The following is a 115,343-nucleotide window of genomic DNA, read 5'->3' on the forward strand; positions in this document are numbered from 1 at the left end:
CTACTGGGTACTGTTCCACATTTACCCCTGATCCATTGGTTCTGCCAGCTTTCTTTTCAGGCAATAATCTTGACTTAATTAACAACTCATAATCATCTTGATTTTGAACAAGAACCTTATCAGAACTACTGAATGCGATTCTTAACATAGGGAATGCAATGAAACGCAGTAATTTAATCTTAAAGTGGTTACTCATAAATAACGTACCTACTCCATTAATAACACAAACACGTTTTTTCACTCCTGCCAACTTAGCCGCAATAGACATAGCAGGAATAATTTTCATTCCATACACAAGAAGACAATCAATTTCTTCCTTTTCAAATATTTTCTTAAGGGCTCTGATAAACTTTAATTCCTTCAAAGGATTCTTATTACCCCTTGAAGCAAAATCCTTTAAGGGTATATGTTTATCGCCATCTTTATCAATATACATGTCATTAATATTCTGATCTAAAAAACATACAGTATGTCCCTTTTCGCGAATTCTTTTGTATAATTCAAAACGATAACCTTTCGCAAACCTGGTACCGGATTCCGTTATTAAAATATTCATCTAATTATTCTCCCTTAACAACTACAATATCAATTAGTTCCATCGCTTTATCACAAATATTAGCAGCATCTTCCACAGTATCACCTTGAGTTATAATAAATCCTATTCTACTTACACTACTGTTGATTTCCCCTATTTCATCATCAATTGCTTTTACAAAGTTAATCTCCTTTACACCTTCAATCCTTTTTGCACTTTCTATTCCATTAATAGATTTCAATATACCTACTTCAGTTTTAAAATATCTAATGGCAGACCCTTTGCAATATTTAGCATCTAGGCTTGGTTTTTCACCCAAGGCAATCTGGATAGAACACTTGACCATATCAACCCCTGTAGATAAAGGTGTCAAGTGAGTTGTAATGTTATCTCCACCCAGTCTTGCACCAATTTCTATAACTTTCGGTCCATCGGTTGTGATTTTCATTTCAGTATGCGCTGGTCCGCTTTTTATTCCAATTGCTTTAACCGCCATACAAGCAACTTCAACAATTCTTTTTTTCATCTCAATATTATAGTGGGTTGGCTGAGAATGCCCCATTTCAACAAAATAAGGAGCACCCGTAGTTATTTTATCGGTAATAGCAATAACATGCACCTCGTTATCAATACTAAGTGTCTCGACACTTATCTCTTCACCAGTCATGTATTCTTCAACAATAATTTCTCCACTTCTTGAGTATGCTTTACTATATTCAAATGCATCTTCAATAAGGTTTATATCTTTAAAATCCTCAATTAAAAATACACCTCTGCTACCAGAATTATCAACGGGTTTTACAATGCATCTATTTTTGAACATTTTTATTGCTTTCAGATAATCCTTTTTTGAAGAAACTCTAAAAAATAAAGGTATAGGAACATCATGCTCAGCTAATGACTCTCTCATAAAGGCTTTATTTGTTGCTTTTAGAGCAGTTTCTGTACTTACCCCAACAATTTTTAATTCTTTTGCAACGGCCGCAACTGTTTTCATTGGCATATCACTAGCTAAAGTCATTACTCCGTTAATATTATGTTTCTTCGCTACCTCTATCACTCCTGAAACATCTATTGTGCTGATAACCTCACTCACATCAGAATATTTAAATCCGATAGCATTTTTATCCATATCAACTGCAATAACATATAAACCCATTTCTTTAGCCGTCAATATAGCAGGAAGCTGTAAAACACTTGCTCCAAGAATCATGATTTTTTTCATACTGATCCTCCTGTTTACTAATACATAAAATCTAAATACTAAGACCTCCAATTATTCAGATGATAATTTTTTCATTTCATTTCATCGTTAATTTCTTTTGTATCAATATCACTTTTACCTTCTCTATAAATATTTTTAGATAAAAGTACGCTTTTTACAGTCAGAATTAAAATCTTTATATCAAATAAAAATGATATATTCTGCACATAAATAATATCATTTTTTATCTTTTCCTTAGTACCTACAGAATTTCGATTAATTGCTTGATTATAGCCTGTAATTCCTGGTCTAACTTTAAGTATGGCTCTTTCTTCTTTTGTATAATTGTTTAACCACATTGCTGAGTCTGGCCTAGGACCGACAAAAGCCATATCACCTTTTAAAATATTTATAGCTTGAGGAATTTCATCAATGCTAGTTTTTCTGAGAAATTTCCCTACTTTTGTAACTCTTTCATCATTATCAGAGTTATAAGTAGAACCATCCTCTAGACGTATGTCTGGAGCATTTACCTTCATCGATCGGAATTTAAACATTTTAAATATTTTCCCATCCCTTCCGATTCGATCGGCGAAATAAAATATCGGTCCTCTATCTTCAATCTTTATTGCAATACCCACAATTATAATGAGTAAAAGAATAAATGGCATCAATATCAGTGAGAAGATAAAACCTAATATCCTTTTAATTACTTTGTACATATTTGTTCCCCCGCTTAGTATTTAAATAGATTTTTAAATTTATTTTCATCCAAATCTTTTTTATAATCTGTCATCATAAATTCAAAATCGGAATAAGTTGGAACAAATCCGAAATCTCTTTTCGCTTTTTCCATACTAAAAATGTAGGATGGTGTATTATTCTGAATTTCTGGTTTATACTTTATCTTTGATTCTCTCTCAAGTGAAGTAGCAAAGATCTTTGAAATTACTTCAACTTGTCTCTGAAGTGTTACAGATTTTCCTGATGTCATATTATATAATCCCGATGTCTTGCTACTTTTCATTGCTAAATAAAAGGCATGTGCTACGTCTTTAACATATACAACATCTCTACTCAAATTTTTATCACCATAAATTGTAATATCTTCTCCCGCGACCGCTTGATCGATAAACACCTGTAAACCCGATTTCACATATTTCCCATTTATATATAGAGATCCATGAGGACCTACGCCATAAACCGGTGGTAATCTAAACACTGCGTTTGACATTCCATGTTGTTGATTATAATATTCCATAATATCTGTCGCAGCATTTTTGGACATTACATATGCAGCATGATCGCCTTTATACATAAAGCCTCTTGGTTCATCCTCAGTTAGCGGGCGATTTTCATTCCAAGAATTATATACATCTGCATACGAGCAGGTTGAAATGACACGTTTTATATTATTTACTCTACAGTATTCTAGTACATTTATGGTTCCAATAGTATTTACGGCAAAATAATCCGCTGCATTCTCAGTCTCATCCAAGTTAACTGGAGCATTAGCAGGTAATAATCCACCTAAAAGAATCACCCCTTCGACTCCATCTTTAGGTAATTTGCTAAAATCATCTTTATTAGTTAAATCAAGGTTTATATACTTAACACCAAGCTTTTCATAATGCTCCTTAAACTTATCATTTCTACCAGTTACAACAATCTCGCATTTTTGCTTTAATAATTCCTCAACTGTATATACACCAATAAAGCTTGTAGCACCTATTAATACTATCATTTCGTACCTCCTGAATTATATTTTTATTTATAATTTAATACCCTATTTAACGTATTGCACACATATTCTACATCCTCATTACTTAGTAAAGTGTGTAGAGGTAATGTAATTTCATTTTTATACATGCTATAAGCATTAGGGTAATCTTTAATATCAAAACCCAAATTTTTATATGCTGTTAACATTGGTAAAGGTTTATAATGAACATTACTTGATACACCCATTTCAGCCATCTTAATAATTATTTCATTTCTTTCAAATTCCTCAATATCAGGTATTCGAGCTAAATATAGATGACCTGAAGATTTAAAGCTTTCTCCAAAATGTTTTAAGCTTTTAATTCCCAAAGATAATAAGATATTATCATACATCTCAATAATTTCTCGTCGTCTATTCATCAATGTTTCATATCTATTTAACTGTACTAGTCCAATGGCAGCCATAATATCTGTCATGTTACACTTATAAGCTGGATAAACAATATCATACTCCCATGCACCCTTTTGAGTTTTAGCTAAAGCATCTTTAGATTGACCATGAAGGCTATATAACATAAATTGCTTATAAATCCACTCGTCATCTAACCCTAAATCATTCCGCCAAACAACTCCGCCACCCTCGGCCGTTGTCAAGTTCTTCACCGCATGAAACGAATAGCAAGTGAAATCTGCAACTTGTCCGCACTTCATACCTTTTCTTTCAGCTCCAAAGGCATGCGCAGCATCAGTCATTACAACGACTCGATTAAATAATTTTTGAATTTCATTGTTAGGTTTAAATAAGTCTTTTTTACTTTCTACTACTTTATATATAGTATCGTAATCACACATTTTCCCCGCGATATCAACAGGAATAATTACTTTTGTCTTTTCTGTAATCGCTTCAGCAAGTTTTTCATAATCCATTTCAAAGGAATCTGGTGCTGTATCAACTAATACAATTTTTGCACCCACATGATCTATAATTGAAGCAGATGCTGTATACGTATATGCCGACGTAATAACTTCATCACCTGGTCCAACTCCTAAAATGCGTAGTGTTAGCTCCATAGCTGCTGTAGCAGAATTTAAACATACAGCTTTATTTACACCAATGTATTCAGCTATTCTTTTTTCTAATTCCTTCGTTCTAGGTCCAGTTGTGATCCAACCAGATTTCATCGCTTTTACAACTTCTTCAATTTCCGCTTCTGTAATATCTGGTGGAGAGAATGGTATATTTCTTTTTTCTCTATTATTCATTTAATTTTTCCTCCCTATATTTAATTTTATCTTTAAATATAAAATAAACACTTAGGCTAATAAATTGGTAACATAAGTGTTTATTTGCTCTCACGTTTAAATGAGCATCTGATTTTTATTGTTCGCAATATCTAATAATCGTTCTCTTATTTCTCCTTTATTCATCCCCTCGAAATCATTCATAAACTTCATTAAAATATCTTGATCCATTAAAACGGCTTTTCCTATATGAATTTTAGGGAATATTTGCTCTGGATGAATCTCACCCTCATTTAATAACTCTTCATACATTTTTTCACCTGGTCTTAATCCAGTAAATTCAATTCCAATTTCCTCAATAGAATACCCCGAAAGGGTAATTAAGTTTTTAGCTAAATCCACGATCTTTACTGGGTCTCCCATATCGAGAACAAATAATTCTCCACCTCTAGCTAATGTACCAGCTTGAATTACCAACCTAGAAGCTTCTGGTATTGTCATAAAGTAACGAATCATATCAGGATGAGTAACTGTTACAGGTCCGCCTTTTTGAATTTGCTTCTTAAATAGCGGGATTACACTTCCCCTACTTCCAAGGACGTTACCAAACCTAACAGCTACAAATCGCGTACTTGTACTTACAGACGCCATATGTTGAACAAGCATTTCAGCAAATCGTTTCGTAGCCCCCATTACGTTCGTTGGATTTACAGCTTTATCCGTAGAAACCATAACAAACGTATTTACTTTAAATGTATCTGCAGCTTCTGCTACATTTTTTGTGCCAAAAATATTGTTTTTTACAGCCTCTTCAGGATTACGTTCCATTAAAGGTACGTGTTTATGTGCCGCTGCATGATATACGATATATGGCTGATGTTTTTTCATGATTTCAAAGATTTTATGACGATCTTGAATATCAGCAATTTCTGTCGTAATTTCAACTGTATCTTTATAGGTAACTCGCATTTCCATTTCGATATTATAAATGCTGTTTTCCCCATGTCCTAAAAGTACAATTTTTGCTGGTTTATACTTCATCACTTGACGGCAAATTTCTGATCCAATTGATCCACCAGCACCAGTTACTAAAATTGTTTTACCAGCAATTTTTTCTCCAATCCCTGCATCGTCTAATTGGATTGGCTCTCTTCCTAATAAATCTTCCACTTGTACATCTCGGAATTCATTAACAGAAACTTTTCCATCTAAAAGATCTTCAAGCATTGGTACAATTTGCGTTTTCGCCTTCGTTTTTCTACACTTCTCAAAAATCTCGTTTATTTGATTTCTATTTAATGAAGGAATTGCGATAATAATATGTTCTATATCATTATCTTCTACAATTTCTTGAATATGATTTGTTGTACCGACAACTGGTACATTATAAATTTCTAATTTTTGTTTATTTCGATCATCATCAACAAACACAATTGGATATAAATCTGCTTCTTTATTATGTTGTAATTGACGTACTACCATTGTTCCCGCTGAACCAGCACCAATAATTAGTGTTCGTTTTTTATCAGTAGCTTTCGTAATATAAGTATCACGGAACATACGCCATACAAAACGCGAACCACCGATTAATAATAAATGTAGCATCCATGCAATGGCTAAAATTCGAACATAAATATCATGATTTATAATTTGTTGCACAATTGCTGTTACAATAATAGAAAGCGTAATTGCTTTAAATATTTGTTTTAACTCCCCAATACTTGCATATTCCCACGCCTTATTATAGAGCTTATAAATAGCTGCAAAAATATGATGACTACACAATAATGTAATAGAACTAATAATTACTGTCGTAGGAATTTTGTTTAATACATTGGGATGTATGAACCAATAACTTAAATACACGGCAGTTAATACAATAAATGAATCTAATAAAATTAATAATGAGAGCCGTTTTCGATAACTCAATATACATGTTCCCTTCTTTATATAATTCCTATCTTATTGATAATAAAAAGGCCATTCCCTTATGAATGTACCTCTTCCTTTTTTACAAGTTCTTTCATATACTTCATTAACTCTACATTTAATTCTTCATTTTGTAGTGCCATCTCAATTGTCGTCTTAATAAATCCAAACTTCTCCCCAACATCGTAACGAATACCTTCAAAATCATAAGCAAATACACGTTGAATTTCATTTAAACGTTGAATTGCATCTGTTAATTGAATCTCTCCACCAGCACCTGTTTGCTGATCCTCAAGGAACATAAAGATTTCTGGTGTTAATACGTAACGACCCATAATCGCTAAATTAGATGGTGCTGTACCTTCTGCTGGCTTTTCAACAAATTGACGCACTTGATAACGACGTTCATTTTTTTCAATTGGATCGATAATACCATAACGATGTGTTTCATTTTCAGGTACTGTTTGTACACCGATAACTGACGACTGTGTACCTTCATATTGATCCATTAATTGACGTAAACATGGCGTTTCAGCTTGTACAATATCATCACCAAGTAATACCGCAAATGGTTCATTTCCTATAAATTTACGCGCGCACCATACTGCATGCCCAAGTCCTTTTGGTTCCTTTTGTCTTATATAATGAATATTAATTCTTGAAGAAGCTTGTACTTTTTCAAGCATTTCATACTTTCCTTTTTCTAAAAGGTTTTGCTCTAATTCAAATGAATGATCAAAATGATCTTCAATCGCACGCTTTCCTTTTCCAGTAACAATAATAATATCTTCAATTCCTGATTCTATCGCTTCTTCTACTATGTATTGAATTGTTGGTTTATCAACGATTGGTAACATTTCTTTCGGCATTGCCTTTGTTACCGGTAAAAACCTTGTCCCCAGTCCCGCAGCTGGAATAATTGCTTTTCTTACTTTTTTCAAATCTAGTACCCCCAAAATATATTATTATATCCATATGTAACAATAACAAAAACCCTATCTATGGAGTCATAGTTATAACTCCATAGGTAGAGTTTCTACCGTAAATAAATTATGGGCATCTAACCCATCCTCACGTCATACTCCCGACGACAAGCGTCTAAGGTAGGTTCGAAATAAAAATTTCTACCCACAGCACGACCGAGTGCCTCCGTTGATAACGGTTAGGAGACATCACCAGTTCTTTATTTAAAAAATACCGAACAATTTTTTACGACGAATTTGTTCTGGATCTTCCTTATAAATTGCTTTGCCACTAATGATTAAATACGGATTTTCTTTCAAATCACTCATAACACTCATTCCGAATTCTTTTTCAATTAATTCGTAACTTTCCGCTAAATGAAATCCTCTTGATGTTGTGTTATGTGCATCTGAAGCGACCATATGCGTTAAATTATGTTCTACAAGCTGTAGTGAGAATTTTTTTATTTTCTTGCCAAATTTCCCAAGTAAACTACCTGCTGTCACTTGTGTTAATGCACCTTTATTTACAAGGTTATATAACTTATCTGGCCGCTCGATTAACTCGGCATTACGTTCTGGATGAACGATAATTGGAATCATTCCTTCTACACGCAGTTCATATAATAGTTGTTCTGCATAACGAGGTACGTGATTCGATGGAAATTCAATGAATATATATTTATTTGTTTCATTTAAAGTAACAATTTTACCAGCTTCATAGTCTTCTAATAAATCGCCATATAACCTGACTTCTTGCCCAGGTAAAATATTAAGTGGAATATTATGTTGTTGTAGTTCATCATTTAGTTGTTTTACTTGATGAATAATTGAGGTACGTTCATTTATATATTTCCCATTTTGATGGTGCGGTGTTGCGACAATTGTATGAATCCCTTCCTCTATTGCCTTTTGCGCCATCACTAAACTATCTGTTACTGTTTGTGCACCGTCATCGATACCAGGCAAAATGTGACAATGTAAATCAATCATTTTTTCACCCTCCCTCTCGTATAAAGATCCTTTTTTCCCTTGAATATGAGATTTATCTCATATTCAAGGGAAAAAAGGAGATATGTTCTTGCCATATCTCACTTTTAAGTTAGTTTGCACCGTAATAGTAGTATAAGCCATGTTCTCGCTCACGATCGTTCAGAACAACGCCTAACAATTTACCTTTTGCCGAATCTAATAATCCTTTTGCTTTTACAGCCGTTTCTTTCTCTGTCGCTTCACTACGTACGACAAGAATAGATGCATCACATACATTTGCCATAATTTGCGCATCCGTTACAGCTAAAATTGGTGGTAAGTCAAAGATAACTAAGTCGTACATACTATATGCTTGTGCAAGAAGTTCTTGCATCGATTTTGAACCTAATAATTCCGCTGGATTTGGCGGGATTGGCCCACACGCTAAAAAGTGTAGATTATCAACTGATGTTTTTTGCACACACTTCTCAAAACGCTCACTATGTGTTAATACGTTCGTCAATCCGAAAATATTATCAACTTGGAACATTTGATGCATCGCCGGTTTACGCATATCTGCATCAATTAATAATACTTTCTTACCTTGTTGAGCAAATACAACTGCCATATTCGCTGTCGTCGTTGTTTTCCCTTCACTTGGGTTCGCAGACGTTACCATTAATGAATGTAAATTTGTATCAACAGACGCAAACTCAACATTCGTTCGAATATTACGATATTGTTCGGAAATTGGTGATTTCGGTTGTTGATGAGCAATTAATTGACGACGTTGACGATGATTCTTTTTCTTTTTAAATAAATTAAGAGCCAATTGTTTGTCCCCTCACTTTTCTTGATGATGGAGCGTGCGATTTCACACTTGGTGTTTCTTCATCCATGCGAGCTACAATACCTAACACTGGTAAACCAAGTAAGTTTTCTACATCTTCTTCTTTTTTCACTGTGTTATCTAAGTATTCTAGTAAGAATGCAAGACCAACTGCAGCCATTAAGCCAACAACGAAGGCAATTGCTACATTTAACATTGGACGTGGTTTAATCGGAGATTGATTTTCTGCAACTTCCGCTTTAGATAGTACTGTTACGTTATCCACGTTCATAATTTTTGCAACTTCACCTTTAAATACATCTGCAGTAGCATTTGCAATATCACGAGCTAATTTCGGATCTTTGTCCTCAGCTGTTACAGAGATTACCTGTGAATCTTTTTCATTCGCAACATTAATCTTTCCTGTTAACGCTTGCGCTGTCATATTTAATTTTAATTTTTCATTTACTTGATCTAAGATTACTGGGCTTTTAATAATAACCTTATATGTATTCGTTAATTGAATATTCGTTTGAACTTCACCAGCTTGAATCATTGCACCTTCTTGTTTCTTCTGGTTAACAAGAATTTGCGTCGAAGATTGATAGATTGGTGTCATAAAGAAGAAGCTAATGATAGCACTTACAATGGCTGCACCAAAGGCGATTACGAGGATCATTGCTAAACGTTTTTTTAAAATATGAAATAACTCTTTCAAACTAATTGTTTCTTCCATAAGTTCCTCCAACTTTCTAAAATTTGCACATAAGAAAAATTATAACATATAAATCTTACATTTTTTATTTTGATTGATTTCGTTCGACATTTATTCACATCAAGCACATATAATCTTACAAAATAATCTTAAATCTGACAACACATTCCAACAAATTTCCAAAATTTCCATTATATCATGTTTTTTATATAATGCAATTATATACTTTACAAAAATTCGAAAAAGCCGATAAAATTATTTATCAGCTCAGAATTTACTATTCTACACATTATTTCCTAATAATATCCATATTGTTCCTTTTCTTCTCTCTTATCGTTTAAAACGACACCAAGTTGTTTACCAGATGCCTTGTCTAATATTTGCTTCGCCTTTACGATTTTATCTTTTTCTGTTTTTTCACTACGTACGACCAGTACAATTCCATCACATTTATTTGCAAGTATTTGTGCATCGGTAATCGCAAGGACTGGTGGTGTGTCGATTAAAATAATATCAAACATGTTATATGCTTCTAGTAATAGCTCGTCCATTGCCCGGCTACCTAATAGTTCAGCCGGGTTTGGCGGGATTGGTCCTGAAGCCATTAAGTATACGTTCTCTATATCTGTTTTTTGAATGCATTGCATGAATTTCGCTTGTCCTGATAATAGGTTCGTTAAGCCATTAGGGCTATGAACAGCAAATAAGTTTTGAATTGTTGGCTTACGTAAGTCTGCTCCAATTAACAATACTTTCTTTCCTTGTTGTCCGAAAACAACTGCTAAGTTCGCAATTGTCGTTGTTTTCCCCTCGCCTGGATCTGCCGAAGTAACAATAATAGAACGAACATGATTATCTACAGATGTAAATTCAATATTTGTACGGATGTTACGGTACTGTTCCGTAATGCGTGACTTAGGCTCTTTATGTGTAATTAATTGTCGTAATGGTTTTCTTTTTTTTCTCCCGAACATGGTATGATCTCCTCTTTTCAAAATGCGACACTTTCCCCTTTATCTCTCTATGTTCGATATGCTACGCTCATTTTTCATTTGTTTATACTGTTAATTTTCCCCATCACTTTCCTCTACACTTCATCATAACCAATCATAATAAGTTTTGTCCTATCTCATACCCTTTATAATGTGACAACCGCGTCTCTATTTTTATCGCGCTATCATTTATCTTAATTTCAAGATATTTATAGCGTCATTATATACGAACTTCCATTCATTTACAACAAGAATTCTGATTAATCTGTATTTTAATATTTCGGACAAAAAATATATGAATTAAAAAAATTCTCCTGCATGTTGCAGAAGAATTTTTTTAATTCACATCTATTCTTTTTTATCACCAATCGCAAATGTAATTTCAGCTTCACAAGCAATTTCACCATCTACTGTTGCGATTGCTTTTCCTTTTCCGATTGGACCACGTACACGCGTCATTTCTACTTCTAGACGAAGTTGATCACCTGGACGTACTTGTTTTTTGAAACGACAATTGTCGATACCTGCGAAGAAAGCAAGTCTTCCGCGGTTTTCTTCTTTCTTTAATACAGCAACTGCTCCAACTTGTGCTAATGCTTCTACAATAAGTACACCGGGCATAACTGAGTAGTCAGGAAAGTGCCCGTTAAAGAATTCTTCGTTTGCGGATACATTTTTAATTCCAACCGCTCTTTTTCCTTCATCTACTTCTAATATTTTATCAACAAGTAAAAATGGATAGCGGTGAGGAATGATTTCTTTAATTTGTTCTATATTTAGCATATAACAATCGCCCCTTTTGTAATATTGGTCTTACCACTTGGACATATTGTCTATTATCCCATTTTGTTTATTGTTTGTCATTATAAAGTGAAACTTTACTTCCTATTTATAAAAAAAATGCATACACTCTATTCTCTTAAAATAGTTGCATATCCTTGCAACTGACACGGAGGTAGAAAAGAGTGTATGCCCAGATTAGGGAAAGGCAATATGTATTTGAACATGATTTGCCTTAATGTCGTATTCGACTCATTATATTATAAACGTTTTCAAATACGGAAATATTAAATTTAACCATATATATGAATATTTTACCTATATTCTTCGTTTTTCTTTATTTTTCTTCTATTTTCTCAATAAATCGAAATACAAAAATAAAAATACAAAAAAAGAACTAAGGCTTACACCTTAGTTCCTTTCACTTTATCGTAAAGCACGCTTTGGTAATCTATCGATATTCTCTAACATAATACCTGTACCAACCGCAACGCAGTGCATTGGGTTTTCAGCAATTAATACTGGTACTTTTAGCTCTTCTGCTAGAAGCATATCAATACCGTGTAGTAAAGCTCCACCGCCTGTTAGAATAACACCGCGGTCGATGATGTCCGCTGATAATTCTGGTGGTGTGCGCTCTAGTACGCCTTTTGCAGCTTGTACAATAACAGCTGCATTTTCTTTTAATGCTTCTGTAATTTCTTCAGAGCATACTGTAATTGTGCGTGGTAAACCTGTTACCATGTCGCGTCCGCGAATTTCAAGTTCTTCGCTACGTGCACCTGGGAATACTGTACCAACTTTAATTTTAATATCTTCTGAAGTACGTTCTCCAATTAATAGCTTATACTTACGTTTAATGTAGTTTAAAATCTCCATATCAAACTTATCGCCAGCCATTTTGATAGAGGAAGAGGTAACAATATCACCCATAGATAGTACAGCGATATCTGTTGTACCTCCACCAATATCAACAACCATGTTACCGCTTGGTTGGAAGATTTCCATACCAGCACCAACTGCGGCTACTTTTGGTTCTTCTTCTAAAAATACCGTTTTACCACCTGAACGTTCAGCAGCCTCACGAATTGCTTTTTGTTCTACTGATGTGATATTTGTTGGACAACAAATTAAAATGCGAGGTTTTGAAAAGAAGCTCTTTACGTCCAATTTGTTAATGAAATACTTTAACATCGCTTCTGTAATTTCGAAATCTGCGATTACACCATCTTTTAGTGGACGAATGGCTACAATATTACCAGGCGTACGTCCCACCATACTTCTTGCTTCTTCACCTACTGCTAATACTTTACCTGTGTTACGATCAATAGCAACAACAGATGGCTCATTTAATACAATACCCTTACCTTTAACATGGATTAATACGTTAGCCGTACCTAGGTCAATTCCGATATCTCGCGCAAACATTCCCGTTTTTTCCTCCTCGATATTCAAAATCAGGTTACACCCGAATTCTTTTACACCTAATTTCTGATTTTATCATAAATTTAACAGAAACGTAATATTCGCAAAAAGAATTTTTCTGAAAAATATTACCGAATTGAAACGGAATGTTTGCGATCGTATATTTATTGACGTACCGGCTTTTCTACATCTTCTTTTCTATACTTTTGTTTTGTTGCTTCTCCGCCTCTTAAATGACGAATAGACTTATGATAATCAAGAATTTCTTTCACTTCATTTGCGAGCTCTGGATTAATTTCTGGTAGACGTTCCGTTAAATCTTTATGGACTGTACTCTTTGATACCCCAAATTCCTTTGCAATGACACGCACTGTCTTTCTTGTCTCCACGATATACTTACCAATCTTGATAGTTCTCTCTTTGATGTAATCGTGCACACCACTCGCCTCCCTAAATTGGATGTGAGAAGTGTGAAATGAGCCTCGCTGCATACGACTTAGAAGTAAGTGTGAGTGCTGTTTGTAAGCGTTAAACATTCTTGGATTTATAATGAAATGATTCACGATTTCTCACCTCAAACACTCTCTTTGCTTTGGTTTATACCATTGTATTGCCCGCACTACTGATATATGCTACATGTTCACTATTTTTGCGGACTAAGTTAAGAAAAATTACATTTTTTTGTGAGAAATACGTTAACAGTGACTATTTTGGCGAAAAAAATGACACCTTGTATACAAGGCGTCATTCTTCTCGTTCTAACTCTTCTTCTAACAATTGATGGTGGGGAACCTCTTTCTTACCGGCAATGTAATAATATAAAGTAAATAAAACAAACAATAAAATAATAGCAGTCGACAGAACAAACAAAAATGACACAGTATCCCCTCCTTTTTGTAATATATATTCGTGAATCTCGTCATTTTTCCTTGTTATTGCAACTTTTTTCTCGAAATTGAGTATTTTTATATGGAAATAAAAAAATCAGCTCTCTATTGAGAACTGATTTTTTCACTTTCTTATTCTTGTGAAGAAGAACTGTTAGATGATTCTGTAGAACCATTTGTTGATTTTTCTTCTTTCTTCGGTTCTTCTTTTTTGTCACTAGTTGAACCGCTAGTTGATTTCTCTTCTTTTTGAGACTTGTCTTCTGTTTTACTTTCTGGTTTCGTGCTCGTTGACTTTTCTTCTTTTTGAGATTTGTCATCAGCTTTTTTACCAGAAGCGTTCGTTGCCTTTGCAGCACCTGCATCAGCTTTAATTTCTGCTACTGACTTATTTAAGTAGCGCTCAGGGTTCACAGCCACATTGTCTTTACGTACTTCAAAGTGAACGTGAGAACCTGCTTCTTTATTCATTGCACTTAGACCGGATTTTCCTAATACTTCACCTTGTACAACTCGTGCACCTTTTTCTACTTTCACACTGCCTAAGCTTTGATAAGAAGCTGCTACACCATTTCCGCTATCAACTGTTACAACATAACCAAGAAGTGAATCTTTTTCAGCTTTCGTTACTGTACCACTTAAAGCAGCTGTAACATTGAATTCTTTTCCATTCTTCGCAGCAATGTCAATTCCTTTGTTCGGGGAATATGTGTTGTTATAAAAGACAAGTGCTTTTTCTTGTTCCGCCTCAGTTGCTGCATCTTCATAGAACTTCTTCTGTACAACTACTTCCGCATTAGCAGGAGCTGGCATTTTCACTACTTCTGAAGACTTCGTTACTGGTACTGCTGGATCTTCCGTTTGTGTATACGGCGTTGCTTGATCTTGGTTCGGAGTCTTCTTCGGATTAGCTCCTTGGAACCATAGCGCAACCATTAAAATTACCGCTGCACAAGCAATGTATAGTGCCGGAAATACCCATCTTTTTTGAAATAAATGTACTACCTTTTGCGACTTTTTATTATTTCTTCCTCGCATTCCATCATCACCTCAGCAATCATTTTGAACAATATTCACGCATCCTATACAACCTATAACTAATTACTTTTCGACAAAATATGTAAAAATATGTATAAGAATTGTAAAATTTCCGAGGAAATGATAGAAAAAAGAAAAAACTGAGCGTTTTGGCTCAGTTTTTAGTCCATTTGTTTCTTTTTGTAAACTACAATACAAAGAATAATGGAAAGCACACACCAAATTATAATATTGATTAAATCACCACTAACAGTCGAAAATCCTTTTCCAGCCAGCAATTTCGGCATTGCGTCCGCAAGATGCTTCGTTGGAAGGAAATCGATTGCCTTTTTTACAAACTCACTTTTAATAAATCCGCCTAACATTGGAGCTAGAAAAAAAACAAATAGAATCGGCATACCTACTACTGATGTTGACGCCGTTGTTTTAGCTATTAATCCAATCCCCGTACCTAACATAAGGAAGAAAAATATACTAACAAGTAAAAATAGAGCAATTAAAACCATATTCCCCTTTATTACACCTAAAATCGCAAAGTTACTAATACAAATTACGAATGTAATAAGAGCTGTTAATGCGCTTTTTCCTAGCAATACTTCTAATGTTGATGCTGGAGATAACATCATTACACGTAGCGTTTGTTTTTCTTTTTCCTCCGCAATTAAAGCTGCTTGAACAAAGCTTCCTACCATTGTTAAAGCCATTAAAGTTACCATATTAGCGATTTGCTCTTTCGGTCCATCCATCTGTTGATAAACAAAAGAAAATACGAGTGGCAGTGCCGCCATTACGAGTACAGATGCATTTGCTTTAATATCCTGTACCTCTTTCCGAAAAATAGCTGAAAATCTTCTCATTGAAAATGTCATTATAATCCCCTCCCAGTAACTTCAATAAAGATATCGCCTAGCGTTGGTTCGTGTGAATGAATGGATAGTAATTCACCTTTTTTCATCCATTCTGAAATACGTTTTGCACCTAATTCATCTTTTTGCACCACTTCTTTTTGCTTATCTTTTAATACGACTTGTATTTGATCTTTCGCGTATTGTAAGCGAAGGTTCTCCGGTGTATCAAGCGCTACAATTTCTCCGCCACATAGAAAGGCGATGCGGTTACAAAGCGTCTCTGCTTCTTCCATATTGTGAGTCGTTAAGAAAATCGTCGTTCCTTCTTTATTTAAATCTTTTAAGACTTTATGAATGTTTTGTACGTTAACTGGATCGAGTGCAGATGTTGGTTCGTCTAAGAAGAGGATATCTGGTTTATGAAGGATTGCTCTAGCTAATGTAACGCGCTGCTTCATTCCCTTTGATAGTTTCTTTACTAATGTTTTTTTATCATCTAATAAGTTTACTTGCGCTAGTACTTCATCGATTCGTTCTTTTTTGCAATCGTATAAGTCACAAAATAATAGTAGATTATCATAAATGCTAAGTCTCTCATATAAACCGCTGTTGTCTGTTAAAATACCAATTCGTTTATAATCGATGCTGCTTGGCCCTGTAATATCTTTCCCTAATACTTTTACCGTTCCAACGCTATGAAGTAATTGAGAAGTTAAAATTTTTACTGTTGTCGTTTTCCCAGAGCCACTCGGTCCGAGGAATCCGAAAATCTCTCCTTGCTTCACCTCAATATTTACATTTCGAAGTGCCGTTTTTTCATTGAAGCTTTTCATTACATCTTTCATTTCAATTGCCAATGTCATCTCGTCATCCCCTTTGTTTTTTCTTTTATAGATGAAAGTCGCTTTAGCGCTTTTCGTTTGTTTGTTTCGCTTTTCTTGACTCAATCATATGAAAATCAAAGGGTTTACGCAGTAAAATACCGGTAAAAGGAGTATTTTTACCGATGAATGGATCTTATTTTGAGCTTATTGGAGCACTTTTTATAGCCCAATTACACCTTTCAACTCATCCATTCGTCCTTTCGAAAGCGGGATTGAACTTTTTCTTTCGTCATCCAAAATTAAACTAAAGCTATTACGAGTCCACGTAATCACTTCTCGTACTCTTTGCAAATTTACAAGATACGAGCGATGACATCTAAAGAAACCAAAACCTGTTAATCTTGCTTCTAGTTCACTTAATGTTAATGCGCATACGAAATCCCCTTCACGAACGTGAATATGTGTTACTCCGTTTTGCGTTTCAATGAAATGGATTTCCATTGGGTCTAATAAGATGATTTTATCGTTTACTTTCGCTGGTATTCTTTCTAACTTCATTTGCGGAATCATTTGAACGACTTTTTCTTCATCGACCTCTTCTGCTTCCTCTTGTTCAATTTCTACTTTTTTCACACCATCATTGTTTAATATGTATACATCTTCTGTTAACGAAAGAGCGTCCGATAGGAAAGATGATGTAATAAAAATCGCCTTTCCTTGCTCTTTCATTTTCATAATTGCTTTTCGAATCACAATCGTACTCTCTGTATCTACATTTTGCTCTGGTTCTTCCAAAATAACTAAATCCGGATTATGAATCATAACTCGCCCAATATGAAGACGACGTTTCTCTGAAAATGATAGTTTTTCTATTTTAACGTTTAATTTATCTAAAAGGCCGACATATTGTACAACTTCTTCTATACTCATATTCGATTCATAGAGCCCTATTAAAAACTTAAAGTATTCCTTCACCTTCAAACGATCATATGCCTCATCTTTCAAAAAACAAAAGCCGATGCGAGAATAGTTTTTCTTTCCAATCGACTCTCCCTCAAATAGCACATTGCCAGTTGAAGCTTCTTCCTCACCAATAATAATACGGTGTAACACTTTAGCTGTATGGTTATTACATTGCAAAACAACACATTGCCCCTTCTCAACCTTCAGTTCAACTGCCGGTAACTGGTTCGTCTTACCTAATTGTTTCAACTCCAGTAACGCCATTTTGTCTCCCCCAAATACTTTTTATCCTATTATACCAAACAATTAATGGAAAATTATGATATTTTAAACAAAAAGCAGGTGCCAGGAGACCCTGACACCTACTTCTTCACCATCAACTTACCTTCATAATCGTTCATCGTCTTTATTTCAACGCCTTTATAGTAATGAGCGACGATATCTGTATATTTCTTACCTTCCGCCGCCATGCCATTCGCGCCGTATTGGCTCATACCAACGCCGTGGCCGAAGCCTTTCGTCGTAACAATGATTTTATCTCCATCTTGTTTCCACGTGAAGTCAGAAGAGCGTAACTCTAATTTGTCACGTACATCTCTTCCGGTTAATGTTTTCCCTTGAAACGCTACTTCTTTTACACGTTTTCCTTCTGTACGCCCTTTAATATCACCAACTTTTCCGTCTGCTAGCACTTTCACACCGAGACGTTTTTGAAAATCAGCTACGGTAAAGGTTTGCTCGCTCGTAAATTTCGGAGAAGCTTGATCCCACGGGCTATCTACACTCTTTAAGTACGGATAATCATTTCCCCAGTAATCGGCTGCATTTTCTGTCCGGCCATTACTCGTTGAGAAGAATGATGCTGAGATTGGCTTTCCGTCATACGTTAAAACTTGTCCTGCGGTTTTCGAAACAGCTTCTTCGATTTTCTTCAAATTATTTTCGTAGTTATTGCCCCATTGTTTTTTCAATTCTTCTTTGCTTTTGTACACTTGATCTTTCACCGTATCTGTCACGTCCGCATTGTTTTTCTTACCTCCGCTTAGCATACGCTGCACGACAAATGTTCTCGCTGCTAATGCCTGCGCCTTTAGCGCCTCTATTTCAAAACTGGCATTCATCTCAGAAGCTACTACACCGGTCACATACTCCTCCATAGGTAATGACTCTACCTTCTTTTGTTTCTCGCGATATACAGCAACTTGAACCGCTGTATCCACTTTTCCTGGAGCTGGTATACTTTCTATCGCTGGAGGAGTTTTAGAAGCTGCTTTTCCCTCTACTTTTGCTTTCGCAAACGGAATCACAAGAGCAGCAGGTACAATGATAACGAGCGCTATGAGAAGCGCTACTGTAATAAAAAGTGGCTTTGAAAATTTCATCTTATTTCCCCCAATATAAAGTGAAACTTTAATCAGTGGGGGTTTCCTTCATCCCCCACTGATTATTAGTTGAACCAATCGGGCTTTTATGGGCAGTTGATCCCCCACCTAACTTCTTTGCTTTTGCTGAATTTTGAGGTGGGGGTCTTACTGCCCATTAAAGCGGGATAAAAAAAGCTTTACTCCATTCATTCTTATGGAACAACTCTTTCTTTTAGAACATACTTAAGGGGATCCATATAAAACAAAAATTTTCTAAATATTTTTACTGGTACGTGCATAAGTATAGAATTTCTTGACTATAACAGTAATAAGCCCAAAAAAATAGCCCCTATGTCAAAAGACATAGAGACTATTTCAATTAAGCATGAAGATCAGAAACTTCTTGTTCTTTCACTTCTTCTACTTTTTCGTTTACACGTTCAATAGTTGCACCTAATGCAGCTAATTTCTTATGGAAGTTTACATAGCCACGGTCAAGATGTTTTAACTCAGTTACACGAGTGTAACCTTCTGATACTAAACCAGCTAAGATTAATGCAGCTGCAGCACGTAAATCAGTTGCTGCTACTTCAGCACCTTGTAAGCTGTTTGGACCGTTCATAATAACAGAACGACCTTCGATTTTAATATCAGCATTCATACGACGGAATTCTTCAACGTGCATAAAGCGGTTTTCAAATACCGTTTCTGTAATCATACTTGTTCCATCAGCTTGTAGTAATAATGCCATCATTTGTGATTGCATGTCTGTTGGGAAACCTGGGTGAGGCATAGTTTTAATATCAACCGCTTTTAACTTATCTGGGCCGATAACACGTACACCTTCATTTTCCTCAATAATTTTAACACCCATTTCTTCCATCTTCGCTGTAATTGAGCGTAAATGTTCAGGCACAGCATTTTCAATTAAGATGTCTCCACCAGTAATTGCCGCTGCAACCATGAATGTTCCCGCTTCAATACGGTCAGGAATAATAGAGTGGTTTGCACCATATAATTTATCGACGCCTTCGATACGAATCGTTCCAGTTCCAGCTCCGCGTACTTTCGCTCCCATCGCATTTAAGAAGTTAGCTAAGTCAACGATTTCTGGTTCTTTCGCTGCGTTTTCAAGGATTGTTGTCCCTTTTGCTAATGTAGCTGCAGACATAATGTTTTCTGTCGCGCCCACGCTTGGGAAGTCTAAATAAATTTTAGCTCCTTTTAGTTCTCCCTCAACGTATGCCTCAACAAAACCGTTACCAACCTGTACTTTTGCTCCCATTGCTTCGAAGCCTTTTAAATGTTGGTCAATTGGACGTGAACCAATTGCACATCCACCAGGAAGTGCAATACGAGCACGACCGTTACGTGCTAATAAAGGTCCCATTACTTGAACAGATGCACGCATTTTACGTACATATTCAAATGGTGCTTCAATGTTTAGCTCTTTAGAAGCATCGATTGTTACTTGGTTATTTTCAAATACGACTTCAGCATTTAAATGACGTAATACCTCATTAATTGTGTATACATCAGACAAAACTGGTACTTCAGATAGTACATTCTTTCCATCACTCGCTAATAGGGCTGCAGCGATTATAGGTAATACAGCATTTTTTGCGCCCTCAACACGCACTGTGCCGTTTAACCGCTTTCCGCCACGGACGATGATCTTTTCCAAATTATTCCCCTCCGTGTCCTTTTTTCAGTATCTATTCACTCAATACTCAGAAGTTATGATCGGTGTGCCAACCACAATTGTATCTTTGTTGTCTGTAGAACGTATTGCTATTTGCACATTTATTTTCTCTCTATTTGTTGAAAGAGCGTCATCCCACTTTTTATTGTATGCGGAGACTGACACAAATGCTCTTTCTTCTATCTGTTCGATCGCTCTTGCTGAAAGATCTTTCAAAACCTGATTGGTTTTATTTTGCAAAACACCTTCAATCTTATCATTCAGTACACCTTGAACACAAGTGTAAATTATAGGTTTTTCACTAAAAATTTTATTCGTTTTCTGAATATACTTCGGGTCCCATTTTGCCCCGCTTACTTCAAAGATAATGAAAGTGTTTTCTTTAGTATTTTCCTTACTCCAAGTTACTACTACTCGTTCTTCATAGGAAGAAAATTTTTTATAGGATGTAGCTTTATATCCATCTGGAGATTGCTCTAATTCCCACTTTTGAATATTCGCCTTATCCTTCACATCGTTTAACAACTTTTGAAACGTATGTATATTAGAAATTGTTTTTGTTTCTCGTGCTAACCATGACCATTTCTCTACTTTAGCATCATTTTTCTCTACAGCTGCGATCATGTTCTCCATCTTCTGTTCATCGCTCATTGGTTTCATCTCTCTATACCCAACCAAAAATAAAACAACACTTAATGCAACAATAAGAATGGCTTTAAGCTTCAATTTCATCCCCTCCTATCCCCATTGTTAACGGAGATATGAGGTTCTATACACTTACTTTACTAAATACGTTAAACTCTTTGAATAGCCTAAATAATCAAGGAAAAAGTTACTTACAGATGTCCCAATTGCAATTGTAATTAAGATAAGTAATACTCTCGTCTGCATCACCTTTCCAGGCTTCATTAAACGCTCAATGTGAATACCTTGTAAGGCCCACCACGTAATGGTAATAAACAATAAATGCGAAACGATAGCAATCAGTGCTTGTTGCCCTAAAAGATGTGCCAAAAAACCGACTCCTTTTTACCTAGCTACTACTTACGAAATCATATAAAAACGATACCATAATAAGTAGGAGCCACACTTTTTCAAATACAAATAAGCATCTTACATTTTACATCGTAATTTTCTTTTTAAAAGCGTATACTTATATGCATTTTCAATCGTAGTTCACACAAAATAAAAAGCGCAGAGTAACGACTCCACACCTTTTATTTTCACTATTGTACCACGTTCCCTAAGAAGAAGAAATCTTTCATTAATGGAAAATATTCATAAAAGAAATTGTACCCAATCATCGGCATAATCCCTAGTATTACAATCGAAATTGCGCAAAGGCTCATCACAACCTTTATATTGAGTGGCAAACGAATTTTCTCTTCTACTTCTCCTGTACGGAAAAACATTTGCTGTAAAATACGGAAATAATATACGAATGAAATGACTGTCGTCCCCATCATAATAGAAGCTAGTACGTAATGAGCTGGCTCTACATGAAGGGCCCCTAAAAAGATATTAATTTTCCCAATGAAACCAGCTGTTCCTGGTATCCCCGCTAGCGATAAAATAAAAATCGTCATCACGATTGCTGTAAATGGCGACCTTTTATATAATCCGGTAAAAATGGTGATATTTTCTTTGTCGCTTTGTAAGATTAAGCCGTGGATAATTGCAAACGCACCTATATTCATAAGCATATACGCAAGCATGTAAAACCACATGCTATCCATCGTAAATGGTGATAATGCTACAAGCGGTACGAGTAAATATCCTGCATGCGCGATTCCTGAATAAGCAAATAAACGTTTTACGTTATATTGCTTTAATGCGACTACATTTCCAATAATCATCGTAATACTAGCTAGCACAGCGATGTATATGCTCATACGTCCGTATAAAGATTGCATGTCTCCTTGTACCGATACGCTTGCAAAAACCATGAGGAACAAACGAATAATGAGTAAGAACCCCGCAATTTTAGAAATCGTTCCAAGAAAAGCAGTAACAGGTGTAGCCGCTCCCTCATATACATCAGGCGCCCACATATGAAACGGCACTGTCGCAATTTTGAATGAGAGCCCAACGAGTAATAATAGAAATGCAAGAGCTAGCAATAACTGAATGCCACCAGCCAGTTCCCCAGCAAATACCTTTTGCATACCCACGATATTAGTTGATCCTGTAATGCCGTATAAATAACTCATTCCAAAGAGCGTAATTGCCGTTCCAATTCCTCCATTAATGACATATTTCATTGCTGCCTCATTTGATGTACGGTTCTTTTTTCGTATTCCTACTAAAATGTAGGAAGAAAGTGAAAGCAATTCTAAACCGACGAAAAGTGTAATGAAATCGACGCTAGAAGCCATAAACATCGCCCCAAGAAGCGCCATTAAAAATAAGTAATAATATTCTCCCTTATCTTCAATTGGATTTTTCTTATCATCGCTCATTGCGATGCATAAAATGAGGACCGCCCCGCCTAACAACAACGTTTTAAATCCTTTTGAAAATCCATCTAACACAAATGATCCATTTAAAATATCTCCTGCTGGTTCGCTATATAGCGTAATTAGTGACACGATTGCTAATACGATCGCCGCGATGGCACCAAGCCCTACGTATCTATGGTTCAGCTTAAAAAACAAATCACATATGGAAAGAAGGATGGCAGCACCGAGAATAATGAATTCTGGCACCATGAGATGCCACGATAAGCTAAGTAACGTATTCATATCCATCCTACTTCACCCCCAATGTTTTCAACGTATTTTGAAGCGGATCCCCTAGTATTTCTGGCATTACGCCAATTGCAATAATGCAGAAGATAAGTAGCAATATAGGAACATACTCCCATCCGTGTATATCAGCTTTCGCTTCCCACTCTTTCTTACCAAATGTTACTTGCAGTGTTGCCCTTAATACGTATACAGCGGTTAAAATGATGCCAAGTACTCCGGCCACTGCAACGACTGGCTCTCCTTGGAATAAACCGAGAAAGGCAAGAAATTCGCTAACAAATCCGGACATCCCCGGCAATCCAAGCGATGCCATTCCTCCCGCTAAGAAGAATCCGCTAAGTACCGGTACACTTTTTGCAAGTCCGCCAAGCGCTGTAATATCCGACGTTCCAAAACGCTGTTCTATAACACCAAGTAAGAAAAAGAGTAAGGCCGCAATTAAACCGTGCGAAACAACTTGGAATAGAGCGCCTTGTGTACCTGGTGCATTTAACGCCCCAAGGCCCATTAATACAATACCCATATGTGAAATACTAGAGTAAGCAAGCACCTTCCGGAAGTCCGTTTGAATGAGCGCTAAGAAGGCTCCGTACAATAAATTGATGACTCCTAAAATCGCAATGAGCGTTGCAAACTCGCGAAAGTATTCCGGGAATAGTCCCTGGCCGAAGCGGATTATACCGTATGCTCCAATCTTCAGTAAAACACCTGCATGAAGCATAACTACAGCCGGATGTGCTTCAATATGTACATTGACCATCCAGCGATGTAACGGGAAAACGGGTAGTTTAATCGCAAAAGCGATCATTATGCTAAGAAACAAGCCGAACTGTAAGCTATTTGGGACAGCCATTCCTCCGCCAGCACCTACACTCGTTAATATTTCTTTAAGCTCTGTAATATTGGTTGTACCTGTTTTCGCAAATAAAACCGAGAAAACGATGAGCAAAATAGCGGAGCCAATACCGTTATATATTAAATAACTATAAGCAGCCTTTTCACTCGACAATTTCCCCCACTTCCCAATTAATAAAAACATCGGTGGCAATGTAATTTCAAAGAAGATAAAGAACAACATTAAATTTTGAGCAGCGAAGACACCGAGCATCCCTATTTCTAACATGAGTAACAGCATATAAAATGCTTTCAAGTTTCTTTTAATAGTAAATGCCGCAATTGCTGCAAGCATCGCTAGAAGGGCCGTCAGTACCATCATAACGAGCGATAAACCATCAATACCAAGCTCGTAATAAATGGAAAACCATCTTTTATCCACCGCTGCTAAATCCCCAAATGTAATCCATTTCACTTTTTCATCAAATAGAGACAAACTCTTTCCAGAAGCATATGTACAAGCGAGGACGATAGCCATTCCGAATGGAAGCGCCGTTCCAAATAAACCGAGCGCTCGCACTGTACGCGATTCTTTTTTCGGTGTGAATGCAAGTAAGAGAATTCCTAAAAGCGGGGAAAAAATGAAGAACGTTAATAACAAATCATTCATCGTAAATCCCCTCCCGTATAGAGCAAAATAATGAAGAGTACTGCCAGTGAAACAGCTGTTACAGTCCCGTACACTTGTACATTTCCGTTTTGGAGTCTCGACCCGATTCCACTTATCCCTTTCACTAAACTCCCTATTAAAACGGCAATTCCTTCGACTACATACACTTCAAATAGGCGAAGCACATGAGCGATTCCTTTCGTAATAGGGAGCACCGTCATATTGTATAGTTCATCCACATAATATTTTTCTTTCAAAAGTTTATAAAGAGGCGAGTCCTCGCCACCAGCCCAATCTCTAGAAATAGATTTCTTGCCATATATGACATATGCAAGAGCAATCCCTGTCAAAGAAACGAGCGTCGCAACAATCATAATCCAAACTGGCCCGTGCCCCTCTCGCACTTTAAACGCTACATCTTTCGTAAGCCAATCTCCGAGAAACGTTCCAAACCACGGTGTATTTATATAGCCTGCCACGACTGCAAGAACGCCAAGGACAATCATCGGATACGTCATAATGCGGGGCGATTCATGCACATCTTCCTTCGTCTTCGCTTCCCCCGTAAAGACAAGAAAGTATAGGCGGAACATGTAGAACGCTGTTAGGAATGCTGCAAGTATCGCTAAGACGAATAAAACGTAATTGCCGTTCATCCAAGCTGCCGCTAAAATTTCATCTTTACTAAAGAAGCCGGAAAGGAGTGGCACACCACTAATTGCAAGAGTACCGATTAAAAATAAGGCACCCGTTACTTTCATCTTCTTCTGTAAACCGCCCATTTTATTAATGTTTTGCGTATGCACTGCATGAATGACACTTCCTGCTGCCAAAAATAGTAATGCTTTAAAAAAAGCGTGTGTCGTTAAATGGAACACACCAGCTACATAACCGGCAGATCCTAGTGCAAGCATCATATACCCGAGCTGGCTAACTGTAGAATAAGCAAGCACTCTCTTTATATCCGTTTGTACAAGACCGATGGAAGCTGCAAAGATTGCAGTGAAAGCTCCAACAATTGCTACCGTCTGCATCGCCACCGCACTTGCTGAAAATAGCGGAAACATCGTTGCCACTAAATATACGCCAGCTGCGACCATCGTCGCCGCATGAATAAGTGCCGAAACAGGCGTCGGCCCTTCCATTGCATCTGGTAACCACGTATGAAGCGGGAACTGACCTGATTTCCCCATCGCCCCGATAAAAATTAATATCGCCGTTATTGTAATCATTGTCGGAGTCAAATCACCCGTATGAATCGCTCTAAAAATTGCGTCATATTCAAAACTACCTGCATGCCAGAAAATTAAGATCATCCCAATAAATAAACCGACATCGCCAATACGTGTCATAATAAAAGCCTTTTTCGCAGCAGCCTTCGCTTCTTCTTTAAAGAAATAAAAACCGATGAGTAAAAATGAACCAAGGCCGACTAACTCCCAAAATATATAAAGCTGTAATAAATTCGGTGATATAACAAGCCCGAGCATCGCAAATGTAAAGAGTCCTAAATAGGCATAAAAGGTTGGTAATCTTTCCTCACCTTTCATATAACCTTTCGAATACACGTGTACAAGTAAACTCACAAGTGTAACGATAAACAACATTAAAGCCCCTAATGCCGTCACTTCAAAGCCAAATGATATATCAATATCTCCAGCTCTAAGCCATACCCACTTATGCTTCACTGGTACTGTCGAAAACCGTTCTATTAATACAAGTACCGCAAATATAAAGGAGAGAAAGACGAAGAAAATACTAAGTACACTGCTTCCTTCTCTAATTTTCTTCCCGAATATAATTAATAACAAAAACGAAACAAGCGGGAAAAGCGGTATGAGCCATGCATAATCGATCATTGTTTCCTTCCCCCTTTTCGGTCACAATGTTATCCTTTAAGCGTATCCATTTCATCTACATGAACTGTCGTACGATTACGATATAAAGCAATTAAAATGGCGAGTCCTACCGCCGCCTCCGCTGCTGCTACGGCCATCGTAAACAGAGAGAAAATTTGCCCTGTTAAATTTGGGAACAAACCTAATTTACTAAACGCTACTAAATTTAAATTGGCTGCGTTCAGCATTAATTCAATACAAACTAATACAATTACTGTATTGCGCTTCGTTAAAGCTCCAAATAAACCGATGCAAAACAAAATAATCGCAAGCGTTAAATATGCAGAAGCAGGAACGCTACTCATTGGAATCCTCCTCTTTCTCATCCTTCTTCGCAAGAATAATTGCGCCAACAAGTGCTACAAGTAAAATAACTGAAGTTAGCTCAAATGGAATAATATATTTTGAATAGAGAAGTGTACCGATTTGAAGTGTGTTTTTTTCATGGAGAGGTAAACTTCCTTGTGTGCTTTCATTTGCAAAATCAATATTGTTAACAGCGAAATACATAACTGCCCCAAATGCTACAACCGCAAAGAAGATAATCCATTTTCGAAGAGTAAGACGAGATTCATTTTCTGCGTTATGTTTCGTTAACATAATGCCAAAAATCATAATAATTGTGATCGCACCTGAGTAAAGTAAAATTTGTGCAACCCCGATAAATTCAGCTGATAAAAGAAAGTACAAACCTGCAATGCTGAGAAATGTCAGAACGAGAGCTAGCATCATATGCATGACTTTCGTTACATTCAACATAAGAACGCCGCCGATAATTGCAGACAAGGATAGTATAAAGAATGCTATAAACTCGCCATTCATGCTTTATTCTCCTTCCTGACGTTTTCGTCGTTTTCATCAAGCCACTGCAAATTTTTGAATAAGTCATCCCGTGAATATTCCGCGAGTTCAAAGTTATTTGTCATAACGATCGCCTCTGTCGGACAAACTTCTGTACATAAATCACAAAGAATACAAATTTCAAAATTAATATCGTACGTATCGATAATTTTTCCTTTTTTCGTAGGATCCGGATGTTTTTTCCCCGTTAACTGAATACAGTCTGTCGGACAAATATTGGAGCACTGGTTACAAACAATACACTTTTCTGGATAAAACTTTTGAATCCCTCGAAAACGATCTGGCAATGGCAACGGTTGATTCGGATAATCATACGTCACTTTCTTTTTACTCAAATTGCTTAATGTATATTTTAATCCTTTAAATAGCCCTTTCATCTCTTACTGGCACCCCCCTCATAGATTAGAAGAATAACTCCTTAATCAATGCCGTTAAGAAAATATTTGCAAGTGCAATTGGCAATAATACTTTCCAGCCAAACTCCATTAACTGATCACCTCTTATACGCGGAAACGTAACGCGGAACCAAATTAATAGAAAGACTACACTGCTAAACTTTAAAGCAAACCATACGGCACCTGGGATGAATCCAAGGAACATAACTGGATTCCATCCGCCTAAAAAGAGCACAGTAATTAAAGATGCCATCCCGAAGAAATATACGTACTCTGAAAGCATGAAAAACGCCCAGCGAAACCCTGAGTATTCCGTATGATATCCAGAAACAAGCTCCGACTCAGCTTCTGGTAAATCAAACGGCGTCCTATTTAACTCCGCTACCGCTGCGATTAAAAATACGACGAAACCGATTGGTTGCACGAAAATGTACCAAACATTCTCCTGCGCCGCTACGATTTCATTTAAATTTAGGCTACCCGCTAACAAAACGATGCCAATTACACTCATTACGAGCGGAATTTCATAAGAAATCATTTGCGCCGCTGCACGCATCCCTCCTAAAAGGGAATATTTATTATTCGATGCCCATCCTCCAGTCATGACCCCAATCGTCGTAATGCCAGAAACAGCAATGTAATACAGTAGACCTACGCCAATATCCGCGAACTGAAATTTATCAGTAAACGGGATGACTGCAAGAACCATAAATGCTGGTGCGAATGCAATGACAGGTGCTAATATAAACAACGGTTTATCTGCCGCCTTCGGAATACTATCTTCTTTCAATAATAGTTTTAAAACATCGGCTACCGTTTGCAGTAAACCGAACCGGCCTCCGACTTGGTTTGGCCCAATCCGCCCCTGCATAAAACCCATCACTTTCCGCTCTGCCAAAATACCATATGTAACAAAGCCAAGGACCGCAAATAGTAGCAGCACCGCTAACCCGAAAAAAATGAAGAAATTCGTCCAGCTTGAAGGTGATTGTAAGAGCGTTTCAATCATCAGCCATCAACCTCCCCAAGTACAATATCAACTCCACCTAAAATCGTAATTAAATTGGCGATGTTTTCACCTTTCAATAACTTCGGTAAAATTTGCAAATTGTAAAAAGACGGCCTGCGGAACTTCAAACGGTACGGCTCTTTCTTTCCGTCACTAGCAATATAGCAACCAATCTCTCCTCGCGGCGACTCTATACGGACGAATGCTTCCCCTTTAGGAGCCTTAATAATCTTCGGTACTTTCGCAAGTACTGCTCCTTCTTTCGGGAACTGCTGGACAGCTTGCTCGACAATTTTTAACGACTCCTCAATTTCCTTCATGCGGCAAACGTAGCGATCCCAAGCATCCCCCACGCTCCCAACAGGAATATCGAAATCAAAACGGTCGTAAATGGAGTACGGTTCATCCTTGCGAAGATCCCAGTTTACTCCGGTGCACCGCAAATTCGCTCCGCTTAAAGAATACGAAATCGCATCTTCTTCGCTATATATACCAACGCCTTTTACACGATTTAAGAAAATCTCATTGCCACTAACGAGATCATGGTAACCCGCCAATTGTTCTCTCATATACGGGACAAATTCTTCCACTTTTTCAATCCAACCGTCCGGCGCATCCCACTTTACACCGCCGACTCTCATATAGTTAAAAGTAAGCCGGGCACCGCATAACTCGTTTAATAAATTAATAATCATCTCCCGCTCACGGAACGCGTATAAAAACGGGCTGACCGCTCCTATATCGAGAAGATTTGTCCCCCACCAAACGAGATGACTCGCAATCCTTCCGAGTTCCATTGCAAGTACTCGCAAGTATTCAGCTCGCTCTGGGATTTCAAGCCCCATCATCGTCTCTACAGCGTGGCAAATGACGTAATTATTCGTCATAGCCGATAAATAGTCCATCCGATCTGTATAAGGGATAATTTGCGTATACTGTAAACTCTCTGCAATCTTTTCGGTCCCGCGATGCAAATATCCAATAACCGGTGTAGCTTCTTTAATAATTTCCCCGTCAATTTTAATAACAAGCCTGAACACACCGTGTGTACTCGGATGCTGAGGACCTACATTCAAAAGCATTTCTTCCGTACGGATCATTTAGCTACACCTCCACATCATACGGTTCATAATCTTTTCTAAGCGGATGACCTATCCAATCATCGGGCATTAAAATACGCGATAAATTCGGATGTCCCTTAAATACAATGCCGAGCAAATCATACGCTTCCCGCTCTGGCCAGTCCGCCCCTTTCCAAAGCGCTGTCACCGATTCTACTTGCGGCGCTTCCCGATCCAGCTTCACCTTCACCGCTACTGACTGTTTCTTTCCATATGAAAATAAATGAACATACACTTCCATATGTGTCACAAAATCCGTCGCATGTAACTCTGACATATAATCAAATGCAAGTTCCTCATGGGATCGCAGTAACTCCATTACTTCATAATATTTTGAGGGCTCCACTACAAGAGTTGGTACATCTTTGGAAAGTTTATTAATGTAGCAATCTACTAAAGCATCCTCTCCTACTTTTCCCTTAATAACTTCAACATACTGATTTAAATACGGTTGATTCACGGATGGCTCTTCCTGCTTCGCTTCCTCTTCCTTCTTACCTTCAGCACCCTCCATCTTCGCCCTTGCAGCCGCTGCCGCTTTCGCCTTCGCTGCTGCAATTGCCTTCGCCTTTTCATCTCCCGAATCCCCATCACCTTGCGAAGCTTTCTGCTTTGCTAGCGCCGCTGCTTTTGCCTTTGCGGCCGCCACAGCCTTCGCTTTCGCCTTGGCCTTTTCTTCTTCTGTTACTTCTTCCATTCCTTCTCTTTTTTGTTTTGCTAACGCCGCCGCTTTCGCTTTTGCGGCTGCTGCCGCCTTCGCCTTTGCTTTGGCTCTTTCCTCTTCCGTCACTTCTTCTGTTCCTTCTCTTTTTTGTTTTGCTAACGCCGCCGCTTTCGCTTTTGCGGCTGCTGCTGCCTTCGCCTTTGCTTTTGCCTTTTCTTCTTCTGTTCCTTCTTCCATTCCTTCTCTTTTTTGTTTTGCTAGCGCCGCCGCTTTTGCTTTTGCGGCCGCTGCTGCCTTTGCTTTCGCCTTGGCCTTTTCTTCTTCTGTTCCTTCTCCTTTTTGTTTTGCTAGCGCCGCCGCTTTCGCTTTTGCGGCTGCTGCAGCACGGTGTTTCGCTTCTTCCACAGTCATACCATCATTTTTTGATAGCGCTTTCTCTTTTTCTTGATTTTCTTCCTCAAGTTTACTTATTTCCGCATTATGTTTCGCAACGAGACGCTTTCTCGCCTCTTCTTTCGCCCGCCTAGCCGCTTCTCTTTTCAAATCCTCTAAATCTTTGTTTGGATCACTCATTTATTCGTCACCTGCTTCCCCGTCTTTGCCTCGTAACGAATTTTTTCTTTTAATTTATTAATGCCATAAATTAAAGCAGCGGGATTTGGTGGGCAACCAGGGATATACACGTCAACTGGTACAATTTGATCTACACCTTTTACAACAGCATATGAATTTACATACGGACCCCCTGCTGTCGCACAAGATCCCATTGCAATAACCCATTTCGGTTCAGGCATTTGATCATATAAGCGCCGAACAATAGGAGCCATCTTCTTCGTTACCGTTCCCGACACAATCATAACGTCCGATTGCCTTGGTGAAGTCCGAAAAAATGACCCAAATCGATCTAAATCATAATGTGATGAACCTACTCCCATCATTTCAATTGCGCAACATGCCAGTCCAAATGTCATTGGCCATAAAGAATTACTTCGCGCCCATCCCTTCAACTGTTCCAATGTAGAAAAAAAGATATTTCGTTCTAATTCCGCTCGCTCATTTGGATGTAATTCCTCAAAATTTATAACCATTGTAACACCTTCTTTTTCCAAGCATACGCTAACCCAACTAGCAACATTACAACAAAAATGAACATTTCAATCAGTGCAAATAAACCGAGCTTGTCATATGCAACAGCCCATGGATATAAAAATAAAGTTTCTACATCAAAGATGACAAACAATAAAGCAAAAATATAGTAACGAGCATGAAACCGAATATTTGCATCATGAAAAGGCTCAATCCCACTCTCATACGTCGTCGCTTTCGCTGCACTTGGTTTACTCGGGCGCAGCATCCTTCCTAATGTAAGAGCCACTACCGGAAGCAATATGCCTAATAGCAAGAAAATCAAAACGATCATATAACTATTTTCATATACACTTGCCATTGTGAAACCCTCCCCCCTAAATTAAGAACAAGTTCACTTAGTAAACAATATGTCCTAGTTGCAGTAATTATTATTTTTAAATTTTTCTAAATAATGCAACTATTTTAATCATTATAGCAAACTTCAAATTCCCATGTCGATATGTTGGGGACAGAAACGAGAATTATTAAAATCTATTTTTATAACTGGCTATACCTGTGCAAAATAAGTATAGAAACTATAAAAAATAAAAAGAGGAATTTATATGTATATACCGTGGGTGAGATAAATGAAAAAACAAACACATGTAAGCATTCTTATAAGCATTATATTGTTGTCTATAATGATTCATTACGTGACAATGCCTTTTCTATATGAATACTCATTTCCTTTTCAAATATTAATTGGTATGAGTACATTATTCATTGATGTTATCGCTTGTAGTTATATACTTTATTTTTCAAACATGAAAGAAGGGTTACCTCGTTTATTTTGGACCATTTTATGTGTTGGAACCCTCTCTTATTTCATTGGTGATATCATCGTTGCCTATCAACGTTTAATTTTAAAGGACTACTATACATTCGTTGATCCGTCTGATTTTTTTTATCTACTTTTTTTAATTAGCTTTGCATTTGCCTTTCTATATGAAATCATTTATAACCGAGATTTATTAGAAAAGCTTTTTATGATATGTGATATTTGTATTATTGTTACAGCACAGTTCACTTTAAGTTACTACTTACTTATTGAACGAACCATTTACATTTCTTCAACATCCTATATCGACATATTTGTTCAACTTACTTATCCAATGACCGATTTACTCTTTTTTCTCATAGGAATTAACCTTTTATTCAAACCACTTTCCTTATTACCGAAAAAAGTCGGTGCGCTCCTTGGTAGTGCTTTAATTTTGTATGCGACTACAGATGCGATTTATGCTTATATCAAATACTTCACGCCCGAATATTCTATGTTTACAATTACTCCTCTCTATCAAGTAACTTTAGTGCTAGTAGCAATCGCCTGTATTCTTCATACAAAAGAACCTGAAAAACAAGAACAAGTGCTATTAACACCTAAACTTGGGGAAGCGATCAGATTATCATTACCTTATATTTCTGTCGTAATGCTTATTGTTTTCATATTAGTCGAATATGTTTTTGCACCTATTGTAGTAATCGGGCTTATGATAACTTTCTCCTTCGTTCTCATTCGCCATAGTTTAGTTCGAAAACAAAATAAAATATTATTATTAGCCCAAATGCAATTCAACTCAGAACTCGAAAAACAAATTGAACTGCGTACAGAAGATTTAGTAGAACAAAAAAATGAACTATATCATAACCAACAAATGTTTAAATCTTTATACGAGCATCATCCAGATCCCATTTTCACATTAGATTTATACGGTAATTTTCTTAAAGTGAATAACGCTGGTACGACTTTACTCGGTTATCAAACGAATGAATTATTAAATCAACCTTACTATTCACTTACGTATGAAGAAGATTTGGAAGAAATCATCAATGCCTTCCATCGCGTAAAAAAGGGGAAATCTATTTCTTTAGAAATACGAGCATATCATAAAAATAGAGATATTTACTATTTGCATGTGACAGCTGTTCCTATCTTTTTAAAGGATCATATTTCTGGAGTTTATTTAATGATTAAAGATATTACGGAAAGCAAACAACAACAGGAACAAATTAATTTTCTAGCATATCATGATACACTAACAGAGCTTGCAAATCGACGTGCATTTCATCAATATGTAGAACAAGCAATTGCGCGATCCAAAATATCAAAAATGCCTTTTGCTGTTATGTTTCTTGACCTAGATCGCTTTAAAGTTATTAACGATACCCTCGGTCATAGGGTAGGCGACCTTCTATTAATTGCAGTAGCAAAAAGACTCGAAAGTATAGCGACACCAAATATGAAGCTTGCCCGATTAGCTGGAGATGAGTTCACAATCCTTATCGAAAATTATAAAAAGAGGCCAGATGTAAAAAAAATAGCTGATACAATTGTAGCAGCCATGAACGAACCATTCGAAATTGAAAATCAACAATTACAAATCTCACCTAGCATCGGGATAGCAATATACCCTGAAGCAGGTGAAGATCCGTTATCGATTTTACAACATGCTGATATGGCCATGTACGAAGCAAAAAATAAAGGGAAAAATGGTAGCTCTCTGTACACGAAAGAATTGTATAAAAAAATGGAACGAAAAGCTCGAATTGAAAAAGATTTACCACTCGCTTTAGTAAACGAAGAATTTTATCTCGTCTATCAACCACAAATTGATATTACGAAGAAAAAGATCATTGGTGCCGAAGCATTGCTACGCTGGAAACACCCACTCCTAGGTGACATTCCGCCATGTGAGTTCATTCCAATTGTAGAGGAAACTCCCCAAGTCATTCCACTTGGTCATTGGGTATTAAATGAATCTTGTCGTCAGCTAAAAATATGGCATACTTTTGGCTACAAAGATTTAAAAATAAGTGTTAACTTATCAGCTAAAGAGTTCCAGCAAAATAATTTAATTGAGAACATTTTACAAATAATAACAGACGTTAAAGTCGATCCAAAAGATGTAACACTTGAGTTAACAGAACGAATTGCAATGATCGATGAAAAAGAAACGTTATCCAAGCTAAAGCAATTAAAGGAATATGGTATTCAAACGTCCATTGATGACTTCGGAACCGGCTATTCTTCTCTTGCTTATTTATCCATTTTCCCTATTGATACATTAAAAGTACCGAGAGAATTTACACAACTCGCCGATCATCGCCCTGAAGAAAGGGCCATCGTTTCCACTATCCTTTCTCTTGCAAATACGTTAAACCTATCTGTCGTTGCTGAAGGAATTGAAACAGAAAAACAACTTAAGTTTCTACAAAAGAACAACTGTAAATATATGCAAGGTTACTATTTCAGCAAACCACTTACTAGTCATCAATTTATAAAATTTCTACAAAAAACACCCAGTATGAATCAATAGCTCATACTGGGTGTTTTATAAAACGAATCATCAATGTGGGATGCCCCACTTTATAGTGTCGGAATTGTTTTCTCGTAATATTCCTCTGCAATCTCTTCATAAAAGGCTGCTGACGTCGTATAAAAATATGGAATTAGCCATAAGAATCCAATCCCGAGTGTAATACAACTTAATATAAACCAACCAATAAAGCTCAGACATAAAATGAAATACTCCATCTTATGCCCATCCATCATACGACGGCTTTCTGTAATCGCTTGATTTATAGAATACTCAGGGTGATCATTTATTATAAAGTACGTCATCGCATAAGAAAATGATTTAATAATGCCTGGGATAATGAACAGTAACGTCCATAAGAAAAGATAAAAATTTACTAATAAATATAATAAAAATGATTTTAAAAATCTCTTTCCCTCTGAAAACCAAATGAACACATTACCGATACTAGCTTGCTTTTCACGAAGGATATTTAAAGCAAGATAATATCCACCTAAAGTTAAAGGCCCAGTAACAAAAAATGTAATGATATTTATTGAAATTGAATTTTTCGTTTCTTTCCAATCAAAAATTGAAGAAAATACCCACTCAATACTAAAACTAAAGGTCGTAAGAAGAATCGAAATCAGTAATGTTGCCCCGACAGCTAATCCCCATTTCCCTTCTAATGAGTCCAGTGCTTCTCCTTTTAAATCACTAATCATGTTTAGCCTCGCCTCCTATACACAATAATTCTATTAGTATAGCATATTCCTACTGCAATTCACCCTTTGAAATGTAGCGATAAAAATGCGCTGTCGTTGTACTCACATACGGACTAAGCCATAGAAAACCTATTCCAAGTGTAAAAATCGCTAAAATAGCCCAACCGATAAAGCTTAGCCATAAAAGAAATAGATCTAATTTGTGCCCCTTCATCAGATTCTTACTTTCTTTCATTGCCTGCGAAACACTATATTCTGGTTTTTCAACCATCACATAATATGTCATCGAATATGAAAAATACAAAATAGCCATTACAACAAACGAAATAGCTAATAAAACAAAGAAAACGATTATGAATGATGGGTTTGCACTCTCATCAAAGAATCCTAATATTCCACATACAATCGTTCCTAGCATTGGAACCCATGTACCTGTATATAACAAAATTGCAAGCATAGCCCACATTGTTTTCATCATTCTTTTAAAACCACGAAACCCTTCAAATAAATAATCAACTCTAGCATCTTCTCGTTTACTTATTTGTAGAAACAAATTTGTATAACCGTATGAGGTAATGCCATAAGCCGCATAACTTAAAATTATCATAAGGCAGTAAAAAAGCCCAAACGTAATAGCAGCTCCAATTGCCATCGTGTCTTCTTCAATGGAACCAGTTGAAATAGACAATAAAAGAACTATTATAACTACTGGAATTAATAGTATAAGCATTACAGCCATTGAAACGACATAACTTATAATATGATATAAAATCGTTGATCCAACACCTAGTCCCCATTTTCCTTTTAAAGATTGCAATGCTTCTCGTTTCATTTCACCAATCATTTATTCATCTCCTTTATAAATTGTTGTACATTCTCTACTTATACGAGCACTGATATAATTATACCATTTTTGTAAAATTATCCATAAAATCCATAAAAAAATCCGTAAAGGCAAAGCCTTTACGAATTTTTATTTCATATCGGAAACGTTTAAACGGTTCACAGCACGTTGTAATGCCATTTCTGCACGTTTAAAGTCAACATGTGCTTGTTTATCTTGCAGACGTTGCTCAGCACGACGCTTCGCTTCATTTGCACGATGGATATCGATATGGTTTGCTTCTTCAGCAGATGATGATAATACAGTTACTTTATCTGGACGAACTTCGATAAAGCCACCACTTACTGCTACATAATCAGTGTGTCCACCATTTTTCAGACGAACTGCACTAATTTTTAATGGTGCAACAGTTGGAATGTGACCTGGTAAAATCCCCATTTCCCCACTCTCTGCTTTTACACTTACCATTTCTACTTCTTTTTCGTAAACCGGTCCATCAGGAGTTACAATACTGACTGGAAATGTCTTCATACTTCGTCCCTCCTAAGGCCTTACGCCATCATTTTCTTCGCGTTTTCAATAACTTCTTCAATGCCACCAACTAAGCGGAATGCATCTTCTGGAAGGTCATCATATTTTCCTTCTAGAATTTCTTTGAAACCACGAACTGTGTCTTTTACAGGTACGTAAGAACCTTTTTGACCTGTAAACTGCTCCGCTACGTGGAAGTTTTGAGATAAGAAGAATTGAATACGACGAGCACGATGTACAACTAACTTATCTTCTTCAGATAACTCATCCATACCTAAGATAGCGATGATATCTTGAAGCTCTTTGTAACGTTGTAAAGTTTGCTGTACTTGACGAGCCACTTCATAATGCTCTTCTCCTACGATTTCTGGAGAAAGTGCACGAGATGTAGATGCTAATGGATCTACGGCTGGGTAAATACCCATTTGTGTTAAACGACGCTCTAAGTTTGTTGTTGCATCTAAGTGAGCGAACGTTGTAGCTGGTGCTGGGTCAGTATAGTCATCGGCTGGTACATATACCGCTTGGATAGACGTGATAGACCCTTTATTTGTAGATGTAATACGCTCTTGTAATTGACCCATTTCTGTTGCAAGTGTTGGTTGGTAACCTACCGCAGATGGCATACGGCCAAGAAGGGCAGATACTTCAGAACCTGCTTGCGTGAAACGGAAGATATTATCGATGAACAGAAGTACGTCTTGTCCTTGCTCATCACGGAAGTATTCAGCCATTGTTAAGCCTGTTAATGCAACACGTTGACGTGCTCCAGGTGGCTCGTTCATTTGTCCGAATACCATCGCAGTTTTCTTAATTACGCCAGAATCGCTCATTTCGTGGTATAAGTCATTACCCTCACGAGTACGCTCACCTACACCAGCGAATACAGAGATACCACCGTGCTCTTGTGCGATGTTGTTGATTAACTCCTGAATTAATACTGTTTTACCTACACCGGCACCACCGAATAGACCGATCTTACCACCCTTAATGTAAGGAGCAAGTAAGTCTACTACTTTAATACCAGTTTCAAGAATTTCTACTTTAGTAGATAACTCTTCGAATGCAGGTGCTTGACGGTGAATTGGATCACGGCGTACATCCGCAGGAACCTCACCATCTAAGTCAATAGCATCACCTAATACGTTAAATACGCGACCAAGTGTTGCATCACCAACTGGTACAGAGATTGCTTTACCAGTATCTTCTACTTCTGTGCCACGAACAAGTCCATCTGTGGAAGACATCGCAACTGTACGAACTGTATCATCACCTAAATGAAGTGCAACTTCAAATGTTAAGTTAAGTTCACCGTTTTCGTTGCTCTGTTTTACCGTAAGGGCGTTGTAGATTTCTGGTAGCTTTCCGCCATCAAACTTAACGTCTACAACCGGACCCATGATTTGCGTAACGCGCCCTTTATTCATCGGGTTCCCTCCTAGCTTTCTTTTAATTAGCCAACTTTCTACGAGCAGCTAGCTTTTAATTTTTTATTGGTTTATAAGCTTACGCGGCTCTTTTGAATGAGCCGCTTCCGCTTTTTATTGAATCGAGCTCCGGTGGCTAGAAGGGTCGGCCATTTCACTCCTTCCTACGAGGCAAAGAACGCCTCTTTGTCAGGAGTTCCAATGCCCTCCCCTTCTGGACAAGCCACCTACGCTTTTTATTACTACTCTAACGCTGCTGCTCCACCAACGATTTCCGTAATTTCTTGCGTAATCGCTGCCTGACGCGCACGGTTGAATGAAAGTGTAAGTGAATCGATAACTTCCATTGCGTTGTCTGTAGCACTCTTCATTGCTGTCATACGCGCTGCGTGCTCACTTGCTTTACCGTCTAGTAATGCACCGTACACTAAGCTTTCTGCGTATTGTGGCAATAGTACTTTTAAAATTTCTTCTTCAGAAGGTTCGAATTCATAAGCTGTCGTCGGTTTATCAGACGCCACATCAGTAAGCGGTAAAATTTTATTTTCCGTTACTTCTTGTGAAATTTTACTTACGTAATGGTTGTAGTAAATATACAGCTCATCATAAGCACCATCTGCGAACATCGCAATTGCTCGAGAAGCAAGGTCTTTAATATCAGTGAATGATGGGTGATCAGATAATCCAACTACTTCATCAATGATGTTAAAGCCGCGACGTTTTAAATAATCACGTCCTAGTCGTCCAAGCACAATAATTGAATATTGGTTTGAATCCATATTATGACGTTCACGAATTACGTTACTTACTGTACGTAATACGTTACTGTTATAACCACCTGCTAGTCCGCGATCAGATGTAATAACGATGTATCCTGTACGCTTTACAGGACGCGCATTTAGCATTGGATGATTAATTCCTTTACTTCCTTGCGCAATGCTCGCTACTACTTCTTGAATCTTTTCCATATACGGAACGAAAGATTTAGCATTTTGCTCTGCACGGTTTAACTTAGATGCAGATACCATCTCCATCGCTTTCGTAATTTGACTCGTTTTCTTTGTCGAGTTAATCTTCGCTTTTATATCGCGTAAAGATGCCACAGGTTTTCACCACCTTTTTTCCGGAAGTTGGCACGATTAGTAAGAATCCTCTTCCTAATCTACGTTGCAAGATATTCTTGCTCATGATTGAAGGAAAAGAATAGGTGCACCTACTCTTTTCCTTTCACAACCGTCGGCAATCCCAAAGCCCGAGATGCCTTTATATTATCTAGCTCCAGCGGCTTGAATGCTCGGTGGCTTCACTTCTTCCTACGAGGCAAAGACCGCCTCTTCGTCAGAAGCTCCATCCCCCTCACATTCAGGACGAGCCGCTTCCGCTTTTATTTATTATTCAGAAGCTACGAATACTTTTTTAAATCCATTAATTGCTGCTGCAAATTTGTCGTCATCCGCAAGTTTCTTAGTTGTGCGGATTTCTTCTAATAAGTCAGTCGCATTAGAATCTAACCAAGCATGGAATTCTTCTTCGAAACGAGTGATATCTACTACTGGGATATCATCTAGGAATCCACGTGTTAAAGCGTAAAGAATGATAACTTGTTTCTCTACACGTAACGGTTTGTGTAATCCTTGTTTTAATACCTCAACAGTACGAGCACCACGGTTTAGTTTCGCTTGAGTTGCTTTATCTAGGTCAGAACCGAACTGAGCGAACGCCTCTAACTCACGGTAAGATGCAAGGTCAAGACGAAGTGTACCTGATACTTTACTCATTGCTTTAATCTGAGCAGATCCACCTACACGAGATACAGAAGTACCCGCATCGATCGCTGGACGTACGCCAGAGAAGAATAGGTCAGATTGTAAGAAGATTTGTCCATCCGTAATCGAGATTACGTTTGTTGGGATGTAAGCTGATACGTCCCCTGCTTGTGTTTCGATGAAAGGTAGTGCAGTTAAAGAACCGCCGCCTTTTGCATCACTTAATTTTGCTGCACGCTCTAATAAGCGAGAATGTAAGTAGAATACATCCCCTGGGTAAGCTTCACGACCTGGAGGACGACGTAATAGTAATGACAGCTCACGGTAAGCTGCTGCTTGTTTTGATAAGTCATCATATACTACTAATACGTGTTTACCATTGTACATGAACTCTTCACCCATTGTTACACCAGCGTAAGGAGCTAGGTATAATAATGGAGCTGGTTGAGAAGCAGATGCAGTTACAACGATTGTGTACTCTAATGCACCATGCTTACGTAGTGTTTCTACTACGTTACGTACAGTTGATTCTTTTTGTCCGATAGCTACATAAATACAAATCATATCTTCATCTTTTTGGTTAATGATTGTATCTAGTGCAACTGCTGTTTTACCTGTTTGACGGTCACCGATGATTAACTCACGTTGACCACGGCCAATTGGTACAAGAGCGTCGATCGCTTTAATACCTGTTTGAAGTGGCTCATGAACAGATTTACGATCCATTACACCTGGTGCTGGACTTTCGATTGGACGAGTGTTTGTTGTATTGATTGGGCCTAAACCATCAACTGGTTGACCTAATGGGTTTACAACACGACCAATTAGTTCTTTTCCTACTGGTACTTGCATGATGCGACCAGTACGACGAACTTCGTCACCTTCACGGATTTCTGTGTAAGGTCCTAAAATGATAATACCTACGTTGTTTTCCTCTAAATTTTGTGCTAGTCCCATAACGCCGTTAGAGAACTCTACAAGTTCACCAGCCATAACGTTATCAAGACCATGAGCACGCGCGATACCGTCACCAACTTGGATAACTGTACCAACATCACTAACTTCGATTTCAGACTGATAGTTCTCGATTTGTTGCTTTATCAGTGCGCTAATTTCTTCAGCTCTGATGCTCATGTGCTTCACCCCTATCTATTCTTCATTAATTCACGCTGAATACGTGCTAATTTTCCTTGTAAACTTCCGTCATAAATGCGATTTCCAATACGTACTTTAATGCCGCCTAGTAAATCTTCATCTACAACATTTTTTACGCGAATTGCATCTTTTCCTGTTCTCTTTGCAAATGCTTCTGCAATGTTAAGCTTCTCTTCTTCTGATAGAAGACGAGTAGAATATACAGTTGCGTCCGCTACGTTACGTTCTTCATTAGCAAGAACAACATATTCATCTGCAATTTCAGGTAAGATATCAATGCGCTTGTTATCAATTAAAATGTATAACGTATTTAAAATAGATTCAGAAACAGACCCGAATACGTTTGCAAGAAACGTTTTCTTTTGTTCCTTTGAAATGTTCGGTTGCGTTAAAAAGCTATGTAGTTCTCCGTTCTTTACATAAACGTTTTGTACAAGGCGTAATTCCTCTTCAAACATTTCTAATACGTGTTTTTCTTTAGCAATTTTAAAAAGAGCGACAGCATAACGTTTTGCTACAATCCCATTGCTCATCGCGCTTCTCCTACTTCTTTAATATAATCGCGAATTAACTTCACTTGATCTTCTTCTTTTAATTCTTTTTCAATTACTTTAGAAGCAATTTGAACAGATAAAGAAGCAACTTGTTCTTGTAAAGCAGCAATCGCTTGCTCTTTTTCGCGTTGAATTTCTTGTACAGCAGATGCTTTAATTGATTCTGCTTCTTCTTTCGCAGCAGCAACAATAGCATCTTTTTGATCTACAGCTTGTTTTTTCGCTCTTTCGATTAACTCTTGTGCTTCAACACGTGATTGTTTTAACATTTCACGTTGTTCTTCTACTAACTTCTTCGCTTCAGCGTTACTTCTTTCTGCAGCGTCGATTTCATTAGTAACATGCTCTTCACGTTCTTTCATAATCCCCATTAAAGGACCCCACGCGAATTTGCGTAGCATTACTAATAGAAGTAAGAAAATGAACAATGTATAAGCAATCGTTCCAAATGGAATGGCAGCCCCTAATAATAAAGTTGGCACAAGGATTCACTCCCTTCAAAATATCTAAATTGATCATATGAAAAAAAAAGACATACGTTTCGTTCATAAAGCAATGGCGAAGAAAGTTCGGAAAAACACTCTTCGCCATCTATGTAAGGGGAGTCTCCCTTATTTGTTCATTACGATGAATGCAATAACTACACCGATGATTGGAAGTGCCTCAACTAAAGCAACCCCGATGAACATAATTGTTTGAAGTGCGCCTTTTAATTCTGGTTGACGAGCAACACCTTCGATTGTACGTGATACGATAAGACCGTTACCAATACCTGCACCTAATGCTGATAAACCAATTGCAATTGCAGCTGCGATTACACCTAAACTCATTTAATTTGTCCTCCTTTGTATTATAAAAAAATAAATTTTTTCTTACTTAAATTATATTAATGGTCATGACTTACTTTATGAGCCATATAAACCATCGTTAACATAACGAAAATAAATGCTTGGATTGATCCAACGAATACACTGAATCCCATCCATGCTAACATCGGTACAAGTGCACCTAATGCTCCAAGGAATGATGCTCCGCCCAACTTAGCAAGTAATCCTAATAAGATCTCACCTGCATAAATGTTACCAAATAAACGAAGACCTAACGTTAATGTGTTAGCAAACTCCTCAATAACCTTTAATGGGAATAAGAATTTCATAGGTTGGAAATAACCTTTTACGTATTCTTTCGTACCCTTCATCTTAATTCCATAATAATGGGTGAGGGTAACTACCATCACGGCTAATGTTAATGTAACTGCTGGATCAGACGTTGGTGATCTCCACCATGCAATATGTTCGCCAGCTTCAGTTGCTGAATACATGAATGGTAAACCAAGGAAGTTCGATACGATGATAAACATGATAAGCGTAACGCCAAGCGTTAAGAAACGTCCACCTGTTTTCCAGTCCATCGTACTATTGATAATCCCTTTCACGAAGTCAAACACCCATTCCATGAAGTTTTGCATTCCTGTTGGGCGAAGGGCTAAGCTGCGAGTTCCGATAACAGCGATTAAGAAAACAATAACTGCTGCTACAGTAACCATCATAACTGATGACAAATCGAACGTTAAACCTAGAAATTCAACTAATTTACCGTGTTCCACTAGTAATTCACCTCTCTTCCCTGCTCTTATACTCTAAATAAAGAAAATCTATGATCATGACAAGGTATCCTGTCAGCAATCCTACACCTAAGCCCCACATCGCAATTAACTCTTGATATTTGGCTGCAAATAAAATTAATAACCCAATCGTGGCGAATCTTGAATATGTACTTACCGCTGTCGCCTTAAACTTCACGTTTTCTCCATTTGTCACGCGATCCAACAGCTTGTCTGTTCTACGTGCAATGATGCGCAAACTAAGAAAACTGAAAATCGTCCCGATAATCAGTCCAAGAAATACATCCTTGTAAGAGGTGAATCCCCATCCTAGCACTAGAAGCGCAAGCAAGTAGTACATATATTTCTTTTGTCTTTGGACAAGTCCATGTACGTCTATCATCATTGCTCTCCCGAATAGTAATGTCGAATGAGTCGAATCATTGCGTATACCCCTGTTCCTAATCCGAGTAATAACCCTATAATAAGAAACAATGGAAACGTTCCAACCTTATTATCAATCCACTGCCCACCAAAGATCCCAACAAGAATAGAACCGACTAACTGAGCAAGAATACCTGACATTAAAGCATAAGCTTTTATATGGCTGCGATCGTTTTTTTGCAAGGATTCATCCCTCCAATATGTAACCCTCATTCACGATGTGTTAATAATAACTCATTTTTTTGCATAAATCCTATACAAAATAAAAAGTTTACATTTTCGTCACGGAATAGATGTATTTTTGTCACTGAAAGCCCTACCATCTATCCCCGTTGTTAGCATACAATAGGGTATTAACAGTGTCAACGAGAAATCGTAAAAAATCAAAAAATTTGAGTATTAGTCATTTCCTCCCAAAAATGAAAACGTTCCCCTTCTAAATACTGGTTAGAGATATGCAATTTCTAACAGTTTTCTCTTTATAATAGAAGGAAATGTTCACAAGTTTGTCACTATTATATTTTTACGATATAACGCTTTCCTTCCATAATATAGTGCTCTTTAGACGTAAGACTTCTATATTATATGTGATGTGTATGCAACTTATGTTGTATATACTATGTATATTTATCCTCTCCCCTCCCCCTACTTGCTTACATCAAAAAAAGACGAGCTGAGGAATCCCCCTGCTCGTCAGTTGTCTTACTTCGTTCCGAATAAACGGTCACCAGCATCACCAAGACCTGGTACTACATATCCGTGGTCATTTAATTTCTCATCTAATGCTGCTACATAAATATCAACATCAGGATGTTCTTCTTGTACTACTTTTACTCCTTCTGGAGCTGCAACGATACACATTAATTTAATTTGTTTTGCGCCGCGCTTTTTCAGAGAGTTAATTGCTTCAGCTGCAGAACCACCTGTTGCTAGCATCGGATCTAGTACGATAAAGTCACGCTCTTCTACATCCGTTGGAAGTTTCACATAGTATTCTACCGGTTGCAATGTTTTAGGGTCGCGGTATAAGCCAACGTGTCCTACTTTTGCTGCTGGAATTAATTTCAGAATTCCATCAACCATTCCTAAACCTGCACGTAAAATCGGAATTAAACCAAGTTTTTTACCAGCGATCACTTTTGTTGTCGCTTTGCTTACAGGCGTCTCAATTTCAATGTCTTTAAGTGGAAGGTCGCGAGTAATTTCAAAAGCCATTAAGCTTGCTACTTCGTCCACTAATTCACGAAAATCTTTCGTACCTGTATTCTTGTCGCGAATATATGTAATCTTATGTTGAATTAACGGGTGATCAAATACATACAGTTTTCCCATGTGAATCTCTCCTTTAGATGATATTCATGCGTTTGCACGCTTTTTTACACTATTTACGATTGTAAAGAAAACGCTACTAATATTCAAGGGCAAATTTGGAAAAGTCATGATTTCCGATGAATCTATCTAGTATCTTTACCAATTATGGGAGCTGTATCCTTCATTATATCGCCAAAATTTATTCATCATTTGTATACATACTTAAAGAACAATATATGTCCACAAAAAAGACTGCTAAAACAATTATGTCTCAGCAGCCTTCTTCAATCTATTATAGATCTGTGTACATTGGGAATTTGCTCGTTAACGCTTCTACACGCTTACGTGCTTCTTCTAATGCAGCTTCATTTTCATGATTTTTTAATGTGTAAGCAATAAGTGACGCAATTTCATCCATTTCTTCTAAACCGAAACCACGAGATGTTACAGCTGCTGTACCGATACGTACACCACTTGTTACAAATGGGCTTGCTGTTTCAAATGGAATTGTATTTTTGTTCACTGTAATACCAACTTCGTCCAATACGTGCTCTGCTACTTTACCTGTGATTTCTAGGTTACGAACATCAATTAGGATTAAGTGATTGTCTGTTCCACCAGAAACAAGTGTAAGTCCTTCTTTTTGAAGACCTTCAGCTAAGCGGTTCGCATTGTTAATGATATTTTGTGCATATGTTTTGAAATCATCTTGAAGTGCCTCACCAAACGCAACAGCTTTTGCAGCGATTACGTGCATAAGTGGACCACCTTGAATACCAGGGAAGATTGATTTATCAATTTGTTTTGCAAATTGCTCTTCACATAAAATCATACCACCACGTGGACCACGTAATGTTTTATGTGTTGTTGTTGTAACGAAATGTGCATGTGGCACTGGATTTGGATGTAAACCAGCCGCTACTAAACCTGCGATATGTGCCATATCAACCATTAAGTATGCGCCCACTTCATCTGCAATCTCACGGAATCGTTTGAAATCGATAACACGAGGGTACGCACTTGCACCTGCAACGATTAATTTTGGTTTATGTTCTTTCGCTTTTGCTAATACATCATCGTAATTAATACGGTGAGATTCAGCATCCACGCCATACTCTACGAAATTATATTGTACTCCACTGAAGTTAACAGGGCTTCCGTGTGTTAAGTGACCACCATGAGATAAATTCATACCAAGTACTGTATCGCCTTGCTCTAAAATCGTGAAGTATACTGCCATGTTCGCTTGTGCACCAGAATGCGGTTGAACATTTACGTGCTCTGCGCCGAAAATTTCTTTCACGCGATCACGTGCGATATCTTCTACTACGTCTACGTGTTCACAACCACCATAGTAACGTTTCCCAGGATATCCTTCAGCATACTTATTCGTTAAAACAGAACCTTGCGCCTCCATTACTGCTTCACTTACGAAGTTTTCCGAAGCAATTAACTCAATCTTCGAACGCTGTCTTCCTAGTTCTGCCTCAATTGCAGCAAATACCTTTTCATCTTGACGTTTTAAATGATCCACCAAAATCCCCCTTTTCTGAACGAATTACATCGATTCCCAACAGTTTTTTCTTATTTATTCAGAAAAAACGAAAATTCAGGTTGTAATTCTTTCGAACCTTCATGTTTTCAACTACATTCTAACATGACTTTCTATATCATAAAAGAAAAAAAAGACCGAAAATCGGTCTTTTCTTTCTTCTATAATAAAGTCAGACAACATACCTTATTCATAACTTTAACGGCAAGTGATAGTCTCTTCCTTCGCCGCATAAACAGCACGTGCTCCACCAATTAGCTTTCCACGTGTTGTTGCCATCGTTACATGTGCACTTCCAATTTCCTTCACACTAGTACGAACCGGAACAGCTACGTGCTTTAAATGCATACCGATAAATGTATCACCAATATCCATTCCCGCATCTGCTTTAATAAACTCAATTACTACCGGATCTTTCAAATTGTGATAAGCATATGTTGCTAATGCACCACCTGCTGATCTAACAGGCGTAACTGTTACAATTTCAAATTGATATTTCATCGCCAACTCTTTCTCAACTACTAAAGCACGGTTTAAATGCTCACAACATTGAAACGCCAACTCAATACCTGTTTGTTCTTGAAATTGTTTTAACTCAGAAAAAATCGCCTCTGCTACTTCCATCGTTCCTGATGTCCCAATTCTTTCTCCTAGCACTTCGCTCGTACTACACCCCACTACAAAAATTTGACCACTTTGTAATGAAGCTTGTTCTTGGAAATCAGAAAGCGAAATTTGTAGCTGTTCTCTTACCTTTACGATTTCTGTCATTACGCCTCTTCCTTTCACAGGTTGGTTCACCAAATTATATTTCCTACTGCTTCTAGTTAGAATCTATTACTTTGCTTCGTATGTTTTAATTTTTCCTACGCGGTTTTCGTGACGGCCGCCTTCAAATTCAGTTGTTAACCAAATTTTTGCGATGTCACGTGCTAGACCAGCACCAATTACACGCTCGCCCATTGCTAACATGTTTGTATCGTTATGCTCTCTCGTTGCTCTCGCACTGAAAGTATCATGAACTAACGCACAACGAATACCATTTACTTTGTTTGCAGCAATTGACATACCGATGCCTGTCCCACAAACTAAAATACCACGATCTACTTCGCCATTTGCTACCATTTCCGCTGCTGGAAACGCAAAATCAGGGTAATCAACAGAACCAGCTTCACATTCACAACCTAAATCAATATATTCAATATTTAACTCTTCTAATAAACTTACAAGTTCTTTACGGATATTCATACCGCCGTGATCAGATGCTACTACTACTTTCATTTTTACCCCTCCAAAGTTTCAATCCATTATCTTCATTCTCACTTAATCCTTTAATGGGACGAAGTGATCTCCAGTATCGTATTATACACGAAACATCAACCTTCTGAATGTTTTTTCAGTAAAGTTTGTACAAGTTTTTCCATCTCTTCTAATGTTTCTTTATAAATAGAGAGAGATCCGCCGAATGGATCTGAAATATCCTTACTCATCCCCTCAGTTACTCCATATAATGTATCTACTTTCCCTTCAACACTCGGATAATGCCCAAGGATAATTTCCTTATGGTTTTCCGTCATTGTTACTATAATATCTGCCCAATCAATTAAGGCTTCGTTTACCTGCTGTGAAGCATGATCGATCGCAATTCCCTTTTCAGCTAAAGCTTCTTTTGCATGTACCGACGCATCACTTCCAGGATAGGCGAAAACACCAGCAGATTGCACTTCAAACTTACCTTCTCCATAATGGCGCAGTAACGCCTCAGCCATCGGACTACGGCATGTATTTCCAGTGCAAACAAATAATACTCGTTTCATCTAAACCCACCCCTTTTCTCTATTTCCTTCCTTTTATCATAGCGTACATTACAATAGAACAAAAGAAATGTGAATATACGAAAGGCGCATTTCTCTTATATTTTTTCTAAGAAAAATGCGCCTTATCCACATATATGTGAAACCCTATTTCCAAGTGCCCAAAGTATTTTACCATATATAAGGAACAGACTACAAAACAAAATAAGGAATCCATTTCATACGAAACGGATTCCTTTCATGTGATAATTATTTCATTGTAACTTTCATTACTTCTGTTGAACCTTTTGTAGCAGTTACACCTACAGTTGTCTTAATAGACTCAGCTGCATCTGTGTTTGTAATAACGATTGGAGTAATTGTGCTTTTCGCTTTTTCACGAATTAATTCTAAGTCGAATGAGATTAATTTATCTCCAGCTTTTACAGCTTGTCCTTCAGAAACGTGAGCTTCGAAACCTTCACCTTCCATTTTTACAGTTTCTAATCCAACGTGGATTAAAATTTCTGTACCGTTTTTCGCTTTAATTCCAATTGCATGTTTCGTATGGAATAATTGTACGATTTCGCCATCAACTGGAGATACAACTACACCTTCAGTAGGATCGATTGCAACACCGTCACCCATCATACGACCAGCGAATACTGGATCTGGTACTTCTTCAATATTTTTCACTGCTCCAGTTAATGGAGCTACGATTGTTTCTTCATTTGTTTTTGAACCAAGACCAAATAATTTTTTAAACATAGGATAGTCCTCCTTATAATTTACCTAAAAGTTTATAGGGCAATCTCTATTAAAGATCAGAATAAACGTAAGACCTCATACTTCGAATATTATACTGTAAAAACGCTTTCGAAATAAATTACGTCATTACTACTAGACTCTTATTGTAGCGTCTCACAAAATTCCAGTCAATTCTGATTGTCTGAATAACAATAAGAAGTTAACTTCTACTTATATTTTCTCTTTTTTTACCCAACTTGTCTAGAGGTCTTTACTACATTTTATTTTTTGTTGTTAATTTGTAAAATTTTTTTCAAACTTTTTTCGAAATCCACTTGACTAAAGTAAGTAACTATTTTATTATTACTTACGTAAGGTAAGTTAATAACTTTTAGGAGGTTTTCAAAAATGATGGATTTCGGTCTTCTTATTATTCGTCTTATTATAGGTATTACATTCATGGGTCATGGTGCTCAAAAATTATTTGGTTGGTTCGGCGGTTACGGTTTAAAAGGAACAGGTGGCTGGATGGAATCAATCGGTTTACGCCCTGGTGTATTTATGGCATTTATGGCTGGCGCAACTGAATTATTAGGTGGTTTCTTATTCGCATCAGGTATTTTCACTGCAATCGGTTCATTATTTATCGTTGGAACAATGTTAATGGCGATATTCACTGTTCATGGAAAAAACGGTTACTGGGTAACTCAAAATGGATATGAATATAACTTAATGTTAATCGCTGTTGCTATCGGTGTAGCTTTAATCGGTCCTGGCGCATACGTTTTACTATAATTTTTATCTTGAATTCGAGATTATTTAGGTGGAACTTACTTCATTGTGGTTGAAGTAAGTTCTTTTTATGTAATAAAAATATTATTTTCAGCAGGAGTTTTCCACTAACATCTTGTAAACAAACAATAAGTCGTCATATTTAGAAAGGGGATTTCAATCATGTTATCCATTAATCCAAATGAACAATCGGAAAAAGAGAATTACAAATTATTAACGGGAAGTATCATCCCACGCCCTGTCGCATTTGTTACTTCTGTAACAAAAGACGGCGTATTAAACGGCGCACCATATAGTTACTTCAACATCGTTGCTGCAAATCCACCACTTATTTCAGTTTCTGTACAACGAAAAGCTGGAGAAAGAAAGGACACTTCCCGAAACGCAATTGAAAAAGGGGAATTTGTCGTACATATCTCTGATGAATCATACGTAGCGGCAATTAACGAAACAGCAGCTAATCTCCCTCCAAATGAAAGTGAAATTGAACTAGCAAAATTAACACCAATTGAAAGTGATGTCATCTCCGTTCCAGGTGTAAAAGAAGCAAATATTCGAATGGAATGCGTACTAGAACGCGCAATCCCTCTCGGCGGAACAGAAGACTCACCGGCTTGCGATCTACTAATCGGACGCGTCGTTCGTTTCCACGTCGCAGACCACCTATACGAAAATGGACGCATTCATGCAGAAGGACTAAAACCAGTAAGCCGCCTAGCAGGACACAACTACGCAAAACTAGGAGAACAATTTGAATTAGTGAGGCCAGTTTAAAAGCGGAAGCGGCTCGCTCAGAATCGCAGGACATTAGAACTCTCGACCTTGAAGCGCTTTTTGCTTCGAGCGAGAGAGTGAAATGGCCGGAGATTCTAGCCGCTGGAGCTGGATAATAGCTAAAAGTGGAGGCGACTCGTTCAGCTCTGACCAGTTAAGGTTCTTAGATGCGAAGATCTGGCCACTGGAACTGGATAGGAAGCGTCCCCTCAGAATGGAAGTAACAATAATATAAAAAGGTGTACCAAATTAATTTGGTACACCCCTTTCATAGAAGAAGAAAAATAATTTTTCAGTATTGGTCATCGACCTCTTTTACCATTATTGGTCATCGGTAAAAAGTAACAGTGTGATCGGTTATTGGATGATTGGTTGTCCTTTGGCCATCACAAATCTCATTTTTACAAAAGTGGTCTTCTTCTATGCCTTGAAGCAGAGTCTCACCACTTCAAGGTTTAAAAGTATTTTTCACCATCAAAGTCTAGTTCAATGGCATAGTTTTTCGCATTAATTAAGTTAGATAACCTATTAGCTTGTCTCTCTAACTCTAAACCTTTTACACGATATACTTCTGGATCAAACATGGCTACTTTTACAAGCGATGATGTTTCACCGTAAGAATATACATGTTCTTCTTTCTTACTCACGCCAAACTCTTTACACTTTCGAGCTTTTGCACGTAACTGCGTTGCAAGTTCTATCGCTTCAACAATCGTTATATTCTCTCCGTTGAAATTCACTTCATTTCGGATATTTGCTTCATACATTAATTTATCTAAAAGACGAAAATCAGCGCGAACTTCATCAAGTTCCTGTTCAACTTGTACCAATGTACGCGTCTGTTTTGGAAGTATATCACCTTTTTCAATTTCAACAAATCCAATTTGGTTCATCTCTTCTTCTAATTCATGTATTCTTTTCGATAATACACCTTTTAATTTTACAGCTTCTGCCAAAGAAATGTTAGACATAGTATCCCCCTTATATCTCTTCTTTCTGCTCCTCTAAAGTAGGTACTTTCTCTTTTTTCGGTTTCCCAAGCTTAATTACGAAGAAGTAAAGGGAAAGCAATGTAATAAGAAAAACAATTAAAAACGGGTATGGAGAATAAAAAGCACGCGCTGCCTCCGTTTTCCCCGCAACAAACTTCAATGACTCAATATCTAAAAACTCAGCAAACATTTGTACACCGAGCATACTAAACCAAAAAACAAAAAAACTAATAATAACACCAAAAACTTGCTTCAACCTCGTCATCCATCTCATCCTTTCTATATTGTAATTTTTTAGCGCAATCAGTATAGTACAAACAAAACTATGCACAGAAAGGAACTATCCTATCATTCGCGAATTAATTTAATCCAACCTAAAACTGAAATTTGTAAAATAATACCCCAAATAATAAGCAGTCGTAACCATCTCGGAAAAAAAGTTACAAATCGAATATACCATTCCAATAACTTGTTCATAACGCCCTCCCCCTAAAATTATATAGGAAAAAGGAGATATAATCCAAATCCAACCAAAATGATACCACCTACTATCTCGCCATATGTACCGAGCATATCTTTCGCATGTCTCCCAATGAATAGACCAATCCACGCTAATAACATACTAACAAATCCAAAAAGTAATATCGTAATAATTGTCTGCGCCCCATAAATACCAAGACTAAGACCTACTGAAAAACTGTCTATACTAACCCCAAATGCAAATACGAATAAACTAATTCCAATAGGGGCCGTTCGAGTCTCTTCATTCTCCAAGATAGATGAATATACAATATAAAATCCTAATCCGATTAATAAAATAGCACCAGCAAAATGTGCAATGTCTCCATACTGTTCTGATAAAAAACGACCTAATACCATCCCTATAAATGGCATGATAATATGAAATATCCCTATCGTCACACCGATATACAGGATTTGTCTTATCTTTAAGGTCATCATTCCCATCCCAAGACTTACCGAGAACGCATCCATCCCTAAGGCGAATGCCATAATTATTAAAGGTATTAGCTGTTCAAACGTCATTCATGTCCCTCCTCGGACGTGCTACTTCAAAATATGCTTATCCGAGGAGAAATATTCTGTTTGCTAATCGTACCTTATCATTCGGTAATAATTTGATGTCCTGCCGCTTTTGTTAATCGATTCATAATAGCATTCCCTATTCCTTCATTCGGGAATGATTCACTAAAAATAACATCCACTTCACTTGCATCAAACGTTCTAAGTACATCATATAATTTAGTCGCAACGCTAGCTAAATCGCTTCGAACACCACAAGACAATACAACATCCGCGTTATATACGTGCTGATACTCTTCTGTCGTTAATACACCGACTTTGAATCCTTCTTCCTTCTTCTCATCCGCAAGGCGTTGAATAAATTCACGTGAACCTTCAACAATACTTAGCGGCGCTTTCGGTGCATAATGTGTATATTTCATTCCAGGTGATTTCGGTTTTTCCTTCTCATCCTTTAAAGCCGGATCTAAAGAAACCGTGCCGATTACCGATTCTAATTGTTCTTTCGTAATCCCACCTGGGCGTAATATCGTTGGAACAGCGCTCGTACAATCAATTACAGTCGATTCAACACCTACTCCGGTTGCACCACCATCTACAATACCTGCGATTTTCTCATTTAAATCTTCATATACGTGAGATGCTAACGTCGGACTTGGACGACCTGAACGATTTGCACTAGGTGCTGCAACAGGTACATTTGCCTCTTCAATAAGAGCAAGGGCTACTGGATGATCAGGCATTCTTACTCCAACCGTATTAAGTCCTGCCGTTACCTTCTCTGAAATTCCTTCTTTTCTAGGTAAAATAATTGTTAAAGGGCCCGGCCAAAAATGCTCCATTAACGTTTCTGCAACTGGCGGAATTTCCTTCACAATCCCATCTAACTGCGATTTTGTACCGATGTGGACAATAAGTGGATTATCACTCGGTCTTCCTTTCGCCTCAAAAATTTTCGCAATCGCTTCATCATTCATCGCGTTTGCACCTAGTCCATATACCGTTTCTGTAGGGAAGGCAATCGCCTCATTTTCCCTTAATAATTTTGCTGCTTCTTGTAACTGTGGATAATATTTTTTTCTTTCCACAACATTATCCACAACCCACATATTTGTATGCATTTTTTCCCACGTCCTTTTCTACCCTGAAATACTTGTCTATTTTTAGTTTACTATGAGATTTATCCAAAAGACAAACAAGGTTTATCCACAAAATGTGGATAAACCTAATTAATCCGTGGATAACTTTGTGAATAGCTGACAATTTAGTATTATTGCATTTGGCTCTTTTATATTTTTACAAAAGTGTTCTAACTGTCGAATTCCCTCTGGTACGTTCTCTTTCTCTATCATAACAAAGTCAAAAAACTGAAAGATCGTTATAGATTGTGGATGATTTGTTAGTAAGTACAATTGTCGAATATTTTTTTCTTTCATATACTGCAAAAACATTTCAAAAAAATATAAGAAAGTCTGTTTATCCACATTAGGTGTGAATAAACAAGAACGAATCAGTGCGTTTTCTTCACTTTGTTCATATCCAATGACTGCCCGTATTTCTTCCGCCTCTTCCAAAATCATAAACTGCGCGTACAACTCATTTATTTTATCATCTTTTTTATTAGCTTGTCCGAAAAAAGAATGCAATCTTTCCACATCTGCCTTCGTCGCAAAATATACCTTCTTCATAATAAATCCCTCCTCTTTTTTATATATGAGAAGGGATTTACAAATAGTACTATTTAGAGAATAAAGATGTAAAAGCTTCTACAATAAATAACTTAACTTCCGGCTTTTCTTCTTCCTCCTCTACTTTTACATACTCTTTTCGCTTTTCTTGTTTTTGTTCCACAGGTTTCTCCACTTTTTCCACAGTTTTTGTTTCCTCTTTACTTACAGGTTGTTCTTCTACTTTCGTTTCATTTTTTACTACTTTCTTTTCAGAAGCTGTTACTTTTTTTGCGACTTCCTGCTTTACAACTTTCTTTTCCTTCACCTCATCTCCTTTTTTCTCTTCTGCATTTACTACTTCTTCATCATCTATTTGTTTCACTTGCTCCTCTTCAGGAGATTCAGCCTTCACAACATGTTCTTCTTTCCTTACAGCTGTACCACTTGAAAAATCTAAGAAACACATCGGTGGAAATAGTACACACCACCAGTTTGCCCCTTCACCTTCCCCAATTGTAATTAAGACTGCTTCATATTCCCCTGCCGGATAAATAAAATTCCCATATACCTTTGTAGGAAACTTTACATTTTTACTGAATTTCACTTGAAATGAATCTTTACTTCCTTCTTTTTTCAACGTATTTGCTACTGTTTTTTCGATTTCTGGAATATGACTTTGAATGACCTTGCGTGCCTCTTCAAATGAAGTTAAATCAGCTACCCATCCATCAATTTGTGCTTTTACTTCATCACGCACTTTACGCTTTAACGCCTGGTCTTTATCTGAATCACTATTTGCTAAAATCCGTAATCGAACGGCCTCTTTCGGAATAACTGAAGGCCCTTTCGCATCAGCTTTCATATATCCAAACTGCACAAGTAACTGTGCACCAATTAATAATAGAAGAAGATAAGCAATAACTTGTTTTTTCATTTCCTCCACCGTCCCTTCTACAAACAGTGTGGACAGACTTTCATCTTTCTAAACTATTAAATTCAAAATCTATATGAATTTTTCCACAAAAAAATAGAGTAAGGTGTAAACCTTACTCCATCTCCGCAAATACCATACGATCTTTTCCATTAATATCAAAAACAACCTCAACATGAGCATGTGGAAATGCTTGTTGTAACAGCCCTTTCACGTCCTCACCTTGCCCTACTCCAATTTCAAATGCGACAATTGCTTTCTTCTGCAACACATTCGGCAACTCTTCCATAAAGCGGCGATAGAAATCTAGTCCGTCTTCACCACCAACAAGCGCTCTCTTTGGCTCATGCTCTTTCACCACGGGAGAAAGACCACGCCAATCTTCTTCCGGTATATATGGAGGATTTGAAACAACAACATCTAACTTTTGACCCGTTTCATAAAATGGTGATAATAAATCACCATGATAGAACGTTACTTCTGCGCCCAAAGTTTTCGCATTTTCTTGTGCAACTTCAATCGACTCCTGCGCAATATCTACCGTATACACATGAAGATTTTTATTTTCCAAAGCAAGCGTAATCGAAATCGCTCCACTACCTGTACCGATATCTGCTACATGTAGTTTCTCATCACCAAAATGACGCTCGATTCTTTCTAACACTCCTACTATAAGCTCTTCTGTTTCCGGTCTTGGTATTAATACTTCTTCATTCACAAAGAACGATCTTCCATAAAACATTTCATGACCAATCATATATTGAATAGGAATACCTTCTACATGCTTGTGGATAAACTCTGTAAAACTTTTTTCTTGTTCCGCAGTTATTTCTTCACGCATGTTCATCAATAATCCTGTTCTATTCGTCTTTAATACATGACAAAGGACAATTTCTCCCGCATTTTCATCTCGTCCATTCTCCTGTAAAAAAGAAGAAGCCCATTTCAGGGCTTCATAGACACGCATTACTCAGCTGCCTCCATCCTTTGAGCCTGATCTTCCATTACTAAGGCATTGATGAAATCATCTAACTTACCTTGTAAGATTTGATCTAACTTTTGAATCGTTAAACCGATTCGATGGTCTGTAACACGGTTTTGCGGGAAGTTATACGTACGAATACGCTCTGAACGATCACCCGTACCAACAGCTTGTTTACGGTTTTGATCATACTCAGCTTGTGCTTCTTGTCTAAACTTATCATAAACACGTGCGCGTAATACTTTCATCGCTTTTTCTTTATTCTTAATTTGTGATTTCTCATCCTGACATGATACAACTACACCAGTCGGTAAATGCGTTAAACGTACCGCTGACATCGTTGTATTAACGCTCTGTCCACCAGGTCCACTAGAAGCGAATGTATCAACACGAACATCTTTCTCATGAATATCAATTTCTACTTCTTCTGCCTCTGGTAATACAGCTACAGTTGCTGTAGATGTATGGATACGTCCACCAGATTCCGTTTCAGGAACACGTTGTACACGGTGAGCGCCATTCTCGAATTTCAACTTCGCGAAAGCACCTTTACCGTTAATCATAAAGATAATCTCTTTATATCCACCTAACTCTGTATAGCTAGCCTCGATAATCTCCGTTTTCCAACCTTGCACCTCAGCGTAACGGCTATACATACGGTATAAGTCACCAGCAAATAAAGCGGCCTCGTCACCACCAGCAGCTCCACGAACCTCAACGATAACGTTCTTATCATCGTTAGGGTCTTTTGGTACAAGTAAAATTTTCAGACGCTCTGATAATGTTTTTTCTTGTGATTCTAACTCAGAAACCTCTTCTTTTACCATTTCACGCATTTCTGCGTCTAACTTATCTTCTAACATTGCTTTCGCATCTTTTAATTGCTCACGAACATCCTTATACTCACGATACACCTCTACCGTTTCCTGTATATCAGACTGTTCCTTTGAATATTCACGAAGCTTATTTGAATCACTAATAATTGCTGGGTCGCTTAGCAATTCATTTAACTTCTCATAACGATTTTCTACAGCTTGCAAACGATCTAACACATCATTCACCTCTACATCCTAGTATCTAATACAAATAGTATATGGTACTTACTCAAAAAAACGCAAATTATATTTAAAAGCGTAAGCGGCTTGCTCAGAATTGTAGGCCATTGGAACTCTCAACCTTGAAGCGCAAGTGGCTCACACCACTCACACTCTCTATTCTGAAAAAAACCCGCCTTGCGCAGCGAGTTTTACTTATCTTTGTTTGTAGGAACTGCATGACAATGACGACAGCGTGGTTCATACGATTCTGAAGCACCAACTAAAATAATCGGATCATCAAATGCCGCTGGTTCTCCATCAATTAATCGTTGTGTACGACTTGCCGGAGATCCACATGCAGAACATACTGCTTGTAGTTTTGTTACATGTTCAGCAATCGCCATCAGCTGAGGAACTTGTCCAAATGGTAGACCACGGAAATCTTGGTCTAAACCAGCTACAATGACACGATAGCCACGATTTGCCAATACTTGCACCACTTCCACAATGTCCCCATCAAAGAATTGCACCTCATCGATTGCAATTACATCCATTTCTTCAGTGATATGTTCAAATATATCTTTTGAAGCTGAAACAGGAACTGCTTTTACCTTTAATCCGTTATGTGATACAACGTCTTCTTCACTATAGCGATTATCAATACATGGTTTAAATACAATTGCATGTTGTTTCGCAAATTGCGTACGACGCACACGGCGGATAAGCTCTTCTGATTTACCAGAAAACATACTACCGCAAATCACTTCAATCCAACCGTTCTGATTTATTAAGTACATGAAGCTCTCCTTTCATCTACTTTTTAATTAAAAGTAGGGTAAAGGTATAATATTTTCGCAAAAAAAACAGACAAGCGAATAGATACACTTGCCTGTTTTATGTTTTTATTACTTAAGACCGTATTTCTTATTGAAGCGGTCAACGCGTCCGTCTGCAGTAGCAAACTTCTGACGTCCAGTGTAGAATGGGTGAGAATCAGAACTGATCTCAACTTTTAGTAATGGATAAGTGTTACCATCTTCCCACTCAACAGTTTCGTTAGATCCTCTAGTAGATCCGCTTAAGAATTTGAAGCCTGTGTTTGTGTCCATGAATACAACTTTCTTGTAATCTGGGTGAATTCCTGCTTTCATTCTTTTCATCTCCTTCCGCCCTGAATCATTTTCGAAACAGAGTTTTTCATCTTCAGCTGCATACACAACTATATTGATGAAACACATATGATGAAATTATAACAAGGCTAACTTCATTTTGCAACTACCTGTTTTTGTCTTTTTAATTTTAAAAGCAGCAGCGGCTCGCTCAGAATCGCAGGCTATTTAGAACTCTCGACCTTGAAGCGCTTTTTGCTTCGAGCGAGAGAGTGAAATGACCGGAGATTCTAGCCGCTGGAGCTGGATAACACCTTAAAGTGGAGGCAACTCATCCAACTAGAACCAACTAATGCCCTTCCACTCATCTCTCTTTAACATCACCTAAAAAACATAAAAAACTCGCTTACCATAAAATAAGCGAGTCCCAATCTTTTCCCTTTACTTCGTTGTTACATATCTTTTCGAATCTGCAACAATGTTTTGTAAAAATTCTTCATTTGTCTTTGTTTGACGAAGTTTACGTAAGAAACCTTCAACAAAGTCTGGTGTATCACGCATTGTTTTACGAATACCCCATAGCTTGTCTAAATGTTCTTTCGGAATTAATAGATCCTCTTTACGTGTACCAGAACGGCGAATATCAATTGCCGGGAAGATACGACGCTCAGCTAATGAACGATCTAAGTGAAGTTCCATATTTCCAGTTCCTTTAAATTCTTCGTAAATTACATCGTCCATACGAGATCCTGTATCAACAAGCGCTGTTGCTAAAATTGTTAAGCTACCGCCTTCTTCAATATTACGTGCAGCTCCAAAGAAACGCTTCGGTCTATGGAAGGCAGCTGGGTCGATACCACCCGATAATGTTCTACCACTTGGCGGAATAACAAGGTTGTAAGCTCGCGCTAAACGGGTAATACTATCCATTAAAATGATAACATCTTTTTTGTGCTCTACAAGACGCATTGCACGTTCTAACACAAGTTCCGCTACTTTAATATGATTTTCTGGTACTTCATCAAAAGTAGAGCTTACAACATCTCCTTTAACAGAACGTTCAATATCTGTTACTTCCTCTGGACGCTCATCAATTAAAAGGACAATTAATTCAGCTTCCGGATGATTTGTTGTAACACTGTGTGCGATTTCTTTTAATAGACTAGTTTTACCAGCCTTTGGAGGCGCGACAATTAAACCACGTTGTCCAAATCCAACTGGTGCAATTAAATCCATGATGCGTGTCGGTAACTTTTTCGGTTCCGTTTCCAATTTCATTTGGCGATCTGGGTATAATGGTGTTAATGCAGGGAAATGCACACGCTCTTTTGCTGACTCTGGATCATCTCCGTTTACAGCTTCAACTTGTAATAATCCAAAGTAGCGTTCATTTTCTTTCGGAGGTCGTACTTTACCAGAAACCTTGTCTCCATTACGTAAATCGAAACGACGAATTTGCGAAGCTGAGATATAAATATCTTCTGAGCTTGGAGAGTAGTTGATAGGACGTAGGAATCCAAATCCTTCTGATTGAATAATTTCTAATACGCCTTCCATGAAGAAGAAACCTTCTTTTTCTGCTCGAGCTTTTAAAATGGCGAAGATTAACTCTTTTTTCGTTAATTTGCTATAATACGAAATTTTAAATTCTTTCGCAAGCTCGTATAACTCTTTTAATTTCATGTTTTCTAATGCTGCAATTGACAAATTCATTCAGACACCACACTTTAACGTTATTCTCTTTTCACATGGGTAAAGGGAAAAAATACGGAAGGCAAATAATTAATAATGAAAGGCAATAAGTTCAAGTAGGGTAATATTCACTATTGTAACCCTTTTATCTAGTTTTAATCAATACGTTGAAACACAAATACAAGAAGCGAAGACAAGAAAATTTGTCTTCGCTTTTTATTTAATCTAGTTTCATCAGCTAGAATGGTCGGTGGCTTCACTTCTTCCCCCTCCCATTCTGAGCGAGCCGCTTCCACTTTTTATTTAATAACCAAGTTCGGTTTTTTATTTAAGCTGTGACGTCCGTCTACGAAGCGTACTGTGCCTGATTTTGCGCGCATAACAAGGGATTGTGTTGTTCCTACGCTACCTTTAAATTGAACGCCGCGTAATAGTTCTCCGTCTGTTACACCTGTTGCTGCGAAGATTGCATCGTCACCTTTTACTAAGTCCTCCATGCGAAGGATGCGGTTGATGTCGTCTATGCCCATCTTTTTGCAACGCGCCAATTCAGCTTCGTTTTGTGGTAATAATTTCCCGTGAATTTCTCCACCTAAACATTTTAATGCAACTGCCGCTAACACACCCTCAGGCGCACCACCAGAGCCGAATAAAATATCTACACCTGTACGATCAAATGCTGTGTTGATTGCGCCAGCTACGTCTCCATCATTAATCAATTTAATGCGAGCACCAGCTTTACGAATTTCTTCAATAATTGCTTGATGACGTGGACGGTTTAAAACTGTCGCTACAACATCTTCAATATCTTTGTTTTTCGCTTTCGCAACTGCACGTAAGTTATCGATAATAGGCGCATCAATATCGACCGCCCCAACCGCTTCTGGGCCAACCGCGATTTTATCCATGTACATGTCAGGAGCATGTAACAAATTACCATGATCTGCAATTGCAATAACAGCAAGAGCATTCCATCCACCAGCTGCTACAATGTTTGTCCCTTCTAAAGGATCAACTGCAACGTCTACACGCGGACCATATCCTGTACCTAATTTTTCTCCGATATATAGCATTGGTGCTTCATCCATTTCACCTTCACCAATTACAACTGTACCTTTCATCGGAATTGTATCAAATACATCACGCATAGCTGATGTTGCTGCACCGTCTGCCTCATCCTTTTTCCCGCGTCCCATCCAACGCGCTGATGATAAAGCTGCAGCCTCTGTTACACGTACTAACTCCATAGATAAACTTCTTTCCACGATAATCCCTCTCCTTTAAGCCTTTATATTTCTGCCGTATTTTGTGAACCGTGTTTTTCTATAAAGTGTACTTCCGCAAGTAGTGATGCTTCGCTTCCCCCTCGCGGAAGTATCACTTATGCGTTCTTCATTTCTTCAATTTCTTGCTTTGTCATTTGTTCTCGCCAAATGTTTGCACCAAGCCCTTTAAGCTTGTCTACTATATTTTCATAGCCACGATCAATATGCTCAAGTCCGGTTACTTCTGTAATTCCATCCGCCATCAATCCTGCAATAACAAGGGCTGCTCCAGCTCGCAAATCACTCGCTTTCACTTTTGCACCTTGTAATAAAACAGGACCAGTTACGATAGCTGACCGACCTTCTACTTTAATTTGCGCATTCATGCGACGTAATTCATCAATATGTTTAAAACGTGCGCCATAAATCGTATCCGTTACAACACCCGTTCCATGCGCCTTTGTTAAAAGTGTTGTAAACGGCTGTTGTAAATCTGTTGGGAAACCTGGATATACAAGCGTTTTTATATCAACTACTTTTAATCTTCTATCACCGTTCACTGTAATTTGGTCATCATTCGTTTCAACTTGGACACCAGCTTCTCTTAATTTTGCGGTAACTGACTCCAAATGCTGAGGAATAACATTATCAACTGTTACTTCTCCTCCTGACGCAGCACCTAAAATCATATACGTACCCGCTTCAATACGATCTGGAATGATCGTATGATGACAACCGTGCAGTGAATCCACACCATCAATTCGGATTACATCTGTACCAGCACCTTTAATACGTGCTCCCATGCTAGTTAACAGTGTAGCTACATCAATAATCTCTGGTTCTTTCGCTGCGTTTTCAATAACAGTTCTACCTTTCGCTCGTACAGCTGCTAGCATAATATTAATCGTAGCTCCTACACTAACAACATCTAAATAAATACGTGCCCCGCGTAGTTCATCTGCTCTTAAATAGATAGCACCTTGTTCATTCGTAACATGTGCACCTAACGCTTCAAACCCTTTAATGTGCTGATCAATCGGCCTCGGTCCTAAGTGACATCCACCTGGAAGCCCAATAACAGCTTTTTTAAAACGGCCAAGCATCGCACCCATTAAATAATAAGAAGCACGCAATTTTTTCACTTTTCCATTTGGTAAAGGCATTGCAACCATGTTAGAAGGATCGACTACCATCTCTTCCTCCTGTCCATAAGTCACTCTCCCTCCAATTTCCTCTAGTAAGTCCCCTAACATTTTCACGTCCGAAATATTAGGGACACCACCAATAGTTACTGGAGTATCTGCTAAAATTGTCGCTGGAATTAGTGCAACGGCGCTGTTCTTTGCACCACTCACGCGAATTGTTCCATTTAAAGCTCTTCCGCCTTCAATTAGCAATTTTTCCATATTGAGCTCCCTTCTTGTGAATGTATTTACTTTCTATATTTTTATAGAAAGCTCCCCCTTAAGAATCTCAATTACTTTTCCATCCCAAAACTCAATAAATAGGAAACCATTATCTTCATTTCTCCTGTAATACAAAAAGATAAAGATTAACTATTTATCGAATTTACTTTATCAATTTAGATACGTTATCACATTTATTAATAGGACTATGCACATTATTTTCTATTTCAAAAACAAAATGATAAAATCTTTAGACTTGTTCACGCTTTCATTATACAACGAAAGGAAACCGTCTAAAAGAGTAGACGGTTTCCAAAACGGAATTTTATTCTTACGCTTTACCGTTAGAACCGAATTCGCGAATTTTACCAATAACAGTTGCTTTGATAGCGTCGCGGCCAGGTCCGATAAATTTACGAGGATCGTAAACTTCTTGGTCTTTGTTTAATACTTCACGAACAGCTTTTGTAAACTCAATTTGGTTCTCAGTGTTTACGTTGATTTTTGAAGTACCTAAAGAGATAGCTTTTTCGATATCAGCAGTTGGGATACCAGTACCACCGTGTAATACTAAAGGTACGCCAGTGAAGTCACGAACTTGTTCCATTTCAGCGAATCCTAAGTTAGGCTCACCTTTGTAAGGACCGTGTACAGAACCTAAAGCTGGAGCTAGGCAATCGATACCTGTTGCTTCAACAAGGTGCTTACACTCAGCTGGGTCAGCGTAAATTACGCCTTCAGCGATTACGTCGTCTTCTTGTCCGCCAACTGTTCCAAGCTCAGCTTCAACAGATACGTTACGAGCGTGTGCGTATTCTACTACTTTTTTAGTAGTTTCTACGTTTTCTTCGAATGGGTGGTGAGAAGCGTCGATCATTACAGATGTGAAACCTGCATCGATTGCTTCTTTACATTTTTCGAAGCTTGAACCATGGTCAAGGTGAATCGCTACAGGAACAGTGATGTTCATTTCTTCGATTAAAGCTTTAACCATAGCTACAACTGTTTTGAAACCAGTCATATGACGAGCTGCACCCTCAGATACACCTAGGATTACAGGAGATTTTTCTTCTTCCGCAGCAGCTAAGATAGCTTGAGTCCACTCTAAGTTGTTCATGTTGAATTGACCAACTGCGTATTTTCCTTCTAGTGCTTTGTTTAGCATTTCTTTCATAGAAACTAAAGGCATGGTGAATCCTCCTAAAAAACGTTTTTTGTATCCGATAAGTTCTTATCGCTGGTAGTATGACCAGAATAAGGTAAAATATGTATATCTACATACCGGACTTTTTTCTACACTCAATAGGATAACAACTTGTACTCAAAAACTCAACCGTATTCACCTGCACAATAGTCCATGTAAACGCTTTTTTCCATATTTTTTATAAAAAATTCATTTTTAAGCCTCTACAGCGAGCTCATTTCTCACCGCTTGACGAATTTCATCAATATCAAATGGTTTAGCAAAATGCATTAAAGCACCTAAATCTTTTGCTTCTTGGATCATATCAAGCTCTCCATAAGCAGTCATTAAAATCACTTTAATACTCTCATCAATTTCTTTTACATGCTTTAAAATCTCTATACCATCCATACCTGGAATTTTCATATCTAACACAACTAAATCTGGATTATCTTTTTTCACGATATCTAAAGCTTGAAATCCATTCGCTGCTTGGAATGTCTGATAACCTTCTTTTTGGAACACTTCATGTAATAACACACGAATGCCATATTGATCATCAACGATTAAAATTTTCCCTTCCATAACTCCCAACCTTTCTGTGTAAGTACAAGATTTAAAGCTTCTTATATCTTAACGATTAATTTTCGCTATTCTTTACCAAATTCCTTCCTATTTCTTTCTTATTTTACCGTTTCCCATTTTGTTATGCCACCTTCGATTTCACCTTTCTAAAAAAATAAACTATAATGAAAGCCGGTAAACACGTACGAAGGGAGTAACATTATGTTAAAAATTTTTTCAACCCAATTAAGCGGTTATTTCTCCAGAGTTTCTCAAAAAGAGGAAATGAATATAGAAGATAGCGCCCGTCTACTTGCTCAAGCATTAGTTGGCGAAGGTTTCATTTATTTACATGGTACAAATGAAATGGAGGGCGTTGTTGCTGAAGCGCTATTCGGTGCTGAACCAATGAAGCAAGCAAAACGACTATTTGAAAATGGTAAGGAAGTAGAAGTAACTTCTGCAGATCGTGTACTTCTTATTAGCCGTTTTTCAACAGATGAAGAAGTTGTAGCAATAGCAAAAAAACTTCAAGCAGATGGACACTCTATTGTCGGCATTTCTGCTATTCAAGAAGGCAATGAATCACTAGAACAATATACAGATGTACATATTGATACGAAATTGTTAAAAGGGCTTATTCCAGACGATGAAGGTAATCGCTACGGATTCCCAAGCTTAATGATAGCTTTATTTGCATATCACGGAATCAAATTTACAATCGATGAAATGTTAAATGAATATTAAAAAAAGCGCCCTATTTCAGGCGCTTTTTTATTACTTGCTCTCTTTATTCGTAATAGACGCTCTTACGAAGTCATGGAACAATGGTTGTGGACGGTTTGGACGAGAAACAAGTTCTGGGTGGAACTGTGCTGCTACGAACCAAGGGTGATCTTTCAATTCAACGATTTCAACTAAACGGCCGTCTGGGCTTGTACCAGAGAATACAAATCCTGCTTTTTCCATATCCGGACGGAATTGATTGTTGAACTCATAACGATGACGATGACGCTCATATACAACCGGCTCATTGTAAGCGTTGTAAGCATTTGTTTCTTCAGCAAGCTTACATGGGTATAGACCAAGACGAAGTGTACCACCTAAGTCTTCTACATCTTTTTGTTCTGGTAATAAGTCGATGATTGCATAAGGTGTGTCAGGATTGATTTCAGAAGAGTTAGCTCCTTCTAATCCTAATACGTTACGTGCGAATTCGATTGATGCAAGTTGCATACCTAAGCAAATTCCTAGGAATGGAACTTTGTTTTCACGAGCATATTGAATTGCAACGATTTTACCTTCTACACCACGATCACCGAAGCCACCTGGTACAAGGATACCATCTGTGTCTCCTACTAATTCTTGTACGTTCTCTGCTGTTACGTGCTCAGCATTTACCCATTTCACTTCTACATCTGTGTCGAAAGAGTAACCTGCATGACGAAGTGCTTCTACAACAGAAATGTATGCATCTTGAAGCTCTACGTACTTACCAACAAGAGCGATTTTTGTTTTCTTAGAAAGGTTACGCACTTTTTCAACTAGCGCAGTCCACTCTGTCATATCTGCAGCTGGATTGTCTAATTTTAAGTGATCGCAAACGATTTGGTCCATATTTTGCTCTTGAAGAGATAATGGAACTGCATATAAAGTATCTGCATCGCGTGCTTCAATAACTGCTTTTGTATCAATGTCACAGAATAATGCAAGCTTGTCTTTCATATCTTGAGAAACAGGCATTTCTGTACGAACAACGATAATATTTGGTTGAATACCTAAACTGCGAAGCTCTTTAACGCTATGTTGCGTTGGTTTTGTTTTCATTTCACCCGCTGCTTTTAAGTACGGGATTAACGTACAGTGAATGTACATTACATTGTCACGACCGATGTCGCTCTTAATTTGACGGATTGCTTCTAAGAATGGTAGAGACTCAATGTCACCAACAGTTCCACCGATTTCTGTAATAACAACGTCCGCGTTTGTTTCGCGACCAGAACGGTATACGCGCTCTTTAATTTCGTTAGTAATGTGAGGAATAACTTGAACTGTTCCTCCTAGGTATTCACCACGACGCTCTTTTTGAAGAACTGAAGAGTAAATTTTACCTGTTGTTACGTTGCTGTATTTATTTAAATTGATGTCGATGAAACGCTCATAGTGACCAAGGTCTAAGTCAGTTTCTGCACCATCATCTGTTACGAATACCTCACCGTGTTGGTATGGGCTCATAGTCCCTGGGTCTACGTTAATGTATGGATCAAACTTTTGAATCGTTACGTTTAAACCACGATTTTTTAAAAGTCTTCCAAGAGATGCTGCTGTAATACCTTTTCCTAGAGACGATACTACACCGCCTGTTACAAAAATATACTTAGTCATGAAAAAGCTCCCTTCTATTTTGCTGTTATATAATCACCGTTGCAAAGCGCAACGTATGTAGATAACAATGTATCCATCTTATTGTTAGACTCTTTTTATTTTCTAAACAAAAAACAAAAAAGAAAATTGCTCCCCTCATCACATAAAGTAATAAGTAGGGAGCAATTTTCTTTTATATTTACACTTTAAAAGTATTATCGTCCTTTTTTAAAGAGCCCAAAAATGATTCTACATGGACGATAATGAAAAGTCAAGAACTACAGTTCTTCCTCTTCTTCTTCTTCAGTTTCATCATACTCAAGTTCTTCTTCAGCGAAGTCATCTTCATCTTCGTCTAAATCATCAAGATCATCGTCGTCTCCGTCTTCGTCTTCAAGAACCTTGTCCAAATCTTCTACATCATCATCTTCGTCTTCATTTCCGTCTACATCATCAAAGTCATCTTCATCTTCGTCAATGTAGTCGTCAAAACCGTCTTCTTCAACTTTACGTTTCTTCTTCGGTTTTGGTTGAGGCAAGATTTCTTCATCAATTTGCTCGTATGGGTACCAGCTGCGTAGACCCCAACGATTTTCTCCTAAATTAATGAAACGTCCATCGATGTTTAAGTCTGTATAAAATTGTGCGATTTTCGCATTAACTTGCTCTTGAGATAGTCCCAGCACTTGAGCGATTTCTTGAACCAACTCGTTGAATGTCGTTGCTTGTTTTTTATCCCCTAAAACGCTATGTACAACTTCAATCATTGAACATTCTTTTAGCTCTTCTGGTGAATATTGCTTAAAATCCACTTATGCGGCACTTCCTTTCATCAAATATAACCTTATATATAACGGCCTGCTTAAAAAAATCCATACTATTCATTATAAACAAAAGTCGCACAAATATGCTACAAAAAAAACGGGAAACTTTTATAGGGTAGTATACATTCCTTATTTCGGAAGCATATGGGCCCCTTGTAATACATACCTAATTTGCATGTCTGTATATTCTTCGAGCGTATATAGCTTTTGCAGCGCCCAACGTCGAAATCCCCACATCTGTCCTTGTATAAAAATATTATGCGCAAGAAGCTGTATTTCTTTTTTATTTAATGTAAATGTTCCGTTTTCCGTACACTGTTCTAAAATATTCTCAAACATTCCTACCATTTGAAACTCCTTTTCTAATACGTACGGGAGTGATTCTTTCGGTAAGAAGCGTACCTCTTGATACATTATTAATACTTCTTCCTGCAATTCGTCCATCACTTTAAAATAATTCGTTATTGCTATCTTTAAACTTTCTACACTTCCTTTTTCCGTACAAACTACTTCCTCTAATCTTTCTTTTACATGTTCATAAATACTATCACAAACTAAATACAAAACATCATCTTTTGTACGAATGTATTCATAAAGCGTTCCAATACTAAATCCAGCTGCCTTTGCAATCTCTCTCGTTGTTGTACGCGGAAATCCTTTTTGTTTAAACAGTTGCACTGCACCTTTAATCATTTGTTCACGCCTTAACGCGACTAATTTTTCATCTTTCACTGATGCATGCACATTATGTTTAACCATCCCCTTCACCTCTCTATTATTTTTTGGAAGGAAAAAGCGTAGGAAAATACCTACGCCTTTGATCCTACTTCGTTAACATACGAGAAATTACGAGCCTTTGAATCTCTTGTGTTCCTTCATATATCTGTGTAATCTTTGCATCTCGCATGTATCGCTCTACCGGATAATCTTTCGTATAACCGTAACCACCAAATACTTGTACCGCTTCAGTCGTCACCTTCATCGCGGCATCGCCTGCAAATACTTTTGACATCGCCGACTCTTTCCCATAAGGAAGTCCTTCCGATTCCAGCCAAGCTGCTTGATATGTTAGAAGACGCGCCGCCTCCACATCCGTTGCCATATCTGCAAGTTTAAAGCCAATCCCTTGCTGCACCGCAATCGGCTTCCCAAACTGATGACGCTCTCTTGCATATTCTACGGAAGCATCTAAAGCCCCTTGTGCAATACCAACCGCTTGCGCCGCAATACCGTTACGGCCACCATCTAATGTTTGCATCGCTATCTTAAACCCTTGTCCTTCTTCCCCTAGTAAATTCTCTACAGGAATACGGCAATCTTCGAACATAATTTCAGTTGTTGGTGAAGAGCGAATCCCTAATTTACTCTCCTTCTTCCCAACTGAAAATCCTGGTGTATCACTTTCCACTATAAATGCACTCGTGCCACGCTGCTTCGATTCAGGATCAGTTAATGCGAAAACAACATAAATATCAGCAATACCACCATTAGTGATAAATATTTTTGATCCATTTAATACATAATGGTCTCCATCTCTTTTGGCGATTGTCTTCATTCCACCAGCATCCGATCCAGATCCTGGCTCCGTTAAGCCGTATGCACCAATTTTCTTTCCTTCAGCCATCGGTCGTAAAAATGTTTGCTTTTGCTCTTCTGTTCCAAATTTAAAAATTGGCCAACCAGCAAGTGAAGTATGTGCAGACAATGTTACACCTGTAGAAGCACATACGCGTGATAATTCTTCAATAGCAATTACATACGCCAAGTAATCGCTTCCAATTCCGCCGTATTCTTCAGGCCACGGAATTCCGGTTAAACCAAGCTCTGCCATTTGATCAAATAGCGCACGATCAAACCTCTCTTCTTCATCACGTTCAGCTGCTGTCGGTGCTACTTCGTTCTTAGCAAAGTCCCGAACCATTTTTCTTATCATTTCATGTTCTTCTGATAGTTTAAAATGCATGCCCGTCTCCCCCTTGTGCTTTTATAAAGCCCGGCTAATAACAAGTTTCTGTATTTCACTCGTTCCTTCATATATTTGCGTGATTTTCGCATCACGGAAAAATCTTTCTACTGGATAATCTTTCGTATAACCGTAACCACCAAATACTTGCACTGCTTCAATCGCAACTTCAACAGCCGTTTTAGAAGCGAATAATTTCGCAATAGATGCTTCTTTACCACATGGTAATCCTTGCGCTCTTAGCGATGCCGCCCTATATACAAGTAATCGCGCCGCTTCTACGCTAGTTGCCATATCTGCAAGTTTGAAGCCAATCCCTTGCTGCGCCGCAATTGGCTTTCCGAATTGCTCACGTTCTTTCGCATAATCAATCGCACATGCAAGCGCCGCTTCAGCAATACCTAATGCTTGCGCCCCAATTCCAATTCGTCCAACATCTAAATTCGCCATCGCTACCTTAAATCCTTGTCCTTCTTCACCAAGTAAATTCTCAGCCGGTACCTTCATATCCTCGAACGTAAGTTGTACAGTGCGAGAACCGAGCAGTCCCATTTTATGCTCATCTTTACCGATAATTAAGCCTGGTGTATCTTTCTCTACTATGAATGCAGAAATCCCACTCTTTCCTGCCTCTGGATTTGTAGAAGCGAATACAATATATGTACTTGCTTCACCACCATTTGTAATGAACACCTTCGATCCATTAATAATGTAATGATCGCCTTTCTTCACAGCTCTTGATTTCAAACTTCCTGCATCCGATCCTGCATTTGGTTCTGTTAATGCAAATGCACCTAAATATTCACCAGTCGCAAGTTTAGAAACGTATTTCTCTTTCTGTTCTTCTGTTCCGAAATATAAAATCGGGTTCATTCCAACTGACGTATGTACAGCTAAAATTACACCAACCGTTGCGCTTACCTTCGAAATTTCTTCAATTGCTAAAATGTAAGAAATAAAATCCATTTCTGCACCACCGTATTTTGCAGGCGCTGGAATTCCCATTAATCCAAGCTCACCCATCTTCTGCAAAATCTCTTTTGGGAACACCCCTTGTTCCATACTAGGAACAAAGGGAGCAATTTCCTTCTGTGCAAAATCTCGAACCATTTTCCTCATCATTTGCTGCTCTTCATTAAAACGAAAGTTCATATACTCCGCCTCCATTTGCTATATAACCTTTTAACAATTTGGTAAGACCACTATTTTGTAACAAAGGGGGATTTATTCGTAAACGTAGAAACCACGACCTGTTTTACGTCCTAACCATCCTGCATTTACGTACTTACGTAGCAATGGACATGGGCGATATTTACTATCACCTAAACCTTCATGCAACACTTCCATAATGTATAAACATGTGTCTAAACCGATAAAATCAGCGAGCGTTAAAGGGCCCATCGGGTGATTCATACCAAGTTTCATTACTTCATCAATTGCTTCTTTCGTCGCTACACCTTCATATAACGTATAAATTGCTTCGTTAATCATCGGTAATAAAATACGGTTCGATACAAATCCTGGGAAATCATTTACTTCAACTGGTACTTTGCCAATTTTCTTCGTAATATCCTCAATTGTTTCGTATACCGCATCATCTGTAGCCAAACCACGAATAATTTCAACAAGTTTCATAACCGGAACTGGATTCATAAAGTGCATACCGATTACTTTTTCCGGACGTTTCGTTACCGCGGCAATTTCTGTAATTGGCAAAGATGACGTATTTGTCGCTAAAATTGCGTGTTCTGGAGCAATTTCATCTAAATTCGCAAAGATTTTCTTTTTAATATCCATTTTCTCGACAGCTGCTTCGATAATAAGATCCGCTTCCTTCACACAATCTAAATCAAGCGTTACTGCAAGACGGTTTAATGTCGCTTCCTTTTCTTCTTCCTTCATGCGCCCCTTTTCTACTTGGCGTGCTAAGTTTTTCGTAATAATAGCCAATCCTCTATCTAATTGCTCCTGTTTTAAATCTTGTACCTTCACATCGTATCCTGCCATTGCACATACTTGTGCAATTCCTGATCCCATTTGTCCTGCACCAATTACAACAATTTTTTGTACACTCATTTCTTCTTCCCCCTTAATTTTCAATAAACTATATACCGTCTAATCTTAATTAGTGAACTTCAATCATCACTGCATCACCTTGACCACCACCGCTACAAATCGAAGCAATTCCAATTCCGCCGCCGCGTTGCTTCAGTGCATGGATTAGTGTAACGATAATGCGCGCTCCGCTTGCTCCAATCGGATGCCCCATCGCCACTGCGCCGCCATTTACATTCAATTTTTCTGGATCAATTCCCGCAATCTCTGTACTTGCAATTGCTACTGCTGCAAATGCTTCATTAATCTCGAATAAATCGATGTCTTCAATTGTCTTTCCTGTTTTTTCAAGCAATGCGTTAATTGCATAACCTGGCGTTCTCGGGAAATCTTTAGACTCCACTGCAATTGCTGTATGTGCCAAAATTGTCGCTAACGGCTTTCTTCCTTCTTGCTTCGCTCTGTCTTCGCTCATTAATACAAGTGCAGCACCACCATCGTTTAAGCCTGGTGCATTACCAGCTGTCACTGTCGCTGTTTTATCAAATACAGGTTTTAATTTTGCTAACTTTTCAATTGTTGTATCCGCGCGTGGCGCCTCATCCTTTGCAACGACAATAGGATCGCCTTTTCTTTGCGGAATCGTTACTGGCACGATTTCCTCTTCAAAACGTCCTTCATTATGTGCTGAAACCGCACGTTGGTGGCTACGATATGCCCATTCATCTTGCGCTTCGCGAGAAATTCCATCTTCCTTCGCAACTTCTCCGCCATAAACACCCATGTGTATACCAGAAAATGCGCATGTTAAACCGTCAGCAATGTTTAAATCAACGACTTCGTTGTTGCCCATTCTGTATCCCCATCTTGCTCCTCGTAAAATGTAAGGACTGTTACTCATCGACTCCATACCACCAGCTACAATCAATGATTGATCGCCAGTACGAATAATTTGATCCGCTAACGTAACCGCACGAAGCCCCGACGCACAAACTTTATTCACTGTTTCCGTCTGCACTTCCCAAGGGATTCCAGCAGCCCTCGCCGCTTGGCGTGATGGAATTTGTCCCTGTCCACCTTGAATAACCGTTCCGAATATAACTTCCTCAACATCACTAGCAGAAACATTTGCTCTTTCAAGCGCCGCTTTAATTGCAATCCCTCCAAGTTCTGTTGCTTTTACATCTTTTAAAGACCCTCCAAATTTCCCAACTGGTGTTCTTGCAGCACTTAAAATAACTGTTTTACTCATGTTTCTTTCCCCCATTTCTTTTTATCACTGAGCGTGCGCTCGGTGTTCCTACGTTGAGAAGAGGTGCAATAATTGCACCTCTTTCTAAAGTTGTATGCATTCCTACAAACTAGATTGCTTCTTTCTTCTGTCCAATCACTGAGCGTTCTAAAATCTCTGTTACATCGAGAGTTTGAACTTTCTCTTCAACTTCTTTCGCTTTCGTCCCATCACTAATCATCGTTAAGCAATAAGGACATCCTGTACCGATAATGGATGGCTGTACAGCTAATGCTTGTTCTGTACGAGCAACGTTAATGCGTGAACCTGTTGTTTCCTCCATCCACATTAAGCCACCACCTGCTCCACAGCACATTCCCGTTTCACGGTTACGTGCCATTTCTACAAGGTTCACACCAGGAATCGCTTTCAAAATGTCTCGTGGCGCTTCGTATACTTCGTTGTATCTCCCTAAGTAGCAGGAATCATGGTACGTAACTGTTTCCTCAATAGCGTGAACCGGTTTTAAGCGTCCTTCTTTCACCCACTGAGCTAACAGTTCTGTATGATGATAGACTTCTGCTTGCAAGCCAAAGTCCGGATACTCATTTTTAAATGTGTTATAAGCATGAGGGTCAATCGTAACGATTTTCTTCACTCCTGCTTTTTCAAATTCCTCAATATTTTTTGTCGCCATCTCTTGGAAGACAAATTCATTTCCAAGGCGGCGCGGTGTATCTCCAGAGTTCTTCTCCTTATTACCGAGTATTGCAAATGAAATGCCTGCTTCGTTCATCAACTTCGCAAACGATATCGCAATCTTCTGACTACGATTATCATATGATCCCATTGAACCAACCCAGAATAAATATTCGAACTCCTCGCCAGCTTTCGATTTTTCTTTTACAGTTGGAACCGTTACTTCATCATCACCTTGGCGCCAAGTTTCACGCTCTTTACGGTTTAGACCCCACGGATTCCCTTGACGCTCGATGTTTGTCATCGCACGTTGCGCTTCCGCATCCATCTTTCCTTCTGTTAAAACGAGATAGCGGCGTAAATCAATAATTTTATCAACGTGCTCATTCATAACCGGACACTGATCCTCACAGTTACGACACGTTGTACAAGCCCAAATCTCTTCTTCTGTAATAACATCTCCAATTAAACTCGGATCGTAAGCGAGTGTTGTGGCTGCAGATTCTTGTTGTCCTTTCCCCGCTGCCATCATCGCTAACTGATTTCCTTGTGTATTATTAAAAGCAACTACCGGAACCCACGGTGCTTTTGATGTCACTGCAGCTCCTTTATCAGTTAAATGATCGCGAAGTTTTAAAATCAAATCCATCGGCGATAACATTTTCCCTGTTCCTGTTGCCGGACACATATTTGTACAACGACCACACTCTACGCAAGCGTATAAATCAATAAGCTGATTTTGTCTAAAGTCTTCGATTTTACCAACACCAAATGTTTCTTGTGTTTCATCTTCAAAGTCAATCTTTTCAAGTTTCCCTGGATTTGAAAGACGGCCGAAGAAAACGTTAGCTGGTCCCGCAATTAAATGCGCGTGTTTCGATTGTGGAACATAAACTAAAAACGTTAACAAAATTAGTAAATGCACCCACCAAGAGAAATAGAACAGAGAAATGGCTGCGGTTTCATTTATCCCTGAGAAAACGTAAGCGATTGCAGAAGCGATTGGCTCACTCCATGAAAGCTCCTCGCCATGCCATATAATTCCCATCCCATTACCGAGTAGCACAGAAATCATTAAGCCACCGATGAAGATAAGAACAAGGCCTGATTTGAAATTACGTTTTAAACGAACTAGCTTCTCAACATAACGTCGATGAAAAGCCCAAAAGACTGCAATTAAAATAACAAGTGTGACAATTTCCTGGAAGAATGTAAATGCAGGGTATAGTGGTCCAAGTGGAAGATGTGATCCTGGTGCGAGTCCTTTCCAAACGAAGTCAATTGCTCCAAATTGGACAAGAATAAATCCGTAAAAGAACATAACGTGAATAATGCCGCTCTTTTTATCTTTCAGCAGCTTTTTCTGACCGAAAACATTGACCTTAAGGAGATCCCAACGCTCTTTAAAACGACGGTCAAATTCAATCTTTTTTCCTAACTGTATGTAGGCCATCCTCGTTCGTATAAGATACACAAACAAATATCCCGCATAAGCAATAACAGCAATGGCAGCCAGCCAATTCATGATCAGTAAGCTATTCATTTTTATGCTACCCCTCTCTTTGTAAGCCTTCTTTCTTTTTTAGAATCTTCAAAAACATATAATTTTCTGAATTTTATCCCCTACCTTCATTATATAATGAGTGAGCATTCAGTCAACAGTTTTTTGTTATACAACAACATATTTTTTAATAAAGCTGTTTATTTCGGTGAAACTATAAAGTGAAACTTTAATCAGTAGAAGTTATTTACTCCCTACTAATTATTAGCCCACAAATAACAGGATAAAATGAATGTTTGATTTATAAAAAACGAATGGTGAAAAGACCGTGAAGGAGGGAATTTACTCATGTTCTTCTTATCTCTCTTATTAATAGGTAGCACTCTCTGGATTGTAATTGATCTTTCTTATGGGAGAATTGTTCATTTAAAGCGTGTACGTTCTCGTTCTTTCCCTTTACGCCAAAGTGATTTTCACCTTTATACATACGGAAAAGATTTGTATGACGCTCTATTTACTGATATAAAACAGGCGAAACACCATGTGCACGTTTTGTTCTTCATTGTAAAAAACGATAAAATCAGCCGGGAATTTTTAAAGTTACTTATTGACAAGGCAAAGGAAGGAATTGAAGTAAGACTTCTACTCGATCGATTGGGAAGCCATCATTTATCAAATGAGGCCATTCGCTCCCTACAAAAACATGGTGTCTCTTTTTCATTTTGTCACAAAGTAAAGTTTCCTTTTCCTTTCTTTTCTGCAAATCAAAGAAACCATAGAAAAATTACAGTTATCGACGGGAAAATTGGTTATATTGGTGGATTTAATATTGGAGAAGAATATTTAGGGCATAATCAAAAATTAGGATTATGGCGCGATTATCATTTACGTCTTACAGGAGAAGGAATACAAGATTTACAAAGGCAATTTTTACATGATTGGCTGGACGATACAGACCAAAATTTATTAGAGGCATCTCTTTATTTTCCTAAGCAACAACCAGGAACCATTCTGCATCGTTTTATCCCTACTGATGGGGCCTACTTGCAAAATACATTTTTATATTTAATTGAAAGCGCAGAAAAAGAACTCTTTATCGGTACACCATATTTCATTCCTGGAAGAAAAATTATGAATGCATTATTAGAAGCACGAAAACGCGGGGTTCAAATCACAATTCTCGTTCCAGAAAAAGCGGATCACCCCCTTGTTCGAGAAGCAAAATTCCCATATTGCCGAAAGTTAATACAAGCTGGCTGTAATATTTACGCATTTCAACAAGGTTTTTTTCACGCTAAAGTTATTATAGTTGATGACTACATCTGTGATATCGGAACTGCAAACTTTGATATGAGAAGTTTATATATTAACCATGAAATCAACTGCCTTTTATATGATGAACATTTTATACAAACAGTAAAAAATAAATTCCACGAAGATCTAGAAAATGCTTCATTACTTTCCTTGAAAGATGTTAGTCCGAATTCTCTCATTAATAGAGGAAAAGAATGGATAGGAACAATACTTGCTTTCTTTCTATAGGAAAGATAATGTATAAAGGAGATGTATTCATTATGATTATGCGTTTCGGATATGTCTCACATGCAATGGCACTCTGGGACTGTTCTCCGGCTAAAACGATGACATTTACAAGCTTTCAAAAGCTTAGTAAACAAGAACGAGAAGATAAATTATACGATGTTACGCGACAGAATCTTGAGCATACAATACGTATTCTTCATTACAATATAGCGCATGAAATTCCATTATATCGCTTATCTTCTTCCATCGTCCCACTTGCAACACATCCCGAAGTCGAGTTTGATTACATCGGGTTGTTCACACCGCTTTGGCGTACAATTGGGGCATTAATTAAAGAACATAATTTACGAGTAAGTTTTCATCCAAATCAATTTACGCTATTTACAAGCGATAAGCCACACATTACAACTAACGCTATTACAGATATGACTTATCACTATAAAGTATTAGATGCAATAGGAATTGCAGATTCTTCTTATATTAACATCCATGTAGGTGGTGCCTACGGAAATAAAGAAAAAGCGGTTGAACGTTTCCATGAAAACATAAAAAAACTTCCTGCACATATAAAGAGGCAAATGACACTTGAAAATGATGATAAAACATATACAACTGCTGAAACTTTATCTATTTGCCAAAAAGAAAAGATTCCATTTGTATTTGATTATCATCATCACATGGCAAATCTTTGCGAAGAACCGTTAGAAGGGTTACTTCCTGCAATTTTTGAAACTTGGGCACATACAAATATCCTTCCTAAAGTTCATATTTCCTCCCCTAAATCAAAAAAAGAATTTAGGGCTCACGCGGAATATATTGATTTAGAGTTTATTAAACCTTTCTTACACGTTGCAAAAAAAATCAATCATAATTTCGATATTATGATTGAAAGTAAACAGAAAGATTTAGCGATGCTGCAATTCATACATGAATTATCCGCTATAAGAGGAATAAAAAGAATAAATAGCTCAACATTACAATGGTAAATTGTAATGTTGAGCTATTTTTTTCAAAAAAAGTAATTTTTTTAGTAAAAAACACCCTATTTTATATGCTATGATTGGAATTAGCATTTTCCACCTGTGATTCAACTTTATTGAAACGGAGTCATAATATGATTAATCAAAAAAAATATGTACACTTTGTTATGATATATATAATTATATTTTCTCTTTGGATATTTCTTATTCCTAAGAACTTGAATATAAAAGAAATTGGAATTCTCTTCTTATTTTGTTTTGCTGCACTCTTTTCTTGCTATTGCTTATATAAAGCTATTAAGAAAATGAAGCGCGGTGATAAATTATTTTGGGTTTTATTACTATGCACTTGCCTATGTGGATTGACAATGGAGATAACTTTATTTCTTCATTCACTTTCTATATATGACCAAGTCATATTCTCATATACGGCATTACCCTTTTTTATCGTACAATATATTTTGCTCTTTTCTGGCTTTGCTATAAAGTTCATAAAACATTACTCTATTAGAGGCCTAGCTCAATTTTCATTCGATAGCATCTTTATCATTATTATGAATATTTATTTTACCTTAACTTTTATTTTAGACCGTTCAAGCTTTCGTATGTTAACAACAGATCATTGGGTTTTAATTGGATACTTTATTGCACAATCATTAGTCATTTACGCCGTTATTAGTCTATATAGACGAGAACAATATTCTGCTAGTAGAATCTCATTAATTATCGGCTTTACTATCATACTTGTATACGGATATATACATCTCTTTCAATTAAACGCAGGGATGAAAACTTCTTCTGAAGTCTCTTACTTAATACATACTGCTTCGATTTTATTAATTGGTTTGTCATCCATACTATATATTTTAGATAAACCAATGCAGCATGAAACGAAAACAAAATATTATCGGTTTGATTATGTGCGCTTTATATTACCTTATTTTAGTATAATCATTACTTTTTCTTTTATTATCTTTCAACCTTGGGATGATAAGTTCATGTTGATCGGTCTAGTATTATCTCTCATCTTATTGTTCTTACGACAACTTTATATGTGGAAAGATAATCAGGCACTAATCGATACATACGAGCAGTTGACTACACAACTAGAAGACAAAGTAGAAGAAGGTGCATCTGCGTTATCAAAAAGTGAACAACGTTATAAATCTTTATTCGAAGATCACCCGGATGCTGTTTTCTCTTTAAATATGTATGGTATTTTCCAACAGTCTAATACAGCTTGCGAAAGCTTATTTACTGCCTACTATTGTGAAGTAGAAAGCTATTCCCTTTTACACTTTATTGACTCAAAAGACCATGATTTACTAAAGAAAGCTTTACAACTAACGAAAAAAGGTAGACCACAAACTTTAGAAGTTCGCACAAAAGAAAAAGAAGGCTATTACTATTACCTTCACATTACACTCATCCCTACTTTCATAAACAAAGAAGTTGTTGGGATGTTCGGCATAGCACGTGATATTACAACTTTATATGAAAAGCAAAAACAAGTAGAACATTTAGCCTTTCATGATGCACTTACTGGATTACCAAATCGCCGAAAGTTTGAAAAAGATTTAAAAAACATTTTAAATACAGCTCAAACTAGCGCGAATGATGTTGCCGTCATGTTCCTTGATTTAGATAGATTCAAAAAAATTAACGATAGACTTGGTCACGATGTCGGAGATCTATTATTAATTGAAGTAGCAAAACGATTACGCAGTTGCCTACGTTCAAAGGATGTCGTTGCTCGCCAAGGCGGAGATGAGTTTACAATTCTATTACCAGATATGTACTCAGAAAAAAGTGCGGCTTTTATTGCTGAACAGATTTTAAATATTTTAAACAAACCATTCTTCATTCAAGGCGAAGAACTGTCTATTACACCGAGTATCGGAATTGCAATGTACCCTGATTATGGAACCGATGTTACTGAATTAATGAAAAACGCTGATATGGCTATGTATCGCGCGAAGGCAAATGGAAAAAATCGATTTGTTTTCTTCTCAAAAGAAATAAGTATCGCACAAAATGAAATCCAATTTTTAGAAGGCGAACTTGCAAAAGCATTACAACAAAATGAATTTTTCCTGGAATATCAGCCACAAGTAAGCACAAAAACAAAACAAATTATCGGTTTTGAAGCATTAATTCGTTGGAAGCATCCAAAACTTGGTATCGTATCGCCTGCTCAATTCATTCCTCTAGCAGAGGAAACCGGATTTATTATTGAGCTTGGAAATTGGATTTTACGTACCGCCTGCTTAGAGGCAAAAAGGTGGCATAATCAAGGTTTTTCTCACTTGAAAGTTGGTGTGAATTTATCTGTTGTTCAATTTAACCATACAAATTTAATTCCAACCATTTCAAAAGTGTTAGAAGAAACAGAACTAAAACCAGAAGCACTAGATATTGAAATTACGGAAAGCATTGCAATTAATCAAAATCAATCTGTAGTTGCAAAACTAGAACAGCTTCAAAATCTCGGTATTCAAATTTCAATCGATGACTTTGGAACTGGTTATAGTTCTTTAGCTTATTTAACAAAATATCCAATTAATACATTAAAAATTGCTCGGGAATTTATTTGCGGCATTACAACTAGTCCTTTAGAAGAGGCGATTATCTCTTCCATTATTACACTATCAAAAGAACTAAATTTAGAAGTGATTGCAGAAGGTGTAGAGACCGAAGAACAATGGAAGTTTTTATATGAGCAAAACTGTGACAACATTCAAGGATTCTTTATTAGCAAGCCCGTTTCTAGTAAAGACGTTTGGAGGTTACTCCACAAAAAAACAACCGTCTAAGTAAGACGGTTGTTTTTTTAATATTCAAAAGGTACATCTGAAGCTAATTGTACTTCTTGATCATTATGAGAAATTACTTGTTTTTTCTCTAAAGCTGTATCTCCTAATGAAATACCCCATGCCATTGCTAACGTTAACAGACTACCAATAAGTAGTTTTTTCATATTCCATCACCCGCATTTTTTTCTTTAAATATATCATGAAAATCCATCCATATCTTATGCAATTATGCATATTTACTTTTTAAATCTTGTTTATTTCTTCATTCTTTTTATAATTGATTCTTTTAATGTATGGTTTCCTAATATATCGAAAAAGAAGTAAGCTTTTTCGCAAGCATCTTCAATTTCTGCTCTATCACACTCTAACTTTTCTAGGCATTCAACTTTTCGATAGTATAACTGTCCAATCAATGTCATACTATTAATTTGACACGATAATTCAATGGCTTTATTTGCATGACAAAGTGCTTCTTCGTATTGATTGTCCAAGTATAATGCTTTTGCATGATTATGTCTCACCTTTACATCAAACTCTTTATTATCATGTAATACTTCTAATTGTTTTAATATATTTTCATATAACTCAATACTCTTCTTAAAATGGCCATTTTCAGCGTAAATGTTTGCAATTGCGTTTTCAATATAAAGGTTCTGATATACGTCTATCCCTGCCAATTGTTGATTGAGCAATTTCTTTAATTCTGAAATACAATATTCGTAATCAATTTTTTTCAATATGTAAGCAGCTACATGATATTGCCATTGAAGAAACTGCTGAAGCTCAGGATGATATTCTTCCTTTTTCAACTCATTCCATACTTTATTATAAATTTCTTTATATTTCTTTTCCTTACAGAGCATAATAATTCGGTCTTTTAACTGCTTATTCCTTTCCATGTCAGAATAAATAAGTACCTCATAAAAATGGATAATGGGAACTTGTAACTTTGCTGCAATACCTTGCAATATATCCATACTTGGGTATACCGCGCCCGATTCAATTCGGCTCACTTCCGATTGATGACATATATTCTCGGATAACTGTTTTTGTGTTAATCCCCGCATCATCCTAATTTTCTTAATTTCACTTCCTAATTTTTCTGCGTGCATACTTACTCACCATCCCACTATAACAATCTAATTTTTCGAGTTGTCATACCACTACAATAATGTGAATTCGACAATTTTTGATATGAAATAATGCATAATATATATAAAATTCGGCAAATTTTTCATACAATTCATCTCACATACAATAATAGATTAGGAGTATTATAGATAAATTGCAGACAACTTGCCCATGCTTCCATTACACTCGGTCTTTTTTATCCTTTATCGGCAAAAGCTACCCACACCTAAGAATTAGGCAAAATGAACTAAAAGTTGAAATTGCTCAGCCTAGCTTAACAATTTAGAAATTAACACAACCTCAAAATGATATAAAAGAAAATATTGCAAAAAAGTATTTAAAAGGTGAGGTAAATGGGGCTAAGGCTCAACAAGAGCAAGTAACAACTGAAAAAATGTAGAATTTCAACCTACCGATAAAGAAAATCAAACCGAATTTTATCTTGCACAAACTTATAAAAACTATAAAGTATATGATCAAGATCTCATTATAAAAGTAGATAAAAATGGAGTAATCACAACTGTTAGTGGTAAAGTTATCCAGAATTTAGACCGATAACCTAATCCTACTATAACAAATTTTTTGTCGAAAAATGAAGTAAAATCTACATGACGCAATATCCCTCTCTAATTCCAGACTATATAACTGAGACGGAATTACAAAAAAAGAAGTTTACCACTCATAGGTAAACTTCTTTTCATATCCATCCCTTTTCTTCTGCAATTGTAATTGCCTCAATTCTATTTTTTGCATCCAGCTTCGTTAATACTTCAGAAATATAATTACGTACTGTACCAGGTGAAAGATAAAGTGTCTTTGCAATTTCATTTGCTGTCTTTCCTTCTTTCGCAAGTAGCAATACTTCTTTTTCGCGATCTGATAACGGATTTTGCTCCTGCCATAAGCCGAACATTAAATCTTGAGAGATCTCTCGTTTACCTTTCATTACGTTGCGAATCGATGCCGCTAAATCCTCGCTTGGGCTATCTTTTAATAAATATCCGTGCACACCAGCTTTCATTGCTCGCTCAAAATATCCAGGGCGCGCAAATGTTGTTAAAATCATTACTTTACATGCCGATTTTTCTTTCTTCAACGTTTCTGCAACATCTAACCCGCTTTGAATTGGCATTTCAATATCCATAATGCTTACATCAGGTTTTAACGATTCGATTAGTTTTAGCGCCTCTTCTCCGTTCGCTGCTTGCCCAATTACTTCAATATCATCTTCTAGATCAAGCAGGGCTCCTAACGCACCACGAAGCATCCGTTGATCTTCTGCAATAATGATACGAATCATGCCTTCACCTCATCTTTTCCTGTTCTAATAACAACTGGTACTTTTACTATTAATAGTGTCCCTGGATTGATTGCATCCAGCTCAACAAACCCATCAATAAGAGCGATTCGCTCCTTCATACCACGAATGCCATTTCCATCGTGGTTTTGATCTGCTAAACCGATTCCGTTATCTTCTACTGTCAAAATCAATTCACCTTGTGATTCTCGTACAGAAACCGTGCAACGTGTCGCCTTACTATGCTTTACAACATTCGTAACAGCTTCACGTAAACACATCCCTAAAATATTTTGTTCAATGGGTGATAACGAACTTGCACTCGTTTCTTGTTTTATCTCTAATTCAATATTAGCAGCTTGTAAGATCGCTTTTATTTGCTCAAGCTCTTCTTCTACTGTAATCATGCGCATATCAGAAATTAATTCTCTTAGCTGCTTTAAAGCGGTACGAGATGTTTGTGTAATTTCTTTCGCTTCCGCACTTGCGCGCTCTGGATTTTTCACAATTAATTTCTCAACGAGCTGACTTTTTAACGTAATAAGAGATAGCGTATGCCCTAACGTATCATGAAGATCTCTTGCGATTCGCTGCCGCTCTTCACGTTTCACCAAATCTTTAATTTGCTCATTCGCTTCGTTTAATTGATTTCTTAACATCTTTTTCTGATTAAAGTTGCGCATACCAAATGGTGTAAGAAGCATTAAAATAAACATTGGAACGACATTTACTAAACTTGTCGGTGTTAGTTGATTCATATTTACAAATACAAATGCTCCAAGCATTACAACTAACAAACATAGTAATATCCGAAATACTTTCTTACTTGGTGCAAATCCCATCGCACTTGCCGTGAAAAAGCCAAAGAATATCATGAAGGGATTATAAAATAAAGCAAATAAATAGATGAGCACCATCTGTATACATGCCCACAAAACAAACGTCTTCTGAACAAAATAAAGTTGACGGTATGTGATAATAAAAAGTATCAACATACCGCTCCCTAGCACAAACTTCCATCCTGACACTTGCGCTAAATGGTAAATTGGAAATAATAAATACACAAGAAACATATACGGAAAGAATCCCATATGTTTCGGAAAAATCTCAATCCTCTTCTTCTCTATCATTTATACCGCTTCCTGTCTTTTTCTTATATATATTGATACTACAACAAATATAAGGAAATAGCCTCCTAATACCGCGATATTTTCCCAACCAATTGATTTTCCAGCTACAATATCCCATGCACCGCTTCCAAAATGATATGTTGGTGTCCATTCACTAATAGATCTTAATATTTTCGGGAATACTTCGATCGGCATCCATAGACCACCAAGAATTGCTAAACACATATTTAAAATATTCGCTAAGCCCGCAGCAGCATCCGCCTTCTTAATAGAACCTATTACTGTTCCTAACGCTAAAAATGGTGTCACACCTAACAACAACCATAATCCAGCACCAATCCATTGCCCTACTGTTAACTCAACATGATTAATTAATATTCCTGCGATAAAGATAACTAAGATTGAAAAAGCATTCACTACAGTTTGAGCGATAATCTTCGCTGTTATATACGCTCCCTCTGGAAGTGGTGTAATTTTTAAAAGATGTGTCCAACCCTGCCCTTTTTCTTGAGAAATTCTCACACCGAAACTAAAAAGTGCTGTCCCTACAATACTGAACGTTGCCATTGAGATTAAATAATGTGCTTTCCACGCATCTCCGTTTTGTGGCACTTGAACCACATTTGTGAAAATGTAATAAAACATAACTGGCATTAATAATGAGAAAAAGATAAACAATTTATTACGAAACGTACGTAAAATTTCTATTTTGCATTGCATCCATAAAGCTCTCATGCGATTTCCCCCTCCTGATTTGTGATAAATTGTTCAAATGCTTCATCAAGGCTTCCACGTTCAACAGAAACATCTGTTACAGGTAAGTTCTTTTCATAAATTGCTCTTAACGTTGCATCTGTATCTTCTGTTGCTAAAGTGAAGTGTCCTTCTTTTGATTGTACTTCTGTTACGTTTGGTAATTCTTTTAGTAATTTTGCAGGAATACTTTCCTTCGAATAAAACGTGATTGTTTTTCGTGAAATCGTCGCTTTCATCTCATCTGGCGTACCGTCTGCGATAATCTTTCCATTCGCAAATAATAAAATACGATTTGCTAATGCATCTGCTTCTTCTAAATAGTGCGTTGTTAAAATAATCGTTTTCCCTTCACTTGCTAACTTTCGAATTGTTTCCCAAAATGTTCTTCGAGACGTAATGTCCATTCCAACTGTCGGCTCATCTAAAAATAACAAATCTGGATTTCCTGCAAGTGCGAGTGCAAAATTTAACCTTCTCTTTTGACCTCCTGATAATTTCTCACATCTTTGCTTTCTCTCTGATTTTAAATTCGATAACTGTAGCAACGTTTCTTTCGCTACCGGGTTCGTATAATAGCTACGGAATAACTCAATTGCCTCTTCCACTGTAATGCTATCGATGACACTTACTTCTTGTAACATCGCACCGAGGCTATTACGAACATCTCTATGCTTTGGACTCTTTCCGAATATAGAAACCGTTCCTTCCGTCGGATCCTTTAATCCAAGCATCATCGACATCGTCGTCGTTTTCCCTGCACCATTCGGTCCAAGCAATGCTACGATTTCTCCTTTATTCACATGAAATGAAACGTTATTTACTGCTTTTTTATGTTTAAATGTTTTAGAAACACTACTTACTTCAATAATCTTTTCCATCTCTCCACCCCCGCTGTTTCTTATATTTACATTGTATTCCTTGGAAAACTTAGGAAACAGTATGATGCGTCATGATATCGATATGACAATTGTCATGTATTCTTTATGAGAGGAATCAATCCGCCATACTGCAAGCGAGTAGCAGGACGAAAATAAACATGATACAATCGGGTAAGATATATATTCGAGGAAGGACAGTGGTTTTCATGATTATTCGTAATGAACAAGATTTAGAAGGCTTACGAAAAATCGGCCGCATCGTTGCGCTTGCACGTGAAGAAATGAAAAAAGAAGCGAAGCCAGGCATGACAACGAAAGAGCTTGATTTGATCGGTAAAAAAGTATTAGATGAGCATGGTGCTATTTCTGCACCTGAAAAAGAATATGATTTCCCTGGCGTAACTTGCATCAGTGTAAACGAAGAAGTTGCTCACGGTATTCCAGGTGATCGTGTATTAAAAGAAGGCGACCTTGTAAATGTCGACGTATCTGCAGCACTTGATGGTTATTATGCAGATACAGGTATTTCATTTGTACTTGGAGAAGATGAAGCAAAAGAAAAGCTTTGCCAAGCAGCTGTTGATGCCTTTTGGGCAGCAATGAAAAAGGTGAAAGCTGGTTCAAAACAAAACCAAATTGGTCGTGCCGTTTCAAACTTTGCACATAAAAATGGATACAATGTTATTCAAAACTTAACTGGTCACGGTATTGGTCTTAGCTTACATGAAGCACCAAACCACATTTTAAGCTATTTTGATCCAATGGATAATGCGCTTCTAAAAGACGGTCTTGTTATCGCTGTAGAGCCATTCATTTCTATGAAAGCTGATCATATTATCGAACGTGGCGATGATGGTTGGACATTCGTTACACCTGATAAAAGCCTTGTTGCACAATGTGAACATACAGTTGTCGTAACACGCGGCGAACCGATAATTTTAACAGAAATATAAAAAGAACCGCTTCTTAATAGGGAGCGGTTCTTTTTACATACTATTTTGAAAAGAAGCAATACGGTTGAACTCTTTTTCATTTACATATATAATTTTTAACGAAGGTTATTGATGATTATCTCTTATAGAAGATAATCAAGGGAGTACCTTCTTTTTTTATTTAATAACATCGATTAAAGTAATGCGTTCTATTTATTATAAAACGCTGTCTTCACTTTGATCTACGAATTGTATACTCTTTTAGATAGTACATATTTTCTTCATTCTGACCAAATTCAAGCTACATTTTATCACTACCTCAATACGAAAGAACTTTTTACAATGGGATACATTATTTTGGTTAGTATGTATCGTAAAACTCACCTTTATAACGATTCTTTACACATTACAAGAATACAAATCCTTATAAAATAGTTTAAGCATTTCACTGCATATTTTTTGTATGTACTTATTTTATAAAGAACCACATAACAACTCGCATTCTATAAAGGTCTGATATCATTCCTTATCAGCATTTCATTCGACATTTTTTGTCGAAATTTGTATATTCACTCCCTATATTATTAAAATATGCATTTGTTTTACGTTACAAGACATCGAATATGAACACTTTTCCTATAGGAGTATACGTAGTAAAGGAGGCATCACGTAAAGCACATTGATCTATGACAAATAATCTCTTCATAAAGCATTGTTATGCAATAGAAGGATTCATAAAGGAGGCACAATGAAAAAACTTTTCAATATATGTTTAATTGTATTCGTACTATTTTCGCAAATTGCTAGTTTTCCATACAATCAAGTAAAAGCGGAAACCTTAACAGGGAATTCATTATTTGACACTGTTGAAATGAAAGATGCAACAAATCATATTATTGACGAAGCATTAAATCCTAAAAACTTAATACAAGTAGGATCAACCATTCACCTAGAATATGCTTGGTCAATAAAAGATCAACAAACAGACTCAGCAGTGCTCCAAATACCTAACGCATTAAAAGTAAAAAGTGACCAACAGGGAAATCTGATGGCAGAGCAACAAATTATTGGTCAATATTTTGTTAAAGCAAACGATAACAAAATGAAACTAGTATTTAACGACCAAGTAAAAGATTCCAAAGGTGCTAACGGAAAAATCAGTATTGATACAGTATTCAATCCAGATTTAAAATCTGGTGCAAAATCTGTTCAACTCTCTTTCCCTTTAGGTGCAACAGCTAAGTCTATTTCAGTTCCTGTTCAAGTAGATAACCCAGCTTCACCTACTACGGATAAGGATGCTGCTCAGCAACCGGCAGAAGAGCAAAAGAACGGTGAGGCTCAGCAACCGGCAGAAGAGCAAAAGAATGGTGAGGCTCAGCAACCGGCAGAAGAGCAAAAGAATGATGAGGCTCAGCAACCGGCGGGAGAGCAAAAGAATGGCGAGGCTCAGCAACCGGCAGAAGAGCAAAAGAACGGTGAGGCTCAGCAACCGGCAGAAGAGCAAAAGAATAATGAGGCTCAGCAACCGGCGGGAGAGCAAAAGAATGGCGAGGCTCAGCAACCGGCGGAAGAGCAAAAGAATGGCGAGGCTCAGCAACCGGCAGAAGAGCAAAAGAATGGTGAGGCTCAGCAACCTACGGATAATCCTGGTGATAACACAACAGAACAGCCTGTTGATAATCCAGATCCATCACCTAAGCAAATTACAGAAAATATTTTAACAGGTGTCACATTAACGGATAAAGACGGTAAACCATTTAATAATACGGATAATCGTCCAAATCCAGATTCTATTACCAAAATCGATTTTACATGGGAAGTTTTAGAGTCACTGAACGTCAAAAAAGATGATTACTTTATTTTCCAACTTCCAGAATACTTTATTGTCCACAATACCATTACAGAAGATTTAATAGATGGACAAGGAAACACGATTGGATCATTCGTTGTTACGCCTGATGGCAAAGTAACGATGACTTTTAACGAATATGTTGAAAATTACCCTAATATAGCTGGGCATTTAAACATTCGTACGGAGTTTAATGAAGTAAAAATTACAGGGACTACCGAAAAACAAATCCCATTCCCTATTAAAGAAAAAGACGTTATTGTTGAGCTTGATTTCAAGCCTAAAGTAAAAAAATCTATAGATAAAAAAGGTGTACCTGATAGACCAATTAATACGAATCAAATTAATTGGAAAGTAGAGATGAACAAGACAAAAGATAAGCTTACAAATGCCGTCTTTCAAGATGATATTCCAAATGGGGCTAGTCTCAACGAAGATTCTATTAAGGTTTACTATTTAGAAGTAGATATTAATGGGAAAACAACTCGTGGTGCAGAAGTTCCTAAAGAAGAATATGAATTTACTTCATCCTCTAATAAATTAAATATCGCTTTCAAAAAAGAAACGAATAAAGCATATGAAATTGAATATGCAACAAAGATTACAGATGAAAGTGTTACTAGTTTCAAAAATAACGCAAAAGTATCCAGCAAAAATCAAAAAGATGTATCTGCGAATGCAACTGTAACTGTTTCACGCGGTACACATCTAGCGAAAAATAGTAGATACAATCCAAAAACACAGACGATTGAATGGACGATTACTTTCAACGGGGACCAGAGAGATATTAAGAAAGCTGATGCGCTTTTAAAAGATGTTTTGGATAAATCTCATAAAGTTGATAAAAATTCTATCGTGGTAAAAAATGCTTCTTATGATGATGCAGGAAAACTTGTTACAGGTGACAACGCCACAAACTTTACTGTAAAGGAAACCGATGAGGGGTTTGATTTACAGTTTAACGAAGATATTAATAGTGCCTATGTGATTACGTATACATCGAAAGCTACGAATGATGTCATAAAAGATGGCGAAATCGAAAATAAAATTATTGCAGATGGTAAATGGAGTCAAACAAACAAAGTTACGTTAAAACAACAAAACATCATAAAGAAACATAATAAAAATGCAAACGATACAGATTACAATGCGAAAACAACAAAATGGACAATTATTGTCAATGATAACAACTACGTGTTAAATGATGCTGTTATCAAGGATACGTTTGACTATGGTGGCCTAACGTTACAGAAAGATAGTTTCAAAATTACAGACGGATCAAGAACGCTTGATCCAAAGTTTGATTACACACTTGATGTAACAGATAAAGGATTTGAAGTGAAACTAACCGGTGATTATAAGTCTAATATGGATAAAACTTTAACTATCACATACACAACAGACTTTAATTACGAAAATCTATCCAAAGAGAAGAATAACAAATCATTCAAAAATACAGCAAATTTATCATGGATAGACATAAATGATAAAAAGAATAATAGCTCATCTGATGATACATTTGATCCTGATTACTACACAAAAGGAAATGGATTTAAATACGGCTCTTACAATGCCCAGACGAAAGAAATTAAATGGGACATAGGGTTTAACTATAATAATAGGCCGATTAAGGATCCTTCTATCGTTGATGTATTAAGAGATAACCAAAAATTAATACCGGAGTCTATTGAAGTTCGACATATGAAATTAACTGGTGGTGCACATGGATTTGAAGTAGGCGATCCTGTTCCTCCTAGCGAATATACGATAGAAAATCCAACAAAAGATAACAACAATACATTAACAGTTCATTTTAAAAACGAAATTAATTCTGCATATTATATTAGCTTTAAAACTTCACTTGCAGGTGAACAAATTAATAAGCGCTACGATAATTATGCCGATTTAAAAGATGGATCGAAAACTGTTACTACTATCCATGGTGCATTTGGGATTACAAACGGTGGTAGCGGTGTTACGAAGACAGCAAAGCAAAATGACAAGTATATTGATTGGAGTGTTTCTATTAACGCAAGTCAGTCAACTATTGAAAATGCTGTCGTAACAGACGAACCGACAGACAATCAAATTCTTGATGAAAAGTCCTTCCATCTATATCCGACAACAGTAGCCGTAGATGGAACTTTAACGAAAGATACAGCAAATGAATTAAAAGAAGGAACAGACTATAAACTCAAAGTAATAACAGACAACGATACAGGAAAACAACAATTTAAAGTTGAATTTCTTCATACCATTGACCGGGCTTATATTTTAGAATATCGCTCACTCATTAATGCAGACCATAATGAAAAGGTAAGTAATAAAGCGACGATTACTGGTCACCGTTTAACATTAACGAAAGTGGAAGATGTTAAGTTCGTTGAAGTTAAAGTATCTTCTGGATCTGGAGGTGGTTCTGCTAATAAAGGACGCGGAAGCCTTCAAATTATAAAGGTTGATGACAAAGATCAAACAGTAAGATTAGCTGGAGCAGAATTTACTTTATATGATCAAACAGGTACAACCGCTATTCGACCAATTACAACAGGTGATGACGGTGTCGCTAAGTTTAACAACTTACGACGTGATAAATATTTAATTAAAGAAACGAAAGCACCTACAGGTTATGTAATTAGTAAAGAATTAAGAGAAGGTATACTTGTTGAGCTAGGTTCTGAAGAAATCACAAAATATACTTTTACAAATAAAAAGTTTGTCGGGAAAGTAGTACTGACAAAGACTGATGCGAAGAGCAGGGAAAGACTTGAACATGCAGTTTTCTCTTTACTTGATCAAAACAAACAAGTTATTCCTGAACATAAAGAATTAACAACAAATGATAAAGGACAAATTACTGTAGATCATTTAAAACCAGGAACTTACTACTTACAAGAAATAAAGGCTCCTGAGCATTATAAATTAGATGATCGACTGATTGAGGTTAAAATCGCGGAAGATCAAACAACAGTAATAAACCGCACTGCAACAAACAGCTTGATTCCAGGTTCGGCCATTTTAACAAAAGTCGATAAAGATGGAAAAACTTTAGCCGGTGCGGAGTTCAGTGTACGAGATCGACATAACAATGTAATTCGTGGATATGAAAAATTAACGACAAATGATCAAGGACAAATTGAAGCAAAAGATTTACGCCCTGGAGACTATCAATTTGTCGAAGAAAAAGCACCGAAAGATTACGACATAGATAAAAAACCAATTGAGTTTACAATTGTAAAAAGTCAAAAGAAAGCAGTTACTGTTACTGCGACGAATCACCTCATTAAAGGTGGCGTCACTTTAACAAAAACTGATGATATCGATGGTACAGCTCTTGCAGGTGCTGTATTTAAAATTGTCGATGCTCATGATGAAAAGAAAGTCATTCGCGAAAATGTAAAAACTGGTGCTGACGGTAAAGTAACTGTTAAAGACTTAGAGCCTGGTACGTATAAATTTATTGAAACAGAAGCTCCTAAGGATTATGTGTTAAATACAAACCCTATCGAGTTTACAATCGATAAAAGCCAACAGTCTTTAGCTACCGTTACGGCAACAAACAGTTTAAAAACAGGCGAAGTTGAATTATTAAAAGTTGATGAATTTGGTGATAAAAAACCTCTACAAGGTGCCGTATTTAAAATTGTTGATGTAAATAATAATGATGTTCGTACTGACCTAACTACAGATGCTGATGGAAAAACAAAAGCTGATAAGTTACGTCCTGGTACGTATAAATTTATTGAAACAGCTGCTCCTGAACATTACGTTTTACGAGCAGAACCTATTGAATTTACAATCGATAGAAGTCAAAAAGAAACGCTACTTGTGAAAGCTGAAAATGCTTTAAAACCAGGAGATGTTGAATTAACGAAAGTTGATGATATCGATGGTACAGCTCTTGAAGGTGCTGTATTTAAAATTGTTGATGCTAATGATGAAAAGAAAGTCATTCGCGAAAATATAAAAACTGGTGCAGATGGTAAAGCTATCGCTACCGACTTACGCCCTGGCGATTATAAATTTATCGAAGTGACAGCACCGAAGTATTACGATAAAAATACAAATCCGATTAAATTTACGATCACAGAAAGTCAAACGACGTCGGCTACTGTTACCGCTAAAAACAGCTTAACAAAAGGCGGTATTGAATTAACAAAAGTGAATGCTGCAGATGAAAAGGAAACACTTGAAGGTGCTGTATTTAAAATTGTTAATAGAGATACGAATGAAGATGTTCGTACGGAACTTGTTACGAATAGTGAAGGAAAGTTAGTTGTAGACGACTTACGTCCTGGTAACTATAAACTTATCGAAACAAAGGCCCCAACTTATTACGATGTAAATGTAGAACCAATTGAATTTACAATCGAAAAAGGACAACAAAAACCTCTTCCACTTACATTTAAAAATAGTTTAACGAAAGGAAAAGTTAAACTTATTAAAGAAGATGATGTGGAAAGTAGTATCGCTCTTGCCGGCGCAGTGTTCACATTACAAGACGCAACTGGCAAAGAAATTGCGAAAGATTTAAAAACAAATGATTACGGAGTACTAGTTATTCCTGATTTAGCACCAGGAGATTATCAATTTATTGAAACATCAGCTCCTGAACATTATAAATTAGATCAAACACCTATTAAGTTCACAATTAAAAAAGGTAGCAAGGATGATCTTCCAGTCCCTGTCACTGTAACAAATAGTTTACTTACAGGTGGCGTTACTTTAACAAAGGTTGATGACGTTGATGGGGCTACTCTTGAAGGCGCAGAATTTATCATTGTTGATGCTCATGATACGAAAAAGGTAGTTCGTAAAGGATTAACTACCGATGAACATGGTAAAGTTTCTGCTTCTGATTTACGTCCAGGTGACTATCAATTTATTGAAGTAAAAGCTCCAAAAGACTATGACTTAAGAAAAGATCCTATCCCGTTCACTATCGGAAAAAGTCAAAAAGAAAATATTAGCGTTACCGCTACTAACAGCTTAACGAAGGGTGGCGTCGTTTTAACCAAAATCGATGACATCGATCGTACAATGCTGAAAGGTGCAATCTTTAAAGTTATTGATATGAATGGTAACGAAGTTCGCACAAACCTTGTTACAGATGAAAATGGTGAAATTTCTGTTTCTAATTTACGTCCGGGTGACTATCAGTTTATTGAAACAGCTGCTCCTGAACATTATGTGTTAGATGAGAAACCGATTCCATTTATAATTGAAAGAAGTCAAACAGAGAAAATTACTGTTACAGGTAAAAATACGTTAAAAAAAGGTAGCGTTGAATTAACAAAAATTGACGATATTGATACTGATACGAAGCTCGCTAATGCTGTATTTAATTTATTAGATGCAGACGGAGAGATAGTTGAAGAAGGCTTAAAAACAAATGATGAGGGAAAAATTGTTGTTGAAAACCTACGTCCTGGCACGTATCAATTCGTTGAGACAATAGCTCCTGAACATTACGATTTAAATAAAAAACCGATCAAATTTACAATTAAGAAAAGCCAAACTGAAACTCTTCATATTACGGCTAAAAACGCTCTAACAAAAGGTGGCGTTGAGCTTTCTAAAGTAGATGACATCGATGGTACTAAACTTGAAGGTGCAGTATTTAACATTGTTGATATGAACGGTACTGTAATTCATAAAGACCTTGTTACAAATAGTAAAGGGAACATCGAAATCGATGACCTACGTCCGGGTGATTATCAATTCATCGAAACGAAAGCTCCTAAGCATTACGTTTTAGATGAAACGCCAATCCATTTCACTATTGAAAAAGGACAGAAGAAAGCTATTTCTTTAACTGCTAAAAATAGTTTAAAACAAGGTAGTATCGAATTAATTAAAGTAGATGATTTAAACGATCAAACAAAACTTGCCGATGCTGTGTTTAATTTACTAGATCAAAACGGTACTGTAATTAAAACAGATTTAAAAACGAACGGTGAAGGAAAAATCACTGTTGAAAACTTACGTCCTGGTACGTATCAATTTGTCGAAACAACGGCTCCACAGCATTATGATTTAGACAAAAAACCAATTGTAATTACAGTTGAAAAAAGCCAAAAAGATATTGCTACCGTTACTATGACAAATAGTTTAACAAAAGGCGGCGTGGAACTTACTAAAGTAGACGACGTCGATGGTACTACACTTGAAGGCGCAGTATTTAACATTGTTGATATGAACGGTACGATAATTCATAAAGACCTTGTTACAAATAGTAAAGGAAAAATTGAAATTAACGACCTACGTCCAGGTGATTATCAATTCATCGAGACAAAGGCTCCAAAACATTACGATTTAAATAAAGAACCAATTCCTTTCACTATCGAAAAAGGACAAGCTGAACCGATTTCTGTTACTGCTAAAAATAGTTTAACAAAAGGTGCTGTAGAACTTTCTAAAATGGATGATATCGACGGTACGGCTCTTGAAGGTGCGGTATTTAAAATTGTTGATATGAACGGCAATGACGTTCGCACTGGCATTACGACAGATGCGAAAGGAAAAGTTTCTATTCCTGATTTACATCCTGGAGACTATCAATTTATTGAAACAACAGCTCCTAAGCACTATAAACTAGATGCTACACCAATTAAATTTACAATTGAGAAAAGCCAAGCAGAGAAGTTACAAGTCACTGCTAAGAACAGCTTAATTGAAGGTGCGGTAGAGTTAATTAAAGTGGATGATATAAATCAAGATACAAAACTTTCTGATGCAGTATTTAACATTATTGATGCGAAAGGTAAAATTGTTCGCACAAATTTAACTACTGATAAAGACGGGAAAGTTTCTGCTTCTAATTTAAGACCAGGAGATTATCAATTCGTGGAAACGAAAGCTCCGAAAGATTATGATTTAAATAAAACACCGATTCCTTTCACTATCGAGAAAAGCCAAACAACTCACGTTTCTGTTACTGCTAAAAATGGCTTAACTAAGGGTGGCGTTGAATTAACGAAAGTTGACTCTTTAGATGCGAAAGAAACGCTAGAAGGTGCGGTATTTAAAATTACTGATATGAACGGTAATGATATTCGTACGAATTTAGTTACCAATAAAGACGGAAAAATCATCGCTAAAGACTTACAACCTGGAGACTATCAATTTATTGAAACGAAAGCTCCAAAACATTATGACTTAAATGAAGATCCTATTAAGTTCACAATTGAAAGAAGTCAAACAAAACATGTCTTCGTTACAGCTACTAACAGCTTAACGAAAGGTAGTGTGGAGTTAATTAAAGTGGATGATGTTGAAGAAAACACAACACTCGAGGGTGCGGTATTTAAAATTGTTAATAAGGATGGACACGACGTCCGTACTGATTTAACTACTGATAAAAACGGCCGCTTAGTTGTGGATGAATTACCACCAGGAGACTATGAGTTTATCGAAACAAAAGCTCCTAACCATTATGACTTAAACGAAACACCTATTAAGTTCACAGTTAAAAAAGGACAAGAAAAAATAGCTTCTGTTATCGCTAAAAATAGCTTAACGAAGGGCGCTGTGGAATTAACAAAAGTTGATGACATCGACGGTGTTACTCTTGAAGGCGCAGTATTTAAAATCGTTGATATGAACGGCAATGACGTTCGTTCTGATTTAACTACTAATAAAGATGGAAAAATTTCTGTTTCTGATTTACGTCCAGGAGACTATCAATTCGTTGAAACGAAGGCTCCTACTCATTACGACTTAAATCAAACTCCTATCAACTTTACTGTTGAAAAGAGTCAAACCGCTACAGCTTCTGTTACCGCTAAAAATAGCTTAACGAAAGGCGCTGTGGAATTAACAAAAGTTGATGACATCGACGGTGTTACTCTTGAAGGCGCAGTATTTAAAATCGTTGATATGAACGGCAATGACGTTCGTTCTGATTTAACTACTAATAAAGATGGAAAAATTTCTGTTTCTGATTTACGTCCAGGAGACTATCAATTCGTTGAAACGAAGGCTCCTACTCATTACGACTTAAATCAAACTCCTATCAACTTTACTGTTGAAAAGAGTCAAACCGCTACAGCTTCTGTTACCGCTAAAAATAGCTTAACGAAAGGCGCTGTGGAATTAACGAAAGTCGATGACATCGACGGGGCTACTCTTGAAGGAGCTATCTTTAAAATTGTTGATATGAACGGCAACGACGTTCGTTCTGATTTAACTACTGATAAAGATGGAAAAATTTCTGTTTCTGATTTACGTCCAGGAGACTATCAGTTTATTGAAACGAAAGCTCCTACTGGATACGATTTAAACGCTAAGCCAATTCCTTTCACTATTACGAAAGGACAATCTCATGTTACTTCTGTGACTGCTTTAAATAGTTTAACAACAGGTTCAATGGAGTTAACTAAAGTTGATATGGATCACAATGGAACACTTGAAGGTGCCATTTTCAATATTTTAAATCAAGATGGAAAAGTAGTACGAGAAGGTTTAAAAACAGATGGGCATGGTAAATTAATCGTAAATGATTTGAAACCTGGTAATTATCAATTAGTGGAAACAAAGGCTCCTACAGGCTATCAATTAGATGCATCACCAATAAGCTTTACAATTGAAAAAGCGCAAGCTACACCACTACAAATTACAGTTTCAAATAAAAAAATCGATTCTTCATCAGGTGGAGAGGAGAAACCAGTTACTCCTCCTAATAAAGAAGAGGAAACAGGAAAAGAAACTTCTGAAGAACTAGAGAAAGGAAATCCTGAAGCACACGGTAAAGGAACTTCCGAAGAACTAGAAAAAGGTAACCCTGAAACACAAATAAACAAACAGCAAGATGACCAAAATAAGGGGAAAGAACTTCCAAATACAGGTCACAAAAAAGATTCTACTCAAACAGTAGGTATCTTACTTCTACTAGCTGGTTTGTTAAGTATTTTAGCTACAAAACGCAAAAAATATTATTAATAGTTTTTCACACCCCATCAAGTGAATATTTGATGGGGTGTTTTTTATACAAAAAAGGACGATACATAGAGTATCGTCCTTTTAACGGGGTGAGGCTGTCCAAAAGTACGGAAAACCTTTGAACAGCCTCGTATTTTCATATGGATGCCTTACATATATCACTGATGATAATTATGAAATGCGGAAACATACTTATCATCACATGATTCAAACACGAGAAAAGAAACCCTACAGTGAATTCTTTTCTCTACATAATCTAAAGTTTGGGTACACTAGATTCATGCAATGTAGGAGCTTTCCAAGCAGAAAGCGAACCTTCATTTAAAATGATAGCATACATATCTCCGTCAAAAATATGTAAATATGCATATAACTTTTTTATTTCTCAATGTCAGAATATTGAAAAACTATAAAGGTAAAGGTAAAATGAAGTCGTTATCCGTCTTCTTTTGTCAGTCAGAGAGAATAGAAGAATAGGAGAGAAAGAAATGAAAAAATCTTTGAAACAAAAAATAGTAAGCTCTTTGCTTGCTGTATCACTCGCTTTTAGTTTAGCTCCAATTGGACAAGCTAAAGCTGATTCCACGTCAGAAATCACACAGACTTCATCTATCACAAAACAAGTTGATGCAAGCCGCGCTATCGAACACATCCGTTTCTTATCCGAAACAATTGGTCCTCGTCCCGGTGGAACAAAATCAGAGGAATGGGCTTCTCGCTACGTTGGTATGCAGCTTAAATCAATGGGCTATGAAGTAGAATATCAACCATTCCAAGTACCGGATCAATACGTTGGATTTATTGAATCACCATTATCCACAAAGCGTAATTGGCAAGCTGGTGCTGCCCCTAACGCACTAATTTCTACAGAGGCTGTTACAGCTCCGATTATCTTTGTTCAAGGTGGGACAAAATTAGAGGATATCCCAAATGAAGTAAACGGAAAAATTGTTCTATTCGAAAGAGGAACAACAGTAGCAGACTATAATAAACAAGTTGAAAATGCTGTTAGCAAAGGAGCAAAAGGTGTTCTTTTATACAGCTTAATTGGTGGACGTGGAAATTACGGACAAACTTTCAATCCCCGCCTAACGAAAAAACAGTCTATCCCTGTCTTTGGTCTTGCTTATGCACAAGGAAATGCATTTAAAGAAGAAATCGCTAAAAAAGGGACAACAATCCTTTCCCTAAAAGCAAGACATGAATCTAATTTAACATCATTAAACGTCATTGCTAAAAAGAAACCAAAAAATAGTACAGGTAATGAAAAAGCTGTCGTTGTAAGTTCACACTATGATAGTGTCGTTGGAGCACCTGGAGCAAATGACAATGCTTCTGGTACAGGGTTAGTATTAGAGTTAGCACGCGCTTTTCAAAATGTAGAAACTGATAAAGAAATTCGTTTTATTGCTTTCGGTTCTGAAGAGACTGGCTTACTTGGCTCTGATCATTACGTTAATAGTCTATCCCAAAAAGAACGTGACCGGATTTTAGGTGTCTTTAACGCAGACATGGTTGCAACAAATTACGATAAGGCGAAGAATTTATATGCTATGACGCCTAACGGTTCTCCAAACCTTGTAACAGACGCGGCCTTACAAGCAGGTAAACAATTAAATAATGACCTCGTTCTTCAAGGGAAATTTGGCTCTAGTGATCACGTGCCATTTGCTGAAGTTGGGATTCCGGCCGCCCTATTCATCTGGATGGGTGTCGATAGTTGGAATCCATTAATCTATCATATTGAGAAGGTATACCATACACCTCAAGATAACGTATTGGAGAATATTTCACCTGAACGTATGAAAATGGCATTAGAAGTTATCGGAACTGGTGTTTATAACACTCTTCAAAAACCTGTTGCTCAAACCGAACAGAAAGCTGCTTAATCATTTAAAAGACCACTGATTTTTATCAGTGGTCTTTATTGAGAAAAAATATATATGCATAAAAGCATATTTTCTCCTACTCATTATCGTATACAATATTAACTGTAACAAAAATGATTACAACTAATAAGGAGGCTTTTTTACTATGAAAAAAATGATTTTAGCAGGTGCGTTAACTTTAGCAGGAATTACTGGTGCTACCGCGTTTATTGCTGAAACGAAAGTTGCTGCCGCAACTCAAGAACAGAGCTTTACGAAATTTTATTCTTTGCAAACTGGAGGTAGTTCTGAGCAAGAACCTATTTTCCTTCAAAAGGGACAAGAGCTAACAATTCAACCTAACAGTAAAACTCCTAGTTACAGTGTTTACGACTCAAATCATAACCTTATTGGACGTTATTCTGATAGATACGGACGAATTTTCACTGCTAAAACAGATGGAAATATGTACGTTCAATTTCATGCACCTTACGTTTACTATAGTCCTGTTAGCTTTTCGGTTACGTATACAATCCGATAAAATAAAGGGCCTTTCTCATGGTCCTTTATTTTGTTTCCCAATTCACTTTTACAAAACCATCTTTTACTTTTAATCCACTTATATTCAATACATATTTTTCATTTGCTTTCAACGTAACTGTAAAAGTACCTTTTTTCGATTCACAGATCTCTTTTAACTCTCTTATACCTTCTCCTTGCCTTTCATACAAGCTAAAGCATAAATTCCCACGTTTTGTATCCGTCTCATAAGAAAATGTCACTTCTGTATCCTTTTCATACTCGAGTTCAATATCTTTCCCAGCAATATCCCATGATGAGAATTTTGCCTCGTAACTTGTCTCTCCTTGCTTCTCATTTTCTAAATATATATCTCCTGCTCTCCACGCATCATCTAACGCCTGTGCAAAAGTAAAGCCACTAAGTAATACAAACATCGTACTTGCCAATATCGCAACTAATGTTACCTTCTGCTTTTTAACAAAATTCATCTTATATTCTCCTTCAACTTTCCTTTTACTTCTTCTTACCATATATAATAAAAACCCGATAAAGAATGGCAATATAACCGCTAAAACACTCCATCCTTTACTCATTTGATGTGCTTTCGCATCTGTATATACCCATGATGCAACACATATTAAAAGTGCTATAAAAGCTAAAAACATTGTCACTCCAGCTACTTCAAATATTACAAACGGATTAGCGAACTCTATCATGTAATTTATACTCCTTCTTTAAAAATGACTGTATGACAACATATATTGGAATGTATACGTGCATCATAATCACAATTGCTATCAACATAGGAATTTTATGATCCAAATGAATGACAAATTGTTCTATAACAACTGTTAATAAAACAATCCAAATGGCGTGAATATAAATCACCCATCTCTTCTCTAACTTCTGAGCCTTTCGCACGCCCTGCTTCGTGTTATCTATTAGCTCTTCGCTTGGAGTTATCTCTTCTGCTAAGCTACTCTTTATCTTCTGTTCAAATTTATCTTCCTTCATGAACGAATCCCTCCAAATGTTCTCGCATTTGCTTCTTTGCATAATTAAGACGGTATTTCACTGTACCAATCGGTATATTTAATATTTCACTCATTTCCTTATAAGAATATTGTTCATAATAGTAGAGTACGAGCACAGTTTTATACTTTTCATTCAATAACTGTATAACTTCCCGTATCATTTCCGCTTCCACTTTTTGAATAAATTCTTCTGATATATTCACTTCATCCGCGAAGTCTATTTCTCCACCATCTTCTTTATGAAACAAATCCAATATTCGATCTTTCCATCTTTTTTTCTTACGATAAAAATCATAAAACGTACGAACACAAATTGTAGTAATCCACTTTTTATAATTCTCCACGTAAGAAAGTTGGTGCCGCGATGAAAAAACTTTTATCCACGTCTCTTGAAAAATATCTTCCGCGTCTTCTTTCGTCTTCGCTAACTTATAGCATAAGGAATATATTTGCTGCTTATATATATCAATCAATTCTTCTACCTTTTCTTCCATCATAAACCTCCTGTCATTTATATAAGACGACGCAAATTTTCCTTTTGTTTGATAAAATTTTATTTTTTTATTATCTCCATACAAAAAGGCAATCACAACATCGTGTGATTGCCTTTTACTGAAAGAGAAAAATTGGCTCCGCTTTTCTCTATTGTCCAGCTTCAGCGGCTAGAATACTCGGTGGCTTCGCGCCTTCCTCCGAGGCAAAGTACGCCTCTCTGTCAGGAGCTCCATCCCCCTTCTATTCTGAACGAGCCGCTTCCGCTTTTCTTAATTACATTTTTTCTGGTGCAGATACTCCTACAATTGCTAATGCATTTTGAAGTGTAGTGCGTACTGCTTTCATTAACTCGTAGCGAGCTTTACTTAATTCTAAGTTATCTTGGTTTAATACTTTTTCTGCATTGTAGAAGCTGTGTAATGTTGCTGCTAATTCAAATGCATAGTTTGTAATACGGTGTGGTAAACGTTTTTGTGCTGCATCCGCAACTACTGCTGGGAATTCACCAAGCTTTTTCAGTAACTCTACCTCTTTCTCAGAAGTAACAAGTTTGTAGTTCACATCTCCGCCTGTAGCTAATCCTAATTCTTCACCTTGGCGAAGGATACTGCATACGCGAGCGTGAGCGTATTGTGCATAGTATACTGGGTTTTCATTAGATTTTGATACAGCTAAGTCCATATCGAAGTCTAAATGAGAATCACCGCTACGCATTGCGAAGAAGTAACGCATTGCGTCCACGCCTACTTCTTCCATAAGCTCACGAAGTGTAACTGCTTTACCTGTACGTTTACTCATCTTCATTTTCTCACCATTTTGATACAGTTGTACCATTTGGATGATTTCTACTTCTAGTGTTTCTTTATCGTAACCTAGCGCTTGAATAGCAGCTTTCATACGTGGAATGTAACCGTGGTGGTCAGCACCCCAAATGTTGATTAACTTATCGAAACCACGCTCTAATTTATCACGGTGATACGCGATATCTGGCGTTAAGTACGTGTAAGAACCGTCATTTTTAATTAATACACGGTTTTTATCATCACCGTAAGTCATTGAGCGGAACCAAGTTGCACCATCTTCTTCAAAAATCTCATCGCGCTCTTTTAATACAGCAAGAGCTTGATCGATTTTTCCGTTTTTGTATAATGATGTTTCTGAGAACCATACATCAAATTTAACACGGAAACTTTCTAAGTCTTTTTGGAGTTTTGCTAACTCATATTTTAAACCGTACTCACGGTAGAATTCATAACTTTCTTTTTCATCAGCTTTCGCATAACGATCGCCAAACTCTTCAGCTAAACGTTTACCGATTGCAATGATGTCCGCACCATGGTATCCGTCTTCTGGCATTTCTTTCTCTAAGCCTAAAGCTTGCATGTAACGAGCTTCAACAGAAAGAGCTAAGTTATGGATTTGGTTACCAGCATCATTAATGTAGTACTCACGAGATACATCGTATCCTGCTTTTGCTAATAAGTTACATAACGTGTCACCTACTGCTGCACCACGTGCATGTCCTAAGTGAAGGTCACCTGTTGGATTCGCAGATACGAACTCAACTTGTACTTTTTCACCTTTACCAGTATTCGTTTCACCGTAAGCTTCACCAGCATTAACGATCGTTGGGATTAAGTCTGTTAAGTAGCTATTATCCATGTAGAAGTTAATGAAACCAGGACCTGCGATTTCAATCTTTTCAATAGAAGCTTTTGCTTTATCGAAGTTTGCAACTAATTCTTCTGCGATCATACGAGGTGCTTTCTTTGCAACGCGTGCAAGTTGCATTGCCATATTTGTAGAGAAGTCACCATTTGTCTTATCTTTTGGAGATTCTAATACAACGTTTGGAATCTGTTCTTCTGTCGCTAATTCTGCCTTTAATACAGCAGCTTGAATTTCTTCTTTAATTAATCCTTTTACTTGTTCTAAAGAATTCATTATTTTGCCTCCTTCAAATTAATCGTAATTGTATATCTGCCAGCTTCTTGTTCACTTAGAAGCAATGCGTACGTTAAGAAGAGTTGTCCTTTTTTCTTTTCATCCGACCATTTAAAAAGAACGTTATCAGTCTTTGTTTGCAATGCAAACGTACCAAGTTCACTCGTGTACGTACCAGTTGTCCATTCACCTTTCACATGCGTTTGACGCATAGAAACAGCACCTGAACGCATAATGAGAACTTGTTCATCTTGGATTTTAATAATTGTTTTCACTTCGCCTTGTTCGTTCGGCTCTTGGAATGTTACGTATGTACCTTGACCTTTTACATAGTATTGACCATTTACTTCAAAAGCAACGGTTTCCTTCCTCGCCCCTTCACGGATTTCTGTTACGAAATGAACGTGTACCGGCAAGCCTGCAAGTTGTTTCTCCACGTCTTGCACACCTTTCAAATGTTATAGATATTAAATACTACTTATAATAAATCACTTTTCCTATCATATCAAAAAAAACCTCTGTCTGTCTGCTGAAAAATCAGGAAAACTCTATTTCAAAACATAATTCACTTTCACTTTATTTCATATGATAAAATATTTTTTAAATCTAAATATTCTTTCATTTTAAGAGGTGAATGAAGTGCTACCAACAAAATTAAAAAAAGGTGATGAAATTAGAGTTATTTCACCATCTTGCAGTTTAAGTATTGTCTCAACTGAAAACAGGAAGCTTGCTGTAAAAAGGTTAACCGACATGGGCTTTCACGTTACATTTTCAACATATGCTGATGAGATAGACAAATTTGCTTCCTCTTCTATTTCTTCACGCGTTCAAGACCTTCACGAAGCATTTAGAGACCCGAATGTAAAAGCCATTTTGACGACACTTGGCGGATACAACTCTAACGGTTTATTGAAACACCTCGATTATAATTTAATTCGAGAAAATCCGAAATTTTTCTGTGGCTATTCAGATATTACTGCTTTAAATAATGCAATTTACACTAAAACAGGACTCGTTACATATTCAGGACCCCATTTCTCTTCATTTGGAATGGAGAAAGGTCTCGAGTATACGAACGATTACTTTTTACAATGCTTAACTTCTACTGAACCTATTGAAATCCTACCATCTGAAACATGGAGTGATGATTCTTGGTACATTGATCAGGAAAATCGAGAGTTTATTAAGAATGAAGGATATGTTTCAATTCACGAGGGCGAAGCAACTGGAGAGATTATTGGTGGTAATATGAGCACATTGAACTTATTGCAAGGTACACCATATATGCCAAACTTAAAGGATAAAATTTTATTTCTTGAAGAGGATAGTTTAACTGGGAGAGCTACTCTTAAAACTTTTGATCGATATTTACATTCTCTTATGCAGCAGCAAGATTTTAAACATGTAAAAGGCATCGTTATAGGAAAGATGCAAAAAGGTGCAGAATGTACGATAGAAGACATGCAAGAAATGATTGCTTCAAAGCCTGAGCTTGCACATATCCCTATCATTGCAAACGCAAGTTTCGGTCATACAACCCCGATTTTCACTTTTCCAATTGGCGGACGTGTAAAAATCATTTCTAACAAAGAAAAAACATCTATTACTATTTTAACGCACTAAAAAGGAGCGAATGAGTCGCTCCTTTTATCGTTTTTCTATTTTTTCCAACGCTTTTTGCGGAATTGATTCTTTCGGGATTTCAGCCCATCCTTTTCCTTGCATACCTTTTGCATAAATTTTTATAAAAGCACCCGTATGCAATTCACGGTTCATCATTCTTTTAATAACCTGTAACTTCCCGTCTTCTGTATATCCTTTAAAAGTATACAAGTATTCTCCGTCTTTTTTCTCACCTTTATCTACCACCGCATAATAATCTTGTATTTCTTTATTTGAAAAGAAGTTGTCTACAAAAGCATGTACACCTTCTGTTTTTGTGTTCAAATAATACGCTGTTCCACCTAGAATAATGGCGAATACAGCTAAAACTTTAATTACCAATTTCATATATGAGCCTCCTGTTTACACTTCTTTTTCCCTAGTCATATATCTATACTTGTATTATACGAAAAATGGCATACTATACTCTATCTAAAAGTCTTACACTTTCCTTACATTATTGTAAGGCATTTTTACCTTATAGCCATTTCCCAATAAAAAATTTTTCCGTTTCATGAACTTTTATATTATTATTGAATGATACGAATTTTTATTACAAAAATCAAAGGAGACAGTTTTCAAATGGCTATCTTGCAAGGTTTAGCACTATTACTTGTTGTACTTTGTCTATTTACACTTTTCAGTTACCGTGCGCCTTACGGAATGAAGGCGATGGGTGCTTTAGCTAATGCAGCAATCGCAAGTTTTCTTATTGAAGCATTTCACCGTTATATCGGTGGAGAAATGTTTCATAATGACTTTTTACAATCAGTAGGAGAAGCTTCCGGTAGTATGAGCGGTGTCGCAGCAGCGATTTTAGTCGCATTAGCAATCGGTGTTTCCCCCGTATATGCTGTTTTAATCGGTATCGCTACTAGTGGGTTTGGTATTTTACCAGGATTTTTCGCTGGATACGTTTGTGCCTTCGTCGTGAAATTTCTCGAAAAGAAATTACCGGCTGGTGTAGAGTTTTTAGCAATTTTATTTATCGCTGCACCAATCTCACGCGGAATGGCAATGCTTATGGATCCGCTCGTTAACGCAACACTTGGTAAAATCGGTTCTATGATTTCAGTTGCAACTACAGAAAGCCCTATTATCATGGGTATTATGCTTGGTGGATTAATAACAGTTATTTCTACCTCTCCACTGAGTTCTATGGCACTCACTGCAATGCTTGGATTAACAGGTTTACCAATGGCAATTGGTAGTCTTGCCGTAGCAGCCTCAGCCCCAATGAACTTTATTTTCTTTAAACGACTAAAGATTTGTTCAAAGAAAGACACAATTGCTGTAGCAATCGAACCTTTAACACAAGCCGATGTTGTTTCAGCAAATCCAATTCCAATTTATGCGACAAACTTCGTTGGCGGTGCACTTGCTGGTATTATTACATCTCTGTTCCAGCTCGTTAATAATGCACCAGGAACAGCATCACCAATCCCAGGACTTCTTGTTTTATTCGGATTTAATGACGTTGTAAAAGCAACAATTGCTGCTATATTATGTGGAATCGTTACCACGATTGTTGGATACATCGGATCAATCGTGTTCCGTAAATATCCAATTCGCTCTGCTGATGACATTCGCGGCATTACTTCGGAAGAGAAGGTTGCATAAGAAAAAGAGCTATTCCTGTTGTTTGGGAATAGCTCTTTTTTGTGTTACGTAATGGTAAATGAAATTATATCGACGATTTTTCAAATATATCGATCACAACTCAAAATATATCAACGATTTTTTCATTATATCGACGATTCGACAAGACATATCGACTTACCGACACATAACGACAAAATAAGAGCCCCTAATCATATAGAGGGATCTTATTTCTATCCAGTTACGCCTCCTAGACCCTTGTGCGTCTAAGAACCTTCCCTGCCAAAAGGTAAAAAGCACCTTTTGCAGGAAAGAACCTTAGTCACCGGGTCTAAACAGTCGGCTTCACTTTTATTTTACCCAACCGAGCAGCATTTCCCGCACGAATTTGCTTGCTGCGACTGGTGTTTGATCACTATGGTCGTAGACAGGAGCTACTTCTACTAAGTCTGCTCCAACTACATTTATATTTGAATTTGCAATTGCTACGATGGAATCTAATAATTCTTTAGATGTGATACCACCAGCTTCTAACGTTCCTGTTCCTGGAGCGTGAGCTGGGTCTAATACATCAATGTCGATTGTGACATAGACTGGGCGTCCTGCAAGTTTCGGTAATACTTCTTTTAACGGTTCTAATACGTCAAATTTATATAAGTTCATACCTACTTCTTTCGCCCATTCAAATTCTTCCTTCATTCCAGAACGAATTCCGAAAGAATATACGTTTTCCGGACCAATTAAATCACACACTTTACGAATTGGTGTAGAGTGGGATAAAGGCTCCCCTTCATACGATTCACGTAAATCAGTATGAGCATCCATATGGATAATTGCTAAATCCGGATATTTTTTTGCCATTGCCTTAAAAATTGGCCAAGACACTAAGTGCTCACCGCCGAGACCTAGTGGAAACTTATCGGCATCTAAAAGTTTTGATACATATTCTTCAATCATGTCTAAGCTGCGCTGTGCGTTTCCGAATGGTAATGGGATATCACCCGCATCAAAATATTTTACCTCTTCTAGTTCACGATCTAAATACGGACTATATTCTTCAAGACCGATTGATACTTCACGAATACGTGCAGGGCCAAAACGAGATCCCGGACGGTAACTTACTGTCCAATCCATAGGCATCCCATAAATAACTACCTTCGACTCTTCAAAACTTGGATGACTTTTAATAAATACTTTACCTGAATAAGCTTCATCAAAACGCATATTCTTTTCCTCCTTATGTGGAACTTAAGGTATCCCAACCTTTCATTATTTCTCAAATTTGGAGCGAGTTGCTCCTCTTTCTCGATTTACCGGGTCTTCTATTTCATACAAAGAAGACAATTTTCTTTACAGAAGTGTAAATAGCTAGCATGTTCAAGTCTTCTGGACAAACACCTTAAATGAGCTACTTACACTTTATTTGTTCCGTGCGATTCTCTTACTTAATTAGATCGCCAACAAATTTCGGTAATGCGAATGCTGCATTGTGTAATTCTTTTGTGTAGTATTTCGTTTCGATTTCGTGGAAACGCTCTTCACTTACCTCTAATGGATCATGTTTTTTAGATCCGATTGTGAATGTCCAAAGACCACTTGGGTAAGTTGGAATATTCGCTGTGTATAAACGAGTAATTGGGAAAATCTCTTTTACGTCTTTAAACACAGTTGTAATTAGTTCTGGTGTGAACCAAGGGTTGTCCGTTTGTGCAACGAAAATACCATCTTCTTTTAACGCTTTTGAAATTCCAGCGTAGAAGCCTTTTGTAAATAGGTTTACTGCTGGCCCTACTGGCTCAGTAGAATCTACCATAATTACATCGTATTCATTTTCGCTTTCTGCGATATGTAGGAAACCGTCTCCTACTTTTACTTCTACACGCTCATTATCTAATGCGCCTGCAATTGATGGTAAGTATTGTTTAGAGTACTCAATTACTTTTCCATCGATTTCAACAAGAGTTGCTTTCTTTACGCTTGGGTGTTTTAACACTTCACGAATAACACCGCCATCGCCGCCACCTACAACTAATACGTTTTCAGGGTTTGGATGTGTAAATAAAGGTACGTGCGCTACCATTTCATGATAAACGAACTCATCTTTTTCTGTTGTCATAACCATGCCATCTAAAATAAGCATGTTTCCGAACTCTTCCGTTTCAACCATATCAAGTTTTTGGAATTCTGTTTGCTCCGTATGTAATGTGCGGTTAATACGCGCCGTAATCCCAAAATGTTTTGTTTGTTTTTCAGTGAACCATAGTTCCATCGTACAATCACGCCTTTCAATGCAAATTTATAATAGGGACATCATTAATGTCCCCTAACAAAAATAAAACAAAACATCCAAAAAGTATAGTTAAAAGTACAAAAATACCGAAAATATATTTTAGTCAGAGGGTTCTAACATATACATATAAAGAAAACCCTTTCTTAAGAAAGGGCTTTTCTCTCTACTTCTACCGGTTTTCGAATCGGAATTAAAATCATTACACAACCAACTAATACAACAATCCCACCTACTAAAAATGGACTTTGCGGTGAAACAGTGTGGCCGATAATCCCTGATAAAATGGGAGCAATCGCGCCACCTAACCAACGAACAAAGTTATAAACACCAGATGTAACAGATCTTTCATAAGGTGAAATATCCATTACATAACTTGTAAATAATGCATTATTTAATCCTGATGCTAACCCTGATAGAACAATTAATACAATTTGTAACCACATAATTTTCACGAAGAATAGTGCAATTAAGAACAGCGCAAATACGAGTAAACTGCCTTTCAACAATGTTTTCGGCTCATATTTCCCTTCTAGCTTATGTGCTAAAATTGCAGAACCGTAAGCTAACGCGAGTCCCCATCCACAAAATACAAATCCTAATTGAATAGCAGATAAATGCATAATAAGTGGTGAATATGCTAACACAACGAAAAATCCGTAGTAGTATAACATTCCTGAAATGGCGCCTTGCATAAACGGTTTATACTTCACCAGGTTAAGTAATTCTCCCACGCCTGCCGCTTTACGCTTCACTTTTCGCTCTGGTTCTTTCACAAAAAAGAAAACTAAAATAAATGCTAAGAAAATTAAAATACTCGTCGCAAAAAATGGGTAACGCCAAGAATGTCCACCTAATATCCCGCCTAATAATGGTCCACCTGCCATTCCTAAACCGATAGCTGCTTCATATAATCCTACTGCTTCATGAACTTCTTTACTTAATGCAATCAATAAAGTCATCGCCGTTGCGAAGAACATCGCATTCCCTAATCCCCATCCAGCGCGGAAAAGAGATAACTGAGCAATCGTTTGCGATATACCGCATATAAACGCAAATACAGTCACGATCGCAAGACCGATTGTCATCATTCGTTTATCACCAAATCTCGATGCAAATATTCCAGCTGGTAACATCATAATTGCCATCGTCAAAATATACGCTGTAAATAACATCTCTACTTGCCAATGCGATGCACCAATCTTTTCAGCAATAATTGGCAAAATTGGATCGACTACCCCTATACCTGAAAAGGCAAGGAAAGTAGCCAACACTGTAATCAATCTCCCTAGTTTTTGTTTGCTCTCCATTTTGATTACTCTCCTTTTGTATTCTCTAAAAATGTCACTGCACGATGTAAGCTGTCTTCAAGTTCTCCCTTTACACGCTGCATTTGCTCCATTTTCTCGTCTAGCGTTTGCACTTGTTTTTCAAGCATCTCTTTAATTTCTTGAATCACTTCACGATCACGGGGATTCTCACTATTTCTTCTTTGCTCCATTCTTTCTTTTAACGATAAAAAATGTTGCATTTCTTGAAGCGTAATCCCTAACACTTCTTTCGCTTCCACAATTCTTTTAATTCTAGCGATATCTTCGTCTGTATACAGGCGAATGTTCCCCTCACTACGTTCTGGGGGATGAATTAAACCAATTTCCTCATAATAACGAAGTGTACGTTTTGTTAAACCAACTTGCTTTGTAACTTCATCAATCTTATACATGTTTATTCCTCCCTTCACTCGATTATTACATTTTACGTTAACGTTAACTTTTGTGCAACTGTTAGACTTTTGTAAATGTTTGTCATATTAAATTGTATTTTTTCAAAAGCAGTTTCATAATGAAAGAAAAGAAATGATAAGGAGAATTTCACATGAGTAAACCACTTATTTTCGCTCATCGCGGCGTAAAAGGAACACATCCAGAAAATACGATGATTGCCTTCCAAGAAGCTGAACGCATCGGCGCCCATGGCATTGAACTTGATGTCCACCTATCAAAAGATGGTGAACTTGTCGTAATTCACGATGAAACAGTCGATCGTACAACGAATGATGTAGGTCTTGTCTCTGAAAAAACGGTAGAAGAGTTACAAGCTTTAGATGCCGGCAGCCATAAAGATCCTTCTTTCCATGAAGCAAAAATCCCAACGTTACGCGAAGTATTCATTTGGTTATCTACAACAAAGTTACAGCTCAACATTGAGTTAAAGACAGATGTCATTCACTATCCAAACATTGAAGAAAAAGTTGTTGCTCTCGTTCGAGAATATCATCTTTCTAATCAAATTGTATTCTCTTCATTTAATCACGACTCTGTTTCATTATTAGCAGAAATTGCTCCTGAAATTCCAAGAGCAATTTTATATGACACACCACTTGCTGATCCTATCGCTGAAGCAAAAACTAGAGAAGCAACTGGTTTACATCCAAACTTTGAACTACTAACAAAGGAATTTGTTCAACTCGCACAAAAGCAAGGGTATGTTTTCCGCCCTTATACAATTAACGAATACAAAGATTTACAAACTATGATTGATTATGGCGTAGATGTCATTATTACTGATTGGCCAGCACGTGCATTTGAGCTCCTTTCTTAATTGAAGGAGCTCTTTATTTTCGAAATTTCATTGTTTAAAATAATCGAAAACCCTCAATACTAATACAATAATGTTTGTATGAATGAGGGGCTGAAAAAGATGGATCAAACTATGAATCCAAAACTTAAAAAATATAAACGTCTTTTCTTCACCGTAATGTTTTCTTCTGTTCTTTTTTTCGTTTTTTCCTTTTTTGTTATTATTATAGTTGCAAAAATTATGGGACCTCCTCCTGTCGCTGTCCCGCAAACAAGTGTCTTTTATGCTAATGATGACACTGTTATAGGACAAAGTAATGAGATGCAAAAACGATACAATGTATCTCTCAATGAAATTTCTCCTTATGTAAAAGAGGCAACACTTTCTATCGAAGATCAAAGATTCTACAAACATCATGGCTTTGATATGAAGCGTATCGCTGGTGCCATTGTTGCTGATTTAAAAGCGATGGCAAAAGTCCAAGGCGCTAGTACGATTACACAACAGTATGCCCGTAACTTATACTTAGATCATGATAAAACGTGGAAACGTAAACTATTAGAAGCAATGTACACAATCCGTCTTGAAGTGAATTATAATAAAAATCATATTTTAGAAGGATATTTAAATACAATTTATTACGGGCATGGTGCTTATGGAATCGAAGCTGCGTCCCGTCTATATTTTGATAAAACAGCAAAAGAATTAACATTAGCGGAAGCTAGTATGCTCGCGGGTATACCAAAAGGACCTAGTGTCTACTCTCCCTTTTTAAAAAAAGATCGTGCGAAAGAACGACAATCTCTTATATTAGATGAAATGGTAGAACAAGGCTATATTACGAAGAAACAAGCAGCTTCAGCAAAGAAAGAGTCACTAACTTTCGCTTCATTAGATACGAAAAAAGTCGCAGAGGTTGCGCCTTATTTCCAAGATGCTGTACAAGCTTCTCTTCTTCGTGATATCGGATTAGATGAGCAAGCCTTACAAAAAGGCGGCTTGCGTATTTATACAACGCTAGACCCAAAATTACAATCGGTTGCAGAGCAAGCTGTAAAAGACCACATACCTGACACGACAAACATACAAACTGCGCTCGTCTCTATGAATCCAAAAACAGGTGAAGTAGCTGCCCTTGTTGGTGGAACTGATTATAATACAAGTCAATTTAACAGGGCTACACAGGCCGCTCGCCAGCCTGGATCTACATTTAAGCCGTTTCTATATTATGCGGCATTAGAACGAGGATTCACCCCTGCTACGCGCTTAAAAAGTGAATACACTGTGTTCACTTTAGGTGACGGTATTTCAAAGTATAAACCGAAAAACTATAAAGACTATTATGCAGACGATTTTGTAACAATGGCGCAAGCTCTTGCGGTCTCTGATAACGTCTATGCCGTGAAAACCAATTTATTTTTAGGCGAAGACATTCTTACAAAAACGGCGAAGCAATTCGGCATTAAGAGTGCATTAAAAGACGTCCCTTCCCTTGCGCTCGGTACATCTCCTGTAAAACCAATTGAAATGGTTAACGCTTATAGCATGTTCGCAAACGGGGGAAAAGAAGTAAAACCTATTTTCATTCGCCGCATTATGGATCATGAAGGAAATATTTTATACGATGCTCATTTGGAGAGTAAACAAGTTCTTGATAAGAGCAAAGCATTTGTGATGGAAGAAATGATGACAGGCATGTTTAATAAAAAACTAAGCAGTTATGCTGCTGTAACTGGTCAATCGATGTTATCTAAACTATCAAGAACATATGCTGGAAAATCTGGATCTACTGAAACAGATAGTTGGATGATTGGGTTTACCCCGCAACTCGTAACTGGCGTATGGGTTGGATATGATCAACCTAAATCAATTTCAAACGTAGCAGAACAAGGCTATGCGAAAAGAATATGGACTGATACGATGGAGAAAGGCTTAGATGGACAACCTAAAAAAGAGTTTAAACAACCAAGTGACGTCGTTGCAGTCGATATTAACCCTGAAAACGGGAAAATTGCTACAAAAAATTGCCCAATTTCAGTGAAAATGTATTTTGCAAAAGGTACAGAACCAACTGAATATTGTATGGATCACGTTGATGATAAAGAGGAATTTGAAAAGACAACTGAAGAAAAGAAAAAAACAAGTTGGTGGAAAAAATATCTTCCTTGGTAGAATATCAGGCTATTTCACTGAACGTGGAATAGCCTCCTAGTCGAATCGTTGATATATTTTCATACAACAAGTCAAAATAAAAAGGATGTCTCACTAGTCGATTGTTGACTAGTGAGACATCCTTTTCTTTTATTCACTTAATAAAGCACGGCGCAATTCTTCGCTAGATTCGTTCCAAATCGCTTCATTATGTTCTTTTAAGAATGTACCAAGTACTTTTTTAGATGATTCGTCCATATGGTCAACCATAATGTGACGCTTCAATGATTTATCCATTTTGTTTACGTGCTCTGGAAGTGACTTATATCCGCGGCGAATTTCACGGTCAACTGTCATTTCACAAGCTGTTACACCTGCATAATACGCACCTGTTGCTGTTCTTTCAATCGTTACCCACACAAGCCAGTATGGTTTTCCGTTTGGAACTTCATCTTTATTTGTTAAAAACTTAATACCTTTTTCTACTGTACTACGCGCATGCATCGCACCAATATCAACAAATGCTGTTTTCTCTAGTACATCAACAAATACGGGTGAAATGTTTTCTAGGCTTAATGCCCCAACGCCAAAACCACCATGTCCATCCGTTGAATCATTTTTCACGATATTAAAACCGATTTTTTTCTTTTTCTCTGTCATATGTAAATTCCTCCTCACTTAAAATTTATACAAGGCCAAAAATAGGCGCAATGATGCTATCTAAAAATACAAATACATGCGGAATAACTACCTGGAAAATAGGTTGAATTGTGTAATTACTAAGAGGTGTAATAACGAGAATTAATAACGCAATTGCCCCGTATTTTTCATACTGTGTCATTTTCGCGCGAATATTTGCTGGTG

At 37.2% G+C, this 115,343-nt stretch carries 109 protein-coding genes and 2 pseudogenes (2 of these 111 cut by a window edge); 16 read left to right on the forward strand and 95 right to left on the reverse strand.

The window, feature by feature from the left end; translation table 11 throughout:
* The 34 genes from PDK19_RS08665 to nuoA form a co-directional block, all read right to left on the reverse strand.
* Positions 1-556: the 5' portion of a glycosyltransferase family 4 protein gene (locus PDK19_RS08665; protein ID WP_270706975.1), read on the reverse strand. It extends 551 nt beyond the left edge of the window; 556 of the gene's 1,107 nt are visible here — the first part of the coding sequence; its start codon is at positions 554-556; its stop codon lies beyond the left edge, outside the window.
* Between the two features lie 4 nt (positions 557-560).
* Positions 561-1,760 carry an ATP-grasp domain-containing protein gene (locus PDK19_RS08670; RefSeq protein WP_270706977.1) on the reverse strand — a complete coding sequence of 400 codons (1,200 nt, stop codon included), beginning with the start codon at positions 1,758-1,760 and terminating at the stop codon, positions 561-563.
* A gap of 71 nt (positions 1,761-1,831) precedes the next feature.
* The gene (locus PDK19_RS08675; RefSeq protein WP_270706978.1) at positions 1,832-2,461 is read right to left on the reverse strand and encodes a sugar transferase; all 630 of its coding nucleotides are present in this window, start codon (positions 2,459-2,461) and stop codon (positions 1,832-1,834) included.
* A 14-nt stretch (positions 2,462-2,475) separates the two neighbouring features.
* Positions 2,476-3,483, reverse strand: coding sequence for an NAD-dependent epimerase/dehydratase family protein (locus PDK19_RS08680; protein ID WP_270706980.1), 1,008 nt, complete (start codon positions 3,481-3,483; stop codon positions 2,476-2,478).
* A 23-nt stretch (positions 3,484-3,506) separates the two neighbouring features.
* Positions 3,507-4,724, reverse strand: coding sequence for a DegT/DnrJ/EryC1/StrS family aminotransferase (locus PDK19_RS08685; RefSeq protein WP_270706982.1), 1,218 nt, complete (start codon positions 4,722-4,724; stop codon positions 3,507-3,509).
* Positions 4,725-4,820: 96 nt separating this feature from the next.
* Positions 4,821-6,632, reverse strand: a complete 1,812-nt coding sequence (locus PDK19_RS08690) for a polysaccharide biosynthesis protein (RefSeq protein WP_270706984.1) — start codon at positions 6,630-6,632, stop codon at positions 4,821-4,823.
* Between the two features lie 59 nt (positions 6,633-6,691).
* Complete coding sequence (gene galU, locus PDK19_RS08695) at positions 6,692-7,573, reverse strand: UTP--glucose-1-phosphate uridylyltransferase GalU (RefSeq protein ID WP_270706986.1); 882 nt, start codon at positions 7,571-7,573, stop codon at positions 6,692-6,694.
* Positions 7,574-7,819: 246 nt separating this feature from the next.
* Entirely contained in the window at positions 7,820-8,587 is a 768-nt protein-coding gene (locus PDK19_RS08700) for a tyrosine-protein phosphatase (RefSeq protein WP_270706988.1), read from the reverse strand.
* A 109-nt stretch (positions 8,588-8,696) separates the two neighbouring features.
* The gene (locus tag PDK19_RS08705) at positions 8,697-9,398 is read right to left on the reverse strand and encodes a CpsD/CapB family tyrosine-protein kinase (protein WP_001207185.1); all 702 of its coding nucleotides are present in this window, start codon (positions 9,396-9,398) and stop codon (positions 8,697-8,699) included.
* Complete coding sequence (locus tag PDK19_RS08710) at positions 9,388-10,131, reverse strand: YveK family protein (protein ID WP_000393144.1); 744 nt, start codon at positions 10,129-10,131, stop codon at positions 9,388-9,390. Before PDK19_RS08710 ends, PDK19_RS08705 begins: the two co-directional genes overlap by 11 nt.
* A gap of 275 nt (positions 10,132-10,406) precedes the next feature.
* A complete protein-coding gene (locus PDK19_RS08715) occupies positions 10,407-11,084 on the reverse strand; it encodes a CpsD/CapB family tyrosine-protein kinase (RefSeq protein ID WP_270706989.1) in 678 nt (225 codons plus the stop codon).
* Positions 11,085-11,450: 366 nt separating this feature from the next.
* Entirely contained in the window at positions 11,451-11,885 is a 435-nt protein-coding gene (gene fabZ, locus PDK19_RS08720) for a 3-hydroxyacyl-ACP dehydratase FabZ (protein WP_270706991.1), read from the reverse strand.
* Positions 11,886-12,308: 423 nt separating this feature from the next.
* Complete coding sequence (locus PDK19_RS08725) at positions 12,309-13,310, reverse strand: rod shape-determining protein (protein ID WP_000457987.1); 1,002 nt, start codon at positions 13,308-13,310, stop codon at positions 12,309-12,311.
* Positions 13,311-13,471: 161 nt separating this feature from the next.
* The gene (spoIIID, locus tag PDK19_RS08730) at positions 13,472-13,744 is read right to left on the reverse strand and encodes a sporulation transcriptional regulator SpoIIID (protein WP_000544012.1); all 273 of its coding nucleotides are present in this window, start codon (positions 13,742-13,744) and stop codon (positions 13,472-13,474) included.
* Positions 13,745-14,051: 307 nt separating this feature from the next.
* A complete protein-coding gene (locus tag PDK19_RS08735) occupies positions 14,052-14,186 on the reverse strand; it encodes a hypothetical protein (protein ID WP_000008903.1) in 135 nt (44 codons plus the stop codon).
* 140 nt (positions 14,187-14,326) lie between these two features.
* Positions 14,327-15,232, reverse strand: a complete 906-nt coding sequence (locus PDK19_RS08740; RefSeq protein WP_001214941.1) for a M23 family metallopeptidase — start codon at positions 15,230-15,232, stop codon at positions 14,327-14,329.
* Between the two features lie 161 nt (positions 15,233-15,393).
* Positions 15,394-16,101, reverse strand: a complete 708-nt coding sequence (locus PDK19_RS08745) for an ABC transporter permease (RefSeq protein WP_000144429.1) — start codon at positions 16,099-16,101, stop codon at positions 15,394-15,396.
* Complete coding sequence (locus tag PDK19_RS08750; protein ID WP_000170842.1) at positions 16,101-16,943, reverse strand: ABC transporter ATP-binding protein; 843 nt, start codon at positions 16,941-16,943, stop codon at positions 16,101-16,103. The genes PDK19_RS08745 and PDK19_RS08750 overlap by 1 nt, the downstream gene beginning before the upstream one ends.
* A gap of 180 nt (positions 16,944-17,123) precedes the next feature.
* Positions 17,124-18,131: a LytTR family transcriptional regulator DNA-binding domain-containing protein gene (locus tag PDK19_RS08755; protein WP_001185955.1), complete on the reverse strand. Its 1,008-nt coding sequence runs from the start codon at positions 18,129-18,131 to the stop codon at positions 17,124-17,126.
* 98 nt (positions 18,132-18,229) lie between these two features.
* Positions 18,230-19,249 (reverse strand): stage II sporulation protein D, encoded by a 1,020-nt coding sequence (spoIID, locus tag PDK19_RS08760; RefSeq protein ID WP_000672638.1) that lies wholly within the window; start codon positions 19,247-19,249, stop codon positions 18,230-18,232.
* A 361-nt stretch (positions 19,250-19,610) separates the two neighbouring features.
* Positions 19,611-20,915 carry a UDP-N-acetylglucosamine 1-carboxyvinyltransferase gene (murA, locus tag PDK19_RS08765; RefSeq protein ID WP_000411263.1) on the reverse strand — a complete coding sequence of 435 codons (1,305 nt, stop codon included), beginning with the start codon at positions 20,913-20,915 and terminating at the stop codon, positions 19,611-19,613.
* A gap of 39 nt (positions 20,916-20,954) precedes the next feature.
* On the reverse strand, positions 20,955-21,659 hold the full coding sequence (locus tag PDK19_RS08770) for a YwmB family TATA-box binding protein (RefSeq protein ID WP_000767919.1): 705 nt from the start codon (positions 21,657-21,659) through the stop codon (positions 20,955-20,957).
* A gap of 51 nt (positions 21,660-21,710) precedes the next feature.
* Positions 21,711-21,947, reverse strand: coding sequence for a DUF1146 family protein (locus PDK19_RS08775; protein WP_000940742.1), 237 nt, complete (start codon positions 21,945-21,947; stop codon positions 21,711-21,713).
* A 212-nt stretch (positions 21,948-22,159) separates the two neighbouring features.
* The gene (nuoN, locus tag PDK19_RS08780) at positions 22,160-23,674 is read right to left on the reverse strand and encodes an NADH-quinone oxidoreductase subunit NuoN (RefSeq protein ID WP_333563851.1); all 1,515 of its coding nucleotides are present in this window, start codon (positions 23,672-23,674) and stop codon (positions 22,160-22,162) included.
* 7 nt (positions 23,675-23,681) lie between these two features.
* The gene (locus tag PDK19_RS08785; RefSeq protein ID WP_000998900.1) at positions 23,682-25,184 is read right to left on the reverse strand and encodes an NADH-quinone oxidoreductase subunit M; all 1,503 of its coding nucleotides are present in this window, start codon (positions 25,182-25,184) and stop codon (positions 23,682-23,684) included.
* Positions 25,181-27,043 carry an NADH-quinone oxidoreductase subunit L gene (gene nuoL / locus PDK19_RS08790; RefSeq protein WP_049111805.1) on the reverse strand — a complete coding sequence of 621 codons (1,863 nt, stop codon included), beginning with the start codon at positions 27,041-27,043 and terminating at the stop codon, positions 25,181-25,183. Before nuoL ends, PDK19_RS08785 begins: the two co-directional genes overlap by 4 nt.
* 29 nt (positions 27,044-27,072) lie before the next feature.
* A complete protein-coding gene (nuoK, locus tag PDK19_RS08795) occupies positions 27,073-27,387 on the reverse strand; it encodes an NADH-quinone oxidoreductase subunit NuoK (protein WP_000100078.1) in 315 nt (104 codons plus the stop codon).
* On the reverse strand, positions 27,380-27,904 hold the full coding sequence (locus PDK19_RS08800; protein WP_001012806.1) for an NADH-quinone oxidoreductase subunit J: 525 nt from the start codon (positions 27,902-27,904) through the stop codon (positions 27,380-27,382). Before PDK19_RS08800 ends, nuoK begins: the two co-directional genes overlap by 8 nt.
* Positions 27,901-28,320: an NADH-quinone oxidoreductase subunit NuoI gene (nuoI, locus tag PDK19_RS08805; protein WP_000677191.1), complete on the reverse strand. Its 420-nt coding sequence runs from the start codon at positions 28,318-28,320 to the stop codon at positions 27,901-27,903. Before nuoI ends, PDK19_RS08800 begins: the two co-directional genes overlap by 4 nt.
* Before the next feature lie 25 nt (positions 28,321-28,345).
* A complete protein-coding gene (gene nuoH / locus PDK19_RS08810; RefSeq protein WP_000573423.1) occupies positions 28,346-29,347 on the reverse strand; it encodes an NADH-quinone oxidoreductase subunit NuoH in 1,002 nt (333 codons plus the stop codon).
* Positions 29,347-30,447, reverse strand: coding sequence for an NADH-quinone oxidoreductase subunit NuoD (nuoD, locus tag PDK19_RS08815; RefSeq protein WP_000621448.1), 1,101 nt, complete (start codon positions 30,445-30,447; stop codon positions 29,347-29,349). The genes nuoH and nuoD overlap by 1 nt, the downstream gene beginning before the upstream one ends.
* Before the next feature lie 4 nt (positions 30,448-30,451).
* Positions 30,452-31,705 (reverse strand): NADH-quinone oxidoreductase subunit C, encoded by a 1,254-nt coding sequence (locus PDK19_RS08820; protein WP_270706997.1) that lies wholly within the window; start codon positions 31,703-31,705, stop codon positions 30,452-30,454.
* The gene (gene nuoB / locus PDK19_RS08825; protein WP_000236331.1) at positions 31,702-32,220 is read right to left on the reverse strand and encodes an NADH-quinone oxidoreductase subunit NuoB; all 519 of its coding nucleotides are present in this window, start codon (positions 32,218-32,220) and stop codon (positions 31,702-31,704) included. Before nuoB ends, PDK19_RS08820 begins: the two co-directional genes overlap by 4 nt.
* A complete protein-coding gene (gene nuoA, locus PDK19_RS08830; protein ID WP_000179276.1) occupies positions 32,211-32,579 on the reverse strand; it encodes an NADH-quinone oxidoreductase subunit NuoA in 369 nt (122 codons plus the stop codon). The genes nuoB and nuoA overlap by 10 nt, the downstream gene beginning before the upstream one ends.
* 268 nt (positions 32,580-32,847) lie before the next feature.
* Between nuoA and PDK19_RS08835 the strand changes: the two genes are divergently transcribed.
* The gene (locus PDK19_RS08835) at positions 32,848-35,577 is read left to right on the forward strand and encodes a putative bifunctional diguanylate cyclase/phosphodiesterase (RefSeq protein ID WP_270706998.1); all 2,730 of its coding nucleotides are present in this window, start codon (positions 32,848-32,850) and stop codon (positions 35,575-35,577) included.
* Between the two features lie 50 nt (positions 35,578-35,627).
* Here the strand turns inward: PDK19_RS08835 and PDK19_RS08840 are convergent, their stop codons facing one another.
* The 19 genes from PDK19_RS08840 to PDK19_RS08930 all read right to left on the reverse strand — a co-directional run bounded on the left by PDK19_RS08840 (position 35,628) and on the right by PDK19_RS08930 (position 50,029).
* On the reverse strand, positions 35,628-36,281 hold the full coding sequence (locus PDK19_RS08840; RefSeq protein ID WP_000622475.1) for a DUF975 family protein: 654 nt from the start codon (positions 36,279-36,281) through the stop codon (positions 35,628-35,630).
* A 49-nt stretch (positions 36,282-36,330) separates the two neighbouring features.
* Entirely contained in the window at positions 36,331-37,125 is a 795-nt protein-coding gene (locus PDK19_RS08845; RefSeq protein ID WP_000578817.1) for a DUF975 family protein, read from the reverse strand.
* A 129-nt stretch (positions 37,126-37,254) separates the two neighbouring features.
* Positions 37,255-37,656 carry a F0F1 ATP synthase subunit epsilon gene (atpC, locus tag PDK19_RS08850; protein ID WP_000847211.1) on the reverse strand — a complete coding sequence of 134 codons (402 nt, stop codon included), beginning with the start codon at positions 37,654-37,656 and terminating at the stop codon, positions 37,255-37,257.
* 20 nt (positions 37,657-37,676) lie between these two features.
* Positions 37,677-39,083 carry a F0F1 ATP synthase subunit beta gene (atpD, locus tag PDK19_RS08855; RefSeq protein ID WP_001032591.1) on the reverse strand — a complete coding sequence of 469 codons (1,407 nt, stop codon included), beginning with the start codon at positions 39,081-39,083 and terminating at the stop codon, positions 37,677-37,679.
* Between the two features lie 242 nt (positions 39,084-39,325).
* Complete coding sequence (atpG, locus tag PDK19_RS08860; RefSeq protein ID WP_000157696.1) at positions 39,326-40,186, reverse strand: F0F1 ATP synthase subunit gamma; 861 nt, start codon at positions 40,184-40,186, stop codon at positions 39,326-39,328.
* A gap of 288 nt (positions 40,187-40,474) precedes the next feature.
* Positions 40,475-41,983 (reverse strand): F0F1 ATP synthase subunit alpha, encoded by a 1,509-nt coding sequence (atpA, locus tag PDK19_RS08865; protein ID WP_000027518.1) that lies wholly within the window; start codon positions 41,981-41,983, stop codon positions 40,475-40,477.
* Positions 41,984-41,994: 11 nt separating this feature from the next.
* Positions 41,995-42,537, reverse strand: a complete 543-nt coding sequence (gene atpH, locus PDK19_RS08870; protein ID WP_000064683.1) for a F0F1 ATP synthase subunit delta — start codon at positions 42,535-42,537, stop codon at positions 41,995-41,997.
* Positions 42,534-43,040, reverse strand: coding sequence for a F0F1 ATP synthase subunit B (atpF, locus tag PDK19_RS08875; RefSeq protein WP_001142617.1), 507 nt, complete (start codon positions 43,038-43,040; stop codon positions 42,534-42,536). Before atpF ends, atpH begins: the two co-directional genes overlap by 4 nt.
* A 129-nt stretch (positions 43,041-43,169) precedes the next feature.
* Positions 43,170-43,388, reverse strand: a complete 219-nt coding sequence (gene atpE, locus PDK19_RS08880; RefSeq protein ID WP_000052064.1) for a F0F1 ATP synthase subunit C — start codon at positions 43,386-43,388, stop codon at positions 43,170-43,172.
* 56 nt (positions 43,389-43,444) lie between these two features.
* Positions 43,445-44,164: a F0F1 ATP synthase subunit A gene (gene atpB / locus PDK19_RS08885; RefSeq protein ID WP_000399870.1), complete on the reverse strand. Its 720-nt coding sequence runs from the start codon at positions 44,162-44,164 to the stop codon at positions 43,445-43,447.
* 7 nt (positions 44,165-44,171) lie between these two features.
* Complete coding sequence (locus PDK19_RS08890; protein WP_000567600.1) at positions 44,172-44,564, reverse strand: ATP synthase subunit I; 393 nt, start codon at positions 44,562-44,564, stop codon at positions 44,172-44,174.
* Positions 44,564-44,788: an AtpZ/AtpI family protein gene (locus PDK19_RS08895; protein ID WP_001171223.1), complete on the reverse strand. Its 225-nt coding sequence runs from the start codon at positions 44,786-44,788 to the stop codon at positions 44,564-44,566. Before PDK19_RS08895 ends, PDK19_RS08890 begins: the two co-directional genes overlap by 1 nt.
* Before the next feature lie 26 nt (positions 44,789-44,814).
* Positions 44,815-44,928, reverse strand: a complete 114-nt coding sequence (locus PDK19_RS08900) for a DUF4024 domain-containing protein (RefSeq protein ID WP_000232961.1) — start codon at positions 44,926-44,928, stop codon at positions 44,815-44,817.
* A gap of 379 nt (positions 44,929-45,307) precedes the next feature.
* Complete coding sequence (gene upp, locus PDK19_RS08905; protein WP_000517539.1) at positions 45,308-45,937, reverse strand: uracil phosphoribosyltransferase; 630 nt, start codon at positions 45,935-45,937, stop codon at positions 45,308-45,310.
* A gap of 271 nt (positions 45,938-46,208) precedes the next feature.
* Complete coding sequence (gene glyA, locus PDK19_RS08910) at positions 46,209-47,450, reverse strand: serine hydroxymethyltransferase (protein ID WP_000349818.1); 1,242 nt, start codon at positions 47,448-47,450, stop codon at positions 46,209-46,211.
* A gap of 216 nt (positions 47,451-47,666) precedes the next feature.
* Positions 47,667-48,239, reverse strand: a complete 573-nt coding sequence (locus tag PDK19_RS08915; protein ID WP_000136362.1) for a TIGR01440 family protein — start codon at positions 48,237-48,239, stop codon at positions 47,667-47,669.
* A gap of 66 nt (positions 48,240-48,305) precedes the next feature.
* Complete coding sequence (rpiB, locus tag PDK19_RS08920; RefSeq protein ID WP_000869919.1) at positions 48,306-48,749, reverse strand: ribose 5-phosphate isomerase B; 444 nt, start codon at positions 48,747-48,749, stop codon at positions 48,306-48,308.
* A gap of 95 nt (positions 48,750-48,844) precedes the next feature.
* Positions 48,845-49,285 carry a low molecular weight protein arginine phosphatase gene (locus tag PDK19_RS08925; protein ID WP_016719002.1) on the reverse strand — a complete coding sequence of 147 codons (441 nt, stop codon included), beginning with the start codon at positions 49,283-49,285 and terminating at the stop codon, positions 48,845-48,847.
* Between the two features lie 246 nt (positions 49,286-49,531).
* The gene (locus tag PDK19_RS08930) at positions 49,532-50,029 is read right to left on the reverse strand and encodes a PTS sugar transporter subunit IIA (RefSeq protein ID WP_000473666.1); all 498 of its coding nucleotides are present in this window, start codon (positions 50,027-50,029) and stop codon (positions 49,532-49,534) included.
* 387 nt (positions 50,030-50,416) lie between these two features.
* Between PDK19_RS08930 and PDK19_RS08935 the strand changes: the two genes are divergently transcribed.
* On the forward strand, positions 50,417-50,803 hold the full coding sequence (locus tag PDK19_RS08935; RefSeq protein WP_000968618.1) for a DoxX family protein: 387 nt from the start codon (positions 50,417-50,419) through the stop codon (positions 50,801-50,803).
* A 159-nt stretch (positions 50,804-50,962) separates the two neighbouring features.
* Positions 50,963-51,574 (forward strand): flavin reductase family protein, encoded by a 612-nt coding sequence (locus tag PDK19_RS08940; protein ID WP_014893403.1) that lies wholly within the window; start codon positions 50,963-50,965, stop codon positions 51,572-51,574.
* A gap of 455 nt (positions 51,575-52,029) precedes the next feature.
* Here PDK19_RS08940 and PDK19_RS08945 read toward each other — a convergent pair whose 3' ends face one another.
* From PDK19_RS08945 to spo0F, 16 genes are all read right to left on the reverse strand, one after another.
* Positions 52,030-52,545, reverse strand: coding sequence for a hypothetical protein (locus PDK19_RS08945; protein WP_270707001.1), 516 nt, complete (start codon positions 52,543-52,545; stop codon positions 52,030-52,032).
* Positions 52,546-52,555: 10 nt separating this feature from the next.
* Positions 52,556-52,831, reverse strand: coding sequence for a DUF3935 domain-containing protein (locus tag PDK19_RS08950; protein ID WP_000197488.1), 276 nt, complete (start codon positions 52,829-52,831; stop codon positions 52,556-52,558).
* Between the two features lie 83 nt (positions 52,832-52,914).
* Positions 52,915-53,043 (reverse strand): hypothetical protein, encoded by a 129-nt coding sequence (locus PDK19_RS08955; protein WP_001037627.1) that lies wholly within the window; start codon positions 53,041-53,043, stop codon positions 52,915-52,917.
* An 18-nt stretch (positions 53,044-53,061) separates the two neighbouring features.
* A complete protein-coding gene (locus tag PDK19_RS08960; RefSeq protein WP_000142479.1) occupies positions 53,062-53,610 on the reverse strand; it encodes a manganese efflux pump MntP in 549 nt (182 codons plus the stop codon).
* A 77-nt stretch (positions 53,611-53,687) separates the two neighbouring features.
* Positions 53,688-54,728 carry an L-threonylcarbamoyladenylate synthase gene (locus PDK19_RS08965; RefSeq protein ID WP_000557348.1) on the reverse strand — a complete coding sequence of 347 codons (1,041 nt, stop codon included), beginning with the start codon at positions 54,726-54,728 and terminating at the stop codon, positions 53,688-53,690.
* A gap of 108 nt (positions 54,729-54,836) precedes the next feature.
* A complete protein-coding gene (locus PDK19_RS08970; protein ID WP_270707003.1) occupies positions 54,837-55,295 on the reverse strand; it encodes a mechanosensitive ion channel protein in 459 nt (152 codons plus the stop codon).
* 49 nt (positions 55,296-55,344) lie between these two features.
* Positions 55,345-56,211, reverse strand: a complete 867-nt coding sequence (spoIIR, locus tag PDK19_RS08975; RefSeq protein ID WP_049113819.1) for a stage II sporulation protein R — start codon at positions 56,209-56,211, stop codon at positions 55,345-55,347.
* 112 nt (positions 56,212-56,323) lie between these two features.
* On the reverse strand, positions 56,324-57,175 hold the full coding sequence (prmC, locus tag PDK19_RS08980; protein WP_001267034.1) for a peptide chain release factor N(5)-glutamine methyltransferase: 852 nt from the start codon (positions 57,173-57,175) through the stop codon (positions 56,324-56,326).
* The gene (prfA, locus tag PDK19_RS08985; RefSeq protein WP_000887065.1) at positions 57,175-58,242 is read right to left on the reverse strand and encodes a peptide chain release factor 1; all 1,068 of its coding nucleotides are present in this window, start codon (positions 58,240-58,242) and stop codon (positions 57,175-57,177) included. Before prfA ends, prmC begins: the two co-directional genes overlap by 1 nt.
* Before the next feature lie 194 nt (positions 58,243-58,436).
* Positions 58,437-59,024: a thymidine kinase gene (locus PDK19_RS08990; RefSeq protein WP_000280862.1), complete on the reverse strand. Its 588-nt coding sequence runs from the start codon at positions 59,022-59,024 to the stop codon at positions 58,437-58,439.
* A gap of 108 nt (positions 59,025-59,132) precedes the next feature.
* Positions 59,133-59,378 carry a type B 50S ribosomal protein L31 gene (locus tag PDK19_RS08995; RefSeq protein WP_000643437.1) on the reverse strand — a complete coding sequence of 82 codons (246 nt, stop codon included), beginning with the start codon at positions 59,376-59,378 and terminating at the stop codon, positions 59,133-59,135.
* 399 nt (positions 59,379-59,777) lie between these two features.
* Positions 59,778-61,049 (reverse strand): transcription termination factor Rho, encoded by a 1,272-nt coding sequence (rho, locus tag PDK19_RS09000; protein WP_001053898.1) that lies wholly within the window; start codon positions 61,047-61,049, stop codon positions 59,778-59,780.
* A gap of 278 nt (positions 61,050-61,327) precedes the next feature.
* Positions 61,328-62,293 (reverse strand): class II fructose-bisphosphatase, encoded by a 966-nt coding sequence (gene glpX, locus PDK19_RS09005; protein ID WP_000442334.1) that lies wholly within the window; start codon positions 62,291-62,293, stop codon positions 61,328-61,330.
* Positions 62,294-62,409: 116 nt separating this feature from the next.
* Positions 62,410-63,699, reverse strand: a complete 1,290-nt coding sequence (gene murA, locus PDK19_RS09010) for a UDP-N-acetylglucosamine 1-carboxyvinyltransferase (protein WP_000413260.1) — start codon at positions 63,697-63,699, stop codon at positions 62,410-62,412.
* A 331-nt stretch (positions 63,700-64,030) separates the two neighbouring features.
* Positions 64,031-64,888: a class II fructose-bisphosphate aldolase gene (locus tag PDK19_RS09015; RefSeq protein WP_001131850.1), complete on the reverse strand. Its 858-nt coding sequence runs from the start codon at positions 64,886-64,888 to the stop codon at positions 64,031-64,033.
* 210 nt (positions 64,889-65,098) lie between these two features.
* Positions 65,099-65,467, reverse strand: coding sequence for a sporulation initiation phosphotransferase Spo0F (spo0F, locus tag PDK19_RS09020; RefSeq protein WP_000398594.1), 369 nt, complete (start codon positions 65,465-65,467; stop codon positions 65,099-65,101).
* 201 nt (positions 65,468-65,668) lie between these two features.
* On the opposite strand from spo0F, the gene PDK19_RS09025 reads away from it, so the two are divergent.
* Positions 65,669-66,193, forward strand: coding sequence for a DUF2529 domain-containing protein (locus PDK19_RS09025; protein ID WP_000912422.1), 525 nt, complete (start codon positions 65,669-65,671; stop codon positions 66,191-66,193).
* A 30-nt stretch (positions 66,194-66,223) separates the two neighbouring features.
* Here the strand turns inward: PDK19_RS09025 and pyrG are convergent, their stop codons facing one another.
* From pyrG to PDK19_RS09065, 8 genes and pseudogenes are all read right to left on the reverse strand, one after another.
* Entirely contained in the window at positions 66,224-67,831 is a 1,608-nt protein-coding gene (gene pyrG / locus PDK19_RS09030; RefSeq protein ID WP_000170453.1) for a CTP synthase, read from the reverse strand.
* Between the two features lie 257 nt (positions 67,832-68,088).
* Positions 68,089-68,622 carry a DNA-directed RNA polymerase subunit delta gene (gene rpoE, locus PDK19_RS09035; RefSeq protein ID WP_000346275.1) on the reverse strand — a complete coding sequence of 178 codons (534 nt, stop codon included), beginning with the start codon at positions 68,620-68,622 and terminating at the stop codon, positions 68,089-68,091.
* A gap of 141 nt (positions 68,623-68,763) precedes the next feature.
* Complete coding sequence (locus PDK19_RS09040) at positions 68,764-69,393, reverse strand: TetR/AcrR family transcriptional regulator (RefSeq protein WP_000238604.1); 630 nt, start codon at positions 69,391-69,393, stop codon at positions 68,764-68,766.
* 64 nt (positions 69,394-69,457) lie between these two features.
* The gene (gene acdA, locus PDK19_RS09045) at positions 69,458-70,597 is read right to left on the reverse strand and encodes an acyl-CoA dehydrogenase AcdA (RefSeq protein ID WP_000545534.1); all 1,140 of its coding nucleotides are present in this window, start codon (positions 70,595-70,597) and stop codon (positions 69,458-69,460) included.
* Between the two features lie 21 nt (positions 70,598-70,618).
* Positions 70,619-71,749, reverse strand: coding sequence for an acyl-CoA dehydrogenase (locus tag PDK19_RS09050; RefSeq protein WP_001011168.1), 1,131 nt, complete (start codon positions 71,747-71,749; stop codon positions 70,619-70,621).
* 72 nt (positions 71,750-71,821) lie between these two features.
* Positions 71,822-72,673, reverse strand: coding sequence for a 3-hydroxybutyryl-CoA dehydrogenase (locus PDK19_RS09055; protein WP_000116031.1), 852 nt, complete (start codon positions 72,671-72,673; stop codon positions 71,822-71,824).
* Between the two features lie 49 nt (positions 72,674-72,722).
* Positions 72,723-74,004: pseudogene (locus PDK19_RS09060) on the reverse strand (acetyl-CoA C-acetyltransferase).
* A gap of 9 nt (positions 74,005-74,013) precedes the next feature.
* A complete protein-coding gene (locus PDK19_RS09065) occupies positions 74,014-76,125 on the reverse strand; it encodes a heterodisulfide reductase-related iron-sulfur binding cluster (RefSeq protein WP_001086785.1) in 2,112 nt (703 codons plus the stop codon).
* A gap of 306 nt (positions 76,126-76,431) precedes the next feature.
* Here PDK19_RS09065 and cls point away from each other — a divergent pair, with 306 nt between their 5' ends.
* The 3 genes from cls to PDK19_RS09080 all read left to right on the forward strand — a co-directional run bounded on the left by cls (position 76,432) and on the right by PDK19_RS09080 (position 81,418).
* A complete protein-coding gene (gene cls / locus PDK19_RS09070; RefSeq protein WP_000465821.1) occupies positions 76,432-77,625 on the forward strand; it encodes a cardiolipin synthase in 1,194 nt (397 codons plus the stop codon).
* Positions 77,626-77,657: 32 nt separating this feature from the next.
* Positions 77,658-78,611 carry a UV DNA damage repair endonuclease UvsE gene (gene uvsE / locus PDK19_RS09075; protein ID WP_139302979.1) on the forward strand — a complete coding sequence of 318 codons (954 nt, stop codon included), beginning with the start codon at positions 77,658-77,660 and terminating at the stop codon, positions 78,609-78,611.
* 128 nt (positions 78,612-78,739) lie between these two features.
* Positions 78,740-81,418 (forward strand): DUF4084 domain-containing protein, encoded by a 2,679-nt coding sequence (locus PDK19_RS09080; RefSeq protein ID WP_000609936.1) that lies wholly within the window; start codon positions 78,740-78,742, stop codon positions 81,416-81,418.
* A 17-nt stretch (positions 81,419-81,435) separates the two neighbouring features.
* Here PDK19_RS09080 and papR read toward each other — a convergent pair whose 3' ends face one another.
* Positions 81,436-81,582, reverse strand: coding sequence for a quorum-sensing peptide PapR (gene papR, locus PDK19_RS09085; RefSeq protein ID WP_270707007.1), 147 nt, complete (start codon positions 81,580-81,582; stop codon positions 81,436-81,438).
* A 90-nt stretch (positions 81,583-81,672) separates the two neighbouring features.
* Positions 81,673-82,530 (reverse strand): transcriptional regulator PlcR, encoded by an 858-nt coding sequence (plcR, locus tag PDK19_RS09090; protein ID WP_000542905.1) that lies wholly within the window; start codon positions 82,528-82,530, stop codon positions 81,673-81,675.
* Positions 82,531-82,698: 168 nt separating this feature from the next.
* Between plcR and PDK19_RS09095 the strand changes: the two are divergent.
* A pseudogene (locus PDK19_RS09095) lies at positions 82,699-83,104 on the forward strand (M4 family metallopeptidase); the annotation flags it as partial.
* 142 nt (positions 83,105-83,246) lie between these two features.
* Here PDK19_RS09095 and PDK19_RS09100 read toward each other — a convergent pair.
* From PDK19_RS09100 to PDK19_RS09115, 4 genes are read right to left on the reverse strand one after another with little or no spacing between them, the layout of a single operon-like run.
* A complete protein-coding gene (locus tag PDK19_RS09100; protein WP_000619255.1) occupies positions 83,247-83,849 on the reverse strand; it encodes a response regulator transcription factor in 603 nt (200 codons plus the stop codon).
* Positions 83,846-84,976, reverse strand: coding sequence for a sensor histidine kinase (locus PDK19_RS09105; protein ID WP_049113801.1), 1,131 nt, complete (start codon positions 84,974-84,976; stop codon positions 83,846-83,848). Before PDK19_RS09105 ends, PDK19_RS09100 begins: the two co-directional genes overlap by 4 nt.
* Positions 84,977-85,711, reverse strand: a complete 735-nt coding sequence (locus tag PDK19_RS09110; RefSeq protein ID WP_001202426.1) for an ABC transporter permease — start codon at positions 85,709-85,711, stop codon at positions 84,977-84,979.
* Positions 85,708-86,610, reverse strand: a complete 903-nt coding sequence (locus PDK19_RS09115; protein ID WP_000411159.1) for an ABC transporter ATP-binding protein — start codon at positions 86,608-86,610, stop codon at positions 85,708-85,710. The genes PDK19_RS09110 and PDK19_RS09115 overlap by 4 nt, the downstream gene beginning before the upstream one ends.
* A 158-nt stretch (positions 86,611-86,768) precedes the next feature.
* Here PDK19_RS09115 and map point away from each other — a divergent pair, with 158 nt between their 5' ends.
* The 4 genes from map to PDK19_RS09135 all read left to right on the forward strand — a co-directional run bounded on the left by map (position 86,769) and on the right by PDK19_RS09135 (position 100,743).
* Positions 86,769-87,563, forward strand: coding sequence for a type I methionyl aminopeptidase (gene map, locus PDK19_RS09120; RefSeq protein WP_002096176.1), 795 nt, complete (start codon positions 86,769-86,771; stop codon positions 87,561-87,563).
* 727 nt (positions 87,564-88,290) lie between these two features.
* A complete protein-coding gene (locus tag PDK19_RS09125; RefSeq protein WP_270707009.1) occupies positions 88,291-98,334 on the forward strand; it encodes a SpaA isopeptide-forming pilin-related protein in 10,044 nt (3,347 codons plus the stop codon).
* A 488-nt stretch (positions 98,335-98,822) separates the two neighbouring features.
* On the forward strand, positions 98,823-100,223 hold the full coding sequence (locus PDK19_RS09130; protein ID WP_049111416.1) for a M28 family metallopeptidase: 1,401 nt from the start codon (positions 98,823-98,825) through the stop codon (positions 100,221-100,223).
* A 145-nt stretch (positions 100,224-100,368) separates the two neighbouring features.
* On the forward strand, positions 100,369-100,743 hold the full coding sequence (locus PDK19_RS09135) for a hypothetical protein (protein WP_049111415.1): 375 nt from the start codon (positions 100,369-100,371) through the stop codon (positions 100,741-100,743).
* Positions 100,744-100,768: 25 nt separating this feature from the next.
* On the opposite strand, the gene PDK19_RS09140 is transcribed toward PDK19_RS09135, so the two are convergent.
* The 5 genes from PDK19_RS09140 to PDK19_RS09160 form a co-directional block, all read right to left on the reverse strand.
* Complete coding sequence (locus tag PDK19_RS09140; RefSeq protein WP_049111414.1) at positions 100,769-101,440, reverse strand: hypothetical protein; 672 nt, start codon at positions 101,438-101,440, stop codon at positions 100,769-100,771.
* A complete protein-coding gene (locus tag PDK19_RS09145) occupies positions 101,424-101,738 on the reverse strand; it encodes a hypothetical protein (protein WP_049111413.1) in 315 nt (104 codons plus the stop codon). The genes PDK19_RS09140 and PDK19_RS09145 overlap by 17 nt, the downstream gene beginning before the upstream one ends.
* Entirely contained in the window at positions 101,725-102,252 is a 528-nt protein-coding gene (locus tag PDK19_RS09150) for an RNA polymerase sigma factor (protein ID WP_139302952.1), read from the reverse strand. The genes PDK19_RS09145 and PDK19_RS09150 overlap by 14 nt, the downstream gene beginning before the upstream one ends.
* A 274-nt stretch (positions 102,253-102,526) precedes the next feature.
* Positions 102,527-104,197, reverse strand: coding sequence for an arginine--tRNA ligase (gene argS, locus PDK19_RS09155; protein ID WP_001086449.1), 1,671 nt, complete (start codon positions 104,195-104,197; stop codon positions 102,527-102,529).
* Positions 104,197-104,634 (reverse strand): DUF1934 domain-containing protein, encoded by a 438-nt coding sequence (locus tag PDK19_RS09160; protein WP_049111411.1) that lies wholly within the window; start codon positions 104,632-104,634, stop codon positions 104,197-104,199. The genes argS and PDK19_RS09160 overlap by 1 nt, the downstream gene beginning before the upstream one ends.
* A 202-nt stretch (positions 104,635-104,836) precedes the next feature.
* Here PDK19_RS09160 and PDK19_RS09165 point away from each other — a divergent pair, with 202 nt between their 5' ends.
* On the forward strand, positions 104,837-105,823 hold the full coding sequence (locus tag PDK19_RS09165; protein ID WP_049111410.1) for a S66 family peptidase: 987 nt from the start codon (positions 104,837-104,839) through the stop codon (positions 105,821-105,823).
* Positions 105,824-105,847: 24 nt separating this feature from the next.
* On the opposite strand, the gene PDK19_RS09170 is transcribed toward PDK19_RS09165, so the two are convergent.
* A complete protein-coding gene (locus PDK19_RS09170; protein ID WP_000779929.1) occupies positions 105,848-106,210 on the reverse strand; it encodes a YxeA family protein in 363 nt (120 codons plus the stop codon).
* A gap of 234 nt (positions 106,211-106,444) precedes the next feature.
* Between PDK19_RS09170 and PDK19_RS09175 the strand changes: the two genes are divergently transcribed.
* Positions 106,445-107,482, forward strand: coding sequence for a PTS sugar transporter subunit IIC (locus PDK19_RS09175; protein WP_270707013.1), 1,038 nt, complete (start codon positions 106,445-106,447; stop codon positions 107,480-107,482).
* Positions 107,483-107,812: 330 nt separating this feature from the next.
* Here PDK19_RS09175 and speB read toward each other — a convergent pair whose 3' ends face one another.
* The 4 genes from speB to PDK19_RS09195 form a co-directional block, all read right to left on the reverse strand.
* Positions 107,813-108,685, reverse strand: coding sequence for an agmatinase (gene speB, locus PDK19_RS09180; RefSeq protein WP_001209831.1), 873 nt, complete (start codon positions 108,683-108,685; stop codon positions 107,813-107,815).
* A gap of 217 nt (positions 108,686-108,902) precedes the next feature.
* Positions 108,903-109,730 carry a polyamine aminopropyltransferase gene (gene speE / locus PDK19_RS09185; protein ID WP_000424696.1) on the reverse strand — a complete coding sequence of 276 codons (828 nt, stop codon included), beginning with the start codon at positions 109,728-109,730 and terminating at the stop codon, positions 108,903-108,905.
* A 164-nt stretch (positions 109,731-109,894) separates the two neighbouring features.
* The gene (locus tag PDK19_RS09190) at positions 109,895-111,058 is read right to left on the reverse strand and encodes an MFS transporter (RefSeq protein WP_000444220.1); all 1,164 of its coding nucleotides are present in this window, start codon (positions 111,056-111,058) and stop codon (positions 109,895-109,897) included.
* A 5-nt stretch (positions 111,059-111,063) separates the two neighbouring features.
* A complete protein-coding gene (locus PDK19_RS09195) occupies positions 111,064-111,471 on the reverse strand; it encodes a MerR family transcriptional regulator (RefSeq protein ID WP_000276568.1) in 408 nt (135 codons plus the stop codon).
* Positions 111,472-111,623: 152 nt separating this feature from the next.
* Here PDK19_RS09195 and PDK19_RS09200 point away from each other — a divergent pair, with 152 nt between their 5' ends.
* The gene (locus PDK19_RS09200; protein ID WP_049111408.1) at positions 111,624-112,349 is read left to right on the forward strand and encodes a glycerophosphodiester phosphodiesterase; all 726 of its coding nucleotides are present in this window, start codon (positions 111,624-111,626) and stop codon (positions 112,347-112,349) included.
* A gap of 99 nt (positions 112,350-112,448) precedes the next feature.
* On the forward strand, positions 112,449-114,500 hold the full coding sequence (locus PDK19_RS09205; RefSeq protein ID WP_270707015.1) for a transglycosylase domain-containing protein: 2,052 nt from the start codon (positions 112,449-112,451) through the stop codon (positions 114,498-114,500).
* 129 nt (positions 114,501-114,629) lie between these two features.
* Here PDK19_RS09205 and PDK19_RS09210 read toward each other — a convergent pair whose 3' ends face one another.
* Positions 114,630-115,139: a YwhD family protein gene (locus PDK19_RS09210; protein WP_000136687.1), complete on the reverse strand. Its 510-nt coding sequence runs from the start codon at positions 115,137-115,139 to the stop codon at positions 114,630-114,632.
* A 25-nt stretch (positions 115,140-115,164) separates the two neighbouring features.
* On the reverse strand, positions 115,165-115,343 hold the 3' portion of the coding sequence (locus tag PDK19_RS09215) for a site-2 protease family protein (RefSeq protein WP_000372453.1). It continues 496 nt past the right edge of the window; 179 of the gene's 675 nt are visible here — the last part of the coding sequence; its start codon lies beyond the right edge, outside the window; its stop codon occupies positions 115,165-115,167.

The sequence above is a fragment of the Bacillus cereus group sp. BcHK124 genome (assembly GCF_027712065.1).
In the GTDB taxonomy this organism is placed as follows: Bacteria; Bacillota; Bacilli; order Bacillales; family Bacillaceae_G; genus Bacillus_A; species Bacillus_A pacificus.

Excerpts from the sequence above, each read along its gene's own strand:
- acdA (WP_000545534.1), bottom strand. The coding sequence starts at position 70,597 with ATGCATTTTAAACTATCAGAAGAACATGAAATGATAAGAAAAATGGTT.
- PDK19_RS08845 (WP_000578817.1), bottom strand. The coding sequence starts at position 37,125 with ATGATTGGTGAAATGAAACGAGAAGCATTGCAATCTTTAAAAGGAAAA.
- spoIID (WP_000672638.1), bottom strand. The coding sequence starts at position 19,249 with ATGAAATTTTCAAAGCCACTTTTTATTACAGTAGCGCTTCTCATAGCG.
- PDK19_RS09175 (WP_270707013.1), top strand. The coding sequence starts at position 106,445 with ATGGCTATCTTGCAAGGTTTAGCACTATTACTTGTTGTACTTTGTCTA.
- nuoH (WP_000573423.1), bottom strand. The coding sequence starts at position 29,347 with ATGATTGAAACGCTCTTACAATCACCTTCAAGCTGGACGAATTTCTTC.
- spoIIR (WP_049113819.1), bottom strand. The coding sequence starts at position 56,211 with ATGAAAAAACAAGTTATTGCTTATCTTCTTCTATTATTAATTGGTGCA.
- speE (WP_000424696.1), bottom strand. The coding sequence starts at position 109,730 with ATGGAACTATGGTTCACTGAAAAACAAACAAAACATTTTGGGATTACG.
- PDK19_RS09025 (WP_000912422.1), top strand. The coding sequence starts at position 65,669 with ATGTTAAAAATTTTTTCAACCCAATTAAGCGGTTATTTCTCCAGAGTT.
- PDK19_RS08835 (WP_270706998.1), top strand. The coding sequence starts at position 32,848 with ATGAAAAAACAAACACATGTAAGCATTCTTATAAGCATTATATTGTTG.
- PDK19_RS08840 (WP_000622475.1), bottom strand. The coding sequence starts at position 36,281 with ATGATTAGTGATTTAAAAGGAGAAGCACTGGACTCATTAGAAGGGAAA.
- map (WP_002096176.1), top strand. The coding sequence starts at position 86,769 with ATGATACAATCGGGTAAGATATATATTCGAGGAAGGACAGTGGTTTTC.
- PDK19_RS09065 (WP_001086785.1), bottom strand. The coding sequence starts at position 76,125 with ATGAATAGCTTACTGATCATGAATTGGCTGGCTGCCATTGCTGTTATT.
- PDK19_RS09200 (WP_049111408.1), top strand. The coding sequence starts at position 111,624 with ATGAGTAAACCACTTATTTTCGCTCATCGCGGCGTAAAAGGAACACAT.
- PDK19_RS09015 (WP_001131850.1), bottom strand. The coding sequence starts at position 64,888 with ATGCCTTTAGTTTCTATGAAAGAAATGCTAAACAAAGCACTAGAAGGA.
- nuoL (WP_049111805.1), bottom strand. The coding sequence starts at position 27,043 with ATGATCGATTATGCATGGCTCATACCGCTTTTCCCGCTTGTTTCGTTT.
- PDK19_RS08800 (WP_001012806.1), bottom strand. The coding sequence starts at position 27,904 with ATGAATGGCGAGTTTATAGCATTCTTTATACTATCCTTGTCTGCAATT.
- PDK19_RS08680 (WP_270706980.1), bottom strand. The coding sequence starts at position 3,483 with ATGATAGTATTAATAGGTGCTACAAGCTTTATTGGTGTATATACAGTT.
- atpH (WP_000064683.1), bottom strand. The coding sequence starts at position 42,537 with ATGAGCAATGGGATTGTAGCAAAACGTTATGCTGTCGCTCTTTTTAAA.
- PDK19_RS09050 (WP_001011168.1), bottom strand. The coding sequence starts at position 71,749 with ATGAACTTTCGTTTTAATGAAGAGCAGCAAATGATGAGGAAAATGGTT.
- PDK19_RS08710 (WP_000393144.1), bottom strand. The coding sequence starts at position 10,131 with ATGGAAGAAACAATTAGTTTGAAAGAGTTATTTCATATTTTAAAAAAA.
- plcR (WP_000542905.1), bottom strand. The coding sequence starts at position 82,530 with ATGCACGCAGAAAAATTAGGAAGTGAAATTAAGAAAATTAGGATGATG.
- PDK19_RS08700 (WP_270706988.1), bottom strand. The coding sequence starts at position 8,587 with ATGATTGATTTACATTGTCACATTTTGCCTGGTATCGATGACGGTGCA.
- nuoN (WP_333563851.1), bottom strand. The coding sequence starts at position 23,674 with ATGAATACGTTACTTAGCTTATCGTGGCATCTCATGGTGCCAGAATTC.
- PDK19_RS09130 (WP_049111416.1), top strand. The coding sequence starts at position 98,823 with ATGAAAAAATCTTTGAAACAAAAAATAGTAAGCTCTTTGCTTGCTGTA.
- atpC (WP_000847211.1), bottom strand. The coding sequence starts at position 37,656 with ATGAAGACATTTCCAGTCAGTATTGTAACTCCTGATGGACCGGTTTAC.
- PDK19_RS09170 (WP_000779929.1), bottom strand. The coding sequence starts at position 106,210 with ATGAAATTGGTAATTAAAGTTTTAGCTGTATTCGCCATTATTCTAGGT.
- argS (WP_001086449.1), bottom strand. The coding sequence starts at position 104,197 with ATGAATTCTTTAGAACAAGTAAAAGGATTAATTAAAGAAGAAATTCAA.
- PDK19_RS08675 (WP_270706978.1), bottom strand. The coding sequence starts at position 2,461 with ATGTACAAAGTAATTAAAAGGATATTAGGTTTTATCTTCTCACTGATA.
- PDK19_RS09145 (WP_049111413.1), bottom strand. The coding sequence starts at position 101,738 with ATGAAGGAAGATAAATTTGAACAGAAGATAAAGAGTAGCTTAGCAGAA.
- PDK19_RS09040 (WP_000238604.1), bottom strand. The coding sequence starts at position 69,393 with ATGGTTAAACATAATGTGCATGCATCAGTGAAAGATGAAAAATTAGTC.
- PDK19_RS09110 (WP_001202426.1), bottom strand. The coding sequence starts at position 85,711 with ATGAGAGCTTTATGGATGCAATGCAAAATAGAAATTTTACGTACGTTT.
- PDK19_RS09190 (WP_000444220.1), bottom strand. The coding sequence starts at position 111,058 with ATGGAGAGCAAACAAAAACTAGGGAGATTGATTACAGTGTTGGCTACT.
- PDK19_RS08950 (WP_000197488.1), bottom strand. The coding sequence starts at position 52,831 with ATGACGAGGTTGAAGCAAGTTTTTGGTGTTATTATTAGTTTTTTTGTT.
- PDK19_RS09195 (WP_000276568.1), bottom strand. The coding sequence starts at position 111,471 with ATGTATAAGATTGATGAAGTTACAAAGCAAGTTGGTTTAACAAAACGT.
- PDK19_RS09100 (WP_000619255.1), bottom strand. The coding sequence starts at position 83,849 with ATGATTCGTATCATTATTGCAGAAGATCAACGGATGCTTCGTGGTGCG.
- papR (WP_270707007.1), bottom strand. The coding sequence starts at position 81,582 with ATGAAAAAACTACTTATTGGTAGTCTGTTAACGTTAGCAATGGCATGG.
- PDK19_RS09080 (WP_000609936.1), top strand. The coding sequence starts at position 78,740 with ATGATTAATCAAAAAAAATATGTACACTTTGTTATGATATATATAATT.
- nuoK (WP_000100078.1), bottom strand. The coding sequence starts at position 27,387 with ATGAGTAGCGTTCCTGCTTCTGCATATTTAACGCTTGCGATTATTTTG.
- spo0F (WP_000398594.1), bottom strand. The coding sequence starts at position 65,467 with ATGGAAGGGAAAATTTTAATCGTTGATGATCAATATGGCATTCGTGTG.
- PDK19_RS08930 (WP_000473666.1), bottom strand. The coding sequence starts at position 50,029 with ATGTTTAAAAAATTATTTGGTCTTGGTTCAAAAACAAATGAAGAAACA.
- PDK19_RS08820 (WP_270706997.1), bottom strand. The coding sequence starts at position 31,705 with ATGAGTGATCCAAACAAAGATTTAGAGGATTTGAAAAGAGAAGCGGCT.
- PDK19_RS08925 (WP_016719002.1), bottom strand. The coding sequence starts at position 49,285 with ATGAAACGAGTATTATTTGTTTGCACTGGAAATACATGCCGTAGTCCG.
- PDK19_RS08715 (WP_270706989.1), bottom strand. The coding sequence starts at position 11,084 with ATGTTCGGGAGAAAAAAAAGAAAACCATTACGACAATTAATTACACAT.
- uvsE (WP_139302979.1), top strand. The coding sequence starts at position 77,658 with ATGATTATGCGTTTCGGATATGTCTCACATGCAATGGCACTCTGGGAC.
- nuoB (WP_000236331.1), bottom strand. The coding sequence starts at position 32,220 with ATGGTTATAAATTTTGAGGAATTACATCCAAATGAGCGAGCGGAATTA.
- PDK19_RS09105 (WP_049113801.1), bottom strand. The coding sequence starts at position 84,976 with ATGATAGAGAAGAAGAGGATTGAGATTTTTCCGAAACATATGGGATTC.
- PDK19_RS08945 (WP_270707001.1), bottom strand. The coding sequence starts at position 52,545 with ATGTCTAACATTTCTTTGGCAGAAGCTGTAAAATTAAAAGGTGTATTA.
- PDK19_RS08785 (WP_000998900.1), bottom strand. The coding sequence starts at position 25,184 with ATGAATGATTTGTTATTAACGTTCTTCATTTTTTCCCCGCTTTTAGGA.
- atpA (WP_000027518.1), bottom strand. The coding sequence starts at position 41,983 with ATGAGCATCAGAGCTGAAGAAATTAGCGCACTGATAAAGCAACAAATC.
- atpD (WP_001032591.1), bottom strand. The coding sequence starts at position 39,083 with ATGAATAAAGGGCGCGTTACGCAAATCATGGGTCCGGTTGTAGACGTT.
- PDK19_RS08755 (WP_001185955.1), bottom strand. The coding sequence starts at position 18,131 with ATGGCGTTACTGGAGTTGAAACAATTAGGTAAGACGAACCAGTTACCG.
- PDK19_RS08685 (WP_270706982.1), bottom strand. The coding sequence starts at position 4,724 with ATGAATAATAGAGAAAAAAGAAATATACCATTCTCTCCACCAGATATT.
- PDK19_RS08740 (WP_001214941.1), bottom strand. The coding sequence starts at position 15,232 with ATGCGAGGAAGAAATAATAAAAAGTCGCAAAAGGTAGTACATTTATTT.
- PDK19_RS08960 (WP_000142479.1), bottom strand. The coding sequence starts at position 53,610 with ATGACGTTTGAACAGCTAATACCTTTAATAATTATGGCATTCGCCTTA.
- nuoD (WP_000621448.1), bottom strand. The coding sequence starts at position 30,447 with ATGATCCGTACGGAAGAAATGCTTTTGAATGTAGGTCCTCAGCATCCG.
- PDK19_RS08890 (WP_000567600.1), bottom strand. The coding sequence starts at position 44,564 with ATGATAGACGTACATGGACTTGTCCAAAGACAAAAGAAATATATGTAC.
- PDK19_RS08995 (WP_000643437.1), bottom strand. The coding sequence starts at position 59,378 with ATGAAAGCAGGAATTCACCCAGATTACAAGAAAGTTGTATTCATGGAC.
- PDK19_RS08900 (WP_000232961.1), bottom strand. The coding sequence starts at position 44,928 with ATGGTAGGGCTTTCAGTGACAAAAATACATCTATTCCGTGACGAAAAT.
- fabZ (WP_270706991.1), bottom strand. The coding sequence starts at position 11,885 with ATGCTAAATATAGAACAAATTAAAGAAATCATTCCTCACCGCTATCCA.
- PDK19_RS08935 (WP_000968618.1), top strand. The coding sequence starts at position 50,417 with ATGATGGATTTCGGTCTTCTTATTATTCGTCTTATTATAGGTATTACA.
- atpE (WP_000052064.1), bottom strand. The coding sequence starts at position 43,388 with ATGAGTTTAGGTGTAATCGCAGCTGCAATTGCAATTGGTTTATCAGCA.
- PDK19_RS08955 (WP_001037627.1), bottom strand. The coding sequence starts at position 53,043 with ATGAACAAGTTATTGGAATGGTATATTCGATTTGTAACTTTTTTTCCG.
- PDK19_RS08725 (WP_000457987.1), bottom strand. The coding sequence starts at position 13,310 with ATGTTTGCGCGAGATATCGGAATTGACCTAGGTACGGCTAACGTATTA.
- murA (WP_000413260.1), bottom strand. The coding sequence starts at position 63,699 with ATGGAAAAATTGCTAATTGAAGGCGGAAGAGCTTTAAATGGAACAATT.
- PDK19_RS09055 (WP_000116031.1), bottom strand. The coding sequence starts at position 72,673 with ATGAGTGTACAAAAAATTGTTGTAATTGGTGCAGGACAAATGGGATCA.
- cls (WP_000465821.1), top strand. The coding sequence starts at position 76,432 with ATGTTCTTCTTATCTCTCTTATTAATAGGTAGCACTCTCTGGATTGTA.
- upp (WP_000517539.1), bottom strand. The coding sequence starts at position 45,937 with ATGGGAAAACTGTATGTATTTGATCACCCGTTAATTCAACATAAGATT.
- rpiB (WP_000869919.1), bottom strand. The coding sequence starts at position 48,749 with ATGAAAGTAGTAGTAGCATCTGATCACGGCGGTATGAATATCCGTAAA.
- PDK19_RS09205 (WP_270707015.1), top strand. The coding sequence starts at position 112,449 with ATGGATCAAACTATGAATCCAAAACTTAAAAAATATAAACGTCTTTTC.
- PDK19_RS08940 (WP_014893403.1), top strand. The coding sequence starts at position 50,963 with ATGTTATCCATTAATCCAAATGAACAATCGGAAAAAGAGAATTACAAA.
- PDK19_RS09140 (WP_049111414.1), bottom strand. The coding sequence starts at position 101,440 with ATGATAGAGTTCGCTAATCCGTTTGTAATATTTGAAGTAGCTGGAGTG.
- PDK19_RS09210 (WP_000136687.1), bottom strand. The coding sequence starts at position 115,139 with ATGACAGAGAAAAAGAAAAAAATCGGTTTTAATATCGTGAAAAATGAT.
- PDK19_RS09125 (WP_270707009.1), top strand. The coding sequence starts at position 88,291 with ATGAAAAAACTTTTCAATATATGTTTAATTGTATTCGTACTATTTTCG.
- prmC (WP_001267034.1), bottom strand. The coding sequence starts at position 57,175 with ATGCGTGTCTATGAAGCCCTGAAATGGGCTTCTTCTTTTTTACAGGAG.
- PDK19_RS08670 (WP_270706977.1), bottom strand. The coding sequence starts at position 1,760 with ATGAAAAAAATCATGATTCTTGGAGCAAGTGTTTTACAGCTTCCTGCT.
- PDK19_RS08750 (WP_000170842.1), bottom strand. The coding sequence starts at position 16,943 with ATGACATTGGCAATTGAAATGAAAGATGTAATGAAAAGCTTCAATGAA.
- speB (WP_001209831.1), bottom strand. The coding sequence starts at position 108,685 with ATGCGTTTTGATGAAGCTTATTCAGGTAAAGTATTTATTAAAAGTCAT.
- pyrG (WP_000170453.1), bottom strand. The coding sequence starts at position 67,831 with ATGACTAAGTATATTTTTGTAACAGGCGGTGTAGTATCGTCTCTAGGA.
- PDK19_RS09115 (WP_000411159.1), bottom strand. The coding sequence starts at position 86,610 with ATGGAAAAGATTATTGAAGTAAGTAGTGTTTCTAAAACATTTAAACAT.
- PDK19_RS09135 (WP_049111415.1), top strand. The coding sequence starts at position 100,369 with ATGAAAAAAATGATTTTAGCAGGTGCGTTAACTTTAGCAGGAATTACT.
- nuoA (WP_000179276.1), bottom strand. The coding sequence starts at position 32,579 with ATGGCAAGTGTATATGAAAATAGTTATATGATCGTTTTGATTTTCTTG.
- PDK19_RS08745 (WP_000144429.1), bottom strand. The coding sequence starts at position 16,101 with ATGACATTTTCAATGAGAAGATTTTCAGCTATTTTTCGGAAAGAGGTA.
- rho (WP_001053898.1), bottom strand. The coding sequence starts at position 61,049 with ATGAATTTGTCAATTGCAGCATTAGAAAACATGAAATTAAAAGAGTTA.
- PDK19_RS08990 (WP_000280862.1), bottom strand. The coding sequence starts at position 59,024 with ATGTACTTAATAAATCAGAACGGTTGGATTGAAGTGATTTGCGGTAGT.
- PDK19_RS08965 (WP_000557348.1), bottom strand. The coding sequence starts at position 54,728 with ATGCATACAAATATGTGGGTTGTGGATAATGTTGTGGAAAGAAAAAAA.
- nuoI (WP_000677191.1), bottom strand. The coding sequence starts at position 28,320 with ATGAAAGGGCTATTTAAAGGATTAAAATATACATTAAGCAATTTGAGT.
- PDK19_RS09150 (WP_139302952.1), bottom strand. The coding sequence starts at position 102,252 with ATGGAAGAAAAGGTAGAAGAATTGATTGATATATATAAGCAGCAAATA.
- PDK19_RS08970 (WP_270707003.1), bottom strand. The coding sequence starts at position 55,295 with ATGAAGAAGGTATATTTTGCGACGAAGGCAGATGTGGAAAGATTGCAT.
- PDK19_RS08915 (WP_000136362.1), bottom strand. The coding sequence starts at position 48,239 with ATGACAGAAATCGTAAAGGTAAGAGAACAGCTACAAATTTCGCTTTCT.